Annotated in this window: 112 protein-coding genes and 1 pseudogene (2 of these 113 running past the window's edge); 59 read left to right on the top strand and 54 right to left on the bottom strand. The window is 69.3% G+C overall.

Going from position 1 to position 113,099, the window contains the following annotated elements:
• A protein-coding gene (locus tag AORI_RS77775; RefSeq protein ID WP_016337618.1) for a peptide deformylase crosses the window boundary here: on the bottom strand, positions 1-252 show its beginning. The gene continues 315 nt to the left of window position 1, outside the view; only the first 252 of its 567 coding nucleotides appear in the window; it begins with the start codon at positions 250-252; the stop codon falls past the left edge of the window.
• Between the two features lie 158 nt (positions 253-410).
• Between AORI_RS77775 and AORI_RS77770 the strand changes: the two genes are divergently transcribed.
• Positions 411-722: a DUF3263 domain-containing protein gene (locus AORI_RS77770; RefSeq protein WP_005160574.1), complete on the top strand. Its 312-nt coding sequence runs from the start codon at positions 411-413 to the stop codon at positions 720-722.
• Positions 719-1,357 (top strand): LytR C-terminal domain-containing protein, encoded by a 639-nt coding sequence (locus AORI_RS77765; RefSeq protein WP_016337617.1) that lies wholly within the window; start codon positions 719-721, stop codon positions 1,355-1,357. The genes AORI_RS77770 and AORI_RS77765 overlap by 4 nt, the downstream gene beginning before the upstream one ends.
• 54 nt (positions 1,358-1,411) lie before the next feature.
• On the opposite strand, the gene AORI_RS77760 is transcribed toward AORI_RS77765, so the two are convergent.
• Positions 1,412-3,691, bottom strand: coding sequence for an AAA family ATPase (locus tag AORI_RS77760; protein WP_016337616.1), 2,280 nt, complete (start codon positions 3,689-3,691; stop codon positions 1,412-1,414).
• 13 nt (positions 3,692-3,704) lie between these two features.
• Positions 3,705-4,319: a nitroreductase family protein gene (locus AORI_RS77755; RefSeq protein ID WP_016337615.1), complete on the bottom strand. Its 615-nt coding sequence runs from the start codon at positions 4,317-4,319 to the stop codon at positions 3,705-3,707.
• Positions 4,320-4,400: 81 nt separating this feature from the next.
• On the opposite strand from AORI_RS77755, the gene AORI_RS77750 reads away from it, so the two are divergent.
• On the top strand, positions 4,401-5,042 hold the full coding sequence (locus tag AORI_RS77750) for a TetR/AcrR family transcriptional regulator (protein WP_016337614.1): 642 nt from the start codon (positions 4,401-4,403) through the stop codon (positions 5,040-5,042).
• A gap of 252 nt (positions 5,043-5,294) precedes the next feature.
• Here the strand turns inward: AORI_RS77750 and pssA are convergent, their stop codons facing one another.
• The 3 genes from pssA to AORI_RS77735 form a co-directional block, all read right to left on the bottom strand.
• Positions 5,295-6,254 (bottom strand): CDP-diacylglycerol--serine O-phosphatidyltransferase, encoded by a 960-nt coding sequence (gene pssA / locus AORI_RS77745; RefSeq protein WP_016337613.1) that lies wholly within the window; start codon positions 6,252-6,254, stop codon positions 5,295-5,297.
• Between the two features lie 3 nt (positions 6,255-6,257).
• Entirely contained in the window at positions 6,258-6,986 is a 729-nt protein-coding gene (locus tag AORI_RS77740) for a phosphatidylserine decarboxylase (protein WP_016337612.1), read from the bottom strand.
• Positions 6,987-7,464: 478 nt separating this feature from the next.
• Positions 7,465-7,746, bottom strand: coding sequence for a GlsB/YeaQ/YmgE family stress response membrane protein (locus AORI_RS77735; RefSeq protein WP_043849207.1), 282 nt, complete (start codon positions 7,744-7,746; stop codon positions 7,465-7,467).
• A gap of 81 nt (positions 7,747-7,827) precedes the next feature.
• On the opposite strand from AORI_RS77735, the gene AORI_RS77730 reads away from it, so the two are divergent.
• Both AORI_RS77730 and AORI_RS77725 read left to right on the top strand, forming a co-directional pair.
• Positions 7,828-8,400 carry a winged helix-turn-helix domain-containing protein gene (locus AORI_RS77730; RefSeq protein WP_016337609.1) on the top strand — a complete coding sequence of 191 codons (573 nt, stop codon included), beginning with the start codon at positions 7,828-7,830 and terminating at the stop codon, positions 8,398-8,400.
• A complete protein-coding gene (locus tag AORI_RS77725; protein WP_016337608.1) occupies positions 8,397-9,641 on the top strand; it encodes an MFS transporter in 1,245 nt (414 codons plus the stop codon). The genes AORI_RS77730 and AORI_RS77725 overlap by 4 nt, the downstream gene beginning before the upstream one ends.
• 15 nt (positions 9,642-9,656) lie before the next feature.
• On the opposite strand, the gene moeA is transcribed toward AORI_RS77725, so the two are convergent.
• A complete protein-coding gene (moeA, locus tag AORI_RS77720; protein WP_016337607.1) occupies positions 9,657-10,850 on the bottom strand; it encodes a molybdopterin molybdotransferase MoeA in 1,194 nt (397 codons plus the stop codon).
• Positions 10,851-10,924: 74 nt separating this feature from the next.
• Between moeA and AORI_RS77715 the strand changes: the two genes are divergently transcribed.
• The 5 genes from AORI_RS77715 to groL all read left to right on the top strand — a co-directional run bounded on the left by AORI_RS77715 (position 10,925) and on the right by groL (position 16,019).
• The gene (locus AORI_RS77715; protein WP_016337606.1) at positions 10,925-11,602 is read left to right on the top strand and encodes a TIGR00266 family protein; all 678 of its coding nucleotides are present in this window, start codon (positions 10,925-10,927) and stop codon (positions 11,600-11,602) included.
• Between the two features lie 4 nt (positions 11,603-11,606).
• Positions 11,607-12,230, top strand: coding sequence for an AIM24 family protein (locus AORI_RS77710; protein WP_016337605.1), 624 nt, complete (start codon positions 11,607-11,609; stop codon positions 12,228-12,230).
• A 114-nt stretch (positions 12,231-12,344) separates the two neighbouring features.
• Positions 12,345-12,551: a cold-shock protein gene (locus AORI_RS77705; RefSeq protein WP_005164266.1), complete on the top strand. Its 207-nt coding sequence runs from the start codon at positions 12,345-12,347 to the stop codon at positions 12,549-12,551.
• 56 nt (positions 12,552-12,607) lie between these two features.
• On the top strand, positions 12,608-14,053 hold the full coding sequence (locus AORI_RS77700; protein WP_016337604.1) for a serine/threonine-protein kinase: 1,446 nt from the start codon (positions 12,608-12,610) through the stop codon (positions 14,051-14,053).
• A gap of 337 nt (positions 14,054-14,390) precedes the next feature.
• Positions 14,391-16,019, top strand: coding sequence for a chaperonin GroEL (gene groL / locus AORI_RS77695; RefSeq protein WP_016337602.1), 1,629 nt, complete (start codon positions 14,391-14,393; stop codon positions 16,017-16,019).
• Between the two features lie 515 nt (positions 16,020-16,534).
• Here the strand turns inward: groL and AORI_RS77690 are convergent.
• Positions 16,535-18,229: a hypothetical protein gene (locus AORI_RS77690; protein ID WP_043848421.1), complete on the bottom strand. Its 1,695-nt coding sequence runs from the start codon at positions 18,227-18,229 to the stop codon at positions 16,535-16,537.
• 180 nt (positions 18,230-18,409) lie between these two features.
• Positions 18,410-18,634, bottom strand: a complete 225-nt coding sequence (locus AORI_RS77685) for a PspC domain-containing protein (protein ID WP_007033414.1) — start codon at positions 18,632-18,634, stop codon at positions 18,410-18,412.
• 345 nt (positions 18,635-18,979) lie between these two features.
• Here AORI_RS77685 and AORI_RS84495 point away from each other — a divergent pair, with 345 nt between their 5' ends.
• The 4 genes from AORI_RS84495 (at position 18,980) to AORI_RS77665 (ending at position 21,848) form a co-directional block, all read left to right on the top strand.
• Positions 18,980-19,303, top strand: coding sequence for a hypothetical protein (locus tag AORI_RS84495; RefSeq protein ID WP_228688256.1), 324 nt, complete (start codon positions 18,980-18,982; stop codon positions 19,301-19,303).
• Positions 19,303-20,097, top strand: coding sequence for a transporter substrate-binding domain-containing protein (locus AORI_RS77675; protein ID WP_016337599.1), 795 nt, complete (start codon positions 19,303-19,305; stop codon positions 20,095-20,097). The genes AORI_RS84495 and AORI_RS77675 overlap by 1 nt, the downstream gene beginning before the upstream one ends.
• Before the next feature lie 78 nt (positions 20,098-20,175).
• On the top strand, positions 20,176-20,781 hold the full coding sequence (locus AORI_RS77670) for an RlpA-like double-psi beta-barrel domain-containing protein (RefSeq protein ID WP_016337598.1): 606 nt from the start codon (positions 20,176-20,178) through the stop codon (positions 20,779-20,781).
• Positions 20,782-20,939: 158 nt separating this feature from the next.
• Positions 20,940-21,848 carry a M23 family metallopeptidase gene (locus AORI_RS77665; protein ID WP_043848420.1) on the top strand — a complete coding sequence of 303 codons (909 nt, stop codon included), beginning with the start codon at positions 20,940-20,942 and terminating at the stop codon, positions 21,846-21,848.
• A gap of 57 nt (positions 21,849-21,905) precedes the next feature.
• On the opposite strand, the gene AORI_RS77660 is transcribed toward AORI_RS77665, so the two are convergent.
• Complete coding sequence (locus tag AORI_RS77660; protein WP_043848419.1) at positions 21,906-22,850, bottom strand: o-succinylbenzoate synthase; 945 nt, start codon at positions 22,848-22,850, stop codon at positions 21,906-21,908.
• 66 nt (positions 22,851-22,916) lie between these two features.
• Here AORI_RS77660 and AORI_RS77655 point away from each other — a divergent pair, with 66 nt between their 5' ends.
• Positions 22,917-25,730, top strand: a complete 2,814-nt coding sequence (locus tag AORI_RS77655) for an AfsR/SARP family transcriptional regulator (protein ID WP_476692323.1) — start codon at positions 22,917-22,919, stop codon at positions 25,728-25,730.
• Between the two features lie 115 nt (positions 25,731-25,845).
• On the opposite strand, the gene AORI_RS77650 is transcribed toward AORI_RS77655, so the two are convergent.
• The 3 genes from AORI_RS77650 to AORI_RS77640 all read right to left on the bottom strand — a co-directional run bounded on the left by AORI_RS77650 (position 25,846) and on the right by AORI_RS77640 (position 29,554).
• Positions 25,846-26,661 carry a DUF72 domain-containing protein gene (locus tag AORI_RS77650; protein ID WP_016337594.1) on the bottom strand — a complete coding sequence of 272 codons (816 nt, stop codon included), beginning with the start codon at positions 26,659-26,661 and terminating at the stop codon, positions 25,846-25,848.
• 52 nt (positions 26,662-26,713) lie between these two features.
• Positions 26,714-27,469: a DUF4253 domain-containing protein gene (locus tag AORI_RS77645; protein ID WP_043849204.1), complete on the bottom strand. Its 756-nt coding sequence runs from the start codon at positions 27,467-27,469 to the stop codon at positions 26,714-26,716.
• Between the two features lie 438 nt (positions 27,470-27,907).
• Complete coding sequence (locus AORI_RS77640; RefSeq protein ID WP_016337592.1) at positions 27,908-29,554, bottom strand: DNA repair helicase XPB; 1,647 nt, start codon at positions 29,552-29,554, stop codon at positions 27,908-27,910.
• 86 nt (positions 29,555-29,640) lie between these two features.
• Here AORI_RS77640 and AORI_RS77635 point away from each other — a divergent pair, with 86 nt between their 5' ends.
• Positions 29,641-30,276: an LppU/SCO3897 family protein gene (locus AORI_RS77635; RefSeq protein WP_016337591.1), complete on the top strand. Its 636-nt coding sequence runs from the start codon at positions 29,641-29,643 to the stop codon at positions 30,274-30,276.
• Here the strand turns inward: AORI_RS77635 and AORI_RS77630 are convergent.
• Complete coding sequence (locus AORI_RS77630) at positions 30,273-31,232, bottom strand: ABC transporter substrate-binding protein (protein ID WP_016337590.1); 960 nt, start codon at positions 31,230-31,232, stop codon at positions 30,273-30,275. The genes AORI_RS77635 and AORI_RS77630 overlap by 4 nt on opposite strands.
• A gap of 191 nt (positions 31,233-31,423) precedes the next feature.
• On the opposite strand from AORI_RS77630, the gene AORI_RS77625 reads away from it, so the two are divergent.
• The 3 genes from AORI_RS77625 to mdlC all read left to right on the top strand — a co-directional run bounded on the left by AORI_RS77625 (position 31,424) and on the right by mdlC (position 36,722).
• Complete coding sequence (locus tag AORI_RS77625; protein WP_016337589.1) at positions 31,424-34,099, top strand: sensor histidine kinase; 2,676 nt, start codon at positions 31,424-31,426, stop codon at positions 34,097-34,099.
• 16 nt (positions 34,100-34,115) lie between these two features.
• Complete coding sequence (locus tag AORI_RS77620) at positions 34,116-34,793, top strand: copper homeostasis protein CutC (protein WP_016337588.1); 678 nt, start codon at positions 34,116-34,118, stop codon at positions 34,791-34,793.
• A gap of 345 nt (positions 34,794-35,138) precedes the next feature.
• A complete protein-coding gene (gene mdlC / locus AORI_RS77615) occupies positions 35,139-36,722 on the top strand; it encodes a benzoylformate decarboxylase (protein WP_043848417.1) in 1,584 nt (527 codons plus the stop codon).
• Positions 36,723-36,920: 198 nt separating this feature from the next.
• Here mdlC and AORI_RS77610 read toward each other — a convergent pair whose 3' ends face one another.
• The 5 genes from AORI_RS77610 to AORI_RS77590 form a co-directional block, all read right to left on the bottom strand.
• Positions 36,921-37,787 carry an ABC transporter ATP-binding protein gene (locus AORI_RS77610; RefSeq protein WP_043848416.1) on the bottom strand — a complete coding sequence of 289 codons (867 nt, stop codon included), beginning with the start codon at positions 37,785-37,787 and terminating at the stop codon, positions 36,921-36,923.
• A 19-nt stretch (positions 37,788-37,806) separates the two neighbouring features.
• A complete protein-coding gene (locus AORI_RS77605; protein WP_016337585.1) occupies positions 37,807-38,640 on the bottom strand; it encodes an ABC transporter permease in 834 nt (277 codons plus the stop codon).
• A complete protein-coding gene (locus tag AORI_RS77600) occupies positions 38,637-39,407 on the bottom strand; it encodes an ABC transporter permease (protein ID WP_016337584.1) in 771 nt (256 codons plus the stop codon). The genes AORI_RS77605 and AORI_RS77600 overlap by 4 nt, the downstream gene beginning before the upstream one ends.
• An 8-nt stretch (positions 39,408-39,415) precedes the next feature.
• Complete coding sequence (locus AORI_RS77595; RefSeq protein ID WP_228688255.1) at positions 39,416-40,420, bottom strand: ABC transporter substrate-binding protein; 1,005 nt, start codon at positions 40,418-40,420, stop codon at positions 39,416-39,418.
• A 247-nt stretch (positions 40,421-40,667) separates the two neighbouring features.
• On the bottom strand, positions 40,668-41,699 hold the full coding sequence (locus tag AORI_RS77590) for an ABC transporter substrate-binding protein (RefSeq protein WP_016337582.1): 1,032 nt from the start codon (positions 41,697-41,699) through the stop codon (positions 40,668-40,670).
• A 649-nt stretch (positions 41,700-42,348) separates the two neighbouring features.
• Here AORI_RS77590 and AORI_RS77585 point away from each other — a divergent pair.
• The 7 genes from AORI_RS77585 to AORI_RS77555 all read left to right on the top strand — a co-directional run bounded on the left by AORI_RS77585 (position 42,349) and on the right by AORI_RS77555 (position 49,452).
• Positions 42,349-45,453, top strand: coding sequence for a sensor histidine kinase (locus AORI_RS77585; RefSeq protein ID WP_043849202.1), 3,105 nt, complete (start codon positions 42,349-42,351; stop codon positions 45,451-45,453).
• A gap of 20 nt (positions 45,454-45,473) precedes the next feature.
• Positions 45,474-45,932 (top strand): roadblock/LC7 domain-containing protein, encoded by a 459-nt coding sequence (locus AORI_RS77580; protein ID WP_085939650.1) that lies wholly within the window; start codon positions 45,474-45,476, stop codon positions 45,930-45,932.
• A gap of 25 nt (positions 45,933-45,957) precedes the next feature.
• Positions 45,958-46,743: a DUF742 domain-containing protein gene (locus AORI_RS77575; RefSeq protein WP_016337580.1), complete on the top strand. Its 786-nt coding sequence runs from the start codon at positions 45,958-45,960 to the stop codon at positions 46,741-46,743.
• On the top strand, positions 46,724-47,332 hold the full coding sequence (locus tag AORI_RS77570; protein WP_007033392.1) for a GTP-binding protein: 609 nt from the start codon (positions 46,724-46,726) through the stop codon (positions 47,330-47,332). The genes AORI_RS77575 and AORI_RS77570 overlap by 20 nt, the downstream gene beginning before the upstream one ends.
• Positions 47,333-47,761: 429 nt before the next feature.
• Positions 47,762-48,181, top strand: a complete 420-nt coding sequence (locus tag AORI_RS77565; protein ID WP_005156190.1) for a roadblock/LC7 domain-containing protein — start codon at positions 47,762-47,764, stop codon at positions 48,179-48,181.
• 3 nt (positions 48,182-48,184) lie between these two features.
• Positions 48,185-48,775: a DUF742 domain-containing protein gene (locus AORI_RS77560; protein WP_016337579.1), complete on the top strand. Its 591-nt coding sequence runs from the start codon at positions 48,185-48,187 to the stop codon at positions 48,773-48,775.
• Positions 48,776-48,858: 83 nt separating this feature from the next.
• The gene (locus AORI_RS77555) at positions 48,859-49,452 is read left to right on the top strand and encodes a hypothetical protein (protein ID WP_016337578.1); all 594 of its coding nucleotides are present in this window, start codon (positions 48,859-48,861) and stop codon (positions 49,450-49,452) included.
• 132 nt (positions 49,453-49,584) lie between these two features.
• Here AORI_RS77555 and AORI_RS77550 read toward each other — a convergent pair whose 3' ends face one another.
• Positions 49,585-51,828, bottom strand: coding sequence for a helicase-associated domain-containing protein (locus AORI_RS77550; protein WP_016337577.1), 2,244 nt, complete (start codon positions 51,826-51,828; stop codon positions 49,585-49,587).
• A gap of 93 nt (positions 51,829-51,921) precedes the next feature.
• Between AORI_RS77550 and AORI_RS77545 the strand changes: the two genes are divergently transcribed.
• From AORI_RS77545 to AORI_RS84695, 5 genes and pseudogenes are all read left to right on the top strand, one after another.
• Positions 51,922-52,104 (top strand): hypothetical protein, encoded by a 183-nt coding sequence (locus tag AORI_RS77545; protein ID WP_016337576.1) that lies wholly within the window; start codon positions 51,922-51,924, stop codon positions 52,102-52,104.
• A 261-nt stretch (positions 52,105-52,365) separates the two neighbouring features.
• Entirely contained in the window at positions 52,366-53,763 is a 1,398-nt protein-coding gene (locus AORI_RS77540) for an NAD-dependent malic enzyme (protein WP_016337575.1), read from the top strand.
• Positions 53,764-54,070: 307 nt separating this feature from the next.
• Positions 54,071-55,618: an alpha/beta hydrolase gene (locus tag AORI_RS77535; protein ID WP_016337574.1), complete on the top strand. Its 1,548-nt coding sequence runs from the start codon at positions 54,071-54,073 to the stop codon at positions 55,616-55,618.
• Positions 55,619-55,635: 17 nt separating this feature from the next.
• A complete protein-coding gene (gene moaC / locus AORI_RS77530; RefSeq protein ID WP_016337573.1) occupies positions 55,636-56,106 on the top strand; it encodes a cyclic pyranopterin monophosphate synthase MoaC in 471 nt (156 codons plus the stop codon).
• A pseudogene (locus AORI_RS84695) lies at positions 56,103-57,019 on the top strand (molybdenum cofactor biosynthesis protein MoaE). Before moaC ends, AORI_RS84695 begins: the two are co-directional and overlap by 4 nt.
• Before the next feature lie 189 nt (positions 57,020-57,208).
• Here AORI_RS84695 and AORI_RS77515 read toward each other — a convergent pair.
• From AORI_RS77515 to moaA, 4 genes are all read right to left on the bottom strand, one after another.
• On the bottom strand, positions 57,209-57,844 hold the full coding sequence (locus AORI_RS77515; protein ID WP_016337570.1) for a transglycosylase family protein: 636 nt from the start codon (positions 57,842-57,844) through the stop codon (positions 57,209-57,211).
• Between the two features lie 455 nt (positions 57,845-58,299).
• Positions 58,300-59,151 (bottom strand): phosphatidylinositol-specific phospholipase C/glycerophosphodiester phosphodiesterase family protein, encoded by an 852-nt coding sequence (locus AORI_RS77510; protein WP_016337569.1) that lies wholly within the window; start codon positions 59,149-59,151, stop codon positions 58,300-58,302.
• Between the two features lie 111 nt (positions 59,152-59,262).
• The gene (locus AORI_RS77505) at positions 59,263-59,517 is read right to left on the bottom strand and encodes a MoaD/ThiS family protein (RefSeq protein ID WP_016337568.1); all 255 of its coding nucleotides are present in this window, start codon (positions 59,515-59,517) and stop codon (positions 59,263-59,265) included.
• A 1-nt stretch (position 59,518) separates the two neighbouring features.
• Positions 59,519-60,583, bottom strand: coding sequence for a GTP 3',8-cyclase MoaA (moaA, locus tag AORI_RS77500; RefSeq protein ID WP_046199866.1), 1,065 nt, complete (start codon positions 60,581-60,583; stop codon positions 59,519-59,521).
• Positions 60,584-60,662: 79 nt separating this feature from the next.
• Here moaA and AORI_RS77495 point away from each other — a divergent pair, with 79 nt between their 5' ends.
• From AORI_RS77495 to AORI_RS77465, 7 genes are all read left to right on the top strand, one after another.
• Entirely contained in the window at positions 60,663-61,127 is a 465-nt protein-coding gene (locus AORI_RS77495; protein ID WP_016337566.1) for a MarR family transcriptional regulator, read from the top strand.
• Positions 61,128-61,160: 33 nt separating this feature from the next.
• Positions 61,161-61,565, top strand: coding sequence for a TOBE domain-containing protein (locus AORI_RS77490; RefSeq protein ID WP_005156143.1), 405 nt, complete (start codon positions 61,161-61,163; stop codon positions 61,563-61,565).
• Positions 61,562-62,314 carry a molybdate ABC transporter substrate-binding protein gene (modA, locus tag AORI_RS77485; protein ID WP_016337565.1) on the top strand — a complete coding sequence of 251 codons (753 nt, stop codon included), beginning with the start codon at positions 61,562-61,564 and terminating at the stop codon, positions 62,312-62,314. Before AORI_RS77490 ends, modA begins: the two co-directional genes overlap by 4 nt.
• 25 nt (positions 62,315-62,339) lie before the next feature.
• On the top strand, positions 62,340-63,107 hold the full coding sequence (locus tag AORI_RS77480) for an ABC transporter permease (protein WP_043849199.1): 768 nt from the start codon (positions 62,340-62,342) through the stop codon (positions 63,105-63,107).
• The gene (locus AORI_RS77475) at positions 63,104-64,168 is read left to right on the top strand and encodes a sulfate/molybdate ABC transporter ATP-binding protein (protein WP_016337563.1); all 1,065 of its coding nucleotides are present in this window, start codon (positions 63,104-63,106) and stop codon (positions 64,166-64,168) included. The genes AORI_RS77480 and AORI_RS77475 overlap by 4 nt, the downstream gene beginning before the upstream one ends.
• Positions 64,169-64,233: 65 nt before the next feature.
• Entirely contained in the window at positions 64,234-65,028 is a 795-nt protein-coding gene (locus tag AORI_RS77470; protein WP_016337562.1) for an HAD-IIA family hydrolase, read from the top strand.
• A 37-nt stretch (positions 65,029-65,065) separates the two neighbouring features.
• A complete protein-coding gene (locus AORI_RS77465) occupies positions 65,066-65,881 on the top strand; it encodes a metallophosphoesterase family protein (RefSeq protein WP_016337561.1) in 816 nt (271 codons plus the stop codon).
• A 211-nt stretch (positions 65,882-66,092) separates the two neighbouring features.
• Here the strand turns inward: AORI_RS77465 and AORI_RS77460 are convergent, their stop codons facing one another.
• Both AORI_RS77460 and AORI_RS77455 read right to left on the bottom strand, forming a co-directional pair.
• Positions 66,093-66,467 (bottom strand): YccF domain-containing protein, encoded by a 375-nt coding sequence (locus tag AORI_RS77460; RefSeq protein ID WP_016337560.1) that lies wholly within the window; start codon positions 66,465-66,467, stop codon positions 66,093-66,095.
• Positions 66,467-67,228 carry a PhzF family phenazine biosynthesis protein gene (locus tag AORI_RS77455; protein WP_043849198.1) on the bottom strand — a complete coding sequence of 254 codons (762 nt, stop codon included), beginning with the start codon at positions 67,226-67,228 and terminating at the stop codon, positions 66,467-66,469. Before AORI_RS77455 ends, AORI_RS77460 begins: the two co-directional genes overlap by 1 nt.
• A gap of 133 nt (positions 67,229-67,361) precedes the next feature.
• Between AORI_RS77455 and AORI_RS77450 the strand changes: the two genes are divergently transcribed.
• From AORI_RS77450 to AORI_RS77440, 3 genes are all read left to right on the top strand, one after another.
• Positions 67,362-69,020 (top strand): AMP-binding protein, encoded by a 1,659-nt coding sequence (locus AORI_RS77450; RefSeq protein WP_016337558.1) that lies wholly within the window; start codon positions 67,362-67,364, stop codon positions 69,018-69,020.
• 164 nt (positions 69,021-69,184) lie between these two features.
• A complete protein-coding gene (locus AORI_RS77445) occupies positions 69,185-69,565 on the top strand; it encodes a hypothetical protein (protein WP_016337557.1) in 381 nt (126 codons plus the stop codon).
• A 146-nt stretch (positions 69,566-69,711) separates the two neighbouring features.
• Positions 69,712-70,854, top strand: a complete 1,143-nt coding sequence (locus AORI_RS77440; protein WP_016337556.1) for a hypothetical protein — start codon at positions 69,712-69,714, stop codon at positions 70,852-70,854.
• A gap of 59 nt (positions 70,855-70,913) precedes the next feature.
• Here AORI_RS77440 and AORI_RS77435 read toward each other — a convergent pair whose 3' ends face one another.
• Together AORI_RS77435 and AORI_RS77430 are read right to left on the bottom strand one after the other, a co-directional pair.
• The gene (locus AORI_RS77435; RefSeq protein ID WP_016337555.1) at positions 70,914-71,885 is read right to left on the bottom strand and encodes a R2-like ligand-binding oxidase; all 972 of its coding nucleotides are present in this window, start codon (positions 71,883-71,885) and stop codon (positions 70,914-70,916) included.
• The gene (locus AORI_RS77430; protein ID WP_016337554.1) at positions 71,882-72,493 is read right to left on the bottom strand and encodes a TetR/AcrR family transcriptional regulator; all 612 of its coding nucleotides are present in this window, start codon (positions 72,491-72,493) and stop codon (positions 71,882-71,884) included. The genes AORI_RS77435 and AORI_RS77430 overlap by 4 nt, the downstream gene beginning before the upstream one ends.
• A gap of 94 nt (positions 72,494-72,587) precedes the next feature.
• Here AORI_RS77430 and AORI_RS77425 point away from each other — a divergent pair, with 94 nt between their 5' ends.
• Positions 72,588-73,205 carry an HAD family hydrolase gene (locus AORI_RS77425; RefSeq protein ID WP_043848415.1) on the top strand — a complete coding sequence of 206 codons (618 nt, stop codon included), beginning with the start codon at positions 72,588-72,590 and terminating at the stop codon, positions 73,203-73,205.
• On the opposite strand, the gene AORI_RS77420 is transcribed toward AORI_RS77425, so the two are convergent.
• A complete protein-coding gene (locus AORI_RS77420; protein WP_046199865.1) occupies positions 73,177-73,422 on the bottom strand; it encodes a hypothetical protein in 246 nt (81 codons plus the stop codon). The two genes, AORI_RS77425 and AORI_RS77420, sit on opposite strands and share 29 nt — an antisense overlap.
• A gap of 132 nt (positions 73,423-73,554) precedes the next feature.
• On the opposite strand from AORI_RS77420, the gene AORI_RS77415 reads away from it, so the two are divergent.
• Entirely contained in the window at positions 73,555-73,941 is a 387-nt protein-coding gene (locus AORI_RS77415; RefSeq protein WP_016337551.1) for a cold-shock protein, read from the top strand.
• A gap of 214 nt (positions 73,942-74,155) precedes the next feature.
• Here AORI_RS77415 and AORI_RS77410 read toward each other — a convergent pair whose 3' ends face one another.
• From AORI_RS77410 to AORI_RS77400, 3 genes are read right to left on the bottom strand one after another with little or no spacing between them, the layout of a single operon-like run.
• Positions 74,156-74,620 carry a DUF2771 family protein gene (locus AORI_RS77410; RefSeq protein WP_016337550.1) on the bottom strand — a complete coding sequence of 155 codons (465 nt, stop codon included), beginning with the start codon at positions 74,618-74,620 and terminating at the stop codon, positions 74,156-74,158.
• 28 nt (positions 74,621-74,648) lie between these two features.
• Entirely contained in the window at positions 74,649-76,571 is a 1,923-nt protein-coding gene (locus AORI_RS77405) for an MFS transporter (protein WP_016337549.1), read from the bottom strand.
• A gap of 51 nt (positions 76,572-76,622) precedes the next feature.
• Positions 76,623-77,387, bottom strand: coding sequence for a glutaminyl-peptide cyclotransferase (locus tag AORI_RS77400; protein ID WP_016337548.1), 765 nt, complete (start codon positions 77,385-77,387; stop codon positions 76,623-76,625).
• A 49-nt stretch (positions 77,388-77,436) separates the two neighbouring features.
• Here AORI_RS77400 and AORI_RS77395 point away from each other — a divergent pair, with 49 nt between their 5' ends.
• Together AORI_RS77395 and AORI_RS77390 are read left to right on the top strand one after the other, a co-directional pair.
• Positions 77,437-78,375 (top strand): DUF3027 domain-containing protein, encoded by a 939-nt coding sequence (locus tag AORI_RS77395; RefSeq protein ID WP_016337547.1) that lies wholly within the window; start codon positions 77,437-77,439, stop codon positions 78,373-78,375.
• On the top strand, positions 78,365-81,172 hold the full coding sequence (locus AORI_RS77390; protein WP_016337546.1) for a sacsin N-terminal ATP-binding-like domain-containing protein: 2,808 nt from the start codon (positions 78,365-78,367) through the stop codon (positions 81,170-81,172). Before AORI_RS77395 ends, AORI_RS77390 begins: the two co-directional genes overlap by 11 nt.
• On the opposite strand, the gene AORI_RS77385 is transcribed toward AORI_RS77390, so the two are convergent.
• Complete coding sequence (locus AORI_RS77385; protein WP_037335676.1) at positions 81,169-81,396, bottom strand: DUF2530 domain-containing protein; 228 nt, start codon at positions 81,394-81,396, stop codon at positions 81,169-81,171. The genes AORI_RS77390 and AORI_RS77385 overlap by 4 nt on opposite strands.
• An 80-nt stretch (positions 81,397-81,476) precedes the next feature.
• Between AORI_RS77385 and AORI_RS77380 the strand changes: the two genes are divergently transcribed.
• From AORI_RS77380 to AORI_RS77365, 4 genes are all read left to right on the top strand, one after another.
• Positions 81,477-82,934 carry an NCS2 family permease gene (locus tag AORI_RS77380; RefSeq protein WP_016337544.1) on the top strand — a complete coding sequence of 486 codons (1,458 nt, stop codon included), beginning with the start codon at positions 81,477-81,479 and terminating at the stop codon, positions 82,932-82,934.
• Positions 82,935-83,001: 67 nt separating this feature from the next.
• The gene (locus AORI_RS77375) at positions 83,002-83,433 is read left to right on the top strand and encodes a MarR family winged helix-turn-helix transcriptional regulator (RefSeq protein ID WP_016337543.1); all 432 of its coding nucleotides are present in this window, start codon (positions 83,002-83,004) and stop codon (positions 83,431-83,433) included.
• A 107-nt stretch (positions 83,434-83,540) separates the two neighbouring features.
• Entirely contained in the window at positions 83,541-84,800 is a 1,260-nt protein-coding gene (locus AORI_RS77370) for an MFS transporter (protein WP_016337542.1), read from the top strand.
• Positions 84,797-85,213: a hypothetical protein gene (locus AORI_RS77365; protein ID WP_016337541.1), complete on the top strand. Its 417-nt coding sequence runs from the start codon at positions 84,797-84,799 to the stop codon at positions 85,211-85,213. Before AORI_RS77370 ends, AORI_RS77365 begins: the two co-directional genes overlap by 4 nt.
• On the opposite strand, the gene AORI_RS77360 is transcribed toward AORI_RS77365, so the two are convergent.
• From AORI_RS77360 to AORI_RS77330, 8 genes are all read right to left on the bottom strand, one after another.
• Positions 85,210-86,223: a hypothetical protein gene (locus AORI_RS77360; RefSeq protein ID WP_016337540.1), complete on the bottom strand. Its 1,014-nt coding sequence runs from the start codon at positions 86,221-86,223 to the stop codon at positions 85,210-85,212. The genes AORI_RS77365 and AORI_RS77360 overlap by 4 nt on opposite strands.
• 184 nt (positions 86,224-86,407) lie before the next feature.
• Positions 86,408-86,932, bottom strand: a complete 525-nt coding sequence (locus AORI_RS77355; RefSeq protein ID WP_016337539.1) for a hypothetical protein — start codon at positions 86,930-86,932, stop codon at positions 86,408-86,410.
• 328 nt (positions 86,933-87,260) lie between these two features.
• Entirely contained in the window at positions 87,261-88,019 is a 759-nt protein-coding gene (locus tag AORI_RS77350; RefSeq protein WP_016337538.1) for an arylamine N-acetyltransferase family protein, read from the bottom strand.
• 90 nt (positions 88,020-88,109) lie between these two features.
• Positions 88,110-88,733, bottom strand: a complete 624-nt coding sequence (locus tag AORI_RS77345) for a superoxide dismutase (protein ID WP_016337537.1) — start codon at positions 88,731-88,733, stop codon at positions 88,110-88,112.
• Between the two features lie 216 nt (positions 88,734-88,949).
• Positions 88,950-89,078: a hypothetical protein gene (locus tag AORI_RS84655; protein ID WP_267283967.1), complete on the bottom strand. Its 129-nt coding sequence runs from the start codon at positions 89,076-89,078 to the stop codon at positions 88,950-88,952.
• Positions 89,079-89,293: 215 nt separating this feature from the next.
• A complete protein-coding gene (locus tag AORI_RS77340; RefSeq protein WP_016337536.1) occupies positions 89,294-89,962 on the bottom strand; it encodes a biliverdin-producing heme oxygenase in 669 nt (222 codons plus the stop codon).
• A gap of 79 nt (positions 89,963-90,041) precedes the next feature.
• Positions 90,042-90,629 (bottom strand): TetR/AcrR family transcriptional regulator, encoded by a 588-nt coding sequence (locus tag AORI_RS77335; RefSeq protein ID WP_016337535.1) that lies wholly within the window; start codon positions 90,627-90,629, stop codon positions 90,042-90,044.
• Between the two features lie 24 nt (positions 90,630-90,653).
• Positions 90,654-92,153 carry a glutamate-cysteine ligase family protein gene (locus AORI_RS77330; protein ID WP_016337534.1) on the bottom strand — a complete coding sequence of 500 codons (1,500 nt, stop codon included), beginning with the start codon at positions 92,151-92,153 and terminating at the stop codon, positions 90,654-90,656.
• 216 nt (positions 92,154-92,369) lie between these two features.
• Here AORI_RS77330 and AORI_RS77325 point away from each other — a divergent pair, with 216 nt between their 5' ends.
• Positions 92,370-93,185, top strand: coding sequence for a TrmH family RNA methyltransferase (locus AORI_RS77325; RefSeq protein WP_016337533.1), 816 nt, complete (start codon positions 92,370-92,372; stop codon positions 93,183-93,185).
• A 27-nt stretch (positions 93,186-93,212) separates the two neighbouring features.
• Entirely contained in the window at positions 93,213-93,815 is a 603-nt protein-coding gene (locus tag AORI_RS77320; RefSeq protein WP_016337532.1) for a DUF2537 domain-containing protein, read from the top strand.
• On the opposite strand, the gene AORI_RS77315 is transcribed toward AORI_RS77320, so the two are convergent.
• Positions 93,812-94,549 carry a hypothetical protein gene (locus AORI_RS77315; protein WP_228688254.1) on the bottom strand — a complete coding sequence of 246 codons (738 nt, stop codon included), beginning with the start codon at positions 94,547-94,549 and terminating at the stop codon, positions 93,812-93,814. The genes AORI_RS77320 and AORI_RS77315 overlap by 4 nt on opposite strands.
• Positions 94,550-94,660: 111 nt before the next feature.
• Between AORI_RS77315 and AORI_RS77310 the strand changes: the two genes are divergently transcribed.
• Complete coding sequence (locus tag AORI_RS77310) at positions 94,661-95,026, top strand: MmcQ/YjbR family DNA-binding protein (RefSeq protein WP_016337530.1); 366 nt, start codon at positions 94,661-94,663, stop codon at positions 95,024-95,026.
• A gap of 36 nt (positions 95,027-95,062) precedes the next feature.
• Here AORI_RS77310 and sepH read toward each other — a convergent pair whose 3' ends face one another.
• The 4 genes from sepH to AORI_RS77290 all read right to left on the bottom strand — a co-directional run bounded on the left by sepH (position 95,063) and on the right by AORI_RS77290 (position 99,841).
• Positions 95,063-95,908: a septation protein SepH gene (gene sepH / locus AORI_RS77305; RefSeq protein WP_016337529.1), complete on the bottom strand. Its 846-nt coding sequence runs from the start codon at positions 95,906-95,908 to the stop codon at positions 95,063-95,065.
• A 190-nt stretch (positions 95,909-96,098) separates the two neighbouring features.
• On the bottom strand, positions 96,099-97,265 hold the full coding sequence (locus tag AORI_RS77300) for an ATP-binding protein (RefSeq protein WP_016337528.1): 1,167 nt from the start codon (positions 97,263-97,265) through the stop codon (positions 96,099-96,101).
• Positions 97,262-97,921: a response regulator transcription factor gene (locus tag AORI_RS77295; RefSeq protein WP_037348058.1), complete on the bottom strand. Its 660-nt coding sequence runs from the start codon at positions 97,919-97,921 to the stop codon at positions 97,262-97,264. Before AORI_RS77295 ends, AORI_RS77300 begins: the two co-directional genes overlap by 4 nt.
• 117 nt (positions 97,922-98,038) lie before the next feature.
• A complete protein-coding gene (locus tag AORI_RS77290; RefSeq protein WP_016337526.1) occupies positions 98,039-99,841 on the bottom strand; it encodes an alpha-L-fucosidase in 1,803 nt (600 codons plus the stop codon).
• A 230-nt stretch (positions 99,842-100,071) separates the two neighbouring features.
• Between AORI_RS77290 and AORI_RS77285 the strand changes: the two genes are divergently transcribed.
• The 5 genes from AORI_RS77285 (at position 100,072) to AORI_RS77265 (ending at position 104,891) form a co-directional block, all read left to right on the top strand.
• A complete protein-coding gene (locus AORI_RS77285) occupies positions 100,072-100,617 on the top strand; it encodes a hypothetical protein (RefSeq protein WP_016337525.1) in 546 nt (181 codons plus the stop codon).
• Positions 100,614-101,714 (top strand): peptidoglycan-binding protein, encoded by a 1,101-nt coding sequence (locus AORI_RS77280; protein ID WP_016337524.1) that lies wholly within the window; start codon positions 100,614-100,616, stop codon positions 101,712-101,714. Before AORI_RS77285 ends, AORI_RS77280 begins: the two co-directional genes overlap by 4 nt.
• Positions 101,711-102,397 (top strand): ABC transporter ATP-binding protein, encoded by a 687-nt coding sequence (locus tag AORI_RS77275; protein WP_007033339.1) that lies wholly within the window; start codon positions 101,711-101,713, stop codon positions 102,395-102,397. Before AORI_RS77280 ends, AORI_RS77275 begins: the two co-directional genes overlap by 4 nt.
• Positions 102,394-103,608 (top strand): ABC transporter permease, encoded by a 1,215-nt coding sequence (locus AORI_RS77270; RefSeq protein WP_016337523.1) that lies wholly within the window; start codon positions 102,394-102,396, stop codon positions 103,606-103,608. Before AORI_RS77275 ends, AORI_RS77270 begins: the two co-directional genes overlap by 4 nt.
• 80 nt (positions 103,609-103,688) lie before the next feature.
• The gene (locus AORI_RS77265) at positions 103,689-104,891 is read left to right on the top strand and encodes a glycosyltransferase 87 family protein (RefSeq protein ID WP_016337522.1); all 1,203 of its coding nucleotides are present in this window, start codon (positions 103,689-103,691) and stop codon (positions 104,889-104,891) included.
• Here AORI_RS77265 and serC read toward each other — a convergent pair.
• Positions 104,888-106,015 (bottom strand): phosphoserine transaminase, encoded by a 1,128-nt coding sequence (gene serC, locus AORI_RS77260; RefSeq protein WP_016337521.1) that lies wholly within the window; start codon positions 106,013-106,015, stop codon positions 104,888-104,890. The genes AORI_RS77265 and serC overlap by 4 nt on opposite strands.
• Positions 106,016-106,131: 116 nt before the next feature.
• Here serC and AORI_RS77255 point away from each other — a divergent pair, with 116 nt between their 5' ends.
• Positions 106,132-106,449: a hypothetical protein gene (locus AORI_RS77255; RefSeq protein WP_016337520.1), complete on the top strand. Its 318-nt coding sequence runs from the start codon at positions 106,132-106,134 to the stop codon at positions 106,447-106,449.
• Positions 106,449-106,913, top strand: coding sequence for a hypothetical protein (locus AORI_RS77250; RefSeq protein WP_016337519.1), 465 nt, complete (start codon positions 106,449-106,451; stop codon positions 106,911-106,913). Before AORI_RS77255 ends, AORI_RS77250 begins: the two co-directional genes overlap by 1 nt.
• Here the strand turns inward: AORI_RS77250 and AORI_RS77245 are convergent.
• The 7 genes from AORI_RS77245 to AORI_RS77215 all read right to left on the bottom strand — a co-directional run.
• Positions 106,910-108,256, bottom strand: a complete 1,347-nt coding sequence (locus tag AORI_RS77245; RefSeq protein WP_016337518.1) for a serine hydrolase domain-containing protein — start codon at positions 108,254-108,256, stop codon at positions 106,910-106,912. The two genes, AORI_RS77250 and AORI_RS77245, sit on opposite strands and share 4 nt — an antisense overlap.
• A gap of 14 nt (positions 108,257-108,270) precedes the next feature.
• Complete coding sequence (locus AORI_RS77240) at positions 108,271-108,891, bottom strand: response regulator (RefSeq protein ID WP_016337517.1); 621 nt, start codon at positions 108,889-108,891, stop codon at positions 108,271-108,273.
• A complete protein-coding gene (locus AORI_RS77235) occupies positions 108,888-110,042 on the bottom strand; it encodes a sensor histidine kinase (RefSeq protein ID WP_016337516.1) in 1,155 nt (384 codons plus the stop codon). The genes AORI_RS77240 and AORI_RS77235 overlap by 4 nt, the downstream gene beginning before the upstream one ends.
• On the bottom strand, positions 110,039-110,851 hold the full coding sequence (locus AORI_RS77230) for an ABC transporter permease (protein WP_016337515.1): 813 nt from the start codon (positions 110,849-110,851) through the stop codon (positions 110,039-110,041). Before AORI_RS77230 ends, AORI_RS77235 begins: the two co-directional genes overlap by 4 nt.
• Positions 110,848-111,687: an ABC transporter ATP-binding protein gene (locus AORI_RS77225; RefSeq protein WP_123798667.1), complete on the bottom strand. Its 840-nt coding sequence runs from the start codon at positions 111,685-111,687 to the stop codon at positions 110,848-110,850. Before AORI_RS77225 ends, AORI_RS77230 begins: the two co-directional genes overlap by 4 nt.
• An 84-nt stretch (positions 111,688-111,771) precedes the next feature.
• Positions 111,772-112,872 carry a nucleotidyl transferase AbiEii/AbiGii toxin family protein gene (locus AORI_RS77220; RefSeq protein WP_228688253.1) on the bottom strand — a complete coding sequence of 367 codons (1,101 nt, stop codon included), beginning with the start codon at positions 112,870-112,872 and terminating at the stop codon, positions 111,772-111,774.
• On the bottom strand, positions 112,763-113,099 hold the 3' portion of the coding sequence (locus AORI_RS77215; protein WP_016337512.1) for a type IV toxin-antitoxin system AbiEi family antitoxin domain-containing protein. Its footprint extends 356 nt past the window's final position; the window shows 337 of its 693 coding nt (coding positions 357-693); its start codon lies off the right edge, out of view — the gene reads right to left on this strand; its stop codon occupies positions 112,763-112,765. The genes AORI_RS77220 and AORI_RS77215 overlap by 110 nt, the downstream gene beginning before the upstream one ends.

Here is a 113,099-nt window from a genome sequence, read left to right as displayed (position 1 = left end):
CTCCGACGTCTCGAGCTTCGGGTTCACCACGACGCCCTTGTGGCGCGTGCCCTCGTCGTCGGGGCAGTCGTAGACGAACACGCGCAGGTCGAGGCCGATCTGGTTGGCCGCGAGGCCCACCCCTTCGGCGGCGTACATGGTCTCGAACATGTCGTCGACGAGGGTGCGCAGCTTGTCGTCGAACTCGGTGATCTCCCGAGTCGGGTTGTGCAGCACGGGCTCGCCGGCGATCACGATGGGATGGACGGTCACGCGCGCAGTTTAGTCGGACCCTTCTGGTACACCCTTACCCATGACGCGCCGACGCCGTTACCGAGGCCGGGCGCCGCATCCGTGGTCTAATGGCGCCGCGGAATGACAAGCCTGTGGTTTCACGCCCGCCGAGCACTGACCTGATTGCGAGGAGTCGGATGGACGCCGCGGAGTCGATGGCTGAGCCCGACCAGCCGTCCCCGTCGGAGACCGTGAACGGCCTCAGCGAGCGCGAGCTCGACATGCTCGCGTTCGAACGTCAGTGGTGGAAGTACGCCGGCGCGAAGGAACAGGCCATCCGCGAACGCTTCTCGATGTCGTCGACGCGCTACTACCAATTGCTGAACCGGCTGCTCGAGAAGACCGAAGCCATGCAGGCCGACCCGATGCTGGTGAAGCGCCTGCGAAAGACGCGAGCGGCCCGGCAGCGCAATCGCGCGGCCCGGCGACTGGGGATCGATCTCTCATGAGTCTGTTTTCGGGCCTGTCCCGGCCGATGAAGGCCGCCGGACTGGCCTTGGTCGGTGTCGCCGTGATCGCCGCCGTGATCGGCGGGATCACCCTGACCAGTGGCGGCGGTGATTCCGACACCGCGACGCCGCCCGGCCCCGCGCCCACGTCTTCGGACGGCGCGACGCAGCCTTCGTCCCCGGCGCCCGGTTCGCCTTCGGCCAGCACACCGCCCGCGTCGTCGGCGCCGCCGTCGAGCGCGCCCGCGAGCTCGGCCCCTCCGGCGAGCCAGCCGGGGCAGCCCGGTCAGACCGGTCAGCCGGGCCAGCCCGGTGGCGATCAGCAGGCGTCGCACAAGTGGGTGACGGTGCGCGTCTACAACAACAGCACGATCCAGGGCCTCGCCGAGCAGGCCGCGAAGGATTTCCGCGCCTCGGGCTGGAACGTCTCCGAGGTCAAGGGCTACCCGGGCAGGCTCCCCGAGACGGTGGCCTACTTCCGCCCGGGCACCGACGAGGAGGCGGCCGCGAAGGCGCTGGCGCTGGAGTTCGGGTTCCGCGCCGAGCCCCGGTTCAAGGAGATCGAGAACATCGGCCCCGGTGTGATCGTCATCCTCACCAAGGACTACAAGACCAACGACAAGGACGGCTCCTAGTCCATCCGTGAAAGGGCCCGCTTCCTCGCGAGGAAGCGGGCCCTTTTCGTATTCTCAGACCTGGGTCCGCGCGTACGCCTCCAGCGCCGCGAGCTGGGCCGGGTCGAGCGACGGCCGGACCGTCTCGGCCGCCTTCGCCAGATGCGCGGCGGTGACCTCCTTGGCCTCCAGCGACTCCCGCATCGCGGTCAGCGCGGCCTCGCGGATCAGCGCCGCGCAGTCCGCCGCCGAGTAACCGTCCAAAGTGGCCGCGTACGCCGCGAGGTCCACATCGGACGCGAGCGGCGTGTTCTTGGCGCTGGCGGCGAGGATCGCCTCGCGGGCGTGCGCGTCCGGCGGCGGGACGTAGACGCGGCGCTCCAGCCGTCCCGGCCGCAGCAACGCCGGGTCGACGAGTTCCGGCCGGTTCGTCGCGCCGAGGACGACGACCTCGCGCATCGGCTCGACACCGTCCAATTCGGTCAGCAGGGCAGCGACCACGCGGTCCGACACGCCCGAGTCCGACGACTGGCCGCGGCGCGGGGCGAGCGCGTCGATCTCGTCGAGGAAGATCAGCGACGGCGCGGCCTCGGCGGCACGGCGGAACAGTTCCCGCACCGCGCGCTCGGACTCGCCGACCCATTTGTCCATCAGCTCGGCGCCCTTGACCGCGAAGACGTTCAGCGCGCCGGTGCCGGCGAGAGCGCGGACCAGGAACGTCTTGCCGCCGCCGGGCGGCCCGTACAGGAGCACGCCGCGCGGCGGATCGACGCCGAGGCGGGCGAACGAGTCCGGGTAGCGCAGCGGCCACAGCACCGCTTCGGTGAGCGACTGCTTGACGTCGGTCATGTTGCCGACGTCGTCCAGCGTCAGCCCGCCGGTGGCCAGATTGTCCGAAGTGGACATCGAGATGGGGCGGACGGTGGTGAGCGCGTCGAGCAGGTCCTGCTGGGAGATCCGCGGCTCGTCGACGTCACGCTGGCGCAGCGCGGCGCGAAGGGCGGCGTCACGGCGGAGCGCGATGAGATCCGCCGCCACGAAGCCGGGGGTGCGCTCGGCGATCGGGCCGACGTCGACGCCGGGCTCCAGCGGGGCGTCGCGCAGGAGCACACGCAGCAGCTCCGTGCGGGTCTTCGCGTCCGGGAGCGGCAGGCCCAGCTCGCGGTCGAGCAGGTCGGCGGCGCGCAGCCGCGGATCGGTGGACTCGGCGCGCCCGGTGGTGGCGACCACGGCGAAACCCTTGGTACGCAAGGCTTTGCGCAGGTCGTCGAGGACAACCGTCGCGAGCGGTGGCGGCTGGGACGCGGGCAGCAACGCGTCGATGTCGGTGATCAGCAGGACGGCCGGGTCTTCGTCGCGGGTGGCCTGCTCGATCGCTTCACGCAACCGCGCGGCGGCGACGTTCGGTTCGAGGACGGCGATGTTCGGCGCGGCGAGCGACACCACCCGCACCTTCTCGGCCTGTGCCACGGCGCGGACGAGCGTCGCCTTCCCGACGCCTTCCGGCCCGGACAGCAGGACCCCGAGATGCGCCGACGTCCCGAGCTTCGCCAGCAGCTCCGGACGATGGAAGGCCAGGTCGAACCATTCGGCGAGTTTGCGCGCGGCCGCCTCGGAACCGGCGAGATCCGAAAGCGGCGGCACGGATTCCTCGGCGACCTCGTCGACCCGCTCGTCTTCGACGATCTCCGCGTCGATGAAATCCTCGTGGGGAGTGGCAGGTGTGCTGCGCACCAGCGTCGTCCCGGCACGGGCGGGGGCGGCGGCGGGCTCGGCCTCGCCGGTGCGGGCGCCGTCGCGCCAGCTGACCACAGTGGACGGTCCGACGGCGACCGGCCCCGATGGTTCGGTGGCGGTGACGGTGAGCAGCTCGTTCGTCCACGTCATGCCGATGGCGCGGGAAAGCTGGCCGCGGACCGCGGAGACGTCGGAGCCCGGCGCGGGCGCGAGATCCTGGGGGAGCAGGGAAACGGCGTCGCCGACGGTCAGCACCTTGCCGATCAGGGCGAGCCGCAGGGTGTGCGGGGAGAGCGACACGCTCGCGATGCGTGAGCCCGCCACGGTGACCGTCTTGGCAGCCGACACCTCCGCAGGCGCGACGACCACTTCCGAACCTTCGGTCACGCCGAGGTTCGACATCGTGACGTCGTCGAGGAGGATCACGCCCGGGATCCCCTCGCCGTCCGACGGGGCGGCCAGCGCGGAGCTGACCCGCGCGCCGGTGACGCGGACGGCGTCCCAGGCCATCAGGCCGAGCGCGTCGAGGACTTCGGGGTGCAGCCGGACGACGCCGCGGCGGGAGTCCAGTGCGGACGGGGTGTGCCGGACGGTCAGCGTGATCTGGGGTGCGCTCACCCCGCCACCCTATCTACGCGGACCGTGCCCAGCGGTCGAAGGACAGGATCTCCCCGGCGGGTCGCCGGGCGGCCGGGGAGAAGTCGCGCTGGGTCGTGTGGGCGACGGCGAGCAGGCTGATCTGCGCGACGTCTTCGGGGATTCCGAGCAGCTTCGCGACTTCGGCCTCGCGCGCGGGCAGGTGGTACGCGCACATCGAGCTGCCGAGCCCCTTCGACCGCAGCGCGAGCTGGAAGCTCCAGATCGCCGGGTACACCGAGCCGTAGTACCCGTTCTGGATCACGGGATCCGACGGCGGGCGGCCGATCATGCACGGGATCGCGAGGGCCGGGACGCGGCCGAGGTTGTCGACGAGGTGGCGGGCCGACCGCATGACGGCCTCGCTCGCCAGGTGCCCGTACTTCGCCATGGTCGGGATCGCCTCGGCGCGGACGATCTTCGCGATCTCCGCGCGCAGATCAGGGTCGCGGACGATCACCCAGCGCTGGGCATCGAGCAGCATCCCCGCGGCAGGCGCCTGCTGCGCGACGCGAACGCAGTCTTCGAGCAGTCCTTCGTCGACCGGCCGGTCCAGGTCGAGTTTGCGGCGGACCGAGCGGGTGGTGGTGAGCAGCGTTTCGGTGTCCATGGCATCCCTCCAGGTGACTTACGTCGTAAGCATACGATGTAAGTACTTACGGCGTAAGGGGGTGCCGGTAAACTGGGACACATGGCGCTGAGCAGGGAGAAGGTGCTCGACGCCGCGTTGCGGCTGGCGGGCGAGCACGGACTGGCCGGGCTGTCGATGCGGAAGCTGGCCGCCGACGTCGGCGTGGAGGCGATGTCGCTCTACAACCACGTCGCGAACAAGGGCGATCTGCTCGACGGGCTGACCGCGCGGGTCTTCGAGAGCGTGCCGCTGCCCGGACCCGGACCGTGGGACGAGCGGCTGCGCGCGCTGACCCACGGTCTGTACACGGCTTTTTCGCGGCATCCGGTGGTGGTTCGGGCGCTCGCGACCGACGCGGCGAACCCGCGCTCGGCGGGCGCGCTGAAGTTCATCGACGCGATGTTCTCCGCGCTGCTGGACGCCGGACTCGACGAACGCGGTGCCGCGCGGGGCTACCGATCGCTGATCGGGCTGGTGTTCGGGGCCGTGCTCACCGAGACGGTGGGGCTTTCCGGTGTCCCGGACCCGTCGGATCTGGAGCGGGCCGAGCCGGTGGTGGCGTGGTTCCAGCGGTCCGTGACCGCGGACGGGCTGCCCTCACTGCACCGGGCGCTGCCGTCGCTGCTGGACGGCGACTGCCTGCAGGACTTCGAGGCCCAGCTGGACCTGGTGATCGGCGGTTTGCGCGCTTCGGTGGGCTGAGCTTCGGCTCGGCCGGTCTGGGGCCGGATGTCAGGAAAGGGTCGTTCAAGACATCTTTCGTCCTGAACGACCCTTTCCTGACACTTCAGCTCCAGCGATCCCCAAGTTGTCCACAGCCCCACCCGCTTGTGGACAACTCCCGCCCCCGGCCCCCGTTTCCCCCGGTTCCGTCGGGCACCCCCGGTACGCTGGGCGCGGGGCCGTCCCCCAGGGACGGGCGGGGGGCTGGGAGTGGGCGGTCAGCCGGGTGGATCAGCGTTTCCGCAGGCCGATGCGGCGCCATGAGCGGCGTCGCGCGCCCCGGTCCTTGTCGGTCGAGATGGTGCGCGGAGCCCGCGCGACGTGCTGTTCGCCCCGCTGCAGCCGCACGCGCTGAGCGGCGCCGGCCACCACGCGCCGCAGCGGCGGCCGCAGGCCGAGACGGCGGCGGCTCGAAGAACGCCGGATCGCGCGCCGTTCCCGCGGCGGCGCCATCCACGCCTCCGGATGGTTCGCCAGCCAGCGGTGCCGGTACACCGAGTACGGGATGTGCGCCAGGTACAGAATCAGCGCGATCGCCAGCGCCACCAGCGGGAACTGGATGATCGCGGCGGCCAGCAGGCCCACCCCGACCAGCAGCGGCGCGATCGCCTTGGGCGGCGCCTTCACCGTCTTCAGCGAAAGCGTCGGGATCCGGCTGATCAGCAGCGCGGCGACGGCGATCGTCCACACCCACACCACGTACTGGTGCGACCACCAGCCCTGCCCGAACTGCAGCTCCAGGATCAGCGGCAGCATCGCCAGCAGACCACCGGCGGGCGCGGGCACACCGACGAAGAACTCGCCCGCGTACGGCGGCTGCTCGGTGTCCTCGATCAGCGTGTTGAACCGCGCCAGCCGCAGGATCATGCAGACCGCGAAGATCAGCGACGCCACCCAGCCGATCCGCTCGCCCTCCGCGTGCCACACGTACAGCACCAGCGCGGGCGCGACACCGAACGAGATGCCGTCGGACAGCGAGTCGAGCTCCTGCCCCATCTTCGACGTCGCGTCCAGCAGCCGCGCGATCCGGCCGTCGAGACTGTCGAGCACCGCGGCGATCCCGATCGACGCGATCGCCATCGGATAGTTGCCGATCAGCGCGAACTGCACCGACGACAGACCGGCGCACAGGGCGAGCACCGTGATGGCGTTCGGCAGCAGCCGCACGCCGGGAGTGGTCACGCGGACCATGGATCAGCCTTCCGGGTGCGGCGCCGTGGGCAGCTCGGCGATCGGCGTCTCGCCGCCGATCGTGCGCTGGCCCTTCGAGACGAGGACCTTGCTGCCCGGCGGCAGGTACAGGTCGACTCGCGAGCCGAAGCGGATGATGCCGTACGTCGCGCCGACGCCGACCTTGTCACCCTCGCGGATCTCACAGAGGATGCGCCGGGCCACCAGCCCCGCGATCTGCACCACGACGAGCTCGTGGCCGTCGTCGGTGCGCATGAGCACGGAGTTGCGCTCGTTGTCGTCGCTCGCCTTGTCCAGGTCGGCCGACAGGAACTTCCCGGGCCGGTACGCGACCCGCTCGATCACACCCGAGGCCGGGACCCGCTGGACGTGCACGTCGAACACCGACAGGAACACGCTCACCCGCATCCGCGGTTCGGCGGGCAGCCCCAGCTCGGGCGGCGGCACGGCCTCTTCGATCAGCGAGACCAGACCGTCCGCCGACGCGACCGCGAGGCCGGACTGGGCGGGCGGGACCCGCTTGGGCTCACGGAAGAACGCGGCCGTGGCGGCCGTCGCGAGCGCGCCGACGACGCCCAGGCGCTTGGAGAACCTCCGCAGCACCAGCGTCGCGGCGAGACCGCCGAACACGAACGGCCTGCCGGCCGGGTGCATCGGCGGAACGGTCTCGCGGGCCAGCTTCACGGCGTGCGCGAGGGGATTACCAGTGGCTTCCGGCCGGTTGCCGCTCATTGGTCGGGTTCACCGCAGTTCGTGTCGGGGGGTCGGGACAGGAAGAGCCACCACGCTACCGCCCTGTCCGGAGCCGGGCCGTGGCCTCCCCCGGAAGGGTTTCCCCGCGCCGGGTGGGCGGGGCCACATCCCGGTAACGCAAGGTCGAGATACGCGATAACTCTAGGTAATTGACGCCGATCGCAGACCTTGAAGGACTCTCGAATGCCCGCCAGCCCGGACCCCGCAGGCGAGCGACTCGCCGAGTTGTTCCGCGCCTGGAAGAGGGACATTTCGGCGGCGCCGATGCCTCCGCTCGTCGACCCCGTCCGCGCCGCCTCGATCATCGCCGAGGCACGCGCGTCCGGATGCATATGCCCCCCGACGGCACATGCACCCGGACGCGGCCACTGGAACCGAGCGAACATCCCACTCTAGTTCGCCGCGCGCCGGTGATCACCGGTCGCGAGAAAACCGTTACCAACGGTTACTCCGTTGATCACCGGCGATACGAGTCGCTCCGCCCCGAGCCGCGCACCAGTCGCAGCAGGGCGAGCAGCGCGATCGAACCGAGGATGGCGACGCCGAAACTGGGGAAGTCGAACTCGAAGGTCCGTTCGGTGCCGGTGGCGAGGCGGTAGATGAAACCGCCCAGCGCCGCGCCCAGCACACCGATCAGGATGCTGAACAGGCAGCCGCCGCGCCGGTCCGGGCCGCCCACCACGACGTTGGCCAGCCAGCCGGCGATGGCGCCGAACACGATCCACGAGAAGAAACCCATGCCGTCGAGGTTACCGACCCGGATGGAGTAGCGCACAAGGAGACTTGTACAAGCACTCTTGTGCAACTACTGTTGTGCGTCATGGCCGACAGTGCTGATCGCGAAGTCCACGAAGTCCACGATTCGAAGGTGCTCGCCGCGATGTCGCATCCGCTGCGACGCCGCCTGCTCGACGTCCTCCGCCTCGACGGCCCGTCCACGGCTTCCGTGCTCGCCGAACGGACCGGGCAGGCGGTCGGGAACGTCAGCCATCACCTGAAGGTGCTGGCCGCCAGCGATCTGGTCGAGGAGGCACCGGAGCTCGCCCGCGACCGCCGCGAGCGCTGGTGGCGCCGCGTGGGCTACGCGGTTTCCTGGTCGCCTTCGGACTTCCCCGACGACCCGGTCGCGGCCGCCGCCGAATCCCTCGCCCTCGAACGCCAGGTTTCCATGGCGCGCCAATGGTTCGCCGAACGCGAGACCTATCCGGAGGAATGGCATCGCGCCGCCTTCGCCACCGACAGCTGGGCGAAGATGTCGGTCGCCGAGCTGGCCGAGCTCGAACAGAAGGTCCACGAGCTGATCAAGTCCTACAGCGGCCGCGAGATCCCGGACGACGGCCAGGAACGCCGCCCCGTCTTCATCGCCACCCGCGCCGTCCCGGCCCGCCCGTGACCACCCGCGAACGCGGCGGACTGCTGCGATCGAGAGATTTCCGGCTGCTGTGGACCGGCGAGACGACCAGCGTGCTCGGCAGTTCCATCGCCGTCGTCGCGCTGCCGCTCGTCGCGGTGGTCACCCTGCAGGCGAGCACGTTCGCGGTCGGGCTGCTGACCGCGGCCGCCTGGCTGCCGTGGCTGCTGATCGGCCTGCCGGCCGGCGCCTGGGTGGACAGACGGCCGAAACGCCCGGTAATGCTGGTGTGCAACGGCATTTCCATGCTGGTGTTCCTGAGCGTCCCGGTCGCGGCGTGGACCGGCCTGCTCACGATGACCCAGCTGATCGTCGTCGCCTTGGCGGGCGGCGTCGCGAAGGTGTTCTTCAACGTCGCGTATCGCGCGTACTTGCCCTCGCTGATCGAGAAGGACCAACTGCAGGAGGCCAACGAAAAGCTCCAGGGCAGCGAATCCGCCGCGCAGATCGGCGGACCCGGGCTCGCCGGGCTCTTGGCGCACTGGTTCGGCGCCGTCGCCGGGGTGTTCGCCGACGCCGTCAGCTTCGGGATCTCCGTGCTGTGCCTGCGATCCATCCGGCACCGTGAGCCCGAGCGCCCGGCGAAGACGCGTTCGCGGCTGCGTGACGAGATCCGCGACGGCCTCGTTTTCCTCGTCCGCGACCCGTATTTGCGCGTGCTGGCGGTCTTCGGCGCGATCTCGAACGTCGCGCTCATGGGCTACCAGTCGATCGAGGTCGTGTTCCTCGTCCGCGATCTCGGCGTCGGCGAGGGCACCGCCGGGCTCGTGCTCGCGCTCGTCGGCGCGGGCGGCGTCGCCGGTGCCGCGCTGTCGGGCAAGATCGCCGCCCGGATCGGCACCGCGCGGGCCTTCGTGCTCTGCGAGGCCTTCGGAGCGCTCATGATGCTGCTCGGCCCGCTGGCGAACGGCGGCTGGGGGCTCGCCTTCTTCGTCGCCGCGGGGTTCTCGGTCAGCGCGGGCGTCGTCGGCTCGAACGTCCTCAATGCCACCTTCAGGCAGCGCTATGTCCCGGCGGCGATGTTCGGCCGGGTCACCGCGAGTTCGTCCGTGCTCAGCTTCGGCGCCGTCGCGCTCGGCGGCCTGCTCGGCGGGATCCTCGGCGAGACGGCGGGCGTACGGCAGACGCTGGGGCTGATGGCGGGGCTCGAGGTGGTCGCCGTCTTCGTCCTGCTGTTCACCCCGGTCGGCCGGTGCCGCGACTTCCCGACGGATCGCGTTTAGCCCGCTAAACGCAGGTCAGAGCAGAAGGACGTCCACCTCGTCGCCCTGCTCGACCGAGTCCACGTCCTCCGGTAGCACGATCAGGCAGTTCGCCTGCGTGAACGACGCCAGCAGATGCGAGCCCGGCCCGCCGCGCGGACCGACGACCCCGGTGACCTCGCCTTCGGCATGCGTGTAGAAGCCCCGCCGGAACTGGCGCCGTCCGGCGGGGGAGGTCATCGCCTCGGTCAGCCGGGCCCGCACCCGCTGCCGGTCGACCCCCGTGTGCCCCATCGCCGCGAGCAACGCCGGCCGCAGGAACGCTTCGAAGGACACGAGCACGCTCACCGGATTGCCCGGCAGCGTCACCACCGGCACACCGTTCCAGCGTCCGCAGCCCTGCGGCCCGCCCGGCTGCATCGCGACCTTCCGGAACTCCACGCCCTGCCCGGTCAGCGCGTCCTTCACCACTTCGTACGCCCCCGCGCTCACCCCGCCCGACGTCACCAGCAGATCGGCCTCCGCCAGCCGCGGCTCGATCACCGCGCGGAACTCGTCCACGTCGTCGACCACGCTGCGCACGACCTCGGCCTCGCCGCCGAGCGCACGGATCGCCGACGCCAGCATGATGCTGTTCGACTCGTAGATCTGCCCGTGCCGCAAGGGTTCCGGCGCGTCGACGAGTTCGGTGCCGGTGGAGACCACGAGCACCTTCAGCGGCCGGTACACGGGAACCTCGGCGAGTCCGACGGCCGCCGCGAGGCCCAATTGCGCCGGGCCCAGCACCGTCCCCGCCGAAAGCGCCACGGTGCCCTCGACGACGTCTTCGCCCCGGCGCCGGATGTGCGCGCCCAGGACAGCCGTCCTGAGAATCCGGACGTCCGTCACGCCGCCGTCCGTGTGCTCCACCATCACCACCGCGTCGGCACCGGGCGGCAGCGGGGCACCGGTCATGATCCGGTGCGCGGTGCCCGGCTCCAGCTTCGTGCCGTCGACCCGGCCCGCGGGGATGTCCTCGGCGACCGGCAACGTCACGGGTACCTCCGCGACGTCTTCGGCGCGGACGGCGTAACCGTCCATCGCGGAGTTGTCGAACGGCGGCAGCGAAACCCCCGCGCGCACGTCCTCGGCGAGCACGAGCCCGGCGGCGGAGGCGAGCGGAAGGCGGATGACGGGGGCGTTCCCGAGCAGGCCGGTGACGGTCTCACGGTGGGCGTCGACGGAGATCACCGGACCATCCTCCCGCCTCGGGCCCCGCATGCAAGACTCTGCGCGTCACAACGACCATCCGGGGAGAAGAAGACATGCAGGTTCAGATCCGTCACCAGCCGTCGTTCGCGGTGGCGAGGCTCATCCTCGCCCCGGGCGAGCCGGCGCAGGTCGAGTCGGGCGCGATGATGGCGACGAGTTACGGCGTGCAGGTCCAGTCCCAGGCGCAGGGCGGCATCATGAAGGGCCTCGGCCGTGCCTTCCTCTCCGGCGAGTCCTTCTTCATCTCCACCTACACCGCCCCGCAGAACGGTGGCTGGGTCGACGTCGCCGCGAACCTGCCGGGCGACATGCAGATCATCAACCTCGACGGCCGCACCGGCTGGTGCGTCACCCGCGGTTCGTGGCTCGCGTCCTCCCACGGCGTGCAGACCGAGACGAAATGGGGCGGGCTCAAGAACCTCGTCGGCGGCGAGGGCGGCTTCCTGACGCACGCGACGGGACAGGGCCCGCTCGTCGTGGCCTGCTACGGCGCGCTGGAGACGGTGACCCTGCAGCAGGGCGAGGTGATCACCATCGACACCGGGCACGTCGTCGCGTTCGCCGACACCCTGCAGTACCAGATCCGCAAGGTCGCCACCGGCGTCATCCAGTCGATGAAGAGCGGTGAAGGCCTCGTCTTCGACTTCGCCGGGCCTGGCCAGCTGCTCACCCAGACCCGCAACCCGTCGGCGCTGTCCGCCTGGGTGATCGCCCAGGTCCCCTCCCGCTGACCGCATGCGGGTCCAGACGAGGCACACCCCGAACTTCGGGGTCGCACGAGTGCTGTTGTCCCCCGGCGAAGCCGTCCAGGCCGCCGGGGACACCATGCTGGCCAGCAGTTTCGGCATCACCGAAACCGTCCCGTCCCGCGGCGGCTCGCGGGCGGGCAAGGCCGCCCCGTCGGTGTTCAACGCACCGGAGGGCGGCGGCTGGATCGACTTCGCGCCGCTGGCCGCCGGCGACGTCTACCCGCTGGAGTTCACCGGCGGCGGGGGCTGGTGCGTGAGCCGGGACGCGATCCTGGCCCGGCCGGCGACCGTCCGGCACGACCCCGGCTGGGCTCCGCTGCAGAAGCTCTTCGGCGCCGATTCCGGTTTCCTGGAGCACTACAGCGGGAGCGGCCCGCTCGTGCTGGCCGCGCAGGGCCCGGTCGACGCCTTCGAACTCACCGCGGGCGAACTCGTCACCGTGCGGCCGGACTTCCTGCTGGCCTATCCGGACACCGTGCAGTGCCGTCTCCGCGCGGTCGACCAGTCCGGCCCGCAGTCGGTCCGCACCGGCGAAGGGCTCGCGCTGGACTTCGCGGGACCAGGACGCGTCCTGGTGCAAGCGCGCAATAGGCGGCTTTCTCGCGGATGACCTTGGGACGAATTGAGCATTGCCGAAGCCGGTAATTCGGGTAGCGTGAACTGCACTCGAAACCGCCGGCCGGGGCAGAGAAGGCCGACGGATCCTGTGCTGAGGGAGTGCGCCGTGGCAGTCGGCACCGTCAAGTGGTTCAACTCGGAAAAGGGCTACGGATTCATCGAATCCACCGAAGGGCCCGACGTCTTCGTCCACTACTCGGCCATTCAGGCCGACGGATTCCGGACGCTCGACGAGGGTGATCGCGTGGAATTCGAAGTCCAGTCCGGCCGTGACGGGCGGAGTCAGGCCGCGGACGTACGCAAGGTCTCGTAGGAAGACTTCGGGCGACCCCCGGCGGCGCCCGGAACTGGCGCGTTAGGCTTCGCTGCGTGACAGGCGATGAGTCGGGGGACCTGACGGGTCGTCGGCTGGGCAACTACCGCATCGACGGCGTGCTCGGCAAGGGCGGCATGAGCGTGACCTACAAGGCCACGGACGTGCGGCTCGGACGCAAGGTGGCACTGAAGGTCATCGGTGATCACCTCGGGGCCGACGCCGAATTCCGCGAACGCTTCGTGGACGAGGCGCGGAACACGTCCGCGATCGACCATGCCAACGTCGTGCCCTTGTACGACTTCGGCGAGCTCGAAGGCATGCTCTACATCGCCATGCGGATGGTCGACGGCGGGGACCTCGCCGGGCTGATCTCCGGTGGCCCGATCGCGCCCGCCCGCGCGCTGAACATGCTCGACCAGGTCGCCGACGCGCTCGACACCCTGCACAACCGGGGTCTCGTGCACCTCGACGTCAAACCGGCGAACGTCCTGGTCACCAGCAAGGAGACCTCGCGCGAGCACGTCTACGTCGCCGACTTCGGCCTGACCCGCCGCGGCGCCACCGGGCATCGCACCCGTGGTGGCGACTTCCTCGGCTCGCCGACGTACGCGGCGCCCGAGCACCTGCGCGGCGAGCCGCTCGACGGCCGCACCGACCAGTACGCGCTCACCTGTGTCCTCTACGCCTGCCTGACCGGCAGCCCGCCCTTCAAGGGCGACGTGCAGACGGTCATCAAGGGACATCTGAACGGGGAGTCCCCGGCCATCTCGCGGATCGTCGGCCTGCCCGCCGGCATCGACGAGGTCGTCCGGAAGGGAATGGCGAAGAATCCCGCCGAGCGCTACCCCAACTGTGTTGAGATGATCGCGGCCGCCAGGCGCGCGCTCGGTCCGCTCGCGACTTCGAACGAGCCGCCCGGCGCGCCCGGGCAGGCGGCGGCCGCGACCGTCCAGCAGGCGGTCCCGCAGCAGGCGCCACGGCAGAACACGCCGCCACAGGGAGAGGGGGGCCCCGTGCACCCGTACGGAGGACAGCAGCCCGGCTACGGCCAGCAGGGACCGGGACCGCAGGGTCCCCCGCCGCAGCAGGGCCCGCCGCCCGGTTACGGCCCGCCGCCGCAGCAGGGTGGATTCCAGCAGGGCGGTTTCCAGCAGGGTCCGCCGCCGGGCTACGGCCCGCCGCCGCAGCAGGGGTTCCAGCAGGGTGGCTTCCAGCAGGGTCCGCTCCCGGGCTACGGCCCGCCGCAGCAGCAGGGCGGTTTCCAGCAGCAGCCCAAGAAGGGCGGCGGCGCCAAGTGGATCTGGATCATCGTCGGCGCCCTCGTGGTCGCGGGCGCGATCGTGGCCGCCATCTTCATCTTCGGTGACTCGAGCAGCGGCAACGGCCCGCAGACCACCGCGCCGAACATCCCGGTCGGCCCCGGCGGGTCCCAGTCGCAGGCTCCCGGCTCGTCGTTGAAGCCGCCGCCGTCGTCGATCCCCATCAAGCCGAGCAACTGACGAGCCGAGCTGAAGGACGCTTTCACCGCGTGCGATGTGGTGAAAGCGTCCTTCGCCGCGTCTTATGCGGGCATGGTCCCCTTCAGCCACGCCACCGCGCTGACCTGCGGTTCTTGCACTCTCCCCTGGAGAGTGCTAAACACGACATTGGCACTCGACGCCGTCGAGTGCCAGGCGTGACGGTCACCGACCGTCCGCCTGAAGGTCGGGACGGTGAGGCCGCACCCTTGATCGGGTGGGTCGTCCGTCGCGGGCACCGAGCCTGGCCGAGGAAGAGTCCTGCCGCCGCGCTGTAGTAGGCGTGCGGCGGCGCCCAATACCGGAGGACCACACCGCAATGGCCAAACTGATCGCGTTCGACGAGGACGCCCGCCGCGGTCTTGAGCGCGGCTTGAACACCCTCGCCGAAGCCGTCAAGGTGACCCTCGGCCCGCGGGGCCGGAACGTCGTGCTCGAAAAGAAGTGGGGCGCGCCGACGATCACCAACGACGGTGTCTCCATCGCCAAGGAGATCGAGCTCGAGGACCCGTGGGAGAAGATCGGGGCCGAGCTCGTCAAGGAAGTTGCCAAGAAGACCGACGACGTCGCGGGTGACGGCACCACCACCGCCACCGTGCTCGCCCAGGCTCTCGTCCGCGAGGGTCTGCGCAACGTCGCCGCCGGGGCCGACCCCATCAGCCTGAAGCGCGGCATCGAGGCGGCCGTCGAGGCCATCACCGAGCAGCTGCACAAGGCCGCCGTCCAGATCGAGACCAAGGAGCAGATCGCCGCCACCGCGTCGATCTCCGCCGCGGACCGCACCATCGGCGAGCTCATCGCCGAGGCGCTGGACAAGGTCGGCAAGGAAGGCGTCGTCACCGTCGAGGAGAGCAACACCTTCGGGCTCGAGCTCGAGCTCACCGAGGGTATGCGCTTCGACAAGGGCTACATCTCCGGTTACTTCGTGACCGACCCGGAGCGTCAGGAAGCCGAGCTCGAGGACCCGTACGTCCTGCTCTTCGGCTCCAAGATCTCCACCGTCAAGGACGTCCTGCCGCTGCTGGAGAAGGTCATCCAGTCCGGCAAGCCGCTGCTGATCATCGCCGAGGACGTCGAGGGCGAGGCCCTGGCCACCCTCATCGTCAACAAGATGCGCGGCACCTTCAAGTCCGTCGCCGTCAAGGCCCCGGGCTTCGGTGACCGCCGCAAGGCGATCCTGCAGGACATCGCGATCCTGACCGGTGGCCAGGTCATCTCCGAGGACGTCGGCCTCAAGCTGGAGAACGCGGACCTTTCCCTGCTGGGCAAGGCGCGCAAGGCCGTCATCACCAAGGACGAGACCACCATCGTCGAGGGTGCGGGCGACGCCGACCAGATCCAGGGTCGCGTCAACCAGATCCGCGCCGAGATCGACAACTCGGACTCGGACTACGACCGCGAGAAGCTCCAGGAGCGTCTGGCGAAGCTGGCCGGCGGCGTGGCCGTCATCAAGGCCGGTGCCGCCACCGAGGTCGAGCTGAAGGAGCGCAAGCACCGCATCGAGGACGCGGTGCGCAACGCCAAGGCCGCCGTCGAAGAGGGCATCGTCGCCGGTGGTGGCGTCGCTCTCATCCAGGCCGCCGAGGCCGCCTTCGCCGGTCTGAAGCTCGAGGGCGACGAGGCCACTGGTGCCAACATCGTCAAGGTCGCCGTCGAGGCGCCGCTCAAGCAGATCGCGATCAACGCCGGCCTCGAAGGCGGCGTCGTGGCGGAGAAGGTCAAGTCCCTCCCGCAGGGCCACGGCCTCAACGCCGCCACGGGCGAGTACGAGGACCTGCTCGCGGCCGGCGTGCCGGACCCGACGAAGGTCACCCGCTCCGCGCTGCAGAACGCCGCTTCCATCGCGGCGCTGTTCCTGACCACCGAAGCCGTCGTGGCGGACAAGCCGGAGAAGGCCGCGGCCGCTCCCGCCGACCCGTCCGGTGGCATGGGCGGCATGGACTTCTGAGTTCGAGCCTGTAGCACCACCGGAAAGCCCGGACGCGCCTCGCGCGTCCGGGCTTTTCCTTTGCCGAGTGCGGCATCCGATCACGCGAGTTACGTGCCTGATCACGCGAGTTGCGCCTTTGCCCCCGCGAGTTATTGAGGAGTAAGTCAAACGTGGCGCGTTGTGCTGCCTGAGGCCTGCGGTGTCCACAACGGTCACGTTCCAGGCAGCGCACGCCTGCTTTGGGCCGGTAAGTCCGGTTTCGCGAGCGGTCGTGAGTGATAAAGAGGGTTAGAACGACCATCGCCACTCACGACCCCTGCGAGAACTGGACATCGAGACATCGATCGGGCGCGCAATCGAGTGCGGAGTGTCCCTTGTGGACACATCGCTGTCCGGGGCGGCCATCTCATCGTGAGTCGGCGAGGACGGCCTGTGCGGCAGGGGTTCGATCACGCCATGTTTGACCTACCCCTCAATACGTGCCCGATCACGCGAGTCAAGCCTTTGCCCTCGCCGCGCCCGTGGACCAGTAGCTACCGTTGCCCGTCCACCGCGTACTTGCCGCCCTGCTTCCGACGATCCTCCTCGTACGGATCGATGGAGTTCGGCACCGAAGGCTTCCTCGGCTCAAGGCTGGTCCGGTCGGTACCTCCCGCCTCCGTGGCGGGATTCTCCCGCTCGACCGTCTCGGGATTCGGGTCGATCTTCCCCCGGTCCCGGTTGGCGCTTTCCCAAGCGGCGAACAGCTTCTTGAGGTCGTCCGAGAGCTCGCCGTCCGTTCGCGCATAGGCCTCGGCCGCCTTCCTGAGCTGCTCCCCGGCGAGAAGGAATCGCGCGCAGCTCGTCCTCATGAACTGCTCGACGGCGTCGCGGATCTCCAACGTCGTGTCGTCGCCCGTGCACGTCTGCTCATCGCGGCCCGCGAGGTGTCGGTCGGCGTGGTCGGCTTCGGCGAGAATCCGTAGCTGTGCCGAATAGGCTTCGGCCGCCTCGAAGCAGGTCTGCGCCAAGCGCAGCACGAAATGGACCTCCACCTGGATCCCGTGATACTTCGCGCGGTCGGTCTGGTTCGGCAGCGTGTTCGCGGTGAGGTCGTAGAGCTCCAGGTTGTAGCTGTGCACCCCCGCGATCGCCTTCTGCAGGGCCAGCACGTTCGAGCCGAAGTCGGCTTCGAGGCCGGACAAGGCATTGTGCTCGTCCTGGATCGAGGTGGTGAGCTTCTGCAGGATGTCCTGGAGGGACATGGCGTCCTGTTCGACGGTGAGTCCCTCGATGATCCCGCCGACGAATCCGGCAAGGTCGAGGACGGCGCCGACCGGGCCGAGGACCTTCCCGCCCGCCTCGTTGACGGATTTCACGACGTTGTTGAGTTGCGCCCCCGCGGCCAGCAGGTTGCTCGCGACCCCGTGGAGCGTTTTCGCCCGGCTGACCGTCCCCAGGATCGAGTCCGCTGTGAAGACCTTGAGGGTGACCTTCTCGTCCAGCTTCTTCGTGGCCCAGTTGAGCCGCTTGATGATGTTGAGCCGGGTCGTCTGGATCGTCGCGGCGCGGGTGGAGTACAGGGTGGACAGGCTGGCGAGGATGAGCGCCTGGTGCGTCATGGTCGGCGCGATCGAGGCGAAGAACCCTTCCCTGAACGCTTGGGCGGCGAGCCCGGTCCACGCGATGAACCAGGGCTCGGTCGCGCTGGTCGCCCCGTCCAGCCACTCGACGTTCCGGACGACCGCGCCCTGCCCGAGCAGCTCGGTCACCCGCCCGTTCTTGTCGTGGAAACCGAGGTTGCCGGCGACGTTCAGGAACGTGTTGTGGGCGGCCTCCAGCTTCGCGAGGTCGGGTCCCTCCAGCTGCGGGACGAACTTGGCGAACTCCTGCCGCCGGTTCCAGGCCAGCCGCTCGATCTGCGCGAGGTTCCGTTCGACGTGGCACTCGACGTTCTTCTGGGTCTGCGGGTTCCAGCCGTCGCAGTGGACGTCCTTGTAGTGACCGTGCATACCGTCCATGACCCAGGTCAGGTATCCGCAGAAGTCGTCGGCGCCCGAGAGGTGGCCGTAGGACTCGGCGGGCCACTGCCAGGCCCAGGGCTCCGCGGAGCACGGCACGGCGGGCGAGAGCCGTGTCATGGCGTCGACGGCGTCTTCCATCCAGCGCTTGGTGAGCGCCTGGTGGAAGTCGTCCAGCGCGCCGTCGAGCATCCGTTTGTACTCGCTGAGGCTCAGATACTTGGCCATGGAGGCCCCCACTTCCCGCTCCCTGTGACAAAGTCAGGGGAAGTGTAACGGCCAACGCGCGCTCTCGCGGCCGAACTCCGGAAAGCGAGAAGCCCGGGCCTCCCCATGCCCGGGCTTCTCGCCTTTGTCCCCCTGCCCTGTCGGATCGCGTTTAGCGGGCTGAACGCGATCCGCCCCCGATCAAGATTCGCCCGGCTGTTCCGGAGTCAGAAGCCACGCGGCGGCGTAGAGCGGGATCGCGAACCCGGCGGTGAAGAAGACGCCCGCCACGAGGGCGATGCGCAGGATCGCGGCGTCGACGCCGAGGTAGGCGGCCCAGCCGCCGGCGACGCCCGCGAGCATCTTGTCGGTGCGGCTGCGGTAGAGCTTCTTGGTGGCCTGGGGGGTGTACACGCTGTTCGTCATGGCTCGATGTTCGCTCCGGAACGACCCCCGGCACATCGGGGAACGGCCCCGACCCGACCCTGGAATCCGACCCTGAGGGGCCGAAAACCGGATGCCCGGTGCCCCTGGCCGCGAGTATGACTTGTCCGGTGAAACACGACAGCCCCGAATTCGCCGCCATCGCCGAGCAGGGCACGATCCTGCGCTGCCAGGTCGGGTCCGGGCTGCAGGGCACCGCCGTGCTCGGCCAGACGACCGGGACGAGCTCGGCATCTGCATCGAGCCGCCGGACCACGTCATCGGCCCGAAGGCGCCCGATCCGGTCCCGACGACCTCGACCTGATCGTCTACTCGCTGCGCAAGTGGATGCGTGGTGATCGACGAGCTGGGCGCCGAACTGCGCGAGCACGCGCACCGGAGCGTCTCTCGCCGGGCAGGCCGGAGCTGATCGAGAAGTACGGCTTCGACACGAAGTTCGCCATGCACATGGTGCGGCTCGGCGTGCAGGGCGTGGAGCTGCTGGAGACCGGCCGGATCACGTTGCCGGTTCCCGAACCGTGGCTCGGCTGGCTCCGGGATCTGAGGCAGGGCAAGAAAACCCGCGAGGAAGCGCTGGAAGCGGCCGAGTCGCTGGAGCGCCGGCTCGCCGAGCTGGTGCGCGCCTACCTCAGGGCGTGGAAGATGCCTTGATGACGATCAAGGCGAAAGCGCTCACGTTCGGGGTCGCGGTGCTGACCGTGCTGGGAATCGGCACGGCCAGTGCCGCGCCGGAAGGCCATGGCGCGCGAAGCAGGCTCGACGTCGTTCAGGCCCGCGGCGAGATCCGCGTGTGTTCGACGGGGGATTATCGCCCGTTCACCTATCGGGACGCCGCAGGCGCGTGGAGCGGGATCGACATCGATCTCGCGGGCGACCTCGCCGGGCGGCTCGGCGTCCGGCTCCAGCTGGTCCAGACCACTTGGAAGGCGATCGCCGACGACGTCGGGCGGAAATGCGATCTGGCGATGGGCGGGGTTTCGGTGACCTTGGACCGCGCGAAGAAGGGCTTCTACACCGCTCCTTATCTTCGCGACGGCAAGACGCCGATCACCTTGTGCGAGAACGAGAAACGGTTCCAGACCCTGGAGCAGATCGACCAGCCCGGCGTGCGGGCGATCGTGAATCCGGGCGGTACCAACGAACAATTCGCCGATGCCAACCTGAAGCGCGCGACCATCGTGCGGCATCCGGACAACAACACGATCTTCGCCGAGATCCTGGCGGGCCGGGCCGATCTGATGATCACCGACGCGACCGAAACCCGTTGGCAGGCCAAGCAGAACCCGCGGTTGTGCGCGGTGCACCCCGACGAGCCGTTCACCTTCTCGGAGAAGGCGTACCTCCTGCCGCGCGACGTCGTGTTCAAGGAGTGGGCCGACCAGTGGCTGCATCTCGCGCTGAACGACGGTACGTACGCGCGGATCGCGAAACCCTGGCTCGGCTGAATCGGTTTGAACCACCTTCGTTATCCGAACGTATCCCTGGATGTGGGTGAGGAGGAAACCAGACCGGAGGAAACACCGATGATGAACAGCGCCGGGAAACACCGCAAACGCGCGACGATCGGCATCGCGTCCGTGCTCGGGGTGGCCGCCATCGCCGCGGCGATGTTCGCGATCAGCACTCCGGACGGGCAGGCCGCGGAAAGCTGCCAGGGACTCGACGCCGCTCTTCGCAACAACCTCACTTTCATCGCGGGCCAAAAGGCGCAGCCGGACGCCTTGTCCGAGGCGCGGATCGCGAACAGGCAGGCCGTCGTCGACCTCATCCAGCAGCGTCGCGAAGCCGCCGGGTGCACCGAAGAAGTGCAGGCCGAAAGCGGCAACCAGGCGGCGGTTGAGGAAGAAGCGGCGCCGCAGGAGGAAGCGGTCGCCGGGGAGGGCGAGGTCGTCTGCCCGGGCTCCACGGTGACGCTGTCCGGCGAGGGCGGCGCCCCCGCGGCGTCCAGCAGCGAGTTCCCGGCGGGCACCAAGCTGAAGGTGACGAACCTGGACAACGACAAGTCCACGACCGTCGAGGTCACCGGCGTCTCCGGCAGTTGCGCGCTCCTGAACAACGCGGCCTTCGAGCAGGTCCGCGAACCGGGCAAGTTCCTGATCCGCCGCGCCACCATCGAGCGGGTCGGCTGAGACACCCGCACCGGGACGGGGAAGACGCGGACGGTCCCGGTGCGGAGGCGGCACGAGTCCTCCTGGTCCCCTCGGCCAGGAGGGCTCGTGGTCGTTTGTATCTCGCTTGTACGCCCTTTCGGGACGCTTCTCGCGAAACGCCCGAGAAAGGACATCCGATGAGATTCAGACGAGTGCTCACGGCGGCCGCCACCGCCTTGCTGGGCATGGCCGGGCTGGCGATCACCGCGACGTCGGCCGAAGCCGCCGTCGGGCCGCGTCCCAACTTCCAGCTCCCGTTCCCTTGCAACCAGGTGTGGAACGGCGACAACGACAACAGCAGCGCGCACCGGGCCTACGAGATCGACTTCAACCGCGGCGGTTCCGCGGACGCCGACCTCGGCGACACCGTGGTCGCGGCGGCGGCGGGCAAGGTCGTCATCTCGGCGCACCAGGGTTCCGCGAACGGCTTCGGCAACCTGGTGAAGATCGACCACGGTGGGGGATGGTCGACCTACTACGCGCATCTGAAGGTCCGTTCGGTCGCGCTCAACGCGCAGGTCGCGCAGGGGCAGAAGATCGGCGAGGTCGGCAACACCTCCAAGCCGGGCAACAACATCAGCCCGCACCTGCACTACGAAGTCCGCACCAACGACTCGTCGTGGCCGAGCAACATCAAGCCCGCGTACTTCAACGGTGTGAAGTTCGGCTACCCCAACGCCAACGTGACCTCCAAGAACACCTGCAGCGGCACCGGGAACCCCAACCCGTACGACGCCGTCGAGGTGTGCGGCGACGGCTACAAGGTGATCGACTCGCAGGCCGTCGGCAGCGCCGCGACCGCGTACCTGCTGTACAACGCCACGAACCAGAACAACTGCGTCACCACCATCAAGTCCACCTCGGTCGGCACCGGCAGCGCGGTCTCGGCCTTCCTCGAAGTGCAGGGTTCGGCCAGGAAGACCGACTCCGGCAGCTTCGAGTACTACGCGGGTCCGGTGAGCGCGGCGGCCGGCGCGAAGTGCGTTCGGTGGGGCGGCTCGGCGGGGTCCGCCAGCTACGAATCGCCTTTCGAGCACTGCACCTGATTTTCTGAAGTGTCATGAAAGGGTCGTTCAGGACATCTTTTGTCCTGAACGACCCTTTCATGACATCCGGAGGTGGGTGCGGACGCGGGTGAGGCGGGCTTCCCAGGATGCCCGGACGTCCGGAGCGGCGGCGTGGGCGGCGAACAGATCGGGAGCGGGAGCCTGAAGCGGCACCGGCAGTCGACCGTCCACAGGGGACAGTGAGTCGCCGCAGACGTCTCCGGTGAGCAACGACATCGTGCCCAGGCCGCACGCGAAGTCCAAAGTGGGCAGTGCGCCCGCGAGCGCCAGTCCGGCGGCGAGCCCGACGCTCGTCTCGACGGCGGACGACACCACGCACGGCAGACCGCAGGCTTCGGCGACCTCCAGCGCGCGCCGCACCCCGCCCAGCGGCGCCACCTTCAGCACGGCGACGTCGGCCGCCCCCGCGACGGCCACCTTGAGCGGATCCTCGGCCCGGCGGATCGATTCGTCCGCGGCGATCCGCACCCCGACCCGGCGCCGGACGGCGGCCAGTTCGTCGATCGACGGGCAGGGCTGCTCGACGTATTCGAGCCCGACGGCCGCGCGGTCCAGCTCACCGATGGCCTTGACCGCGGTGTCCACATCCCAGGCCATGTTCGCGTCCACGCGGACGGCGCCCCGCGGGCCCAGCGCGGCCCGCACCGCCTCCACCCGGGCGCAGTCCTCGGCGAGGCTCACCCGCGGGTCGGCGACCTTCACCTTCGCCGTGCGGCAGCCCGAAGCGGAAACGAGTTCGAACGCCTTCTCCGGGGACACCACCGGCACGGTCGCGTTCACCTCGACGCTGTCCCGCACCGGCGACGGCCAGCCGCGTTCGCTCGCCTCCAGCGCCGACGCGAGCCACGGCGCGCTCTCGGCGTCGGAGTAGTCGGAGAACGGGCAGAACTCGCCCCAGCCCGCTTCACCGTGGATCAGCAGCCCTTCGCGGACCGTGATGCCGCGGAACCGCGTGCGCAGGGGGATAGCGTAGACGTCCATCGGCACCGATCATGCCACCGCGGGAATCGCGTGCCGATTCCGTCGGTTCCGGACAGAATGAGCGACGTGGCACTCGACTTTCGCGTGCTGGGGCCCACCGAGGTCACGGCGGACGGGCTGCCGGTGCCCTTGGGCGGCAGCAGGCCGCTCATCGTGCTGGCCGGCCTGTTGCTGCGCGCGAACACGGTGGTACCGGTCGGGGAGCTGGGCCGTTGGCTGTGGCCGGACGACCAACGGCGGTCCAAGGGAGCGCTGCAGACCTACGTCCTGCGGGTCCGCCGCGCGCTCGGCGACGAGGTCACCATCCGCACCGAACGGGGCGGCTACCTGCTCGAACTCGACGAAAGCCTGCTCGACCTCGCCCGCTTCCGCGCCCACGCCGCGGCCGGAGCGGAGGCCGCGCGGGACGGCGACCTGCGCGGAGCCGCGGGCCGGTTCGCCGCGGCCTTGTCCGAATGGCGCGGCCCGGCCCTGCAGGGCGTCCACTCCGAGGCGCTGCTTCGGGACGAAGCAGACCAGTTGGGCGAAGAGCGGTTACGAGTGTGCGAGCAGTGGGCCGACGCGCTCATCGCGCTCGGCGAGCACAACGTCGTCGTGCCCGAGCTGATCAGGCTGTGCCGCGAGAACCCGCTGCGGGAGCGGCTGCACGAACAGCTGATGATCGCGCTCTACCGCTCCGGCAGGCAGGCCGAGGCACTGAACGTCTACCGCCGGATCGGCGCGGTGCTGGCCGAAGAGCTCGGCCTGGACCCCGGCGCGTCGCTGCAGCGGGCGCACCAGGCGATCTTGACCGGCGAAGAGTCCGTCGAGACCACATTGGACTCCGAGCTGACGCGCTACCGGCTCGGTGCCGAGCCGCTGATCCCTCGCCAGCTTCCCGCCGATCTGCGGGTGTTCTCCGGCCGCCAACGCGACCTCAAGGCACTGCACGGGCTCGTCCCGGAGGCGCTGGACACCGAACGGTCGACGTCCATCGCCTCGATCGAAGGCATGGGCGGGATCGGCAAGACGACGCTCGCAGTTCACTTCGCGCACGAGGTCGGAGACCGCTTCCCCGGCGGGCAGGTGTATCTCAATCTGCGCGGGTACGGTCCCGGCGAGCCGGTCGAACCCGCCGCCGCGCTCGAAACCATGCTCGTCTCCGTCGGCGTCCCCGCCGACCGGATCCCCGCCGACGTCGACGGGCGCGCGGCCACCTGGCGCACGTACAGCGCGGGCCGCCGGATGCTGATCCTGCTCGACAACGCGGGGAGCACCGAGCAGATCCGGCCGCTGCTGCCCGGGCCCGGCTGTCTGGTGCTGGTGACCAGCCGATGGCAGCTCCAGGCGCTCGTCGCCACCCACGGCGCGCGGCGTGTCGCGCTGGAGGAACTGCCGGACGAGGACGCGATCGCGCTCCTCGCGTCGACGATCGGGCTGGACCGGGTCGCCGAAGACCCCGAGGCCACCGAACGGTTCGTCCGGTACTGCGGCGGGCTGCCGCTGGCCATCCGGATCCTCGCGGTGCGGGCGGCGCAGTTCCCGGACCTCGAGCTGGGCGAGTTCGTCCGGCTGCTGGAAGCCGAACAGGACAGGCTGGGTTCGTTCGACCTCGCCGACGGCGACGAGACGAACATCCGGGCCGTCTTCTCCTACTCGTACCGCGCGCTCGACCAGCGGGCCGCGCGGATGCTGCGGCTGCTCGGCCTGCCGACCGGCGGGGACTTCAGCGTGCCCGCGGCCGCGGCGGTGGCCGGCGTCGACATCGCGGAGGCACACGAGGATCTGGCGAAACTCGCTTCCGCGCATCTGATCGCGCGGTCCAAGCCGGGCCGGTACCAGTTCCACGACCTGATCCGCGCGTACGCGGCCGAACTCTCGGCGAAGCTCGACGGGCCCGAGGAGCGGACGGCCGTGCTGGACAGGCTGCTCCACGCGTCGCTCGCCTCCGCGCTGAACGCATCGAGACTGCTGCGGCCGGAACGGCACTACCGGCTCGTCCAGCCGGAGCGGTTCGACGGCGCCGGGCTGAAGTTCGGGCACTACGAACAGGCGCTCGACTGGTTCGACGAGGAGGCGGGGAACCTCATCGCCGCGGTGAACATCGCGTACCGGGAGCGGCGGTACCGGGAATGCTGGCAGCTGGCGTGGCTGCTGCAGTCGTACTTCATCGTGCGGGCCCGGCTGGAGGACTGGCGCTCGGTGTTCGGCGTCGCGCTCCGCGCCGCCCGCGACCTCGGGGACCGCTCCGGCGAGGCCGCCATCCTCAGCGGGCTCGGCGTGGCCTGCGGGGTCGCCCGCCAATACGAGGACAGCATCGCCTACCTGAAGCAGGTCGTCGAGCTGCAACGGCAGGTCGGGGACCGGCAGGGCGAGGCGCGGGCCCTCTACAACCTCACGCTGGCCAGCCAGGATCCTGAGACGGGCTGGGACTACGGCACGCGCGCGTTGAAGCTCATCCGGGAGAGCAACGTCGGCGCCGGCATGGAGGCCAGCGCACTGCAGGCGCTCGGCGACATCTGCACCCAGGCCGGCCGTTTCGAGCAGGCGCTCGACTTCGCCGACCAGGCCTTGGCGCTGGAGGCGCACGCGCTCCCCGACGAAGCCCGCTTCACCCTGCACACCAAGGGAACCGCCCTGGTCGGGCTCGGCCGCGGAGACGAGGGCATCGCCTGCATGCGCCGCGCCGTCGAGATGTTCTTCGCCCACGGCGAGCTCTACGAGGCGGCCGACGTGCTGGCCCAGCTCGGCGGAATCCATCTGCGGCTCGGTGATCCCTCGTCGGCGCGTGAGTGCTGGCTGCGTTCGGTGCGGGTGCTGACCGAGCTTTCGCATCCCGATGCCGAGGACGTCCGCACCAAGCTGGCGTCGCTGGTCGGCGAAACCGTCAAGGCTGAGTGAGGCACGGGCGCCCGGCGTGCCGACCCCCAGGCACAGCACGCGAGTACGCCCGTGACCTCGAGTGCCACTAAACCGGACACCGCTCACTGCGCGCTGACTGTGCAGCTTGTGCCGGTCAAGCCAGGAGTTCCGCGAGGGCGATCGCGTTCTTCGGCGCCTCGACCTTGACGTCGTTGTCGAAGTAGACGTACGTGTCGCGACCCCAGCTCTTGATCTTCCGGGCCCACTTTTCGAGTGCCTTGTCGCTGTAGCCGCTGACGTACAGCTCCTCGTCGCCGTGGAGGCGGACGTACGCGAAGTCTTCGCTCGTCATCTCGTCGATGAACGGGAACTTGCCCGCGGTGTCGGCGACCACGAGCGCGATGTCGTGTTTCCGGAACAGTTCCAGGCTTTCGGGCTCGGCGAAGCTCGGATGCCGCACCTCGACGGCGTGGCGGAGCTTCCGGCGCGGGCTCGGATCGGTATGCGGTTCGGCCTTCAGCTTGTCGTCGTGTCGCTTCGCGAGCTTGGCAGCGGCGTGACTGGTGCGCGGCAGCATCTTGAAGAACGTCTCGACGCGCTCGGCGTCGAACGCCAGCCGCGGCGGCAGTTGCCAGAGGAACGGCCCCAGCTTCCGGCCGAGCGCCAGCACACCGGAGGCGAAGAAGTTCGCCAGCGGCGTTTCGACGTCGCGCAGTTGCTTCAGATGCGTGATGAAGCGGCCGCCCTTGACGGCGAAGACGAAGTCGTCCGGTGTCTCTTCGGCCCACGCGCGGTATCGCTCGGGACGCTGCAGCGAGTAGAACGAGCCGTTGATCTCGACGGAGTTCATCCGGGACGACAGGTATTCCAGCTCGCGCCGCTGCACCAGGCCGCGGGGATAGAAGTCCCCGCGCCACGGTGGGTAGCGCCAGCCCGAAGTGCCGATCCTCAGCTCCGCGACTTCGATCACCGCCTTCCCGTGCCGGCCTGATTCCCCCTCTCTTCTCGCGATAAACGCCCGCTCACGCCCACGAAAACCGCCACCGGCGGGTCTGCACCAGGGTGGACGCGAACTCGCGCAGATTGCCCGGCTGACCGGCGAACGATGGCAGGCAGAACGAGCGGTGCTCGGCGGCGACTGTGAGCGCCCGCCCCTGGGTCCGCGGCGGCGCGGCCACCGACAGCTCCATCGAATCGAAGCCCAGCACCGTGAGCGTCGCGCCGAAGCGGTCTTCCCAGCTGCGCAGGACGGCGGACAACTCGTGGACCTGATCGGTCGCCTTGATCATGCCGGTCCAGCCGAGGATCGCGGGGATGTCGGCGGGCCGCTCCGTCTGCACCAGGGCCAGCCGATGCTGCCCGCGCGCGGCCAGGATCGACCCGGTGTTACCCGCCTCGGCCAGCGGATCCGCCCGGCGCGACGGACGGTGGGCGAGCCCGGGGAACTTCGCGCCGAATGGGCGCAGGCAGGCGCCGTCGCAGCACGACGTGTCCCACCAGCGGGCCAGCACCTCGGCCGGATCCACCGAGTCGATCCGGTGGTCGGCGGGGGCGAGCCTGCCGCGGTCGTCGATCCAGTCCTCGCCGTTGGCCGCGAAACGCTGGTCGTGCGGGATCAGCACCGGCCACAGCCCGGACCGGTCGAACTCGGCGACGCAGCCGGTGTAGCGCTCCGGCCTGGCCAATGGCAGGTCGGAAACCCAGATCCGGCCGTGCCACCGGCCGGGCGGCAGGGTCTGGACTGGCGGTGTACCCGGACGGAACGGTGCGATCGTCATCGGCTTCCCCTCGAACTGGTGTTCGGTCAACTCTACCGAACACTAGTTCGAAGCACCGACAATTTTCGATACCCCGTTTGCGGGATGCGGTGGCGGTCGCCTCAGGCGTCGCTGGAGTCACACGTGCACCAGGGGTTGTCCACAGTGGACTTGCGGTGCTGGGTGCCGAAATGCCGTGAAGGCCTCCTTCCCTACTTTCAAGGTAGGGAAGGAGGCCTTCACGGACTTTGTGGCCGGGGCGGAGTCGCAAGGTGGTAGCAAAGGTCCCTTGCTCTCTTGCCGCAGGCCGGCGGGTGGTCGGATGCCGTGAAGGCCTCCTTCGGGACGTTGAACGTCTCAAAGGAGGCCTTCACGGACAGCAGGGAGCGGTACAGGTGGTCGTGAGTGGCGTTTCGGGTTAGAACCCGAAACGCCACTCACGACCACCCCAGCGGAGCCCTACATCGGGCGCAGCAGGTCGTCCGCGTCCACGATCCGGTACGCGTACCCCTGTTCCGCCAGGAACCGTTGCCGGTGCGCCGCGTACTCCGTGTCGACGGTGTCCCGCGAGACGACCGAGTAGAAATGCGCCTGCCGTCCGTCGCCCTTGGGCCGCAACAGCCGCCCGAGCCGCTGCGCCTCCTCCTGCCGCGAGCCGAACGTCCCGGAGATCTGGATCGCGACCGACGCCTCCGGCAGGTCGATCGAGAAGTTCGCGACCTTCGAAACGACCAGTGTCCTGATCTCGCCGCGCCGGAAGGCGTCGAACAGTTCCTCGCGTTCCTTGTTCCGCGTCGCGCCCTGGATCACCGGCGCGTCGAGTTCGTCGCCGATCATCTCCAGCTGGTCGAGATAGGCGCCGATGACCAGCGTCGGCTCGCCTGGATGCCGGTCGACCAGCGATTTGATCACCTTGGTCTTGGTGTCCGCGGTCGCCGCCAGCTTGTACCGCTCCTCGGCCTCGGCCGTCGCGTACGCGAGCCTCTCGGCGTCGGTCAGCGTCACGCGGACCTCGGTGCACTCGGCCGGGGCGATCCAGCCCTGCGCCTCGATGTCACGCCAGGGGACGTCGTACCGCTTCGGGCCGATGAGGGAGAACACGTCGCCCTCGCGCCCGTCTTCGCGCACGAGGGTCGCGGTGAGCCCGAGCCGCCGCCGCGACTGCAGGTCCGCGGTCATCCGGAAGACCGGCGCGGGCAGCAGGTGGACCTCGTCGTAGACCACGAGGCCCCAGTCCCGCGAATCGAACAGGTCCAGATGCTTGTACTCGCCCTTGGTCTTGCGCGTGACCACCTGATACGTCGCGATGGTGACCGGCCGGATCTCCTTCTTCTCACCGGAGTATTCGCCGATCTCCTCCTCGGTCAGCGAAGTCCGCGCGACCAGCTCCCGCTTCCACTGCCGACCGGCGACGGTGTTCGTCACCAGGATCAGCGTGGTCGCCTTCGCGTGCGCCATGGCCGCGGCGCCGACCAGTGTCTTGCCCGCGCCGCACGGCAGCACGACGACGCCGGATCCGCCCGCCCAGAACGCCTCGGCGGCCTTGCGCTGGTAGTCGCGCAGCTCCCAGTCGTCTTCGGCCAGGTCGATCGGGTGTGCTTCGCCGTCGACGTAACCGGCGAGGTCTTCCGCGGGCCAGCCGACCTTCAGGAGCGCCTGCTTGAGCCGTCCGCGTTCGGACGGGTGCACGACGACGGTGTCCTCGTCGATACGCGCGCCCAGCATCGGGCTGATCTTCTTGTGGCGGAGGATCTCCTCCAGCACCGCGCGGTCGATGGTCGACATGACCAGGCCGTGCGCCGGGTGGTTCGCGATCTGCAACCGCCCGAACCGGCCCATCGTGTCCACGATGTCGATGAGCAGCGGCTGCGGCACGGGGAACCGCGAGTACGTGGTCAGCGCGTCGACGACCTGTTCGGCGTCGTGGCCGGCCGCGCGGGCGTTCCACAACGCGAGCGGCGTGATCCGGTAGGTGTGGACGTGCTCGGGCGCGCGTTCCAGTTCGGCGAACGGCGCGATGGCGATCCGCGCGTCGTCGGCCTGGCTGTTGTCGACCTCGAGGAGCACGGTCTTGTCGGATTGGACGATCAGCGGGCCATCGGTCACATCCTCCTTTATACGTTCCGGCCACACCGGCTCCCGTCGCGGCACCGCTGGTGGAAGGATGTACGCAAGGTGACTGGAGGGGACCCTTGACGACTACACCGACCGGCGGGACGCCCGAGTACGACCCGTTCAACGCGCCCGCGCCCCTGCCGCCGATGCCCGAGGCGACACCGCCGACGCCCTTCCCGAAACCGGCGCCGCTGAGCGTGCTGGCCAGGGTCTCGATCGTGCTGGGTGTGGTCCTCGCGCTGGGCCTGGGGAGCCTGGCCGCCTGGGGGATCTCGCGGTCGGGCAGTTTCGGCACGGTCGAGGCGGGCAAATGCCTGTACCTGACCGACGAGGCGGGCGGCAACCAGAGCTACACGACGGCCAGTTGCAGTTCGAACCGCGCGACCTTCCGCGTCGACGAGGTGAGGACGGGCTCGTCCGAATGCCGCGACGCGGACTACATCCAGTTCGAGCTGTACGGGAGTTCGTCCAGCCGGACGGCCAAGAAGACGCTCTGTCTCGCGCTGAACGTCGAGACCGGGGATTGCCTGCGTGACGTCGTGCACGAGACGCGGATCGCGAAGGTCCGCTGCACCGACATCAGCGCGGAGGCGCGGGCGGTCGTCACGCGGGGATCGTCGGAGACCGCCTGTTCGTCGGAAGACACCGCCCTGCACTACTCCGGGCCGCCCGAGCGCACCGTTTGCCTCAGGCCGACCGGCGAGAACATTTAGGGCCGCGCCACCATCGACTGCACGTCGAGCCGGGCGCCGAGCATGCCCGAGTTGTGCATCAGGTCGGCGACGCGCTGCAGCCGGATGCCGTTGAGGGAGACCGGGTACGTTCCGAGCGAGATCAGCGATGCGGTCGTCCGGTCGATGTCGGAGAACGACGGCAGCGCGTCGCGGACGACGGCGGGATCGGCCGCGCGCACCTGCGCTTCGCCGAGCACCTTCCGGAACACCGCGAGCGTGCGGGCGTTGGCCTGGCCGAAGGCGCCCATCGAAACGTAGGACGACATCGGGAAGTCCAGGGTCGCGCCGCGGGCGCCGTCGGCGAGGATGCTCGCCCCGAGCTCCTTCTCGGCCCTGGTGATGTACGGCTCGACCATCCACGCGGCGTCGGCTTCACCCGCCTGCAACGCCTGCGGCATCCGGTCGAACGGGTTCTGCTTGAACTGGATCCGGTTCACGTCGACGCCCGCGGTCGCCAGTACGGACCGGGCCGCGAGCACGCCGACGTCGTCGAGCATGTTCACCGCGATCTTCGGTGACTTCTTGAGCGTCGGTTCGGTGTAGTCGGAGCCGGGAAGTGTGACGAGCGCCATGGTGTTGCGGCCGGCGGTGTAGGCCTCGCCCTGCAACTGCAGCGCCGTCCCGGCCGCGGCCGCGCGGAAGATCGACACGTCACTGGCGAACGCCAGGTCGACCTCGCCGGCGGAGAGCTTGCCGATCGCCTGGTCGGCGGGAACCTCGACGAGGGTCACGGAAAGGCCGGCCGCGGTGAATTTCCCGTCCGCGACGGCGACCCGCAACGGTGCCGTGTCGATGGGGCTTCCGACGCCGATGCGGAGTTCCGTCCGTTCGAGTGGCGCGTCGGTACTTGCGTCACCACCGGAAAACACTCCGCAACCGGCGGTCGCCAGCAGCGCCGCTACCAGCGGAATCGCCAAGACACGCATCTTCGTCACCGCTCACCTACCGAGAGAATGTGCTCCTCCTTCTGGATCGTATGGTCCGTGCCCCATACGATCGCCTGCGGGAGACGCCGGATGGCGCGGCTTTCGATCGTTCTCGAACCTTGTTACTCTACAGTAGGTTCGGGCTCTCGTCCCCGATGTCAGCCATGGGAAAGGGTCCCGTGGTGGGAAAAGGAAACCAGGTGGCCCGTCGCGACAAGCGTCCCCGTGGGGGCGACGCGGCGGAACGGCATCCCCGTGTCGGCGGCCGCTGGCGGCTGCGGAACTGGCACCTGCGTACCAAACTCTTCGTGGTACTCCTGATTCCCGCGCTCGCGGTGGTCGCCCTCGTCGGGCTTCGGGTCGACTCGGATCTGCGGGACGCGCGGCAGCTGGCCGAATTCGCCACCCGCGGCCGGGTCGACAGCACCGTCGCCGAAGCGGTGCACCAGCTTCAGCGCGAACGCGACCTCACCGTCCGGTTCGTCGCGGGTGATCGCAAGGGCGATCTTTCCGAATTGACCGAACAGCGCAAACGTGCCGACGAAGCCATCGGCACGTTCGACCGCACACTCGGCGAGAGTAAAAGCAGGCTCGGCGACAAGGCGGCGACGAGCCTGCAGCAGACCAGCGACCGCCTGCGCGTGCTGACCGGGCTCCGCTTTTCCGCGGAACACTCCGCTTTTCCCGCCGACGCGGTGCTGCGGTCCTACAGCGAGCTGATCTCCGGCCTGCTCGACATCAGCGACGCCACCGCGGCCGACGTCTCCGACCCGGATCTCGGGAAGCTCCGTCTCGCGGGCAACGCGCTCGCGCGGGTCAAGGACCAGATGTCGGTCAAACGCGCGATCATGGCCGCCGCGCTCGCGCAGGGCGGGCTCAACCGGGACCGGACCCGCGCGCTGCTCGGCGCGGAGGCCGAACTCGCCGCCGCCCGCAGCGACTACCGCACCTTCGCGACGCCAGAACAGCAGCGCATGTACGACGACACGGTCATCGGCCTGATCGTCGACATCGGCAACGACATGGTGGAATCGGCGCTCATCCGCGCCGAGAACGACCAGGGGCTCGCCGGGCTGGACCCGAACCAGTGGGACACCTCGGCCACGTACACGGTCAATCTGGCCCATCAGGTGCAGCAGGCGCTGCTCGTCCAGCTCCAGGAACGCACCGACGCCCTCGCGGCGCGCGCGAGGACGTCCGCGATCTGGGACGGCGGCATCGTGCTCGCCGTGCTGCTCGTCGCCGGTGTGCTTTCGGTGATCATCGCGCGGTCGCTGCTGCGGCCGTTGCGGATCCTGCGCCGCAGCGCGCTCCAGGTCGCCGAGCACCAGCTCCCGGCGGCCGTGGAAGGTCTGCTCAGCGATCCCGAACCGCAGCCGGAGAACCTGCGGCGGCGGCTGGCCGTCGCGCCGGTCCCGGTGTTCAGCCGCGAGGAGCTCGGCCAGGTGGCGCGCGCGTTCGACGCGGTGCACGGCGAGGCCGTCCGGCTCGCGGGCGAACAGGCCATGCTGCGGGAGAACATCAACGCGATGTTCGTGAACCTGTCGCAGCGGAGCCAGGATCTCGTCGAGCGGCAGCTGTCCGTATTGGACCGTATGGAGGCCGACGAACAGGATCCCGACACCCTCGCCGGTCTCTTCGAGCTCGACCACCTCGCCACCCGGATGCGCCGCAACAGCGAGAACCTGTTGGTGCTCTCCGGAACCGATGTCGTCCGCGAAGACGGCGGCGCCGTGGTCGCCGACGAGATCATCGGCGCCGCGCTGTCGGAAGTGGAGCACTACCAGCGGATCGAACTCGGCGCGGCGCCGCGGATCGCGGTGCGCGGTGAAGCCGTCAACGACCTCGTGCACGTGGTGTCCGAGCTGCTGGAGAACGCGACCCGCTATTCGGATCAGAGCACGATGGTGCAGGTCGAGGGGCACGAGACCGACCGCGGCGAATGGCAGATCGAGATCACCGACCACGGCGCCGGCATGCCGCAGGCGGAGATCGACCGGACCAACACGCGGCTGGCGAACCCGCCGGAGGTCGACGTCGAGGTCTCCCGGCGGATGGGCCTGTTCGTGGTCGCGACGCTGGCCGTCCGGCACCACATCGACGTCCGCCTGCGGTCCGCCGACGGCGGCGGGATCACCGCGGTGGTCGTCGTGCCCGCCGAGCTCATCGTCGAAGCGCCGCGGCCGGCCCCGCTGCCGGAACCCCCGCCCGTCACCGTCGTCGTGCCGGAGCCGGAACCCGAACCGCCGCTGGAAGTCCCGCCGCTGCCCGAACCCGAGGAGAGTGCGGACGAATCGCGGTTCGCGCCCGTGCTGGACCCCGGTCCGCTGCGGCGCGCCCCGGTCGTCGAACGCGAGACCCAGCCGGAGTGGCCGTCTTCGGACGACGACGCCGTCAACCATCTCGAACTGGACTCGCCGACCGAGCGGATGCCCAAGTACCAGAGCGTGCTTTCGCAGTGGTTCGACCACGGAGGCCCGCGCGAAGGACCTTCGCCCGCCGAGCCCGGCCCGCCCTCGCTGCCGTCATTCGAACCGGTGAAGAACGCCGTGCCCGAGGAGCCCGCGCAGGATCCGGACGAGCCGACCGAGCCGACGCTGAAGCCGCTGGAACCGAAGGAAAAGGCGCCGGAGCCCGAGCCCGCTTGGCCGACGCCCGCCGAGCTGGAGCAGGAGGACGGGGCGGAGGAGACCTGGCCGGTGCTCCCCGCCGTCGTTCCCGAGGCCCGGTCGCAGGACGACAGGCCGGAGAAACCGCGGGGGGAGAGGCCGATACTCTCACTTTCCCCCGAAGCGGTCCGCGAACGGATGACCAGCCTGCAAGGCGGTTTCCGGCGCGGTCGCCACGCCAGGGGTGACGACAACCCCTCGGCTTGAGCGAATTGGAAGGTCCATGAGCCCGAAAACCGGCCTGCTGGAAGTGATCGCGCTGACCGCGGTGGACGCGGAGCGCGCACAGGAGGGCGGGGCCGATCGCCTCGAACTGGTCAGTGACATGGCCAGCGACGGTCTCACGCCGTCGGTCGGGACGCTGCGCGACGTACTCGCCGCCACCGATCTCCCGGTTCGGGTGATGCTGCGCGACAACATGTCCTTCGCCGCCGGCGACCTCGACGGGCTGCGCGCGGACGCCGGGCGCCTGATCGACGCGGGCGCGCGCGAGTTCGTCTTCGGTTTCCTCGACCTGGAAAGCGAAGTCGACGTGGACGCCTGCGAGACGCTGGTCAAGGAACTCGACGGGCTGCCGTGGACCTTCCACCGCGCCATCGACCGCGCGCGGGATCCGTTGCGCGCCTACGACCAGCTGACCGCGCTCGGCTGCGACACGGTGCTCGCGGCCGGGCATCCGCATGGGGTGGCGCACGGGCTTTCGGTCCTGCAGCGGCTCGCCCGGCGCGAGGACGGGCCGCGGCTGCTCGTCGGCGGTGGCCTGCGGGCGCAGCAGGTGCACCTGCTGCGGGCGGGCGGCGTCGGCGCGTTCCACGTCGGCAGCGCGGTCCGGCCGGGTGGCTGGGAGTCCGATGTGGACGTCGCCGCCGTGCGGGAATGGGCGGCGCTGGTCAAGGAGTAGGCCGGGCATTCCTCGCGCGTGCGACTACCGCGTTCAGAGGACGAAATGCGGGGCTTCCCAGGGGTGCGGCTCTGCCCCGCACCGCTTCCGCATGCCGTGAAGGCCTCCTTCCCTACCCTCAAGGTAGGCAAGGAGGCCTTCACGGACTTTCGCCGGCCGGCTTGCTTCACCGCATCGCATCAAGGAGCAGGCCGTACGCACCGGGTTCCTTGCGCGTGCGACTACCGCATTCAGAGGACGAAATGCGGGGGTGCCGGACGGACGCACCGGGTCAGGTCCAGACCACATACGGTGATACGAGGTTGCATCTTCAACTATCGGGTACCGACGAGATAGCGTGTGGCCATGGCTACCCGCACCGTACGTGACGCGACCAGGGAACTGCTGCGCGATCTGGGCCTGACCACCGTTTTCGGCAATCCCGGGACGACCGAGATCGCCTTCCTCACGGAGTGGCCCGACGACTTCACCTACGTGCTCGCGCTCCACGAGGCGTCCGTCGTCGCGATGGCCGACGGGTACGCCCGCGCGAGCAGGCGCGCGGCGCTGGTGAACTTGCATTCCGCGGGCGGGGTCGGGCACGCGCTAGGACATATCTTCACCGCGTACCGCAACAACGCCCCGCTGATCATCCTCGCCGGCCAGCAGACCAGGTCGTTGCTGCCGGACGATCCCTTCCTCGGCGCCGTCGAGGCGGCGAACTTCCCCAAGCCGTATGTGAAGTGGAGCTGCGAGCCCGCCAGGGCGGAGGACGTCCCGGCGGCGCTGGCGCGGGCGTATCACATCGCGACGCAGGCACCCATGGGTCCGGTGTTCGTCTCGGTGCCCGTGGACGACTGGGACGTCGAGACCACGAAGCCGATCGTCTCCCGGCCGCAGATCCGCGGTTTCGCGCCCGATCCGTCCGCTTTGGACGAACTGGTGTCGGCGCTGGACGCCGCCGAGCATCCGGCGATCGTGGTCGGCCCCGGTATCGACGGTGAAGGCGCCGTGCCCGACGTCGTCGAGCTGGCCGAGAAGGTCGGCGCCGGGGTCTGGGCGCCGCCGATGGGCGCCCGCTGCTCCTTCCCCGAGGACCACCCGCAGTTCTTCGGATTCCTTCAGCCGGAACGGAAAGCGCTCGCGAGCGCGCTGACCGACCACGATCTCGTGGTCGTCATCGGGGCCCCGGCGTTCACCTACCACGTGTACCGCGGCGAGTCGGAAACCGCGCTGCCGCCGCTGTTCCTGGTCAGCGACGACGAGCAGATCCTCGCCAGGGCGGCGGAAGGCACCGGCATCCGCGCGACGCCGAAGCTCGCGATCCGCGCGCTGCTGGACCGCGCCGCGCCGCGGGAAGCGCCGAAACCCCGCACCAGGCTGGAAAAGCCCGCCGCGGTCACGCCGATCACCCCTGCCTTCGCCTACTCCGTGATCTCCGAAGTCCTGCCGGACGACGCGATCGTCGTCGAGGAGACCCCGAGTCACCGCAACGACCTGCACGACCACCTGCCGATCAAGTCCACCGACACCGGCTTCCTCACCGTCGCCAGCGGCACCCTCGGCTACGGTCTCCCGGCCGCCGTCGGCGCCGCGCTGGCCCGCCCGGACCGCAAGGTCGTCGCGATCCTCGGCGACGGGTCGAGCATGTACTGCGTCCAGGCACTGTGGACGGCGGCGCAGCACAACCTGCCGGTGACGTTCGTGATCTTCGACAACTCGCAGTACGCCGCCGTGCGCATCCTCGGCGAGGCCGCGGGCGGCGAGAAGGTGCCGGGCGTCGACCTCGGCGGCATCGATTTCCCCGCGTTGGCGAAGAGCCTGGGGCTGAACACGTCGGTCGTCGAGAAGGCCGAAGACCTCAAGCCGACGCTGGAGGCCGCGCTGCCGGATGAGCGGCCGCATCTGGTGCACGTCCGCATCGACGCGAACCCGCGCACGCTGTACTGAGATAGCTGAAGGGCGCTTTCCCCGCTTCACATGCGGGGAAAGCGCCCTTCGTCGCGTGGCGTGGTCATGATCCAATGTGGAGCGTTGCGAAAGCCACTTTCGCAACGTTGAAGGTTGCGAAAGTGGCTTTCGCAACGCCTGCTCGGCCGCCAGCGCCACCCAAGAAGTACGTGAAGGGGGCCTTCATGTACTTGAGCGTCAGCTCTTGGCGCGCGCCTCGGCCTCGGCGTCGGCAGCCGCTTCCCGCTGCGCCAACTCGTACTCGGCCGCGTCCGAAGCGGCGGCGGCAGCCTCCGGGGCACCACCGTGCAGCAGCCGCGCCACCTCACCGCGCAGCGTCACGAACTCGGCGGACTCGCGCGTGGTGATCTGGTCCCGCTCCTCGGGCAGCCCCACCGGCAGGTCCGCGACGATCTTCGCGGGCGACTTCGACAGCACCAGCACGCGGTCCGACAGGTAGACGCTCTCGTCGATGTCGTGCGTGACGACGAGGACCGTGCTCCCGTTCTCGCGCTGCACGCGCCGCGTCAGGTCTTCGAGTTCGAACCGCGTCTGCGCGTCGACCGACGCGAACGGCTCGTCCATCAGCAGCAGCGCGGGACGGCTGGCCAGCGCCCGTGCGATCGACACACGCTGCTGCATGCCGCCCGAGAGCTGCCACGGGAACTTCGAGCCGACCCCGGACAGGCCGACCGACTCCAGTGCCTCCTGCGCCCGCGTCCGGCGCTCCGCGCGGCTCAAGTTGCGCCACCGCAACGGGAACTCGACGTTCTTCGCGACCGACAGCCACGGGAACAGCGAGCGGCTGTAGTCCTGGAACACGACGGCCAGATCCTCCGGCACGCCGGAAACGTCGTCGCCGTGGAGGCTGACGCGGCCGGACGTCGGCTTGATCAGCCCGGCGATGCAGCGCAGGAGCGTGGACTTGCCGCAGCCCGACGGGCCGACGATGCTCGCGAGCTGTCCCGCTTCGACGGTGAACGACAGGTCGTTGACCGCGACGTGCGCCTTTTCTCCCGCGCCGTACCGGTGGTTCAGCCCGGAGACTTCGAGCATGGTTGACATCTTGCTGACCCTTCGAAAGCTAGATACGGCCGTTGCGGGTGGGCTGCCAGCGAAGCACTCTCTGCTCCACCGCGAGGAAGGCCGCGTTGAACCCGAAGCCGAGCAGTCCGAGCAGGACCAGCCACGACCACATGAGCGGGAAGTCGAACGCCTGCTGGGCGTCCATCAGGGAGCGGCCGATGCCGTTGTAGGAGCCGACCAGCTCCGAGATCACCATCAGCAGCAGGGAAATGGACAGGCTGAGCCGCAGGCCCGCGAAGATCTTCGGCCCCGCGGCGGGCAGCACGATCGAGCGCACCCAGTACGACCGCGGCGTCCGGAACGACTTCGCGGTGTCGATCTTCACCTGGTCCACCGACCGGACGCCGTCCACGGTGTTGAGCAGCACCGGCCAGATCGCGCCGAAGATGATCGACCCGGTCTGCATACCCGGCCCGAGTCCGAAAAGGACGATGAACACCGGGATCAGCGCGGGCGGCGGCACCGAGCGGAAGAACGCGAAAAGCGGCCCGACGTAGTCCATCCCGTGCTTGGACCGTCCCAAAAGGACACCCAGGGCGACACCGAACGCGCCGGCCAGCAGCCAGCCGCCGAGCGTCCGGCCGAGGCTCGGGAGGACGTTGTCGAACACGGTGTCGGTCAGGAAGAGCTGCGAGGCCGGGCCGGTGAACCACAGTTTCACCGAGGCGTTCAGGATCTCGCTCGGCGGCGGGAAGAACGGGCTTTCCGCGAGCCGGGTCGCGAGCTCCCAGAGCCCGAGCAGGGCGAAGAAGAGCAGCCAGTTGCGGACGAGGATGCCGATACCCCGGCCGACGCGCCTGCCGACGCGGCTGGTCAGCGTGAGGGTCGTCACGAGACCGCCTCCCGGTCGACCGTGCTCCAGCGGAACGCCCGCCTGCCGATCATCTCGAGCCCGCCGTTGATGAGGAAGCCGAGCGCGCCGACCACCACGGTGCCGGCGAGCACGAGGTCGAACCTGGTGGAGCCGGTGCTGGCCTGCATGATGAAGTTGCCGATGCCGAGTTTGGCCCCGGCGAGGAACTCGGTACTGACCACCGCGATCAGCGCGATGTTGGCGGACAGCCGCACCCCGGTGAACACGAACGGCGCGGTATGCGGCAGCGCCACCGACGTCAGCGTCCGGAACTTGCTGGTACCGCAGGCCTTCGCCGTCTCCAGCAGCACGGGGTCGATCTCGCCGAGCGCGTAGATCGTGTTGAACATGATGGGCCACAACGAGGCGTACACGGCCAGCGTGATCTTCGCCTCGGGGCCGCCGCCGATCAGCAGGAGCACCAGCGGGATCAGCGCGACGGCGGGGATCGGCCGCAGGAACTCGATGACCACCGCGGTGGCCGTGCGCAGGCCGGGGATGCTGCCCAGCAGCAGGCCGGCGGGCACCGCGATGGCGACCGCGATCAGCAGGGCGATCGCCCACGCGAGGAACGTGGCGATCAGGTCCCGGAGGAACTGGGTCTCGCCGAACTGTTCGAAGATCGTCACGAGGACGACGGACGGCGGGGGGAGGAACTCTTTACGGACCAGGCCGGCCTGGACGATCACTTCCCACACGAGGAAGAAACCGGCCAGACCGGCAAGGGCACGGAGAAGTCGTGACACCTTTACCTTTATCCAGCTTGAGGGGCGAGCATCGGAGCGGCGTCGAGCTTGGCCCCGATCACTCCGGTCTGCAGCAGCAGGTCCGGTACCCGCTGCAGGCGACGGGCGTCCAGAGTGGACCCGAACGTCGGCAGCGTGAGCAGTGAAGCGGTTTCCGCGTCGACCTTGGCGAACTTGACGATGAGGGGTTCGATCTTGGAGCGGTCGGCCGAGTCGCGCACGGCCTTGCCCAGTGCGCGCTGGAACGCGGCCAGCGTCTTGGGGTTCTTGTCCACGAAGGACCCGAGCGCGCCGAAGCCCGCCAGGGGGAAGTCCTGGGTGGCGCCGGTCGAGATGTCGACGACCGGGGTCGCGCCGACGACCTTGGAGGCCTGGGTCAGGAACGGCTCGGGCAGGTAGCCCGCGTCGACCTGGCCCGCCGCGAGCGCCGAGGCGATGTTCGGCAGCGCCATCGGCACCCACTGGACCTTGCTGGTGTCGACGCCGTGGTCCTTCATCACCGAGACGGTGAGCAGGTGGGAGGCGGTGTTCTTGTCGGTGATCGCGATCTTCTTGCCCGCGAGGTCGTTGATCGTCTTGACCGAGGAGGTCGGCACGGTGACGACCGCGTTGCTCTTGGGGCTGGCCGAAACCGCGTCGGCGACGAGCCTGATGTCGGCCGCGCCCTTGCTCTTCGCCACGAAGAACGGCATGTAGGTGGAGAAGGCGATGTCGACCTCGCCACCGATCATCTTGGTCATCGCCTGCTGGCCGCTGGGCGCGTCGACCGCTTCGACCTCGAGACCTTCGGCCTTGAAGTAGCCGCCCTCCTGCGCCAGCCGCAGCGGCGCGAGGTCGACGACGGGCAGCAGGGCGACCTTGATCTTCGGCTTCTCAAGGCCGCCTTCGCCACCCGACGCCTTGGACGTGTCCTCGCCGCCGAGTGCGCCACAGGCGCCCAAGGTGGCCAGCATGAGCGCGCTCAGGGCGACGCCGACGGCACCCCGTCCTCTACGTACACCGCTCCTGCTCATGGCGTTTCGAAACAAAGCCAGCTCCTCGGAAACAATGAATCACCGTTGGGTTTTTTCATCCGTGTCGTGGCTTCATTCCGCCAGGCACGCGGTCACCTTAGAGATTTGCCCACCTGCTCACAATGGGTGTCGTGAGCGGGTGATCATTTTAGGCCATTCGCCCGATCGCCTGATCACCCGCTTGGACATCATTACTTTCAGTGATCAATTTCCGAGAAATGTGACTATTAGATGTAATGCCGCGTCGTCAGCTGGTGGCCTGCGCCGCGATCATCGGGCCGACGTCGATCTTGGTCGGGATCGCGCCCATCTGCAGGAGCAGGTCCGGGACCCGCTGGATGCGGCGGGGGTCCAGGGTGGACTGGAACGTCAGCAGCGTGGTCAGCGCGGCGGTGTCCTGGTCGATCTTGGCGTACTTGACCAGCAGCGGCTCGATCTTGGAGCGGTCCGCCGCGTCCCGGGTGGCCTTCTGCATGGCGCGCTGGAAGGCGGCCACGGTCTTCGGGTTCTCCGACACGAACTTGCCGAGCGAGCCGTAGCCCGCGGTGGGGAAGTCCTGGGTGGCGCCGGTGGCGGTGTCCACGACCGGGACGGTGCCCGCCTGCTTCGCGGTCTGGGTGATGAACGGCTCGGTCAGGAAGCCGGCGTCGATGTCGCCGTTCTTGAGCGCGGTCCCGACGTTCGGCAGCGGGATCGGCACCCACTGGACCTTGCTGGCGTCGACGCCGTGGTCCTTCATGACCGATTTGGACAGCGTGTCGGACACGGTGTTCGGCGCGGTGATGCCGATCTTCTTGCCCGCCAGGTCGCTGACGCTCTTCACCGACGACGTCGGCAGCGTGACCAGCATCGTGCTCTTCGGGCCGGCGGAGGAGGCGTCCGCGACCAGCTTGATGTCGGCGGTGTTCTTGCTCATCGCGATGAAGAACGGCGTGTAGCTCGCGTACGCGATGTCGACCTCGCCGCCGATCAGCTTGGTCAGCGAGACCTGACCGGTCGCGGCTTCCACCGCCTCGACGTCGAGGCCCTCGTTCTTGAAGTAGCCGCCGTCCTGGGCGAGGCGCAGCGGGGCCAGGTCGATGGTCGACATCACGGCGACCTTGATCTTCGACTTCTCGAGGTTCCCCGAGCCGCCGGAAGAGGACGAATCGTCACCGCCGAGCAGGCCGCAGCCACCGACCGACGTCGTGACGACGGCCGCCATCGCGAATGCGATCGCCCTCGCCATTCCACGAGACGGCCGCCCGAGGCGGGCGCTCAAGGCCTTCTTCGAAAGCAAGTGGTGCTCCTGATCGAGGGGGAGGACACGTGATGACGTGGCCTGATGTGGAATTCGGAAGTGACTCTTTGTCGAGTCACGGGCCCACTGTAGAGAACACACACTGTGCTCACAATGGGTGGTCATCCCATGATCCCAAGTGGTAACGATCACCCGAACAGGTTGTTTGTCAGAAGTGAACACAACTGGGCGTGTTCGGGGCGGGGAGTTGTTGACGATTGAGTGTCAACGGGTCAAGACCCGTCCGGGGCTTACTTGCAGGTCTTGACCGAAGGGTTACATCTGGGCCGCCCGTTCGCTACCCTCATGCACCGGTAGTGAGGTGTGGACCACTGATGTAGTGAAAGAGAGTGCCTTGGATGGCCGAACGCTCTGGACCTTTCCCGAGGTGCAAGGCACTCTGTGTCGAACGCGATCCTGATGTCGGACACGACCGTGCTTCACTGGTGCGCGCCCGCGCACTGGCGGGTTAGGCCGAATAGACCAATGACGTCAGGCGGGATTTCGGCCAAGTGCACTTGAGAGACTGCGTCAAAGACGACTTCCTCATTCGTCAGAGTGAGCACTCGCGTCCAACGTCTCCCTGCCGGATGGCAGGAGCGTGCGGGTAGTGGTCTCCGACAACCGACCCAGGCAGCAGCAGAACGGCATGTCCAAAATGGGCTTTCCCGGCCCGAATGAAGATGATGGTGGTGCGGCGGTGCCGAACGAAGACACCGCGGGGGTGGGAGGGACCCCTGCGCGGGAAACCGGAGACGGTCCTGGTGGGAAGGCCGGGTCGTTCCTGGGCCTGCGTAACTGGCGTCTGCGATCGAAGCTCGCGGCCGTCCTGATCATTCCGACGCTGACCGCGCTCGCGCTCGGCACGCTCCGCGTGATCGACGACAGCAGCGAAGCGGCCCGGTTCCAGGACACGGCCGACCAGGTCGCGTTCGCCGACAAGATCACCCTCGTGGTGCACGAGCTGCAGAGCGAACGCGCGCTCGCCGTCGCCAAGATCGCCTCCGGTGACCCGTCGCGCCAGAACGGTCTCGACGCGCAGATCGCCAAGGTCGACCGCGCCGTCGACGACCTGCGTGCCTCGGCGAACCAGATCAACCCGGACGATCAGGACACGAGGGACCGCTACGCGCGTGGTCTGCAGCGGCTCGACGCCCTGCGCCCGCTGCGCGGCGCGATGAACACCTCGCTGCTCGGCGACACCCCGATCCTCATCGCCTACTCCGGCATCCTCGACTCGCTGGTCCAGCTCGGCCGCGAGGTGACCACCGCGGTGGCGAACCGCGACGTGCTCCGCCTCGGCGTCACCGTGCAGGCCATCAGTGAGAGCAAGGAGTTCATCGCCCGCGGTGACGCGGCGCTGCTGATCGCCTCCTTCCGCTCCGGGTTCCCCGGCGACCTGTTCGACCAGGCGCGTTCGGCGGTCGCCAGCGGTGACGCCTCGACGGCGGCGTTCCTCAACAACGCCAGCCCCGAACAGCGGCAGCTTTATTCGGACACCTTCTCCGGTCCCGAGGTCGACGACCGCCGCCGGATCACCACGATGGCGTTCTCGCTGCACCAGCAGAACGAGCCGCCGGCGATCGACAACGTCGCCCTCGGCAACGACAGCCGCGTCGCGCTGGACAAGCTGCGTGCGGTCGAGACCAATCTGCTCGGTCAGCTGCGGGCACAGGCCGACGGCCTGGCCACCGACGCGATCAACTCGGCCTGGATCGGCGGCGCGATCGTGCTGCTGGCGCTGCTCGCGGCGCTGTTCCTGATGCTCGTCATCGCCCGCCTGATGCTGCGCCCGCTGCGGGTGCTGCGGAAGACGGCGCTCGACGTGGCCTACACACGACTGCCGGAAACCGTGCAAGCGATCCTCGACGACCCGGACCCGGTCAACGCCTCGAAGCGGTCGGTCGAGCCGGTGCCCGTCACGTCGCGTGACGAGATCGGTGAAGTGGCGCGGTCGTTCGACGTCGTCCACGAGCAGGCCGTCAAGATGGCCGCCGAACAGGCTCTCCTGCGCGAGAACGTCAACGGCATCTTCGTGAACCTGTCCCGCCGGTCGCAGCGGCTGGTGGAACGCCAGCTCGGCGTGATCGACCGGCTGGAGGCCGACGAGCAGGACCCGGACCACTTGGCCAGCCTGTTCGAGCTCGACCACCTCGCCACGCGGCTGCGCCGCAACGGTGAAAGCCTCCTGGTGCTCTCGGGCGCCGGTCTCGCGAAGTCGGTGCCCAAGCCGGTGCCCGCCGCCGACGTCATCGGCGCCGCGGTCTCGGAGATCGAGCAGTACGCCCGGATCGAGATCGGGATCGTCCCCGAGGTCGCCGTCCAGGGCCTGACGATCCACGACCTCGTGCACGTGCTCGCGGAACTGCTGGACAACGCCACCTACTTCTCCGAGCCGGAGACGAAGGTGACCGTCCGCGCGGTGATCACCCGCAAGAAGGCGCTCGCCATCCAGGTCACCGACCACGGTGTCGGCATGACCGAGGAGCGGCTCGCCGAGGTCAACCAGCGCCTGGCCGACCCGCCGGACCTGGACGTCTCGGTGACCCGGCGGATGGGCCTGTACGTGGTCGCGCGCCTGGCGCGCCGCCACGGCATCGAGGTCCGGCTCCGGGAGAACGAGGACATCGAGGGCGGCGTGATCGCGCGGGTCGTCGTGCCCGCCGAGCTGCTCACGCAGATGCGGCCCGGCGTGCGCAACACCCCGCCGCCGGCGAACCGCTCGGAAACGTCGATGCCTTCGATGCCGTCGGTGTCCGAGATGTCGTCCTCGCTGCCGAACATCCCCGCCTCCGACCGCGGCCTGGAGATGACTCCTCCGCCGCCGTCGAAGCCGCCGTCCGCTCCACAACCGGTCGCGTCGCAGGGTGGGCTCGTGCCGCTCGACCAGCCGATCAGCCTCGACGACCTGGTCGCGGGCAAGAACGCGGCCGGGCCGTTCCTCAGCCCCGCGTCCCCCGCCGAAGAGACCCCGGCGTGGCCGACGGCCGAAGACATCTCGCCGGCGAACGGCGACGGCGCCTCCAGCGGCACCGACACCCAGTTCGCGTCGCTGGTGCTGCCGAAGCGGGAGCCGAAGTACACGCCGGTCGAGCCGCCGAGCAAGCCGGAGGAGCCCTCCGACGCGGGCAAGTCGGCGCTCGAGGACGACGTCCCCACCCGGCGGCTGCCGATCTACCAGTCGGTGCTCTCGCGCTGGTTCAGCGAAGGTGACGAGACCGGGGGCGACTCCCCGACGACGTACACCGAGCCGGTCGAGTCCGAACTGCCCGTGCGGACCCCCAACGGTGGCGCCGAAGCGGCGGAATCCGCGGCCGAGGACACCTCCGGAGAGGCATTGCCCACTCGGACCCCGCGGAGTGTTCCGCCGGAGACGGTGCTCCAGGACAATGGCTGGCGCAGCGCGTCGGACGACGGCTGGCAGGCGGCGCAGGTCCTGTACGAAGACCGGAACGAGGAGATCACCCCGGCGGGCCTGCCCAAACGGGTGCCGAACCAGTACCTCGTCCCCGGCTCGATCGGCGGGAACGAGCCGAAGAAGGAAGACTCGTTCGCCGACAAGACCTCCGGAATGCCGGGTACGGGCGCGATCGCCCGCTCGGCGACGGCGGCACGGAGTCGGATGGCAAGCTTCCAGAAGGGCTACACGTCGGGACGGCACGCGTTGAAGGAACGCCCGCTCGATGCGCTGGATGACAACGGCGTTCCGGTGACCGGCAGGGATACCTCTGCCGATGACAGCAGTAAGGAGTGACAGTGACACGGGCGGGTGCGATGCAGCCGGGTGGTCCGGCGCAGCCTGGCGGCCAGGCGCAGGGTAAAGGACACACGAGCAGCTTTGCCTGGCTGATCACGGATTTCGTGCACCGGGTCCCGGGTGCGGCGCATGCCGTGGTGGTGTCGGCGGACGGGTTGCTGCTGGCGTCCTCGAAGGGACTTCCCAAGGACAGGGCCGATCAGCTGGCCGCGGTCGCGTCGGGGCTCACGAGCCTCGCGCGCGGTGCGGCGAAGGTGTTCGAGGGCGGCACGGTCGCGCAGACGGTGGTCGAGATGGCCAACGGCTTCCTCTTCCTGATGTCGGTGTCCGACGGTTCCTGCCTGGCGGTCCTCGGATCGCCGGAGAGCGACATCGGCTTGGTCGTCTACGAGATGACCCTGCTGGTGGAACGGGTGGGGCAACAGCTGACACCGGAGATGCGCGCGCAGCTGCAGGGCGCGTCGGTCCGCCGCTGAGCGACCGGGAACCGAGGAGAATGCCGTGGACGACGGGCGCTTGAGGGGCGATGGCCGGCTCGGTGACGACTTCTCCGGCGGGTGGTCGGAACGAGACGACGGCCGGGAGGACTGGACGTCCTTCCGGGACCGGGTCGACCGCGAATGGCGATCGAGGCGGGCACAGGGGTCGGACAACGACCCCGTGTCCCCGGACGAGGCCTCCCGCTGGCTGACCGATTCGAACGCGGGTCAAGGACCCGCCGATTTCAGCGTCTCGGACTACCGGGAACGCCTGCTCGGCGGGCCGGGGGCGGAGCTGTTCGGTGGTGGCAGCGGCCCGCTCTACGACTCGGGCGAGTTCGCCAAGTTCTCCTTCGACAAGGAGGAGGAGCGCCGGGCGGCGGCGGCCGCCGCCGACCCGCTCGCCGCGGCGTTGCCGCAGCAGGCGCAGAACGAGTTCGTCGACGAGCAGTACACCACCGACGTCGAATCCTCCGGCCTGGTCCGGCCGTATTTCCGCACGCGGGGCCGGACCAAGCCGACGTACGACCTTGCCATCGAGGCGTTGATCTCGACCAGCGAACAGGGACGTGTGCTCGACCGGGTACGCGTCCCCGAACACCGGTCGATCTGCGACCTTTGCCTGGACACCCGGTCCGTCGCCGAAGTCGCGGCGCTGCTGCGCCTGCCGCTCGGCGTGGTCCGGGTGCTGATCGGAGACGTGGCCGGCCTCGGTCTGGTCCTGGTGCACACCGCCAGCCAGAACGTGGGTGACCGGCCGAGTATCGAGTTCATGGAGAGGGTGCTCAGTGGGCTTCGGAGAATTTGACTCCGACGCGAATGCGCCGCAGGTGACCGGACCGACTTCGTCGGCCAAGATCGTGGTCGCTGGCGGATTCGGCTCGGGGAAGACCACGCTGGTCGGAGCGGTTTCGGAGATCGATCCGCTGACCACCGAGGCCATGATGACCGAGGCCAGTACCGGCGTCGACGACAATTCGGCCACCCCGAACAAGTCGACGACGACCGTGGCCATGGACTTCGGCCGGATTTCGCTGGACTCGGATCTGGTGCTGTACGTGTTCGGTACGCCGGGCCAGCACCGGTTCTGGTTCATGTGGGACGACCTCGCGGTCGGCGCCATCGGTGCCGTCGTGCTGGTCGACACGCGGCGGCTCGCCGACGCGTTCCCCTCGATCGACTTCTTCGAGAACCGGAAGCTGCCGTACGTCGTGGCGATCAACTGCTTCGACCGCCTGCTGCACCACCAGATCGAGGACGTCCGGCACGCGCTGACGATCTCGCCGTCCGTGCCGATCATGGCCTGTGACGCGCGGGAACGTGAGTCCGCCAAGCAGGTGTTGATCTCGGTCGTGCAGCACGCCATCGCACACGATTCGGCGTTGCGCGCGGGATAAAAGGGACGAAAGCCCGGAGCGGATGCGGCCGTTGGAGTGAACTCGGCAGGCTTCACCCGCTTCGGGGAGTGGCGTCACCGGTCGGATCGAACGCGGGGCGACCCCTTTCACGCGATCCGGCGGCGGCGACCCCCGATCGAGTGGCCGCGACGTCGGTGACCTGCGCGGACGCCGGTTCACACCTGGTCGCGCCAGGCCACCACAGGGTGACCCACGAATGCGTGGTTCACGATGTGTCGACGCGGTGCGCGGCTGGACGTTTACGTTCGGTTAACGTGGTCGGCCGGGTGGCGGGCTCGACACGATCGACGGGACGAATACGCTGGGTGGAGGCGTCTTTCGGCTCGTCGGCACCGGGATCGGTGCTGGTGGGCGGGAGACGCCCGGACCACGCCGCCCAGGTGGTCTTGACGCAGCGAGGAGGGACTTGTGACGGCATCCGGGCAGCAGAGCTCGTTCGGCTGGCTCATCACGGATTTCGCGCGCCGGGTTCCCGGTGCGGCACACGCCGTGCTGGTCTCCGCGGACGGGCTTCTCCTCGCGCCGTCGGACGGGCTGCCGCAGGAACGGGCCGAACAGCTCTCCGCGGTCGCCTCCGGCCTGATCAGTCTCACCGCAGGCGCGGCCCGCTGCTTCGACGCGGGCGGGGTCAACCAGACCGTCGTCGAGATGGAACGCGGTTACCTCTTCCTCATGTCGGTCGCCGACGGCTCATCGCTCGCCGTGCTGGCCGCGCCGACCTGCGACATCGGCACCGTGGCCTACGAGATGACGCTGCTCGTCGAGCGGGTCGGCCAGCAGATCACCCCTGAGCTGCGGGCGCAGCTGCAGGGCGGCGTACGTGGGTGACCGATGAAGATCAGCGGATTCACCGAACCGGACCCCGCCGGCTGGGACTCCCTCTATCAGGGCACCGAACGCGAAGCCTTCGATTCGCCGAGCCGATTCGAGCTGAGCTCGATCAGCACGGTGATGCCGCGGCGTCCGGCCGCGCCGCCTCCCGAGCCGGCGCCTCCCGCTTCGATGCCTTCGCCGATCCGGCAATCGCCTCCGCGGTCCGCGCCCGCTGACGTCGCGCCCGCTTCGGTCTACCTGCCTCCGGCTTCGGGCTCCCGGGTCCGGCCCTACACCCGCACCGGCGGGCGCACCCGCACCGCGCACGACCTGGCGCTGGAGGCGCTGGTGTCGACCAGCGAGGACGGCCGCCGGTACCGCGGCGTGCGCACCCCAGAACACCGGCAGATCTGCGACCTCTGCCTGGACACCCGCTCGATCGCGGAGATCGCCGCGCATCTGCGGCTGCCGCTGGGCGTGGTGAAGGTGCTCGTGGGCGACATGGCGGACGCCGGGCTGGTGCTGATCCACCAGACGGAGCTGATCCTCGGGGACTCCTCTTCGCGCGCTTTCATGGAACGGGTGCTTCAAGGCCTTCGGGCCCTCTGACCCCCCTGCATTTCGTCCTCTAAATGCGATCGCGCAAGGCGACGCGGAGACCATGAGTACATGGCGTGACCTAAAATCACGCTATGTCATCAGGTGGTCGGCCGCCGATCCTCGCGTTCGGTGATGAATCCTTCAAGGAATCCGACGTCGACGGCTTCTACGTACTGGCGGCCGCCGTCTTCGACCCAGCGGTACACGGCGAAGCCCGGATCGTCATGTCGGAGCTTCGGGGTAAGCGGCGAATCCCCAAACTCCACTGGAACGAGATGGATCCGGCGGAACAAGCGGCCGCCGTAAAGACCCTCGCCGACCTCGACGGATTCCACCTTGTCGCGATCGGCTCCCCGGTACCCCGGCGGCGGCAGGAACGGGCCCGGGCCGGTTGCCTTCGGCGTTTGACTCTCGAACTTTCCGCCTTCGACGTCGAAATGCTCGTTCTCGAGTCACGGACAGCCACTTTGAACGCTCGGGATGTCGAGACGGTCAGAGGCGCCAGATTCGATTTGCCTAAGGGCACCCAGTTCCGGGTCGTCCATGAGAAAGGCAAGGACGAACCCTTGCTCTGGGCCGCGGATATCGTCGCCGGCGCGATCAGGGCCACGAAGGACGGGCAACCCGGCTATCGGCGGCTGGTCGAAGATCTCGTGTACGAGATCGACGTGGAGACCAGATGCTAGGCGGACATGCGTAAGGCCAGGGTCCCGGTCTGCCCCGGGTGCACCTGGCCTTGCGACTCGCGTGACGTCCGCGACGTCACGCTCCGAACACAGTGTAGGCCAGCCGCCGCCGCAAAGCACGCCGGGAAGTGGTCAGTCTTCGACGAGGGCGGCCGACGTGATCCGGTGCAGCGGGTAGCGCTCGTTGTCGGTTCCTTCGAGGACCCCGCCGCCGACCCGCAGCGGCCGCACCACCCGCTGGCTCGCCGTCCCGCGTGAGTCGACGAACCCGATCCACACCTCGCGGCGCTCGATGGTCGCCTGCGACAGCAGCGCCAGCGTCGCGGAAGTGTCCCCGGCGCCGCCTCCCTGCGGCGCGCGCACCGTCTCGCCCCGGCGGCGCGCCGAAGCGGCGTCACCGGCCCGGACGTGCGCGACGATCTTGCCGACCTGCTCGTCCGTCAGCCCGGCAGGCTCCCCATGCGCGCGACGCGCGGCACGCGCCTTCGCGGGCAGGCGGCGGCCGGACGGCCTGATGTCCATGACGCGCCCGTCGGGCCCTTCGGCGGCCGGAGCGAACCCGGCGGCGCGGAGCGCGTCGAGGACTTCGGCGAGCGGGTACGCGCTGATGAGCACTGTCGGCGCGATCATGCGCAAGCCGTACTCGGTCGCGACGGGGCTCCCCATGACCTCGGCGAGCAGCGACGCGTCGTCGCAGCGCAGGAACGACTCGGCGGCCCCGCCGCGCAGCCGTCCGTGCCGCCGGGCGACGTCGTCGATGAGGTAGCTCAGCGATTGGGGCACCGGCGTCGCCGACTTCGACGTGAACAGCTGATGCAGTTCGCCAGCGGTCCGCCCGGTGTCGAGCGCGCGCCGCACGGACGTCTCGGTGATCCGGTAGACGGTCGCGTGCCCGGCCGATTCGATGTCGGCGACGGCGGTCATCTCGGCCGCGAGTTCGGCCTCCAGTGGACCCGGCGCGACGACGGTCAGGTCCGCTTGGACGAGCACGTGGTCCACCGGACGCGGCAGCGCGTCGAGCATCGCCTCGATCGCTCCCGGGCGATCCTCGGCCAGCAGCGCCCGGGTCGCCGTGGTGAGCCCGCCGAGCCCGATCAGGCCGAGCGCGGTCCCCTCGGCCATCGTCCAGCGCACGGTCTCGTCCCGCAGCCGCCCGCCCCGCCGCGGCGCGCGCCAGGCGAGCGCGGCGACCAGTTCGTCGGTGCTCTTCACGCCGGCGCCCTCGGGCAGCGCCGCCAGCGCGACGAGGATCCGGCGCCGCGAAGTGGGCGCCAGCGGACGGCGCAGATCCTCCGACAACGGCGCGATCGGCTTGTCCTTCGCGTCCCGTCCGCCGGCGAGGCCGGGCAGCCGGGGCAGTTCGAGCCAGGCCTGCGCGACCGTCATCCAGCGCTGCGCGGTCGGCGAGGCGAGCCACGAATCCGTGAGCGTCGTCGGCACCCATTCCGGCGTGGTCGCTTCGCTGTCGGCCACCAGACCGGCGCCGACCGCGATCTCCGCCAGCAGGGTCACCCGCGCCTCGTCGACGTCGAGATCCTTCGCGAGCTTCTTCAGTTCGCGGACTCCGAGCCCGCCGGACTTCAGCACCGGTGGCGGCGTCTCGGACCAGGCGCGGAGCATGTTTTCGGTCTGGCGTAAGAACTCCATCGCCTCGCCGGCCGCCGTAGTGTCCACAGTGGACTGCTGATGCGGATGGACGGGGAGCTCCGGTTCGCGCAGCGACGCCTGCTCGAACACCACCCCGCCGCGCAGCGCGATCCCGATCTCACGCGGCAGCTCGACGGTCTGGTCGTCCCGGCGAAGCAGCAGCCCCCTTGCGAGGAGGCGCTGGACTGGGTTTTGCGCCCGCTCCAGCGGGACGTCCGCCGACGCGTCGCGGGTGCGGCCGATCGGCGGCCCGGCGGCCAGCGTCGTCAGCAGGGCGCGTTCGTCCTCGCCGACCTCCGCGAGCGCGGCCTCGATATCCGCTCCGGCGAGCGCGGGGGACGACGCCCCGAGCCCGGCGGGGAAGGGGCCGAGCGCGTCGCGGGCCGACGGCGGGACGCGCAGCGCGTCGTCCTCGCCCCAGACCAGTGCCCGTTTGCGCAACAACGCCAGCGCCTCGCCGATCTCCGTGCCCGTGAGCCGCGCGACCTCGGCCGCGGCGACCGGCTCGGTGTCCGCTCCGGCCAGCAGCAGGGAGTCGAGGACGGCGAGGGTGAAGGTGTCGAGGTCTTCACACGCACGCGCGACGGAGCCCGGCGTGCCTGCCCGGGTGGCGAGCACGATGGTGTCGGACGGGGGCGGCGTGGACAGGTCGCGACGCGTGCGCAGCAGCGCGGCGAGGGCGTCGTCGGACTCCTGGCGCAGCCAGTCCGCCAGGGATGGCGCGGGCATAGACGACCAGGATACCGGGCGGGTGGTGGCCCGGCAGCCGCGTTCGGGCAGACTGTCCCTCGAGAACGGCTTGACCATGCTCTGGAGGACGTTGTGGCGAAGGGCGATAACAAGAAGCGCGCGGGCATCGACCCCACGTGGCCCGGTGAGGACGGGGAGCACCCCGTCACCGAGCTCGCGTCCGATCGGCAGGGCGCCTTGTCCCCGTTCGGCGACGTGACCTTCCCCCTCGACACGGTGCCGTACGTGCACCCCGAGACCGAGATCAACCGGTAAGAAGCTACTGGCCTGGCCTGCCGAGGGCGCTCCGCGCCCGAACAGGCCCTCTCGCGCGCCTCTTTCGGGCCGAAGGCCCACGGAAATCCGATGAAGGGGCGCCCTCTTCGGAGGGGTGAGGCGGGTTCGGTCTGCCCCTTCGGCGGGTTTTCGTCAGCGCGCGAGTTACTCGTCAGTCACCCCTGCGAGGGTTCGTGGCGGTCGTCACGGGAGTAGGTTTTCGATCGACCTATTCGAGCTTTCCTCAGCGGGGGTAGTGCCATGCCGGTTCCCGGTCCCGGATATTCGATCACCGTCCGGGTGGAGGCCCCCGCGTCGTCCACCGCGGCGGGTGACCTGACGACCGCCGTCGGCCGGGTCGGCGGCGTGCTGACCGCGTTCGACGTCGTCGAGTCGCACCCCGACTCGATCGTCGTCGACATCAGCGCCAACGCCCTGTCGGAGAACCACGCGCAGGACATCACGCAGACCCTGGACTCGCTGCCGGGCGTCCGCGTGCGCAAGATCTCCGACCGGACGTTCCTGATCCACCTCGGCGGCAAGATCGAGGTCACCCCCAAGGTCGCGCTCCGCAACCGTGACGACCTCTCCCGCGCGTACACGCCGGGTGTCGCCCGGGTGTGCCAGGCGATCGCGGCGAACCCCGAGGACGCGCGCCGCCTGACCATCAAGCGCAACACGGTCGCGGTGCTCACCGACGGCTCCGCGGTGCTGGGGCTGGGCAACATCGGCCCGGCCGCCGCGCTGCCGGTGATGGAGGGCAAGGCGGCGCTGTTCAAGAAGTTCGCCGACGTCGACGCGTGGCCGGTCTGCCTGGACACCCAGGACACCGAAGAGATCATCATGATCGCGAAGGCGCTCGCGCCGGTGTACGCGGGCATCAACCTCGAAGACATCGCCGCGCCGCGCTGCTTCGAGATCGAGAAGCGCCTGCGTGAGCAGCTCGACATCCCGGTCTTCCACGACGACCAGCACGGCACCGCGATCGTCGTGGTCGCCGCGCTGCGCAACGCCCTGCGCGTGGTCGGGAAGAACATCGAAGACTGCAAGATCGTCGTCAGCGGCGTCGGCGCGGCGGGCTCGGCGATCATCCGCCTGCTGCTGCGCAAGAACCCGGGCGACATCGTGGCCGCCGACATCGACGGCATCGTGCACTCCGAGCGCGGCAACCTCGACGAGAACCTGACCTGGATCGCGGGGCACACGAACAAGGAGCAGCAGGCGGGCACGCTGCACGAGGCGCTCGTCGGCGCCGACGTGTTCATCGGGGTCTCCGCGCCGAACCTGTTCGGGGCTGAGCAGGTCGCGACCATGAAATCCGACGCCGTCGTGTTCGCGCTGGCCAACCCGGACCCGGAGATCGACCCGCTGGAGGCGCAGAAGCACGCCGCCGTGGTCGCGACCGGCCGCAGCGACTTCCCGAACCAGATCAACAACGTGCTCGCGTTCCCCGGCGTCTTCCGCGGCCTGCTCGACGCGCAGGCGCACCACATCGACGACTCGATGCTCCTCGCGGCCGCCGACGCCATCGCGGACGTCGTGGACAACGGCAAGCTGAACGCTTCGTTCATCGTGCCGAGCGTGTTCGACAACGCCGTCGCGCCCGCGGTCGCCGAAGCCGTCAAGAAGGCGGCGAAGGCTGCGAAGCAGAGTCAGTAGCCAGCGCGTCTCCCCAAGGGCGCTCAGCGCCCGACGGAGACTTCACCGTCGCCCGCCCTCTTTGGGCCGGAGGCCCACGGAGAATCGATGAAGGGCCGCCCGATTCGCCACCGTGGGCTTGGTGCGGCCTGCGGCCCTTCGGCGAGGCTTCGTGCGCGGGCGACAGGCCATACAGTCCCTTGCTCCATTCGGCGGCGCCGTCATCACTGAGACCGACATCGAGGCCGACTTCAGGGTGACGACTCCGCCGATGGCGCGCTCATAGGCTCGGCTCCGACCAGGAAGTCGATCATGATGGGGGTCGGGGATGACTCGCTCTGTCCTGAGCAGGATCGGGACACTCACCGCCGCGGCGGTCACCATGGCGGTACTCGTACCGGCCACGGCGTCCGCCGCGGTTTCGTCGGTCAACTGGGGGCCGTGCCCGGAGGGCGTGGCCGCGCCCGGCGTGCAATGCGCCACCTTGAAGGTCCCGCTCGACTACCGGAACCCGGGCGGGAAGACCATCGATGTCGCCATTTCCAAGCTCGCCAGCACCAAGCCGGCGAAGCGGCGCGGCATCATGCTCACCAACCCGGGCGGCCCCGGCGGGCCCGGGCTCACGATGCCGGCGGGGTTGCGCTCGGCGGGCATGCCGTCGAGTGTGCTCGACGCGTACGACATCATCGGCTTCGATCCGCGCGGGATCGGCCGCAGCACACCGGTGACCTGCGACCTCAAGCCCGAGCAGCAGGTCAGCAACGTCCCGCCGTACGCCCGTGACGCCGCGGCGGTGGCGGAGCGCGCCGAGTACGTGAAGGGCGTCGCGAAGCAGTGCGCCGACTCGAAGACGGCCGCGAACCTGCCGTACATCACCACGGCCAACACCGCCCGCGACATGGATCGCATCCGGGAGGCCCTGGGCGAGAAGAAGCTCTCGTATTACGGCGTCTCGTACGGCACGTATCTGGGCGCCGTGTATTCGACGCTGTTCCCGCGGCAGACCGATCGCATCGTGCTCGACAGCGCGACCGGTCCGGGCGGGCTCGACACGACCGGGTCCCGACGGCTGGCGGAGGGGTTCCAGGACCGCTTCCCGGACTTCGCGAAGTGGGCGGCGGCGCGGCACGAGAGCTATGGGCTCGGCCGCACGCCGCAGCAGGTGACGGCGAAGTTCCACGAGCTCGTCGCCAAGCTCGACGGTGGCGCGGTTCCGGGGGTGGACGGCGCGGCCTTCCGGGCGGGCACGTTCGGTGCGCTGTACTCGACCGCCTCCTTCCCGACGCTGGCACAGCAGTGGCAGGCGCTCGACACCGAAGGCGTCGTGAAGCAGGCCGCGGAGGCTCCGCAGTTCGATGTGGCGCAGCTGCTGTCCGCGCAGCTGCACGTGGTGTGCAACGACGTGAACTGGCCGGAGAACGTCGCGGCCTACCAGCGCAACGTCGAGAAGGACCGGGTGCGGTACCCGATGTTCGGCGCCGCCGCGGCGAACATCTGGGCGTGCGCCTACTGGCCGTCCGAGCCGATCGAGCCGCAGGTGCGGATCGGCGACCGGGGCCCGTCGAACATCCTGGTGGTGCAGAACCTGCGTGACCCGGCGACCCCGCTGAGCGGGGCCAGGGAGATGCGGCGCGCGCTGGGCGACCGGGCGCGGATGGTGTCGGTCGACGACGGCGGGCACGGGGTCTGGCTGAGCTCGGAGAACGCCTGCGGCAACAACGCCGTCAATCGGTTCTTCGTGGACGGCAAGCGTCCCGGGCACGACACGGCCTGCGCCGCGGACCGGGGCGGGCTCTTCGCATCGATGACGCCGGAGCAGCGGCAGGAACGGGAGAAGGCCCTCGGCGAGGTTCGCTCGAAGCAGCGGATGTTCTGAGGACTAGCCTGCTGGGCGTGAGTGAACTCAGCCACGTCGACCATACGGGCGCCGCCCGTATGGTCGACGTTTCCGGCAAGACGCCCACCGCCCGCACCGCGCTGGCGGGCGGCACCGTGCACACCACGGCCGAGGTGCTCGGCCTGCTGGCGACGGACGGGCTACCCAAGGGCGACGCGCTCGCGACCGCCCGGATCGCGGGCATCATGGGCGCGAAGAAGGTGCCCGAGCTGATCCCGCTCTGCCACCAGATCGCGTTGTCCGGGGTGAAGGTCGAGTTCGTCCTCGACGAGACCGCCGTGCACATCACCGCGACCGCGAAGACGAACGACCGGACCGGCGTCGAGATGGAGGCGCTGACCGCCGTCGCCGTCGCCGGGCTGACCCTGCACGACATGATCAAGGCCGTGGACCCGGCGGCGACCCTCGACGACGTCCGCCTGATCCGCAAGGACGGCGGCAAGACCGGGACCTGGGAGCGGCCGTGAACCGGGTCGCGAGGGTGATCGTGGCGTCCAATCGCGCCGCGAAGGGCGTCTACGAGGACGCGACCGGCCCGGTCATCGCGGACTGGCTCGCTTCACGGGGCTGGGACGTGCCCGCGCCCGTGGTCGTCCAGGACGGTGAACCGGTCGGCGAAGCCCTGCGGGACGCCGTCGCGGCCGGGGTTCAGGTGATCGTGACGACCGGCGGCACCGGCATCTCGCCGACGGACCGCACCCCGGACGTCACCCGCGCCGTCCTCGACTACGAACTCCCCGGCGTCGCGGACGCGATCCGTGCCGCCGGACTGCCCAAGGTCCCCACGGCCGTGCTCTCGCGTGGCGTCGCCGGCGTCGCGGGCCGGACCCTCGTGGTGAACCTGCCCGGTTCACGCGGCGGGGTGAAGGACGGCCTGGGCGTACTGGACGGGATCCTCGACCACGCCGTCGACCAGCTGGCGGGCGGCGACCACCCACGGGAGGCACAGCAGTGAGCGTTCGGGTCGCACGGATCGCGGTGGTCGACGAGCCGCTTTCGGTCGAAGAACACGCCCGGCTGGTGGACGACGCGGCCGCGGGCGCCGTCGTGACCTTCGGCGGGGTGGTCCGGGACCACGACGGCGGGCGGTCGGTGGAGAGGCTCGCCTACGAAGGGCACCCCAGTGCCGCCGACGTGCTCGCGGAGGTCGTCACGGACCTCTCGGGGAAATGGGAAGGCGTGCGGGCGGTCGCCGTCAGCCACCGGCTGGGCGCGCTGGCCATCGGGGACGTCGCGCTGGCGTGCGCCGTGGCGGCCGAGCACCGGGGCCAGGCCTTCGCGGCCTGCTCGGAGCTGGTCGACGAGGTCAAGGCGCGGCTGCCGGTGTGGAAGCACCAGCACTTCAGCGACGGCAGCGACGAATGGGTCAACTCGCCGTAGGGCCTTGGTCGCGTGGGTCGTGAGTGGCGTTTCGGGTTCTAACCCGAAACGCCACTCACGACCCACGCGACCCACTCTGGACACGACAAAGCCCCACCGCCGGGGGAATGGCGCGGTGGGGCCTTGTCAGTCGTGACGTGGCCGCGCGGGGAATCCCGCGGGCATCACGACTTACTGGTGCTCAAGAGCTCACTTGGTGGCGAGCTTCTGGCCGACGACGATGAAGTCGGCGTTCGGCACGTATTCCTTGTTCAGCTCCTGCAGCTTCTGGTAGCCGCCCTGGACGTTGAACTTGGAAGCGATCTTCGACAGCGTGTCGCCGGCCACGACGGTGTAGTCACCCGCCGGGTTCGAGTTGGCGACGTTCGCGGCCGGGGCGGCCGGAGCCTGCTGCTTCTGGACCGGCGCGGTCGACTTCTTCGGGGTCACCTTCTTGGTGGCCTTCGGGGCGCTCGACTTGGCCTTGGCGGGGCTGGCGGAGCCGCCCTTCTTGCCACAGTGCGGCCACGCGCCGATGCCCTGGCCCTGGAGGACCCGCTCGGCGACGGCGATCTGCTGCTCACGCGTGGCGTTGTGCGCGCTGCCGGTGCCGCCGTAGGCGCGCCAGGTGCTCTGCGAGAACTGCAGACCACCGTAGTAGCCGTTACCGGTGTTGGTGCTCCAGTTGCCGCTGCTCTCGCACTGCGCGATGGCGTCCCAGTTGGTCGCCGACGCGGGGGTCGCGGCGATTGCGAGGGGAGCGCCGACCGCGACACCCGCAATGGCGACGCGGGCGATGTGACGGGTGGCGGCGGACATCTTGCGGTGCTTGCCTCGGTAAGACATGTGAATAAATCTCGCTCCCTGCGCCTACGAGTCGGTGCTGAGGGAAGACCCGCGGGTCTTGGCCGGCCGTCTCGGGCCGGCTGACTTCGCCTGACGCACGACGCGTCGGCTCGGTCCCCTCGTCCCTGTCCGGAAATGCTTTCGCTCGGGGTTGGGTCCGGGAATCCGTTGGACAGGGCTCGGCGCTACGGGTTCCCGGTGTTGCGTGGTCGGTCGGGGCCAACCGAAAAGCGACGGTACGTAACGAACGGCCGGGACGGAAATTATTCGAGCTGTGACCTACATCACAGTAACAGCACGCAACCCATAACGATTCGGCTGTTTGTGCAGGTCAGTGGGCCGTTATCTGGCCGTTTCCTGACCGAGATAATTCACAGATCGTGAGGCTTGCATCACGTGGATTAAGGGGTGACTGGCCCATTCGTGCGCCTTCGCGCGCGAATGGGCCGCGCACTTTAGCGAGACCTCAAGAAGTTCGCCAGCCCTGGCAGGTCATCCGTATTCAGGTGGTCGACCCCGGCGGCGACCAGCTCTTTCCACAACGCGTCACGGCCGGGCCCCGCGACGTCCGGCGTGGCCCAGAAGCGCACGCGCTGACCGCCCGCGTGGGCCCGTTTGACCAGATCGTGCAGTTTCGCCCGCTCCTCGGCGGGGAAGGGGCCTTCGCCGGTCCAGGTGAACAGCCCGGGCCAGGAGTCCGAGACCAGCGGGGTGACCCGGGGGTCCGAGCCGATGCCGAGGTCGTTCTGGTCTTTGATCCGGCCGTCGTAGAAGGCCAGCCGGAACTTCTGCCCGAGCATCACGTCCTTGGGGCGGCCGCCGGAGATGACCGCGGTGACGGCCCGCTTCTTCACGTGTCCGAACGCGTACAGAGAGAAAAGGAAGGAGTAGCGCGGGTCGTACAGCCGCTTCTCCAGCGCCGCGTACGTGCTGTTCGCGTCGCCCTTGACGTCGATCAGCAACTGGAACTCCGCCCGCTGCCGGTAGACGCCGACGCCGTGGTTGGCCAGCACGCGCTTGCGCAGCGGCTCCAGGTAGAGCGACTCCAGGGTGCGGTCCGGGCGGGTGTCCGCGAGGTCGTGGGCGACCAGCAGCTGCCCGTCCACGAGGAAGATGTCGGCCTCGACACTGGTGAAGCCCTGGTCGAGCGCGTCCTGCAGCGGACGGGTGTGCTCGTAGTCGTTGTGGCTGTGCGCCTGCGGCAACGGCTTGACGCCACGTGCGGAGGCGGAGGCGGGCGCGGTCGCCAGGCTCGTGGCGGCGACCGCGGCGAGCAGCGCGGCGAGGATACGGCGGGGAGTGATCACTGGCGCATCCTCGGCTGCTTCGGCGACCGGACGGTGAACTCGAGACGGCGAGCAAGGGACCTTTGCTACCACTTTCGAGGTTCGCGCAGGTCAGCGGCGTCCGGCAGGGGGTCAGCCGCCGGCGAACGGGGGCAGGACGTCCAGTTCGGCCGCGTCGTTCAGCGGCCGCGTGAGGTCCCGAACGGCGACGCCGTCCAGCAGGTACGAGACCGCGTCCAGCAGCTTCGCCAGCTTCTCCGGGTGGAGTTCACGCAGACGGGCGACGGCGTCGGCGACACGGGCGCCGTCCGGGAGGGTCACCTTCTCCTCGTCGAGGCCGACGGCCGCTCGGGCCGACGCGAAGTACCGCACCACGATGGTCACCATGTCAGCCGCCGATCGCGCTCATCGGCCGGATCGGCTGCGCGAACCCGGCCTCGTTGATCTCGTGTCCGGCGAGCTTGCCCCACATCGTCGCCCGCCAGGCGTCCGCCACCTCTTCTTCGCGCGCGCCCGCGCGCACGAGGGCGCGTAGATCCGTCTCGTCGTTGCTGAACAGGCACGAGCGCACCGCACCGTCCGCGGTCAGCCGGGTCCGCTCGCAGGCGCCGCAGAAGGGACGCGTCACCGACGCGATCACGCCGACGTCGCCAGGGCCGCCGTCGACCAGCCAGCGTTCTGCGGGCGCCCCGCCACGCGCGGCGGGGAACGGCGACAGCGTGAACTCCTCGCCGAGCATGCCGAGGATCTCCTCGGCGGTGATCATGTCGCCGCGGTTCCAGCCGTGCTGCGCGTCCAGCGGCATCTGCTCGATGAACCGCAGGTGGTACCCCTCGGCGAGGCAGAACTTCAGCAGCGGCACGGCCTGGTCTTCGTTCAGCCCGCGCATCAGCACCGCGTTGACCTTCACCGGGTCCAGCCCGGCTTCCCGCGCGGCGGCCATGCCGGCGAGTACGTGCGAAAGCCGGTCGCGACGCGTGATCGTCTCGAACAGCGCGCGGTCGACGGTGTCCAGCGAGACGTTGATGCGGTCCAGCCCGGCGTCGGCGAGCGACTTCGCGCGCTTCGCGAGCCCGATCCCGTTGGTGGTCATGGAAAGCCGCGGTCGCGGTTCGAGTGCCGCGACCCGCTCGACGATCTTCTCCAGCCCTTGGCGCAGCAGCGGTTCGCCGCCGGTGAGCCGGATGTCGGTGATCCCGAGCTGTTCGACGGCGATCCGCAGCAGCAGCACGAGTTCGTCGTCGGTCAGCACGTCCGCGCTCGGCATCCATTCGAGCCCTTCGGCGGGCATGCAGTAGGTGCAGCGCAGATTGCACTTGTCGGTGAGCGACACCCGCAGGTCGGTCGCCACGCGGCCGAAGGTGTCGATCAGAGCGGGGTTGTCCGGCCTGGGCACGCTGGGGCGACCGCGTGTACCGGGGACACGGGGAAACCCGAGATCGACTGCTGTCATTGACACCAGACTAACCCCGAAGCGGGCGAAAACCGACTGTCTAGAATCTCATTTCGCACCGAATCGGAGGGGTTTCCGGATGGCGAAATATCCGCTCTCGGCGGAGGAATTGGCCCGGTTCGCCCATCTCGGCAGGGAAAGCAGCACGCTGACCGTTCTCCGGCACGCGCGCATCGCCGAGCGGATGGGCCTGTCCGCCACCGACCACAAGGTGCTCGAACTCGCCGGGCAGGCGCCGGGACCGTTGACAGCGGGCAGGATCGCGGAATTGACCGGGTTGTCGACGGGTGCTGTGACCGGCGTCATGGACAGGCTCGAGAAGACGGGCCTCGCCCGCCGCGTCCGCGACACCGCCGACCGCCGGAAGGTACTGATAGAGGTCGTTCCCGGCGCCATGGAGCGGTATGCACCGCTCTTCGAATCCGCGTACACGAACATGAGGTCGGTGCTCGAACAGTTCTCTCCGGACGAGCGGAAAGTACTGGAGCGATTCCAGAGCGCGTTGCTCGACGGCCTTCGCGACGAACTCCCCGGCATTGCATAGCTTTTCCGTATCTGCGGAAGTAATCTGCCAGGCATGCCGCAATTTCGGTTGTCTGAGGCCGCTCGTCTGCTCGGCGTCAGCGACGACACCGTCCGCCGCTGGGTCCGCGCCGGTCAGCTCACCGCGTTCGACGACTCGGCGGGCCGCAAGGTCGTCGACGGCGCCGAGCTCGCCGCGTTCGCCAAGGCGCAGGCCGAACAGCCCGAGGATCCCTCGAACGTCGGCCGTTCCGCGCGCAACCGCTTCGTCGGCCTCGTCACCGAGGTCGTCACGGACAAGGTGATGGCGCAGGTCGAGCTGCAGTGCGGCCCGCATCGCGTGGTCTCCCTGATGAGCGCCGAAGCCGTCCGCGAGCTCGGGCTGCGGCCGGGGGTGCTCGCGGTCGCCGTCGTCAAGGCGACCACCGTCGTGATCGAGACCCCGGAAGGAAGCCGATGAGGAGAGTCGTCCCCGCCCTGCTCGCCCTGGCACTTGGCGCGACGGCCTGTGGTTCCGGGGAGCCGGCCGCGGAGGCCAAGACGCTGACCGTGTTCGCGGCGGCGTCGCTGACCGAGTCGTTCGGGACGCTGGGCAAGCGGTTCGAGGCGCAGAACTCCGGGGTGACCGTGAAGTTCAGCTTCGAGGGCTCCTCGGCGCTCGTCCAGAAGCTGACCCAGGGCGCGAAGGCGGACGTGTTCGCCTCAGCCGATCAGGCCAATATGGACAAGGCCGCCAAGGGAGAGCTGCTCGACGGGCAGCCTTCGGTGTTCGCCACCAACCGGCTCGCCATCGCGGTCGGGAAGGGCAACCCCAAAGGCATCAAGGGCCTGGCCGACCTCGTGAAGGACGGGCTGACCGTGGTCGTCTGCGCTCCACAGGTGCCGTGCGGGTCGGCGGCGAAGAAGGTCCAGCAGTCGTCCGGGGTCACGCTCAAGCCCGCCAGTGAGGAGCAGGACGTCAAGTCGGTGCTCGCGAAGGTGCAGTCGGGCGACGCCGACGCCGGGCTCGTCTACGTCACCGACGCGACGTCAGCGGCCGGGAAGGTGGACAAAGTGGACTTCCCCGAGGCGGCGGGCGCGATCAACGAGTACCCGATCGCGGTGGTGAAGGACGCTCCGCAGGCCCAGCTCGCCGGGCTGTTCAGGGACTTCGTCCTCGGTGAGGAAGGCAAGAAGGAATTGGCGAAGGTCGGTTTTGGCACGCCGTGACCCCGCGCGGGGCGGGGTCTCTTGGATCCTCTGGCCGCCGGCGATCTGCGCGCTGGCGCTGGTGGTGCTGCCGGTCGTCGGCCTGCTGGTGCGGTCGGACCTGACGCGCTTCCCGAGCCTCATCACCTCGACGTCGTCACTGAACGCGCTCAAGCTCTCGCTGCTCACCGCCGGACTGTCCACTGTGGCCTGTGTGCTGCTCGGCGTCCCGCTCGCCGTGGTGCTCGCGCGCTCAGGGGCGCGCGGTGTCCGCGTGCTGCGCGCGGTGGTGCTGCTGCCGCTGGTCCTGCCGCCGGTGGTCGGCGGGCTGGCGCTGCTGTACCTGCTGGGCCGCAAGGGTTTCCTCGGCATCCTGGTGACCACGCTGACCGGTGAGCAGGTGCCGTTCACCACGGCCGCCGTGGTCATCGCGCAGACGTTCGTCGCGATGCCGTTCCTGGTGGTCAGCCTCGAAGGAGCCCTCCGCGGCGCCGGTGACCGGTACGAACGGGTCGCCGCGACGCTCGGTGCCAAGCCGTGGACGGTGTTCCGCCGGGTCACGCTGCCGTTGCTGATGCCCGCGCTCGGCTCGGGCATCGTGCTCAGCTTCGCGCGGGCGCTGGGCGAGTTCGGCGCGACGATCACCTTCGCGGGAAGCCTCGAAGGGGTGACCAGGACCCTGCCGCTGGAGGTCTACACCCAGGCCGAGGTCGACGTCGACAGCGCCGTGGCGCTCGCCTTGCTGCTCATCCTGGTCGCCGTCGCGGTGATCGCGCTCGCCCGGCCGCGCGCGCTCGAAGGAGTGCGGTCGTGACCCTTTCGGCCGAGATCGCCCTCCGGCGCGGCGAGTTCACCTTGGACGTCGGCTTCGAGGTCCCCGACGGCGGCGTGCTCGCGCTGCTCGGCCCGAACGGGTCGGGCAAGTCCAGCGTGCTCGGCTGCCTCGCCGGTCTGCTCCGGCCGGACCGGGCACGGATCACGCTCGGCGGACGTGGCCTGGCGGGCCTGCCGCCGCACGCGCGCGGGATCGGCCTGCTCTCCCAGGACGCCCTGCTCTTCCCGCATCTGTCCGCTTTGGACAACGTCGCCTTCGCGCCGCGCTCGACCGGAGCAGGGCGCGCCGAGGCGAAGCGGCGCGCCCGGGAGTGGCTGACCGAAGTGGACGCGCTCGAACTGGCCGATCGACGGCCCGCCCAGCTCTCCGGCGGGCAGGCGCAGCGGGTCGCGATCGCGCGGGCGCTGGCCGCCGAGCCGGGACTTCTGCTGCTCGACGAGCCTTTCGCGGCGCTGGATGTCGACGCGGCGCCCGCCATCCGGGGGCTGCTCCGCCGGGTGTTGCGGTCCGGACCGCCGACCGTCCTGGTCACCCACGACCCGCTCGACGCGCTGGCGCTGGCCGATCACGTCGCCGTCCTCGACGGCGGCCGGATCGTCGAACGCGGCGAGACCCGCAAGGTCCTCTCCGCGCCGCGCACGGCGTTCACCGCGCGGATCGCCGGGCTGAACCTGGTGCCCGGCGTCGCCGTCGAAGGCGGTTTGCGCACGTCAGGCAGGTTGTTGGCCGGAATCTCGGCCGAGGACGTCGTCGAGGGCGAAGCGGCCGTCGCCGTCTTCGCGCCCAGCGCCGTCGCCGTGTATCTGCGCGACGGCGAGCATCGGGGCAGCCCGCGCAATACCGTCGGGGGAATCGTCGACGCGCTGGAACCACACGGGCCGGTGATCCGCGTCCGGGCCCGCGGTGACGGCTGGGCGGCGGGTCTCGCCGCCGACCTCACCCCGGCCGCGGTCGCCGAACTGGCGCTCGAACCCGGCACACCGGTCGATCTTTCGATCAAGGCGGCGTCCGTGGCTGTTCACGCCGTCTCCAATCATTAGGCCCGGACCCCGCCCCGCCACCGCCCTCAACTGACAGGCTTCGCCTGGCTGTCTAGATTGAAGCCATGAACGAGCGCCGTTGGACCTACCTCAGCGACATGGATGGCGTGCTGGTGCAGGAGGAGCATCTCGTGCCCGGCGCGGACGAGTTCCTCAAGGAGCTGCGCGCCAACGACATCGGCTTCCTGGTGCTGACCAACAACTCGATCTACACCCCGCGCGACCTGCGGGCGAGGCTCGAGCGGACCGGCCTCGACATCCCCGAGGAGGCCATCTGGACCTCCGCGCTGGCGACCGCGAAGTTCCTCGCGTCGCAGCGGCCGAACGGCTCGGCGTTCGTGATCGGCGAGGCCGGGCTCACCACGGCGCTGCACGAGGTCGGCTATGTACTGACCGAACGCGACCCGGACTACGTCGTCCTCGGCGAGACGCGGACGTACAGCTTCAGCGCCATAACCCGCGCGATCAGGCTGATCGAGGGCGGCGCGAAGTTCATCGCCACCAACCCGGACGCCACCGGCCCGAGCATGGAGGGCTCGATGCCCGCCACCGGTTCGGTCGCCGCGCTGATCGAGAAGGCGACCGGCCGTTCGCCGTATTACGTCGGCAAGCCGAACCCGCTGATGATGCGCTCCGCGCTGCGGCGGCTCGGCGCGCATTCGGAGTCGACGCTGATGATCGGCGACCGGATGGACACCGACGTCCACTCGGGAATCGAGGCCGGATTGCAGACGATCCTGGTGCTCACCGGCATCTCCACGCGGGAGACTGCGGAGCATTACCCGTACCGGCCGACCAAGATCATCGACTCGATCGCCGATCTGGTCGGGCGCACCGGCGACCCGTTCGGCGAAGGCTGAGCGGCACGGTCGCATGAGGAGGGCTTATCGTCAGACGATGCACGACGATCAGCCCACGTCCCCGACCTATGTGGTCGGTGACGTGCACGGACACCGGGACGAGCTGGCCGAGGCGCTCCGGGAGAAGGGGCTGCTCGACTCCGACGACGACTGGGCCGGCGGTGAAGCGACCCTGTGGTTCCTCGGCGACTTCGTCGACCGAGGGCCCGACGGCGTCGGCGTCATCGACCTGGTGATGCGGCTGGAACGCCAGGCCGCCACGGCGGGCGGGCACTGCGGGACGCTGCTGGGCAACCACGAGATCCTGCTGCTCGGGATGTACCACTTCGGCGACACGGAGGTGCCGTCCGACTTCGGGCCGCGCAGCTTCGCCCGCAGCTGGGAGATCAACGGCGGGCTGCTCGAAGACCAGGACAGGCTCACCCCGCAACATATCGAATGGCTGACCTCGCGCCCGATGCTGACGCTGGCCGCGGACCACCTGCTGATGCATTCGGACACACTCGAGTACCTCGGCTGGGGCGAGGACATCGACGGGATCAACGCGCGTGGCCGCGAGATCCTCGAAGGCAGCGACATCGAGGCCTGGTGGGACGTGTGGCGGCGGATGACCACGCGGTACGCCTTCCGCGGCCCGCAGGGCGCCGACGTCGCGCAACAGCTCATGGACCGGCTCGGCGGCGAGCGGATCGTGCACGGGCACAGCGTCATCGCCGACCAGCTGGGGATCCACCCCGCGCAGATCGAGGGACCGTACCTCTACGCGGGCGGGAAGGCGCTGGGGATCGACGGCGGGTTGTTCGTCGGCGGTCCGTGCCTGATCATCCCGCTGCCGTGGGAACCCGAGGACTGAGCCTGGCGGGGGCCGACAGTTGCCGGCCCAAGTACGTGAAGGGCGACGGTAGCGTGGTGGGCACGTCTTCCGGCTGCTGCCGGGCCCGGCCAGGGCCGACGTTGCGAAAGCCACTTTCGCAACCTTCAACGTTGCGAAAGTGGCTTTCGCAACCCCCCGGGTCAAGGTCGGCACCCGGCAAGACCACGGCGCCACCCACGAGCGTCAGGCCTTATGGAAGTTCGACGATCTCCTTGCCCAGCGGCATCAGCGAGACCGGGATCATCTTGAAGTTCGCCACGCCCAGCGGGATCCCGATGATCGTGATGCACAGCGCCACCCCGGTCAGCACATGGCCGATGGCGAGCCAGAGCCCGGCGAAGATGAACCAGATGACGTTGCCGATCGTCGACGCGGCCCCGGAGTCGCGCCGGTCCACCACGGTGCGGCCGAACGGCCAGAGCGCGTACGCCGCGATCCGGAACGACGCCAGCCCGAACGGGATGGTGACGATCAGGATGCAGCAGATGATGCCGGCGACGATGTAGCCGAGCGCCATCCACAGGCCGCACAGCACGAGCCAGATGACGTTGAGGATCAGGCGCATCAGACGTGCAACTCCCCGCTGGCCACGGTGACCGCCTGCCCCGAAAGCAGGACGCGGTCGCCTTCGAGTTTCATCCGGACGATGCCGCCGCGGGCCGAGGCCTGCTCGCCGACGAGCTTGTCGCGGCCGAGCCGGGCGGCCCAGTACGGCGCGAGGACGCAGTGCGCGGATCCGGTGACCGGGTCTTCGTCGATGCCGACACCCGGCGCGAAGAACCGGGTGACGAAGTCGATCCCGTCCACGTCACCCGGTGCGGTGACCATGAGCCGCCCGTTCCAGTGCGCGCGCAACGCGGCCAGGTCCGGCGCGAGCGAACGCACCACGGACGCGTCGTCCACCACCGCGAACAGGTTGTGCTTGCTGCGCCCGACGTACTCGAACTCCAGGCCCGGCAGGATCGACGACAGGTCGTCGTCCGACTCGCGGGGCGGATCCGACGGGAAGTCCATCGACACCCAGCCGTCTTCGGCACGGCAGCGCAACTCGCCGCTTCTCGTCGTGAAGGTCTGCTCGCCGCCGAGGACGTGCGTGGTCGCCAGCGTCGCGTGCCCGCACAGGTCGACTTCGGTCTCCGGCGTGAACCAGCGAAGCGACTTCGGCCCCTCGCCGCCGATCTCGACGAAAGCCGTCTCGGCGTGCTTCAGCTCGGCGGCGACGGACTGCATCCAGCCCGCGTCGCCCGGAGCGTCCAGCAGGACCACGCCGGCGGAGTTACCGGCGAAGGCTTCGGAGGTGAAGGCGTCGACGATGTAGAGGCGCATGCTTTCGACGATATCGGCCACCGCCGGAACGGGCCTCCGGGTTTCCCCTGAGGTGGTCTCCACTTGCAGGTGGCCGCCGTCACGCCGCGTTCCTAGACTCGACGCGTCGATGCCGCCGAACGCAGGAGTCTCCATGCCCGACGCCCCCGCCTTGCCGAGCTACGCATCGGGAATCTCGGACACCCCGCTGCTGGGGGACACCATCGGCGACAACTTCGATCGCACCGTCGCCGCCTTCGGCGACCGGGACGCGCTCGTCGACCGCGCGGCCGGGAAACGCTGGACCTACACCGAACTCGCGGCCGAAGTGGACGCGCTCGCGCTGGGTCTGCTCGACCTCGGGATCGCCAAGGGCGACCGCGTCGGCATCTGGTCGCCGAACCGCTGGGAGTGGACCTGCGTCCAGTACGCGACCGCGAAGATCGGCGCGATCCTGGTCAACATCAACCCGGCGTACCGCTCGCACGAGCTCGAATACGTGCTGAACCAGGCCGGGATCAAGCTCATCGTGGCCGCGAACTCGTTCAAGACCTCGGATTACGCGGGCATGATCGCCGAAGCGGGCCCGAAATGCCCGGCGCTGGAACACGTCGTGCTGCTGGACGGCCCGGAGTGGCCATCGATGCTGGAGATCGGCCGCAAGGCCGACCGCGCGCCGCTGGTGAAGCGGCAGGCCGAACTCTCCGCGGACGACCCGATCAACATCCAGTACACCTCCGGTACCACCGGATTCCCCAAGGGCGCCACGCTCAGCCACCACAACATCCTCAACAACGGCTACTTCGTCGGCGAACTCTGCAACTACACCGAAGCCGACAAGATCTGCATCCCCGTGCCCTTCTACCACTGCTTCGGCATGGTGATGGGCAATCTCGCGGCGACGAGCCACGGCGCCTGCATGGTCATCCCGGCGCCCGCGTTCGAGCCGAAGGCCACCCTCGAAGCCGTCGCGGCCGAGAAATGCACGTCCCTGTACGGGGTTCCGACGATGTTCATCGCCGAACTGGCCGACCCGGACTTCGCTTCCCACGACCTTTCCTCGCTGCGCACCGGGATCATGGCGGGCTCGCCGTGCCCGGTCGAGGTGATGAAACAGGTCATCGACCGGATGGGTATGGCGGAGGTGTCGATCTGCTACGGCATGACCGAGACGTCGCCGGTTTCGACGCAGACCCGCGCGGACGATTCGGTGGAGCGGCGGGTGTCGACGGTCGGCCGGGTCGGGCCGCATCTGGAGGTCAAGGTCGTCGACCCGGAGACCGGGCTGACCGTGCCGCGCGGCGAACCGGGCGAACTCTGCACCCGCGGCTACTCGGTGATGCTGGGCTACTGGGAACAGGCCGACAAGACGGCCGAGGCGATCGACGCGGCGCGGTGGATGCACACCGGTGACCTCGCGATCATGGACGCCGACGGGTACGTCAACATCACCGGCCGGATCAAGGACATGGTCATCCGCGGCGGCGAGAACCTGTACCCGCGCGAGATCGAGGAGTTCCTCTACACGCATCCCGACATCCTCGACGCGCAGGTGATCGGCGTCCCGGACGAGAAGTACGGCGAGGAACTCATGGCCTGGGTCCGCATGCGCGAGGGCGCGGAGCCGCTGACGGCCGAAGCGGTGCGGGAGTTCTGCGAGGGCAAGCTGGCGCGCTACAAGATCCCGCGCTACGTCCACGTCGTCGAGGAGTTCCCGATGACGGTGACCGGCAAGGTGCGCAAGGTCGAGATGCGCGCGGAGTCGATCAGCATCCTCGGGCTGGAGAAGGCGGCGGCGACCAAGCACGCCTGACCGCCGCTTCGGAGGCCTGCCCGCTTCGGATAGGCCTCCGAAGCGGTGTGATCGTTCACAGCTTTCGTATGCATGGGGCTCCGCCGCGACGGGCAGCCTGTGGTCAGGACGGTGACAGCGTCCCGAACAGAAATCCCACAACCGTAAGGAAACGGGGAATTCTCATGCGTACGATTCGCCGCACTTTGGTCGCTTCGGCACTGGCGTTGCCGCTGACACTCGGAGCCGCCGGCATCGCCTCGGCGGACACCTATGGCAGCACGGAGGTCCAGGCCGGACCGGACGGCGCAGCGACGCACAGCGTGCAGTCCGACACCCATCGCGGATCGAGCTCGTTCCACGAGAACTCGGCCGCCGCGGGGCCGGACGGGGCCGCGCACAGCAGCACCTCCGCGACCGCCGGTGAGAACGGCGACAGCCAGTACCGGCAGCACAGCGGCTGGGCGGGTCAGGACGGTGCCGGGTCCAGCGAGACCCACTCCAGCACCGATGGCGGAAGTGACCAGGGCGTCCTGAGCGGCACCCTCGGCGCGATCGGGCTCTGAGCGTAAGGAGCTGAAGGGGCCCTTCACCGCGTCGGACGCGGCGAAGGGCCCCTTCAGCCCAAGATGACACTTCGAGGCAACCTGTCACACCGTTGTCGCGTGTTCCCTTCGCGGCGGATCCGAACCGCCGTGAAGGGGAGAAAGCCATGACACTCAAGCGAAACAGAAGAGTTCTCGCGCTGGCAGGCTCGCTCGCGGCGCTGCCACTGATGCTGCCCGGCGTGGCGGCCGCCGCCACCGCGCCGATCGATCTGGGCACGCTGCCGGGGGATCAGTACAGCGAGGTCAACGCGATCAACGAAGACGGCGTCATGGTCGGTTCGTCGACGCCGCTGGAAACCCAGATCAAGTACCACGCGGCGAAATGGGACGCGCTGGGCCGGATTTCCGCGTTGCCCGGGCTCGGCGGCGAGCAGAGCAAGGCGACGGACGTCAACCGCGGTGGGGTCGCGGTCGGCTGGGCCCACAAGGACGCGAACTGGAACCAGGCGGCGGTCAAATGGGCGCCCGACGGCACGGTGACCGCGTTGCCGTACCTGCCCGGCGGGGATTACGCGATCGCGAACGCGATCACCGACGGTGGCGTGATCGTCGGCGCCGGGCGCGCGGCGGACGGGACGACGCACGCTGTCCGGTGGAATCCGGACGGCACGGTGGTGGACCTCGGCGGGTTGCCGGGCGGCGCCTACGCGAACGCGGGCTGGATCACCCCGGACGGCAGGACCGTCGCCGGGACGGCGTCCGACGCCGCCGGGAACGACCATGTCGTGCGCTGGAATCTCGCCGGTGCCATCACCGACCTTTCGCCGGGCAATCCGCGCAGCACTCCGGAGGACATGAACGATTTCGGCGTGATCGTCGGAAGCGCCGAGGTGAACGGCACCACGAAACCCGTGCGGTGGGAACGGGACGGGCGGATGACCTGGCTCGACTGGCCGGAACGGGATCCGGGCTGGGCGCGCGCGGTGAACAACGCCGGTGTCGCGGCAGGCGGCGGCTATCTGGTGTTCGGCACGGAAAGCCCGGTCAAGTGGAACCGCGCGGGGACCCGCACCACGCTTTCGGCCGAACGCGGACTCGGTTACGACATCGACCGGCTCGGCACGGTGGTGGGCCTGGAGAACAGCATCGCGACGAAGTGGTCGGCGAACGGCACTCCGACGGTCCTCGGCGCGTTGCCGGGCGGTGCCTACAGCGTCGCCACCCACATCGCGGCGAACGGGACGATCGTCGGCTTGTCCGACAACGAAAACGGTCGCACGCACGCCGTGTACTGGCCCGCCGGCTAACGCGCGTGAAGGCCCCCTTCCCTCGGCTCAGCCGAGGGAAGGGGGGGCCTTCACGGGGATCAGGCCGCGGAGTTGGCCGCAGCCGCGGCGATCGCCTTCGCGTCCTCTTCGCCGAAGGTCTCTTCGAGATTCTCCGGCGAGTAGTCGAGATCGATCTGCTCCACCGGCATCCCGCGCGCGGACTCGATCGCGCCGAGACGCCGCTGTGCCCGGTCCGCCGCGTACTGGATGATCTCCTCGGGATCGTTGTCGAACGGGATCTCCTCGAACTGGTCCTGCACCCACTGGATCATGCCCAGCGCGTGGGGGAGCAGTTCGCCCATCCGTTGCTGCACCGCGTCCCACAGCGAATCGTCCGCGGCGACATGACGGCGGCAGGTGAAGGTGCCCCATGCCATGTGGCGGCGTTCGTCGTCGCCGATGCGGCGCACCAGTTCCTGCATACCCGGCAGGATGTCGTGCTGCGTGCAGATCAGCTGCCACGAGTAGTACCCGGTCAGCGCGAGACTGCCTTCGATGACGTGGTTGTAGGTGACGCTCGCGCGGATCTGGTTGAGCGGGCTGGGATCGTCTTCCAGCGCGCGCAGGGACTGCGGCAGCTCTTCGTAGAAAAGCTTGCGATAGTGGGGATTCTCCGCGACGTACGGATGCAGGTCCTCGGTCAGCCCGACGGAGTCCATCCAGCGGCGGAACACCTCGGTGTGCTTGGCCTCCTCGAAACAGAACTGCGTCAGGTACATCTCGTCGCCGAAGCGGCCGGTCGCGGACATCGCCCGCATGAACGGCTGGATGTCTTCGGTGACCGCTTCCTCGCCCGCGATGAACTGCGCCACCAGATAGGTCGTCGACCGTTGCTGTTCCGGGTTGAGGCTTTCCCAGCCTTCGCGTTCACGGGAGAAGTCGATGTCGGCCGGGTTCCAGAACTTCTTGTTCCCCTTGACGAACAGCCGCAGCGGGAACGAGTCCCAGTTCAGCCCGCCCTTGCGCAGTGAGGAGAATCCGGTCCGCAGTTCGGAGAGCGTGTCGGTCATGGTGTCCCCTTCGAATCGGTGGTCAGCGCCCGTATCGCGGGTGCCAGCACGGCGACGACCGCCGCCGCCGCCTCGCCGGCCGAATGCGTCGGCATGACGAGATGGGACAGGGAAAGCCGCACGACGGTCTCCGCCAGCAGCGTGGCGGATTCCGGGGAGAGCGACGGCTCGAACTCGCGGTACTGCCCGGCCGCGACCTCGGTGGCCGCGGTCAGGATCGGTTCGCCCTTGGTGGTGAGCAGGGGAAGAAGGTCCTCGCCCGCTTCGGTGCCCAGCGTGGTGGCGACGAGCCGGTTCTCGCGGGCGTGCTCGATCGTGTACACGACCGCCTCGCGGATCCCGTCGCGCAGGTCCCGCGCGTCCTGGACGCGCAGGCGGATGCCTTCCAGGAACTCCGAAGTCGTCCGGAGGACCACGGCTTCGGCGAGCGTGCCCTTGTTGCCGAACTCGTTGTAGACGGTCTGCCTGCTCACGCCGGCGCGGGCGGCGACGTCCGCCATCCGCAGGGCCGTGTAGCCGTGTTCGGTGAGCAGCTCGGTGGCCGCGTCGAGCAGCGCCTCCCGCAGAGAGGCCTTGGTCCGATCGGAGAAGCTCGTGATCTCGCCCACACTTTCAGCTTGACACAGATCGCGCCCATGTCAAAGAAGTTGACGAGCGTCCGTCTGGTGTAAATCGGTCGGTGGTGGCGGTTACCGTGATCGTGTGGGCATCACAGTGGGGTTCGACCTCGACATGACATTGATCGATCCGCGGCCGGGCATGGTAGCGGTGATGAACGCGCTCGGCGTGGAGTCCGGCCTGCCGCTGGACGGCGAATACTTCGCGGCCAACCTCGGCCCGCCCCTCGATGCCAGCCTGCGCGGTTTCGGCGCGCCGGAGGAGCGCATCCCGGAGCTGGTGGCGCGCTTCCGCGCGATGTATCCGGAGACGGTCGTGCCGGTGACGGTCGCGATGCCCGGCGCGGCCGAAGCACTGCACGCGGTCCGTGCCGCCGGCGGGCGCACCGTCGTCGTCACCGGCAAATACGCGCCCAACGCGAAACTCCACCTGGACGCGCTCGGGCTGGAGGTCGACGTCCTGGTCGGGGAGCTGTGGTCGACGGAGAAGGCCGCCGCGCTCACCGAGCACGGCGCCCGCGTCTACGTCGGGGACCACCTCGGCGACATCCGCGGCGCGCTGGCGGCGGGCGCGGTCCCGATCGGGGTCACCACGGGCCCGTGCACCAAGGAAGAGCTGCTCGCGGAAGGAGCCGACGTGGTGTTCGACTCGCTGACCGAGTTCCCCGGCTGGCTCAGCTCTTTCGGCGAGCTTCGCGGATAAGGGCGATCAGGCCGAGGGCGAGCCCCAGCGGAGTGATCACGCCCGCCGCGGCGGACAGCCACACCGGCAGGTTCTCGAGCCCGGCGGCGAACATGACGAAGACCGCTGTGACGGCGATCATGCCGAGCGCGAACAGGCCGATGCCGACGCGCATGAGGATCGGTTTGCCGGGCTTTCCGGGGACGGCCACAGCGGCCTCCTTTACTGCGGTCTCCATGACGGAAAGGGTATCCGCCGGTATCCGCTTCTCCACAGGGCCTGTGGCGAGATACGCTTATGGGACGCGCGCCCTGGGTACGCCCCCGGGCGCGTTCGTTGTGAGCGGGACAGCAAAGGATTGGTGAGGGTAGTGCCGACCGGCAAGGTCAAGTGGTACGACGCGGAGAAGGGTTTCGGTTTCGTCACCCAGGATGGGGGCGCCGACGTCTACATCCGCAAAGCCGCGCTGCCGCAGGGCGTCGAAGGGCTCAAGGCGGGCCAGCGCCTCGAGTTCGGTGTCGCCGACGGCCGCCGCGGCCCGCAAGCGCTCTCCGTCCGGCTGCTGGACCCGCCGCCCTCGGTCGCCGAGGCGCGCCGCCGCCCCGCCGAGGAGCTGCACGGGCTCATCGAGGACATGATCAAGCTGCTCGAGCTCAAGGTGCAGCCGGACCTGCGGCGCAACCGGTACCCGGACCGCAAGAACACCAAGCAGATCGCCGAAATCATGCGCGCGGTCGCGCGGGACCTCGATCCCTGATCGGCGCCCCCCACCGCCAAAGCGCGTGAAGGCCCCCTTCCCTCGGCTCAGTCGAGGGAAGGGGGCCTTCACGCGCTCAGGATCGCCTTGTCCGCGCCTGTACCGAGCGGGGTGCTGTCGTGAGTGGCGTTTCGGGTTCTAACCCGAAACGCCACTCACGACCCACCGCACCGATCGGGAGCCCGCGCGGTGGTAGCAAAGGTCCCTTGCTCCCTCAGGCGGCCGGCGGCTCGACCTGCAGCGACCAGATCGCCGTCGTGACCGCCTCGGCGTCCTCCGGCCGTCCGGTCCGGCTGAGCACCGAAGCCTGCGCGACCTCGACGACGAGGATCTGGTCGTCCGGCCGCGGCGTCGTCACGGTGTAGGCGAACCGGTCCAGCGACGTGATGATGTCCTGCTTGAGCTCCTGCGGCTCGCCCTTGCCGTTCACGTACTGCACCGTGACCTTCCACGGCGTTTCCGCGATCGCGCTCGGCACCGAGATCTGCACCGGCTTCCCCGGCCGGATCCGCAGTTTGCCCGCGGCGTCGGGCCTGGTGGTGCACTGGGCGCTCTTGATGTCGCACGACGCCAGCGGGCCGACGTTCACCGTCTTGCCGTCGGCGAAGAAGGTCACCTCTTCGGGGCCGGGGGCCGAGCAACCGGCCACCACGAAACCACCCGCCGCGAGCAGGGCCAAAATACGAAGTCGCCGCATACGGTGAAGATTACGAGCCCGGCCGCCACCGGGAGTCACCGGGCTGCGAGGGGACCGGCGATTCGCTGGTCGGCTCCGGGCGCAGCGGCCGGTCGCCGCCGAGACCCGGGACCAGCGAGGTCCCGCGCCGCACCATGAACGTCTGCGTGAACCCGACGGCCAGCAGGATCGACAGCACCAGGAAACCGATCCAGTACGTCGGCGGCAGCAGGAGGCCGACGGCGCCGCCGAAGCACCAGGCCAGCTGCAGCACGGTTTCCGACCGCCCGAACGCCGAAGCGCGCGACTCTTCCGGCAGGTCTTCCTGGATGACGGCGTCGAGGCTGATCTTCGCCAGCGCGCTCGCGGTCGCGCCGACGAGCGCGACGATCGCCGCCGTCGCCAGCCCGGCCGCCACGGTGGCGATGACCGACATGCCGAGGCACGCCCCGACACAGCCCAGGATCACCTGATCCGGTTTGCCGAAGTGCAGCCGCGAACCCAGCGCGTTGCCGAGGAACCCGCCCGCCCCGGCGGCGGCACCGATGATGCCGAGCAGCAGCAGCTGGGCGAACGGGCTCTGCCCGCTGCCTTCGGTCTGCGCCTTCACCGCGAACGCGGAGAACATCATCAGGAACCCGGTCAGCACCCGGACGGAACCGTTGCCCCACAAGGAGACGACGATATGCCGTCCCATCGGCTGCCGCTGCTTCTTGATCCGCCGCTCGGGATGCGCGGACAGCGACGCGGGCACCTCGCCCTCGGTCTTCTCGACCCACGACGGGATCCGCATCGACTGCACGGCGGCGGCCACACAGATGACCATGGTGAACCACAGCGCGCCCTGCGAACCCCACAGCGCGTTGAAGCCGCTCGCGAGCGCGCCGAACGCGCCGGCCGCGACCAGGCCGAACACGGTCAGCCGAGCGTTCGTCTTGGACAGCGTGATCTCGGGCGGCAGCACCCGTGGTGTCACCGCGGCCTTGAGCACGGTGAACGATTTCGAGAGCACCATCATGCCCAGCGCCGCCGGGTACAGCAGCCAGTCGTCGAAGTGCAGCGCCATCACGATCGCCATCAGCGCCTGCCCCGCCGAGGACACGCACATCGCCAGCCGTCGGCCGCGCTGGATCTTGTCCAGCGCCGGGCCGATCACCGGCGCGACCAGCGCGAACGGGGCGATAGTGATGAGCAGGTAGAGCGCGACCTTGCCCTTGCTCTCCCCGCTGGTGGCGGCGAAGAACAAGGTGTTCGCCAGCGCGATCGCCATCGCGGCGTCGCTGGCGTAGTTCAGCATCACCGCGTACGTCAGCGAAGTGAGGCCCGACTTGTCAGCGCCGTCCGCCTTCGTCGCGCGCTGGAACGCGCCGACGGCCTGCCCGGTGAGCTGACGGCTGCGCATCGCCGCGACCCGGGTGACCGTGATCTTCTTCGGCATCTTCGGCAGCGCGCCCGCCCGGGGCGGGACCGCGGTCGTCGGATGCTCGTGCGGAGGGTCCGGCACTTCACGCGGCTCGCCCGCGTAACCGCCGGTGTCGTAGTGCTCGTACTCGCCGCTGCCCGGCGGGTGCTCGTCGTAGAACCCGCCCGGACGGCGCCGGACGGGTTCGGTCTGACGCTGCGAGGGATCCGGATACGGCCGCGCGCCACGCGGAGGAGTCCGCGGCGGAGGCGGTGGCTGGTGGTGCCCCATCGGGATCGCGCCGGTGCGCGCCTCGTCGGCGGTCGGCCCGGCCGGATGTGGCTGGTACTGGGGTTGCGGGCGGGCCGCGCGCGGCGGCGGGGGCGGCACCGGCTGCTGATCGACCCTGGTCGGCGGCGGTGCGGACCAGCTGCGTGCCTGGGCGGCGCCGGGCTCCGGCGTCCACTTGCGCTTGCTCTTGCGGCCACGCTCCTTGCCCGGCCGGCCGGAACGCGTGCCGTCGGGTCCGGAGTTCGAGCCGAAGATTCCCACGGTTCAATCCTGCCTTACGCGAGGTCCGCTTCGCGCGTTCACCACTGCTTTCTAGGGGATGGGGACGAACTTCACCCGGAACATCCTCGGCCAGAGCTTGCCGGTGATCAGGAATTCGTCGGTCCCTGGCACCGCCGCGATGCCGTTGAGGACGTCCGCGGAGCCGCGTTCGGCCCCGTCCAGCAGGCCGGAAGCGTCGATCTCGCCGGTGACCCGGCCGGTCGCGGCGTCGATCCGCAGGATCCGGTCGGTCTGCCAGACGTTCGCGTACACGGAGTCGCCGACGCATTCCAGCTCGTTCAGCTGGTCACGGCCGACATCGACGCTGCCTGTCGGCGCGAAGGACACGGGGTCGCGGAAGGTCAGCTTCGACGACCCGTCGCTCATCACCAGCCGCCCGGCGTGGTGGCACAGGCCCCAGCCCTCGCCGGTGTAGGTCACCCGCCGCAGCTCGGCCAGTGTCTTGGCGTCGCGTTCGATCGCGACGCCGTCCTTCCAGGTGATCTGCCAGACGGTCGCCCCGAGCACGGTGATGCCCTCGCCGAACAGGCCGGGCAGCTCCTGCCGGACCGTCGGCGCCGCGCCCGCGGGCCCGGCCCGCATCGACGACTTCCCGACCAGGCCGGTGCCCTCGTACAGCGTCTCGCCGGAGAACTCGAGGCCCTGGGTGAAGGCGGCCGGGTCGTGGGGCAACGTCGAGAGCACCCGCACCTTGAGCTTCTCGGGAGCGGGCGGCGCCGCGTCGCTCACCGGCGCGGCGGCGCAGCCACCGAGGACGGCGGCCAGCAGGAGCGAGGTGGTCATCAGCGTGCGCACGCGGACAGCCTGACACGGACCGCGATATCGCGTGCGGCAGAATGGGGGCATGACCCTGCTGTTGACCCTGGACGACGGCTCCATCCAGCGCAAACTCGCCGAGGCGGTCGATCTGGCCCGCGCGGCGGTGCTGGAGGACGCCGGTGCCGAACAGGTCGGCGCGCACGTCGGCGTGGACCGGGAGGACGCGGTCTCCGCGAGCCACCTGTTCGAGGCGACCGTGACGGGTTATCGAGGCTGGCGCTGGTCGGTGACGGTCGCGCTCGCCGGCGAGGACGAGCCGATCACGGTCAGCGAGGTCGTGCTGATCCCGGGTCCGGACGCGCGTGTCGCCCCGGCGTGGGTGCCGTGGGAGCGCCGCGTGCAGGCGGGCGACCTCGGCGTCGGCGACATCTTCCCGGTGGAGAAGGACGACCCGCGGCTCGCCCCGGCGTACCTGGAGTCCGACGACCCCGCGGTCGAAGCGGTCGCCAAGGAGACCGGTCTCGGCCGGGTCCACGTGCTGTCCCGGTACGGCAGGCTCGACGCCGCCGCCCGCTGGCACGGCGGTGAGTTCGGCCCGCGGTCGGACATGGCGCGCAGCGCGCCGGACGTCTGCGGGAGCTGCGGGTTCTTCGTGCCGCTCGCCGGGTCGCTCGGCGCGTGCACCAACGACATCTCCCCGGCGGACGGCCACGTCGTCGACGTCGAGTACGGCTGCGGCGCGCATTCCGAGATCGAGGTCGAGGTGACCTCGTCGGTGCCGGTGGCGGAACTGGTCTACGACGACTCGCTGATGGACTTCGAGCCCGCTCCGGAGACGCCCGCCGAGACTCCCGAACCCGAGCCGGCCGAGACCGCGGAGGCTGCGGTCGTCGACGAGGCCGAGGCCCCGGTGGCCGAGGCGCCCGAGACCGCCGAGGTCCAGCCGGAGGTCGAACCCGAGGCCGTGGTCACGGAGACCGCCGACGAAGCGCAGGTCGAGGCCGAAAGCGCCAGTGAGCACTGACCCGTTCGGCACCGAGCGGCTCCGCGCCGCCGTCCTGCGGGCGTGGGCCGATTCGCCGACGCGGTTCACCGAGGACACGAACACCGAGAACGACCTCCGCGTCGGCGGCTACCGCGACCGGCTGTTCGTCGAGCTGGCGCAGAACGCCGCCGACGCCGCGCTGGCCGCCGGTGACCGCGGCACGCTCCGGGTGTCCGTTGTGGACGGTGAGCTGAGGTTCGCCAACACGGGCGCGCCGCTGGACGCCCGCGGGGTCGAATCCCTCGCCTCCTTGCGCGCTTCCGGCAAGGGGGAGGAGACCGTCGGCCGGTTCGGTGTCGGATTCGCCGCCGTGCTCACGGTTTCCGCCGAGCCGAGGATCGTTTCGGTGACCGGCGGCGTCGCGTTCTCCGCGGAGCGCACCCGGGCCGAGTCCGGGCGCACCGGCGACGTTCCCGTGCTGCGGCTGCCATGGCCGGTCGGTGACGACGAGCCTGCGGTGCCCGAAGGTTTCACCACCGAGGTCCGGCTTCCGCTGCGCGAAGGCGTCGACGTCCGTGCCTTGCTGGCGGATCTGAAGAACGACATCGGCGATCTCCTGCTCACCTTGCCCTGGCTGGAGCGCGTCGAGGTCGAAGGCGGTGTCTGGCGCCGCTCCGATCTCGGTGACGGCGTCGTCGAGCTCGCGTCGCCGGACGGTTCCGAGCACTGGCAGGTGCATCGCGGCGAGGTCGTCTGGGCCGTCCCGCTCGACGGATCCGGTTCGCCCCGTCCGCTCGGCGAAGACGTCCTGCACGCGCCGACTCCCACGGACGACGAGCTTTCCCTGCCCGCCAGGCTGATCGCGACGCTTCCGATCGAGCCGTCCCGGCGCCGCGCGCTGCCGGGTCCGGAGCTGACCGCCGCGTTGAAGAACGCCGCGCGGGAGTACGTCGATCTCGTCCGTTCCTTGCCGGGCAAGGAACGTCTGGCGCTCGTGCCCGGTGCGGATTTCCCTCGTTCCACTGTGGACGGAACGCTGCGCGAGGCCATCCTGGAGAATCTCGCCGACTCGCCTTGGCTTCCCGCGCAGGAGGGTGACGACCTGCCGGGACGTCAGGCGCGTGTCCTTTCGGTGGACGTGCCGGGGTTGGCGCCGCTGCTGGCCGATCTCGTGCCCGGACTGGTTTCACTGTCCGGTGTGGACCTTCGCGCGGTCGGCGCGCGGACGCTTTCGCCCGCCGAAGCCATCGAACTGCTGACCGGGACCCAACGCGAGCCCTCGTGGTGGCGCTCGCTCTACGACGTGTTGCTCCCGGCGCTCGAAGCGCACGACCTCACCAAGGACGACCTCGGCGCGTTGCCGGTGCCGATGTCGGACGGCCGCACCTTGCCCGGCGTCCGCGACGCGCTGCTCGTCGGCGGCTCGGCGGAACTGCTCGAACTGCTGTCCGATGTGGACATCATCGGCCTGCGGCTGGTGCATCCGGCCGCGGCGCATCCGTTGCTGGAACGCTTGGGGGCCAAGCACGCCGAGGCGAGCGACCTGCTCGAAGCCGACGCGCTGAGCGCGGCCGTCGAACGCAGCGTCGAAGACGTCCGGTCCGGTTTGGACGGTATGGCGCTCGCGGGCGCGGTGCTCCGCCTGATCGCCGAGGTCAGTGACGAAGCCCCCGAATGGGCGGGCGCGCTGGCCCTGCCGAGCGAGGACGGCTGGCGTCGTGCGGACGAACTCGTCCTGCCGACGTCGCCGCTGGGCGACATCTTCGACCCCGAGGTGTTCGAAGAAGACGGCGCTTTGTCCGTGCTGGACGAGGAATTCGCCGAAGACTGGCCGGTGGCGACGCTCGTCGCGGTCGGCGTGCTCGATTCGTTCGCGATCATCACCGACGACGAACCGCTCGAACCCGAACACGGCCTGCCCGAGGAACACGAGTGGTGGGACTCCCGGGAACGGCCGCCGTCACGGGTGCTCGCCGTGCGCGACCTCGACCTCGTCGGCGACGACGCCTGGCCGGAGGCGCTGCGCCTGCTCGCGGCGCGTCCGGAGACCTGGCGTGCGCTCACCGAACCCGGCGGGCACACGGGCTGGTGGCTCGCGCGGTACGCGCTGCTGGACGGGCACGCCCCGCTCGACTGGCGGATGCCGGAAGCGTCGGCGCTGGCCGGGCTCTACGACGTCGTCCCGGATTCGGGGCTGAGCAAAGAGATCCTGCTCGCCGCCGGTGTCCGGACGGAGCTGGGAGCGGACGCCGAAGACGTCGAGGATCTGCTGGAGCGGCTCGGGGACCCGGAGCGCAAGGTGAGCCCCGGGCTCGCTTCCCGGGCGCATGCGGCCCTCGCCGAGTACACAGTGGACGTTCCCGCGCCGGACCGGGTGCGCGCCGCGGACGGCTCGGCCGTCGACGCTCGCGACGCCGTCGTGCTCGACGTGCCGTGGTTCGCCGCCGTGCTGGCGCCGGAGCGGATGGTCGTCTCGGCGAGTGGCGCCGTCGCGCTGGCGGAACTGCTGGACCTGCCGGTGGCGAGCGGGCTCGACGCCAAGGTCACCGAAGACGGCGAGTACGTGCCGTGGACGGAGCTGTCCGCGCTCCGGCTGGCCGCCGATCAGCTGGGCGTCGAACTGCCCGAGGGCGGGGTGCTGCTGCACGAGGCGCTGACGGTGACCTTCGAGGACGCGGAGCACGACGTCGCCTGGTGGTCCGACGGCAGGCTGCACGCGGCGGACACCCCTGAAGGTCTCGGCCGGGCCTTCGCCTGGGCCACGGACCGATGGGCCGATCGCCACGTCCTGACGGCCCTGTTCGACGACCCCTCGCCCTCCGCGCTCCTGAACTAAAGGCGCTGGGCGCTCTTCGAGCCCCGGCGCGCGGCGGCGCGCTGCCAGGCGATGATCGCGAGACCGATGAAGCCGAGCACGACGCCGGAGAACGCCGTCTGCACCCAGATGCCGTCGGTCACAAAGAACAGGACCACGGTCGCGACCGCCCAGAGCGAGGTACCTACGATCACGACCGGCGTCAGGTCGGTCAGCCGCTTCGGCAGCTCCGGCGTTGGCCGCAATGAACCGTTTACTTCCCCGGAATTGATCGATTCGCCCACGTGGGGAAGGGTACCCGGCAACGGGCGAAGGGTGGTACGCGATGGCGGAGCAGCGCACCCGGTCCACACTGGACCGGTTCTTCAAGATCAGCGAGCGCGGCTCGACACCGGGGCGGGAGATCCGCGGCGGGATCGTCACCTTCTTCACGATGGCCTACATCGTGGTGCTGAACCCGCTGATCATCGGCAGCTTCTCCGCCGAGGACGCGGGCGCGCACAAGGACGTCCTCGGCAACATCCTCCCCGTGCCGCAGGTCGCCGCGGTGACCGCGCTGGTCGCCGGGGTGCTGACGATCGTCATGGGCCTGGTCGCGAACTACCCGTTCGCCATCGCCACCGGACTCGGCATCAACAGCCTGATCGCGGTCACCTTCGCCTCCCAGATGACCTGGCCGGAGGCGATGGGCCTGGTGGTGATCGAGGGCCTGGTCATCGTCCTGCTGGTGTTCGCCGGCATCCGGACCGCGGTGTTCAACGCCGTGCCACCGCCGCTGAAATCCGCGATCGCGGTCGGCATCGGCCTGTTCATCTGCCTGATCGGCCTGGTCGACGCCGGCTTCGTCCGCCGCGTGCCGGACGACGCGAAGACGACCGTGCCGGTCGGGCTGGGCATCAACGGCTCGATCGCTTCATGGCCGACGCTGGTGTTCGTCGTCGGTCTGCTGGTCACCGGCATCCTGGTGGCGAAGCGGGTCAAGGGCGCGATCCTGATCGGTGTCCTCGCGTCGACCGTGGTCGCGATCGTCGTCGAGGCGATCACGAAGGTCGGCCCCTCCAAGGGCGTGAACCCGCAGGGCTGGAACCTCGGCTACCCGGCGCTGCCGGAGCAGGTCCTGGGCATGCCGGACCTCTCGCTGGTCGGTGACATCTCCTTCGGCGCCTGGACGCGGCTGCCGATCATCACCGTGGTCCTGCTGGTGTTCACCCTGGTGCTGGCGGACTTCTTCGACACCATGGGCTCGATGACCGGCCTGGCGAAGGAAGGCGGCCTGCTCCCGGCGGACGGCAAGCTCCCGAACGTCGGCAAGGCGCTGTTCGTCGACGGCACCGCCGCGGTGGCGGGCGGCTTCGCGTCGTCGAGTTCGAACACCGTCTTCGTCGAATCCGCGTCCGGTATCGCCGAGGGCGCCAGGACCGGGCTCGCGAACGTCGTCACCGGCGTGCTGTTCATCGCGGCCATGTTCCTGACCCCGCTCTACCAGGTCGTCCCGGTCGAGGCCGCCGCCCCGGCGCTGGTCGTCGTCGGCGCGCTGATGATGAGCCAGGTCAAGGAGATCGACTTCTCCGACTTCACCATCGCGCTGCCCGCGTTCCTGACGATCGTGATCATGCCGTTCACCTACTCGATCGCCAACGGCATCGGCGCCGGCTTCGTCAGCTACGTCGTCATCCGCGCGGTCACCGGGAAGGCCAAGGGCGTGCACCCGCTGATGTGGGGCATCGCGGCGATGTTCGTGGCCTATTTCGCGGTCGGACCGATCCAGGCCGCGTTCAACTGACCAGCGGTTATGTCATCCGTGGGCGATCTCACGGGCCGATGATCCGATCGTGAGGTATGCTAACTATATGTCCGGAGACACGCACGAGCGCTCACTGGCGAGCCGCCTGCGTCTCGCGGTGGTGCGGCTCAATCGACGGCTACGGGCCCAGCGTGCCGGTGACGGCATCTCGCTGACCCAGGTGTCCGCGTTGTCGACGTTGCACAAATGCGGTGCGCTGACCCCTGGCCAGCTCGCCGCGAAGGAAGGCGTCCAGCCGCCTTCGATGACGAGGGTGATCGCCGCGCTCGAGGAGATGGGTTACGTCGAGCGCAGGCCGCATCCGACGGACGGCCGCCAGGCCATCGTCGAACTGTCCGATCGCGGCCGGGCCTACGTGATCGAGCAGATCACCGCGCGGGAGATCTGGCTGGACAAGCAATTGGCGGAGTTGAGCGCCGAAGAACGTGAAGTGCTCTCTCGCGCCTCCGAGATCATCGACAGGATGGCGGGGAACTAACAGCGGTGACGACCACGGGTAACGAAACACAGTGTCCTTCCAAGACCACCGTTACCCGGGAACCCGCACCACCGCCACCACCCGCGCGCGAGAAACCGCGCGGGAGCATGTTCTCCTCGCTGAAGGTCCGCAACTACCGGCTCTTCTTCACCGGCCAGGTCATCTCGAACATCGGCACCTGGATGCAGCGCATCGCGCAGGACTGGCTGGTGTTCACCCTCAGCGGGAACAACCCGATCGCGCTCGGCATCGCGGTCGCGCTGCAGTTCGCGCCGACGTTGTTCCTCTCGCTGTGGGCCGGGGTGCTGGCCGACCGCGTCGACAAACGACGGCTGCTGATCGGTATCCAGATCGCCGTGCTGGCGCAGGCGGTGATCCTCGGTGCCCTCGACCTGAGCGGGATCGCGGCGCTCTGGCACGTGTACCTCCTCTGCTTCACCCTCGGTGTGACGGCCTCGCTGGAAGTGCCCGCGCGGCAGTCGTTCGTCGCCGAAATGGTGGGCAGGGACAAGGTCACCAACGCCGTCGCGCTCAACTCGTCGATCTTCAACATGGCCCGCATCGTCGGCCCGGCCATCGCGGGTTTCGCGATCACCTGGGTCGGCACCGGCTGGCTGTTCATGGCGAACGCGGTGAGCACGGGCGCCGTCATCGCCGCGCTGGTGCTGATGAACCCGGACAAGCTCTTCCGCGGGCCGGCCATCCCGCGCGAGAAGGGGCAGCTCGTCGAGGGGCTGCGGTACGTCCGGCGGCGCAGTGACCTGATGACGGTGATGGTGCTGGTGTTCTTCGTGAGCACGTTCGGCATCACGTACTTCACGTCGCTGCCGATCGTCGCCGCGAACGTCTTCCACACCAACGCCGACGGCTACGGCCTGCTGTCGACGCTGGTCGCCGTCGGCACCTTCACCGGCGCGCTGATGTCGGCCCGCCGCAACACCCGCGGCGGTCCGCGTGTGCGGCTACTGCTGGTTTCGGCGTTCCTGCTCGGCGCGTTCGAGGTGATCACCGCGTTCATGCCGACGTACCTGACCTTCGGCCTCGCATTGATCCCGCTCGGCTTCGCCACGATCACCTTCCTGAACACGGCGAACGCGCTCGTGCAGACCGCGGTCAGCCCGGAGATGCGCGGCCGGGTGATGGGCCTGTACGTGCTGGTGCTGATCGGCGGCAACCCCATCGGCGGCCCGATGACCGGCTGGATGGCCGACGCCTTCGGCGGCCGCTCGCCGTTCTACATCGGCGGCGCGATCTCGGCGGTCGCCGCGGTGGTGTGCGCGGTCGTGCTGATCCGGCGTGGCGGGGTGAGCCTGCCGGTGCGGCGGTTCGGGAACGGCCTGCGCGTGCTGAAGCGGGACCGGGTGTGAACCGGCTCGGCGTCGAACCGTCGGGGACGGGGTTTCTCGACTGGACGATCGACGGCGTCGCGCTGCGCTCCCTGGTGCCCGCCGAGCAGCGGACGCCGCTGTTCCTGGACGACGAGCTGTGGCGGGAGGCGGCGGTCGGGACGCTTCGCCGTCTCCTCGGCGGCTTGCCGGGCGATTTCGACGACGGCCGGGTCGCGCTGCTGGTGTGTCCGCAGTGCGGCGATCTCGGCTGCGGTGCTTACAGCGTCGAGGTCGTCTTCGGCGACGACGTGGTCGAGTGGCGTGCCTTCGGTTGGCAAACCGACTATGAGCCGTTCGACGACCCGGAGGAGTACCGGTTCACCGGTGCCCGATTCGAGCGGATGGCGTACGAGACGCTGCTCGGCGACCTCTTGTCGAACTACCGCGCCTAACGGCCGAGCAGCGGCGGCACCGCCTTTTCGGCGAGCGCCACGAGGTCGCCGGTGCCCTTGAACTTGAGCGTCTGCCCGGCCGGATCGCCGGTGAGCTGCACGACGACGCCTCGTCCGTCGACCTGGGCAGGCAGCCCGGCGACGGTCGTGGTCGGGGCGACGGCGGTGGACAGCTCGCTGTAGTCCGCGGTCACGCCGTTCAGCTCGCACGAGGCGAAGAAGTTCGGCTTCGCGTTGTCGATGGGCACGCCGAGCGCGCGGCCGAGTTCACCGCACAGCAGCCACGAGATCACCGGGAGCGGCTTGTCCTTGATCGGGCCGGGCTCGGTCTTCTCCAGCGGGATCTCGCCGTCTTCGCCGATTTTCGGCAACTTCGGCCCCGGCGGCATCGCACCCGCGATGAGCGCTTCGGCCAGGGTCCTCGCCGTCTTCTCGGTTTCCGGGCCCCTCACGATCCTGCTGCGCATCGAGACGTTCAGCACCGGCGAGGCGCCGTTGTGCGGTGCGACCTCGACGAGCTCGACACCGAGGCTGGTGCCGTCCTTGTCCGTGGCGATGACCGCGAGCTTGCCCGCGACCGTGGTCTTCGTGGGCACGCCGCGGCTCGTGTCCTCGGGCAGCGCTGGGGCCATTTGCACGCTGATGTCGAGTTTCGTGGTCACCGCGTGGCAGGACTGGCCGGCCTCCCGAAGCGTGCGCTCGCCGAGGATCTCTTCCCAACGCTGCTCCGGGATCGCCTGGCAGAGCACCTGCGCGGCGGTTTCGTCCGTCAGCGCGGCCACCATCTCGCCCGTCGGCATCGTGACCGGGCGCAACGCCAGTCCGGGCTTGGACGGCCAGGTCGCGGGGAGCTGGGCTTCCGGGTCGTCGTCCCGGTTCAGCACGGTGATCGCGACGACGATGCCGACACCGAACAGCAGCAGCACACTGACCAGCGCGCAGCCCGCCCAGATCCACATCGGACGGTCGGTCTTGCGCGCGATGGCGCGGTAGTCGTTCGGGGTGGCCACGGGGGTGAAGCTAGTCCGTCGGGCGTCCGCTGTCCGGGGAAACGCCAACCCGATGGGCGGATCCGCGGAATGGGCGTTCGGGGAGGGTTGCGGTAGACTTCGACCAGCGCTGGTTAGTAAACCGGTGAAGTGGACCCGGCAGCCTTCCGGACGGTGGGTGGGCCGGGTTTCGCGTCTCCGGACCTCATACGGTTCGGATCTCTTCCGCCATTTCCCTCACCCGGGTTTTCCAGTGGCCGCCCCGTTGCCAGCACCAAGCGAGGGCGTCCGGTACGGCCAGCAGTGGTTCTTCGAAGGCTCGTAGATGCCGGTATTCGAGGGTGTCGTGGCATCCGTGCCGTCGGACCGAGCGATAGAGCGTCTTCCTGTCCAGCTCCACTATCGACTCGTCGCTCTCCAGGACCAGCATCCGTGTCCCGGCGCTCGAGAGGTCCTCGACCAGCGCATCGAGGCATGCTTCGCGCTGACGACGTCGATGATGTGCGGAAGCGTCGTAAATCGTCACCGTCGGCCCGAGCCCGGCGATGGTGTCCAGGATCCGCTTCCGGCGTCCATCGTTCTCGTGGGTGAAGTGCAGGCGCCGTTGCCCTGGAAGCACCAGACCCCGTATGGCGCGCCGGGCGGATGTGAGGTCGCCTGAAAGCAGCGCGGCGGCTGTCACCAGGTAGCCACGCTCTTTGCTTTCGTCGACGAACACGTGGCTGGTCATCCGCTCATTGTTCAGGTGGGGGCCGACAAGAAGATCATCGGCCGAGGGTGATGCCGTTGCTTGTCCGCAAGGAAGACGATCGGCTGTGAACGAGCTCCTAAGCCCGACACCTGGCGAGCCGAGAAGTCACTCAGAAGGGTGAGATCGGCGTCTCTCGGCCGAACCCCTTGCCGGGGCAGATGAGGTTAGGCTAACCTCATACACGTCCGCTTCGTGGTGGGAGCGGCAGTCAGTTCGGGAACGGACGAAGCCCCGCAACCGGGTTACCCCCGGAGGCGGGGCTTCGTTCATTCCGGAGCGTTCATGGTCGATGACCGCGCCGATCAGGTCAAGGCCGTCCCGGTACCCGGTCGAGTTCGATCCCGAACTCCTTCCGGTAGGCCTCCAGGATCTCCTGATCACCCGAAAGCCTGGTCTCGGTGCGGACGCCGTGGGTGGTGACGATCAGCTTGTCACCCGCCAGCGTGACCCGGCCGTGCTTGGTCGGCAGCGAGCAGGTCGGCCCCCGTGTGAAGTGCGAGTCCGGCGAGGTCGCCTGCCAGAACGCCGTCGGGACGAACTCGTCCAGCGCCCGCGGCCGCCGCTCGATCCGGTACTGGGGTTTGCCGTCCATGAGGACGTCGATGTCGCCGTGGGGCGCGTCGAGCACCAGGAACTCGCCGTCCGGGTCGGCCTGCGCCTCGGTGGCGGACAGCCGCAGCGGGAACCGGCTGAACCGGCCGAAGCCGACATCGGCCAGCCACGGCTCATCCAGCTCGACGCGGACGGCGGCGTGGTCGAACGGCGGCCCGAGGGTGCCGTCGGGCCGGAAGACCCTCGCTGCCTGCAGGGTGACGTCGAAGCCCAGCTCTTCCAGTAAGGCGGCGAAGAGCCCGTTCAGCTCGTAACAGAAGCCGCCACGGCGCCGCCGCACGATCTTGCCGGACAGCGCCTCGGTGTCCAGGACGATCGGTTCGCCGAGGTGGATGCTCAGGTTCTCGAACGGCACCATCGCGAGATGGCGCTCCTGCAGCGTCCGCAACGCGGCGACGTCCGCGGTGGCGGGGCGGTCGAGCCCGAGTCGGTCGAGGTATGCGGCGACGTCCATGCGTCCACCTTGACATCTCGACTTCGCTGGAGGTCAAGAACGAAGAACGGGGCCCTCCTCCGAAGGAGAGCCCCGTTTCGTGGCGAGAAGTCAGCCGAGCAGCAGGCCGTTGCCACCGGCGACGGCGTTGTCGAACCGCTTGGAGATCTCGGCCCAGTTGAAGATGTTCCAGAGCGCCTTGACGTAGTCCGGCTTCACGTTCTTGTAGTCCAGGTAGAACGCGTGCTCCCAGACGTCGACCAGCAGGATCGGCGTGGTCGGGAGGACCAGGTTGTTGTGGTGATCGCGCAGCTGCTGGGTGATCAGCGTCTTGCCGATCGGGTCCCAGGAGAGCGCGGCCCAGCCGTTGCCCTGGATCGTGGTGGCGACCGCGGTGAACTGCGCCTTGAACTTGTCGAAGGAGCCGAACGCCTCGTCGATCGCGGAGGCCAGCTCGCCGGTCGGCTTGTCGCCGCCTTCCGGGGAGAGGATCTTCCACCACACGACGTGGTTGGCGTGCCCGGCGAGGTGGAACGCCAGCGTGGTCTGCAGGCCGACGATGTCACCGAAGTTGCCGGCCTCGCGGGCCTCGGCGATCTTGTCGAGCGTGTCGTTCGCGCCCTTGACGTAGGTCGCGTGGTGCTTGCTGTGGTGCAGCTCGTTGATCTCGCCCGAGATGTGCGGCGCCAGGGCGCTGTAGTCATAGTCGAGATCGGGGAGCACGTAGCGGGCCATCGGCCCTCCTTCTGTCTTCGACACAAGTTTCCAAGGACGAACTTAGTCGTCTTCACCCGTTTGCGGCGACCGGGGGCGCCGCGTTTCTCCCCAGGTGGAACGACCCGTTCGTAGCGGCTGTACCCGGTGGGGCCACCGCATGAAACCCACCCTGCTAGCTCCAGTTAGCTGGAGGTCAAGGCGATGTGACGGCGGTCATCGAGCCAGAGGATGGGATCAGCCGCGGGCCCAGGCGAGCAGCGCGCAGACGACGCTCGGCAACGGGGAGTGTCCGGGCGGCGAGCCGAGCCGGGACGCCCGTTCGTAGGAACGGGCTGGGCGACGCTGCTGTCCTTCATGTCCCACGATTCGAAGATGTTCGTCGTACCCAGTCCGGATAGGACTGTCCCGACGCGAGCTCGCCTCGCTGGACCTCGCGGCGGCGAAGACGACCGAAGGGACCGGGGTGCTGAGCGTCGCCGGGATCAAGGTCACCTTGGGCGACGGCCCGAACGTCATGAAAGGGTCGTTCAGGACATCTTTTGTCCTGAACGACCCTTCATGACGCTTGAAGGCGGAGGTCAGGCGGCCCGGTACTCGTCCAGCTCACTCGCCAGCTCGTCGAACACCGCGATGTTGCACTCGAAGGCCACGATGGCCTCCTCGATCAGCCGCGCGCGTTCGTCCTCGGTCCACGGCGCCGCGTTCAGCTGCTCGCGGTAGTTGTCCCGGAACTTCGGGGCGCTGCCCAGCTGGTCGAAGTGGTAGAACAGCGAGCCCGCCTCGTTGAGCTCGTACTTGCGCTCCAGCAGCCGCCGGATGACCTGGCCGCCGGCGATGTCGCCGAGGTAGCGCGTGTAGTGGTGGGCGACGAACCCGCCGGACCAGTCCGACGCCTCGGCCACGCGCCGCGCGTAGCGCTCCGTCGAGGGCAGCGGCCGGATGGTCTCGCGCCAGTCCGGGCCGACGAGGTGTTCGAGGTCGCGTTCGAGGCTGGGCAGCCGCCGCAGCTCCTCGAAGACGAACTTGCCGGCCACGGGATCCTTCGCCAGCTTGTCGGCGGCCTGCTCGATGGCCTGGTAGATGAAGTAGTACTGGATCGCCAGCCGCGTGTACCCGTCGCGCGTGAGCTCGCCGCCGAGCAGCGCGTTCATGTACTCGGAGTGGTTGGCCCGCTCGTGGGCGGGCAGGGTGGAGGCGCGCAGGGCCGCGGAGAACGGCCCGGATTCGACGTCGGTGGTCACCGGCATGGACAGAGCCTCCAAGCATCGATCTGACATGCTGTCAGAAAGAGCGTAAGGCACAACTGCGGGTTAGGCTACCCTAATTTCACCGGTTTTCTGTCATCCCGACCGCTCTGAGCACGAAGCGGACGGCTCCCTCGATCGCGTCGTCCAGCCGTTCGGGTGGTACGTCGACGACCTGACGGCTGCCCAGCGCGGCGGTGATCATCGGGATCAGGAGGTCGGGATCCTCGTCCGGCACCCCCTCCGCGAGGATCTCGCGCAGCTGACCGGTGATCGGGTCGGCGTGCGCGCTGATCCGCCGGTACGCGGCGGGCGCCAGTGCCGACGCGAGCGCGGTTCCGGGCGGAAGGTGGTACTCGGCCAGCACCCGCAGCTGGAGCCGGACGAACGTCGAAAGCTTCTCGACCGGGGTGTCCGCGGTCGCGACGGCCGCCGTCAGCCGTTCGACGTACCGCGTCGCCTCGTCCTCGACGAAGGCCACCAGCAGGCTTTCCTTGTCGGGGAAGTGGTTGTACATCGCCGTGCGGCCGAGGCCCGCTTCGGCGGCGACACCCGCGAGCGTGATCGCGTCGAACCCGCGCTCGTACAGCTGGCCGCGCAGGACTTCGAACACCCTGCTGCGGACCTCGCGCCGGTGCTCCTCCAGCGAGCGGCCGATGATCTTGGGCACGAGCCACCTCCCTGGAAGGAAACTCTAGGCCTCCAACGACCAGGTGTGCACCGGCGTCTCCGTGGCGGACAGCTCCAGGTACCGGCCCAGCATCCGGTTCAGCGCGGTCTCCCGTTCGGCGCCGCGCTCCTCCGCGCGCAGGACGTACTCCCGCTGCCACGCCGCGCCGGTCCGCCTGGTGAGGCACCGCTGCTCGATGATGCCCAGATAGCGCTCTCTCGCCTCGTCCGAAACGTCCGACCGGCGCAATCCCTCGTGCGCCAATGGCAGCAGGACCCGCAGCACGAGCTCGTCCGGCGGGATCCAGCCGATCCCCGGCCAGTACAGCTGCGCATCGAAACCCCGGCGCGCGCCCGCGTACATGTTCTCCTCGGCCGCCTGGAACGACATTTGTGTCCACACTGGACGGTCGGCCTCGGCGAGGGCCCGCTGCGCGCCGTAGAAGAAGGCGGCGTTCGCGACCATGTCGACGACGGTCGGGCCCGCGGGCAGCACGCGGTTCTCCACCCGCAGGTGCGGCAGGCCGTCGACGACGTCGTACACCGGCCGGTTCCAGCGCCAGACGGTGCCGTTGTGCATCCGCAGCTCGGTGAGTTTCGGGGCCTGCCCGGAGTCGAGTGCCTCGATCGGGTCTTCCCGGTCGGTCTCGGGCAGGAGGCCGGGGAAATACCGGACGTTCTCCTCGAACAGGTCGAAGATCGACGTGATCCACCGCTCGCCGAACCACACCCTAGGCCGCACGCCCTGGTTCTTCAGTTCTTCGGGCCGGGTGTCCGTGGCCTGCAGGAACAGCGGGATCCGGGTCTCGTGCCAGAGCGCCTTGCCGAGCAGGAACGGCGAATTCGCGCCGACGGCGACCTGGACGCCGGCCAGCGCCTGCGCCGCGTTCCAGTGTGCCGCGAACTCCTCCGGCGCGACCTGCAGATGCAGCTGGACGGAGGTGCACGCGGCCTCGGGGAGGATCGATTCGGAGTAACTGCGCAGCCGCTCCGGTTGCCTGCCCGGCAGCGGCGCGCCCTCCATCGAGAGCACGGTGCGCTCGCCACGAGCCGCGAAGATGCGGTCATTGAGCAACGAATAACGGGCGTTGTTGGTCAGCCACTTCTGGTCGAAGTGCTCGTGCCGCAGCGTCGGGAGGATGCCGATCATCGCCAGCGAGGCGCCGGACTCCTCCGCCGTGCGTGAAGCGGCGCCCAGATACGCGTTGAGGTCGTCCTCCAGCTGCAGCGCGGATTCGCCGGCCAGCGGCCGTGGCGGCACGTTGAGCTCCAGGTTGTGCTGGCCGAGCTCGGTGGTGAACGACGGATCGTTCAACGCCTCGAGCACCGCCGTGTTCGTCATCGACGGGCGCAGCTCCGCATCGACGAGGTTCAGCTCGACCTCGAGCCCGATGTTCTTGCGCGGGAAGGAAAAGCTCCCATCGGTGAGCATGCGGGCCAAGGTGTCGAGGCAGCGCTGTACCTTCCGGCGATAGCGGCCGCGGTCCTGCGGCTCGGAGGGGTCCGCCGAAAGATTCTTACCCATGTTCGTCGAGCTCCTCATTGGCCACGCTCCGCGGGATCCAGGCGGGACTGCCAGGCGGCCCAACGGTTTCACGCATCGCAGTCGCCCGGCTAGCGGCCAAACTGGTGCTCTCTGTCACGAGGGGTTAACTGACAGCAAAATACCTCCATTCGTACCACCTACCCTTCGACGTTCGGACGCAAACACCGCGCAGGGAGCGGATGACACACTCTCCGGGTGGCCGAACTGATCACCATCGACGACGCGGGCGACCCGCGGCTCGACGATTTCCGCGACTTGTCCACAGCCGATCGGCGTCCCGATAGGCCGGGTGGGCGTGGCTTCGTGATCGCGGAGGGCACCGTCGTGGTCGAGCGCCTGCTCAAATCCCGCTATCCGGTCCGCGCCCTCCTTGGCGTCGAGCGGCGATTCCACGAATTGGGCGAAGACCTGGACGCGGTCGGCGTCCCCGGCTACGTGACTTCGGCCGAGACGATGGCCGACGTGGTCGGATTCCATCTGAACCGCGGGATCCTGGCCGTCGCCGACCGGCCCGTTCCGCCGCCGTCGGTTGAAGAGGTCATCGACGGCGCCCGGGTGCTCGCGATCCTCGAAGGCGTCGGTGACCACGAGAACCTCGGTTCGCTGTTCCGCAACGCGGCCGCGCTCGGCGTGGACGGGATCCTGCTCGGCGCCGGATGTTCGGATCCGCTGTACCGGCGCAGTGTCCGCGTCTCGATGGGGCATGTCCTGCGCGTCCCGTTCGCCACCTTCGGGTCTTGGCCCGGCGACCTGGAATTGCTGCGAGACCGCGGTTTCCGCATCGCGGCCCTCACCCCTCGTGCGGATTCCGTTTCGCTGCGCCAGTTACGGGACCAGACACCGGACAGGGTCGCGTTGATGCTGGGCGCGGAGGGCCCCGGCCTGACGGACGAGGCCATCGCCGCCGCCGACGTCGCGGTGCGGATCCCGATGCCGGAAGGCGTCGATTCGCTGAATGTCGCCACGGCGGGCGCGATCGCGTTCTACGAGACGCGTCCACCGCTATCGTGAGCACCCGAGCGATCACGAGGAGAACCCATGGAATTGCGGATCCGTGAGGGACGCGCGGTGCTGGCCGGGCCGGGCGGCGACAGCGCGCGCGAGGTCGACCCGCATTCACTCGCGATCGGCTCGGATCTCGCTCAGGCGCTGCACGAATGGGCCAGGGTCGCCTCCGCCGTCGGCGCCTCCGGCACCGAAGCCGCTTCCGTGGTCTCGCAGCGAGGCCGCCAGCTCGCCCAGCGGGTCGCCGCCACGATGGGCACGTCGGTGCGGTTCGTCGACCCCGTCTCCGGCGACGGTGTCATCATCGACCCTCCCGCCCCCGCGCCCCGCAGCGAACTCGCACGGCGCCTCTTCGGCACGCCGGACCCGGCAGGGGAGCCGACACCGTGGCTGACCGGACTGACGGTTTCCGCGTTCGTCGCGGCCGTGGTCGTCGTGGCGATGCTGGCGCTGGCGAACACCCTCGCGCGCGAGACCAACGGGTGGCTCGCGCTGCTCGCGTCCGCCGTCGTGACCGCCGGGATCACGCCGTCGCTGTGGCTCGCGCGGCGGGTGCCGATCGTGCGGTGGGCGTCCTTCGGCGCGGCCGCGGGCATCGTGATCGCGTGGATCGGTGTGCTGATCGTCGTCTTCTAGCGTTTGCAGAACTTGAGACTCGGCCCGCCCGCCTGTGTCGCCGACAGCGCGTAAAGCTCATAACCGTGATACGCGGCGATCTGCACGACCAGGTCGGCGGGTATCCGATAGGACCGCATCGGGAATTCGACCTGAAGGCTGCCGTCGAATTCCCTGGCCAGCCAGCCGACCCGGGTGGTGCGGGGGAACAGGCAGGTGGTGAACGCGGCCGGGACCATGCCGGCGAAGGCCGCCAAGAACAGGAGGCCGGCGATCGGCTCTTCGTAGTGCGACGGAGTTCCGGCGATCACCGCCGCGGCGCCGAGGAGGACGATCACGGTGACGGGGGCGATGTAGTTCAACCAGGCGTAGCGGAACCGGAGTCCCGTGGGCGCAGGCAGTGGAAGCCTAGGCGGCGACGGATCCCGGCTGAGCAGGAGCACCCGGTCGTCGGCGTCGGCGAAATCGGCCGCGACACGCAGGCCTTCGGTCTCGGCGACCTCCGCGACACGCCGGGCGGAGAGGTTCGCGTGCTTGAGGCTGATCCAGACCCGGTCCGAGCCGCTGACCTGGTTCAGCAGCCAGCGTTCCCGATCCTTGTCCGGCCGGTCCGGACCGTCGAAGACCGGCACCGGCGGGACGTGCCGCGGCGCGAACTGGAAGCTCAGGCAACCCTGGAACATCGGCGCGATCTCCAGGTAGCCGCGGTTCCGGGCGATGCCGCGGAGCGACTGCGGGTCGATTCGCCATTCCATCGGCGAAACATGCGCGTACGGCGTGCCGGTGAAAACCTGGAAACGCAATCGGACGGCGCGTGTGTACCAATCCTGCATGAAATCCCCCCAAGCCCGAGGATACTGAGATCCATGGCCGGAGATCCGCTCGATTCACTCAGACGGCTCTGTCTCGCGCTGCCGGAAGCGTCCGAGCGGCTCAGTCACGGCGAGCCGACCTGGTTCGTGCGCGGCAAGAAGACGTTCGTCATGTACGCGGACCGGCATCACGACGACAAGGTCGCCTTCTGGTGCCCGGCACCGCCCGGAGCGCAGGAGGAACTGGTGGGCGCCGAGCCGGAGCGGTTCTTCCGGCCGCCGTATGTCGGCCATCGGGGGTGGCTCGGGGTGCGGCTGGACACCGACGTCGACTGGGCCGAGATCGCACAGATCGTCACCGACGCGTATTGCCTCGTGGCACCGAAATCCCTGGTCGCGCAGGTCCCCGGACGCACGTAATGGCCCCTCCACCGGAAGGGGCCACTACGTGCGGATTCAACCTCGTTGTGATCGGACGCCCAAGAGGACGTCTTCCCAGGATGGAACGATGGGGTGGTTCTTCTTCCCCTTCGCCCGTGGAGCGGGTTCGGCCACTTCGTCCGGCTCGTCAGCCGGAAGTGGTGGCTCGGCATCTTCTTCGGGCTCGGCTATCGGCGCGTCGATCACCTTCGCGACCGGCTCGTCCGGGACCGAATCGAGGGTCGGCTGGACGACCGCGTCCCTGCCGGGCTCGAGTGCCCGTACCGTGCGCGGGGCGCGGTAGGCGTTGGGGTTGAGCAGGACTTCGGCGTTCTCGTCGAGGGCCTGCACGGTGCCGCCGTGCGCGCCGGGTGCGAACGCCCAGTGCGCGCGGTTGTCCGAACGGCCTGCCTTCCAGCTCAGCACGACGACCCACTTGCCGTCGTCGCCTCGCCAGGAGTCCCAGGTCGCCTGGCTGTAGTCGTGACCGCGCTGCCCGAAGGAGTGCGCGACGACCTCGCCGAGGGTCTGGACGTCGGGGCCGTCCTCACGGACCGGGTGGGCCCGCTGGGCCAGCTCGGCGGTGCGGGATCGTTCGAGCAGGACCGGGTACGCGAACCGCTCGACGCGCTGCACGGTGACGCCGGCGCTGCTCGCGACCTGCTCCACGGACTCACCGGCCCGGATTCGTGCCTGGATCTCGCGTGGCCGCATTTGGCTCTCCAACTCGATTTCGATCTGGCCGAGGCGGGTGATGTCACCCCTCGCCGCCGCTCGCAGCCTCTCATCCGCGGGGAGCAGGAAGCGCGTGCGGCTCGCCGGGTCCTCGCACACGATGGACTTACCGTCCTCGTGCAGCCCGACCACCCGTAGCGCTCGCATTCTCGCCTCCCCGATTCTTCACCTTTGTGGGTGTCCACGTTAAAACGGCGCGTCGCCTTGACGTGTGAGGCGCGCCGATGTCATGTGTCCTGCTCACTATTTTGTTCATGACGGCAAGGGGAATTCTGCGGGAGCGAAGCCCGGCTTGCCGCGTGACGCGCCGGACACGCACAGTCACGATCGGGGGAATCTACGGTAGCCGCACCCGGACGACCAGTCCGCCGCCGCGGCCGCCCGGTTCCGCGCCCGCGGTCCCGCCGTGCGCCTTCGCGATGGACCGGACGATCGACAGGCCGAGCCCGGCGTTCCGGGAGTCGCCGGTGCGGTCGCCCGAAAGCCGGCGGAACGGCTCGAACAGGGCGGGGACGGCGTCCAGCGGCACCCGCGGGCCGGTGTTGCGCACCACCAGCGCCGGATCGCCGCCGATGTCGACGTGGATCCAGCCGCCCTCGCGGTTGTAGGTGATGGCGTTGTGCACGAGGTTCGTGACCAGCCGTTCCAGCAGCACGGGATCGCCGGACACCGTCCGTGGCCGCAGCCGCGACTCCACCGTGACCCCCGCCTCCTCGGCCATGGCCGACGCCGACCGGATCACCGTCGCCGCGATCTCGTCCAGCCGCACGGGGGACCGCGCGGCCAGGCCCCGGTCGCTGCGGGCGAGCACGAGCAGGCCTTCGATCATCCGTTCGCTGCGTTCGTTGGTGTAGATCAGGTGTTCGCCGAGTTTCCGGACCTCGGGGCTCGCGTCGGGGTCGGCCATCGCGACCTCGACCAGTGTCCGCTGCACCGCGAGCGGGGTCCGCAATTCGTGGGAAGCGTTGGCGACGAAGCGTTTCTGGCTGTCGAACGACACGGCGAGCCGGTCGAGCATGCCGTCGAAGGTGTCGGCGAGTTCCTTGAGTTCGTCGTCGGGGCCGTCGAGGTCGATGCGCCGGTCGAGGTTCTCGACCTCGAGTTTCCGTGCCGTGGAAGTGATCGCGTGCAACGGCCGCAGCACGCGGCTCGCCATCAGCCAGCCGAGCAATACCGCGAGCCCGCCGGCGATCGCCAATGCCACCAGCGATTGCCACAGCAGGGTTGAAAGGACGTCCGAGCGGTACTCGGTGATCGAGGTCGCGACCAGTTGCGTGGCCTGGGCGCGCTCGGCCGGGAGGATGCTCGTCGTGTCCAGTGGATACGCCCTGGCGACCTCGAATTGGGCCCCGGCGGTCGCTCCGTTCGCGAAGGTGGCCGTGTCCGGCAGGGTCGAGCTGACCAGCAGGTAGTTGACGATGAGCAACGCGAGCCCGACGAGCAGGAACGCGCCGCCGTAGAGCGCCGTCAGCTTGGTGCGGACGGAGAGCCGGAGCGGTTTCACGACCCGAACCGGTAACCCGCGCCGGGCACGGTCTCGATCAGCGGCGGTTCGCCGAGTTTGCGCCGCAACGTCATCATCGCCACGCGGACGGCGTTCGTGAACGGGTCGGCGTGTTCGTCCCACGCCTTCTCCAGCAGTTCCTCGGCGCTGACCACGGTCCCTTCGGCGCGCATGAGCACCTCCAAAACCGCGAACTCCTTGGGGGACAAGGGAAGGAACCGGCCGTCGCGGGACGCCTGGTGCCGGGGCAGGTCGAGGACGACGCCGCCGCGTTCCAGTACCGGCGGCAACGCCGGCCGCGCGCGCCGCGAGAGCGCCTGCACCCTGGCGACGAGTTCGGCGAACGCGAACGGTTTCGTCAGGTAGTCGTCGGCGCCCAGGCCGAGCCCGGCGACCCGGTCGTTGACGTCGGCCGCGGCCGTCAGCATGAGGACCCGCGCTTCGCCGCCGGTCCCGATCACGGCGGCACAGACTTCGTCGCCGTGCACGACGGGGAGGTCCCTGTCGAGCACGACGACGTCGTAGCCGTGCACCCCCACCCGGTCCAGGGCCTGCGCGCCGTCGTAGCAGACGTCGACGGCCATGGAGAACCGTCGCAGGCCCTCGGCGATCGTGTCCGCCAGGAGCCGCTCGTCTTCCACCACCAGCACTCTCACCTGGCCAGTCTGCCCCGGGAGGGGGTAAGCGGGGGATAAGCGCCTGGTCGCGTGGGTCGTGAGTGGCGTTTCGGGTTAGAACCCGAAACGCCACTCACGACCACCTGTACCGAACGCTCAGCCGGCCGGGTGCAACTGCCGCGCCGGGATCACCTGCTGCGGAGTGTTCGGGCTCGACCACAGCAGCTTCATCGACGCCTCCCCGCCGCGTTCGGTGTGTTCGAGCCGGATCGCGTACGACCGATCGGCCACCAGGTCGAGAGTCGCTTTGTCGACACTCGGCCCGTGGGGTGTGGTGTTGTCGATCAGGAGTTTCCCGTCGACCCACAGCCGCACGGTGTCGTCCGAGACCGTGGTGAACGTGTACTTCCCGGTGTCGCGCGCGGTGACCTGCCCGGTCCAGCGCGACGAGAAGGTCTCCGCCGGGATCTTCGCGTCGGGTGAGCCGGTGAACTTCCAGTTGTGGTTCACGCCCGGCTCGACCCGGCGCACCGTCGGCGTCCCGGTGAAATCCGCGTTCGGCCAGTACTCGGTGGTCAGCCCGGTCCCGCGTCCGGCGGGCGCCTGCGGCAACGGGTCGACACTCAGCTCGATGACGGTCGCGATGTCGTTCGTCCGGCCGCCGGACGGCGTGAGCTTCACGCTCCCGGGCGACTGCTCGACCCGCACGTGCTGACGGCTGCCGAGCACTCGCGCGTCGCGGACCCGGAAAGGCGCCAACGTGTCGAGTGCCAGAGAACCGCCCGAAGCGGGCCAGTCGAACACCGACGCGTAGAGCTTGTCGCCGCGACGGCTGACGACACCCCAGCCTGGTTCGGCGACCAGCCCAGGCGCACCCGCCCCGTAGACGGCGGCGGACTGGCCGTTCGTTCGCAACCACTGGCCCATCTGCTTCAGCCTGTCGATGGATTCCCGCGGAACCCGGCCGTCGCGATCAGGGCCGACGTTGAGCAGGAAGTTCCCGCTGCGCCCGGCGATCGAAAGCAGTTTCCTGGTCAAATCCGCCGAGGACTTCCAGTTGTGGTCCCATTCGGTGTATCCCCAGCTGCCGTTGAGGGTCATGCACGATTCCCACAGCTGCCCGTCGACCGGCTTGTCCGGGATCTCCTGTTCGGGCGTTCCCGTGTCGCCGTCGACCACCCGGCGTTTGCCGACGCGGTTGTTGACCACAATGGACGGATCGAGGCTGCGGACGTAGGCCTCCAGCTCCTCGCCGTCCCTTTCCGTCCAAGGGTTGTTGGGCCGGTCGGTGCTCCATTCGCCGTCGAACCACAGCACCGCCGGGTGGTAGTCGTCCACGAGTTCCTTGAGCTGGGCGTACATCCGCTCCTTGTACTTCGGGAACGTCGCGGGGTCCGGGAAGTCCGGGTCGTGCCAATCCCAGATCGAGTAGTAGAAGCCGAGTTTGACGTCGCGCGCGGCCGTCGCGCGCTTCAGTTCGGCGAGGATGTCACGCTTCTTGTCGAACGCCGAATGGTCGCGGAGATTGAACTTGTTGACCTTTGTCGGCCACATCGCATAGCCCTCGTGGTGCTTCGACGTGATCACCACGTACTTCTGCCCGGCGTCCTTCGCCGACTGCGCGATGGCGTCCGCGTCGAAACCGGCGGGGTTGAACTTCGCGGCGATCTGCTCGTATTCGGCGCGCGGGATCTGGCAGTTCCGCTGGATCCATTCGGCGTCCTGGCAAACGCTTCCATCGGGGCGGGTGTACTTCCCCTGGAGCTGTGAGTACGCGCCGAAGTGGATGAACTGGCCGAAGCGGTCGTCGCGCCACCAGCGCGTCCGGTCGGCGGTGAACGGGTCGTCGTGGGCGTGGTCGGACGGGAGTGGCGCGGCTTCCGCGGCGGGCACGACGCCCAGAGCGGTGGTCGCGATGACGAGGGCCGCCAGGGCCCGGAGTGGCTTGCGGCGATTCATGCACTCCTCCTCGCTGAGGTGTGGACGTCGGGGACTTTAAGAAGCCAGAGGTCGGATGTGAACCCCCAGAAGGCCCATGGAAGTGCTAGTTCACCCGTAAAGACGGCAGAAAGATCCGATCTCTGTCCCGCTGACCGGGACGATAAGCGCTGCATAAGCAACATCGCTTACCGCCCCGGAATCGCTCGCTCCGTAGAAATCGGGGCGCCAAGACGACCGAAGGAGCAGCGATGCGGAAACGACCCATGGCGGTACTGATCGCCGGAGCGGTCTTCGCGCTCGTGGCCGGTTGCGGTGGTGGCGGGGACGGCGGCGACAAGGTCGCCTCGATCTCTTCCCCGCCCGCCGCCGGCACGGGCGACGGTAAGCAGGCGGACAACGTGTCCGACGAGGAGAAGTTCCGCACTTACCGGAAATGCATGCGTGAGCACGGGATCGAGATGCCGGAGCCCAAACCGGACGGCAGCGGGCAGGACGCGGTCACCTTCGACGCGCGTGACATGCCGGACGAGAAGAAGATGAACGCCGCGAGCGAGGCGTGCAAGAAGCTGCTGCCGAACGGTGGCGAGATCAAGCCCCCTTCGCCGGAAGAGCTCGACAAGATGCGCAAGGAAGCCAAGTGCATGCGTGAGCACGGCATCGACTTCCCGGACCCCGATCCCAGCGGAAAGGGCGCCGCCATGACGCTGGACGCGGGTGGCGACCCCAAGAAGTTCGAAGAAGCGGCGAAGGCCTGCGGTCTCGGCATGACCATGAGGGCGGCCCCGGCGAAATGAGCGAACACGAAGGACCCGGCGGCGCACGGCGGTCGCGCCGGGCGCGCTGGTTCATCATCGCGGCGGTCCTCGTCGTCGTGGTCGGGACGATGTCCGTGGTCGTGCTGACCAGGGTGGCCTCCGAGGCCCAGCAGGTCGGGCAGGCGCCGCCGCCGGTCGAGACCGCGAAGGTCGAGAAAACCGACCTGCAGGAGGAAGAGGAGGCGAACGGGAAGCTGGGCTATGGCGAGGAAAGCTCCCTCGCCGGCCGGAAACAGGGCACCGTCACCTCCCTGCCGGACGCGGGCGCGGTGCTCACTCGCGGCAAGGCCGTGTACGGCGTCGACGCCAAACCCGTCCCGCTGTTCTACGGCACGCTGCCGTTCTTCCGCGACCTCGCCGACGGGGCCGCGGACGGTCCGGACGTCAAGCAGCTGGAAGAGAACCTGAAGGCGCTCGGTTTCGGCGGTTTCGGCACGCCCGACAAGAAGTTCACCTCCGCCACCGCGGCCGCGATCAAGAAATGGCAGAAGTCGCTGGGCCTGGAGCAGACCGGCGCGTTCGGGCAGGGCGACGTCGTCCTCGCGTCCGGTGAGATCCGGGTTTCGCAGCTCGCCGCGCAACTCGGCGGCCCCGGCGGCGGCGAACTGCTGAAGTACACCGGCACCGAGCGCGTCGTCGAGGTCAAACTCGACGCCGGCAAACAGGCCATCGCGAAGGCGGGGGACAAGGTCGGCGTCGACATCACCGGCGGCAAGACCACGACCGGCGTGATCGGCGAGGTCGGCAAGGTCGCGGAGAACGGCAAGGACGGCGCCGGGCAGGACGACGGCAAGCCGAAGATCAAGGTGAAGATCAAGCTGGACGATCCGGCCGCGGCGGGATCGCTCGATTCGACACCGGTTTCCGTGCGGTTCACCAAGGAAGTGCACAGTGGAGTGCTGGCGGTCCCGGTCGGGGCGCTGCTCGCGCTCGCCGAGGGCGGGTACGCCGTCGAGGTCGACGAAGGCGGCAAGCGGCGTCTCATCGCGGTGAAGACCGGCCTGTTCTCCAATGGACGCGTCGAAGTCACCGGTACCGGTCTCGCCGCCGGGATGCGGGTGGTGACGACGTCATGACCCCGGTGCTGGCCGTGCGCAACGCCTCGCGCACCTATCCCGGCGGCGTGCGCGCCCTGCACGAGGTGACACTGTCCATTGAGGACAGGGAGATGGTCGCCATCCTCGGTCCGTCCGGTTCCGGCAAGTCGACGCTGCTGCAGCTGATGGGCACGCTCGACCGGCCGACCAGCGGCGTCATCGAACTGCGCGGGCACGACGTGGCGAAACTGCCCGACCGCAAGCTTTCGGCGTTGCGGTCGCGGTGGATCGGGTTCGTGTTCCAGCAGTTCTTCCTCAGCGAGGGGGTGAGCGCGGTCGACAACGTCGCGACGGGGCTGCTGTACGCGGGGGTGCCGCGGCGGAAACGCCGCGAGCGGGCGCTGGCCGCGCTCGACCGCGTCGGGCTCGCGCATCGGGCGGGGCATTTCCCGAACGAGCTCTCCGGCGGGGAACGGCAGCGGGTGGCGATCGCGCGGGCGGTCGTCAACTCGCCGTCGATCCTGCTGGCCGACGAGCCGACCGGGAACCTCGACACGGGCAACGGCGCGGCGATCCTCAACCTGCTGGCCACGTTGAGTTCGCAGGGGACGACGGTCGTGATCATCACGCACGACCGGGAGATCGCGGCGGGTATCCCGCGGCGCATCGAGCTGCGGGACGGCCGGATCCGGCTCGACACCGGGACGGGGGTGCTGGTGTGAGCGCGCCCGTTCTCGACAAGACGCCGGATCCGGCCCGGCTCGGCCCGCGTGACGTGCTGAACCTCGGCGCGCACGGGATGCGGACGCGGCCGATGCGGGCGGTGCTGTCCGCGCTCGGCATCGGGATCGGGATCGCGGCGATGGTGGCGGTGCTCGCGATCCCGGCTTCGGGCGCGAAGGCGTTGCAAGACCAGCTGGCCGCGCTGGGCACCAACCTGCTCACGGCGGGCCCGGGCAAGACGCTGTTCGGCGGCGACGCGACCCTGCCGGACAGCGCGGTGCCGATGGCGAAGCGGATCGCGCCGGTCACGGCGGCGTCCGCGACCGGGACCACCGGCGGCACCGTGCGGCGCACGGACAAGATCGACAAGGACGAGACGTCCGGCCTCGGCGTCTACGCGGCGACGCCGGATCTTCTCGACGTCATCGGCGGCGCCGTCCGCGACGGGCAGTTCCTCCGGGACGCCACCCGCGACTATCCGGTCGTCGTGCTCGGTTCGGTCGCGGCCGCGCGGCTCGGGATCGACCACATCGACCCGGCGAAACCGCCGCAGGTGTACATCGCCGGGAAGTGGTTCACCGTCGGCGGGATCCTCGGGCCGACGCCGCTGGCGCCCGAGATCGAGCGTTCGGTGCTGGTCGGCTGGGACGCGGCCAAACGGCTCCTCGACTTCAAGGGCCACCCGACGACCGTGTACGTGCGGGCGAAGGATTCGCAGGTCGAAAACGTGCGGTCGGTGCTCGCGCAGACGATGAACCCGCAGGCGCCGAACGAGGTCGACGTCCGTCGTCCGTCGGAGGCACTGGAGGCGCAGAAGCTGACGGAGAACACCTACAGCGCGCTGTTCCTCGGGCTCGGCGGGGTGGCGCTGCTGGTCGGCGGCGTCGGAGTGGCCAACACGATGGTGATCTCGGTGCTGGAACGGCGCCGGGAGATCGGTCTCCGCCGGGCGCTCGGCGCGACGAAGCGGCAGGTGAGAGGGCAGTTCCTGGCCGAGTCGGTGCTGTTGTCCGGGCTCGGCGGGATCGCCGGGGTCCTGGTCGGGGTGCTGGTGACGTCGGGGTACGCGCTGAGCCAGGGCTGGCCGGCGGTGCTGCCCGTCGGCGCCCTGCTCGGCGGGGTCGGGATCTCGGCACTGGTCGGTGCCGTCGCCGGTGCCTACCCGGCTATGCGCGCGGCGCGCCTGCCCCCGACCCAGGCCCTCGCCTAGCTCGCGTTTCGTCCTCTGGATGCGGTGGCCCACCGCATCCAGAGGACTGAACGCGGAGTGGCGGTGGGTAATCTCGCCGGGTGCTGGTGGGATTGTCGGGGCGGAAACTCGCGGGGGCGTTGCTCGCGCTCGAAGCCGTCGTGGTCGGCGTGCTGTTCACGCTCAAGGTGTTCGACGGCCAGGACCTCGAGGTCTACATCGGCGGCGCGCGGCTGCTCGTCGACTCCGGCGACCCGTACGGCGCGTGGGTGCAGACGCACGGCGGCTGGCTGCCCTTCACCTACACGCCGTTCGCGGCGGCGGTGTTCCTGCCCGGCACGCTCCTGTCGGCCGCGCTGGCCACGCGACTGGTGGGGCTGGCGTCGATCATCGCGGGCGGGATCGTCGTCTATCTCTTCGTCGCGACCCTCAACGGTTCGCTCACCGATCGTGCGAACGTCCGTGGCCGCGCCATCGCCGCCCTGGCGGCGATCGGGGCACAGGCCGTCGGCGGGATCATGGAACCGGTCCGCTCGACGCTCGGCTTCGGCCAGGTGAACACGCTGCTGATGCTGCTCGTCGTCCTCGACGCCCTCCTGCCGGGCCGCGCGCGCACGAAGGGCCTGCTGATCGGCGTCGCCGCGGCGATCAAGCTGACGCCTGCCTTCTTCATCCTGTTCTTCTTGTTTCGCAAGGACTTCCGCTCCGCCGCCCGGGTGGTGGCGGGTTTCCTCGGCGCGGGCCTGCTGATGTTCCTGGCCGCGCCCGGCGCGTCGGCGCGGTTCTGGACGGACATCCTGTTCGACACCGGCCGTATCGGCGATCGCGGTTACGTCGGCAATCAGTCCCTGCGCGGGATGCTCGCGCGGTTCGGTTTCGGCTCTGCGGAAGACGTCGTCTGGGTGCTGGCGTCGATCGTCGTGGTCGCGCTGACCGCGTTCGTGATCGTGCGCGTCGCGGAGCCGGTATTCGCGCTCACCGCGTGCGCCGTCGGCGGGCTGCTGGTGTCGCCGGTTTCTTGGACGCATCACTGGATCTGGTGCGTGCCGATCCTCGCGCTGCTGATCTGGGCGCGTTCGGTCGTTTCCTACGTGCTCGCGGCCGTGACGGTGGCGCTGTTCGTGATCGCGCCGATGTGGCTCGCGCCGCGGCCCGCCGGGAACTTCGGCTGGTGGCTGGCGACGGAGTCTTACGTGCTGCACGGCCTGGTCCTGCTGCTCTTCTTCGCCCTGATAGCGCGTGAAGGCCCCCTTCCCTCGGCTCAGCCGAGGGAAGGGGGCCTTCACGCGCGAAAAGAGTCCTAGCCCAGGCGCTCGACGACGTACTCGATGCTCTGGGTCAGCTTCGTGATGTCGTCCGGGTCGATGGCCGGGAACAGGCCGACGCGCAGCTGGTTGCGGCCCAGCTTCCGGTACGGCTCGGTGTCGACGATCCCGTTGGCGCGCAGCACCTTCGCCACCGCGGCGGCGTCCACCTCGTCGGCGAAGTCGATGGTGCCGACGACCTGCGAGCGCAGCGACGGGTCGCTGACGAACGGCGTCGTGTAGCCGGTCTTCTCTGCCCATTCGTACAGCCGGGTCGACGAGTCGCGGGTCCGCGAGGTCGTCCACTCGAGGCCGCCGTTCGAGTTCATCCACTCGATCTGGTCGGCCAGCAGGAACAGCGTCGACACCGCCGGGGTGTTGTACGTCTGGTCCTTGCGCGAGTTGTCGAGCGCCGTGGTCAGCGACAGGAACTCGGGGATCCAGCGGTCGCTCGCGCCGATCTCGCCGATGCGCTCGACGGCCGCGGGCGAAGCCAGCGCGATCCAGAGGCCACCGTCGGAGGCGAAGGACTTCTGGGGCGCGAAGTAGTAGACGTCGAAGTCCTCGGCCTTGACCGGCAGGCCGCCCGCGCCGGAGGTGGCGTCGATGGCGACGAGGGCGCCTTCGCTGCCTTCGGGGCGACGGACCGGCACCGCGACACCGGTCGAGGTCTCGTTGTGCGCCCAGCCGACCAGGTCGGCACCGGCCTCGTAGGCGATCTCGGGCGCGCTGCCCGGGTCGGCCTTGACGACGATCGGGTCGGCGAGGAAGGGGGCGCCCTTGGTCACCGTGGCGAACTTCGAGGAGAACTCGCCGTAGGTGAAGTGCTGCGCACGTTCCCGCACGAGCCCGAACGCGGCGGCGTCCCAGAATGCGGTCGTCCCGCCGTTGCCGAGGACCACTTCGTAGCCTTCGGGCAGGGAGAACAATTCGGACAGACCCGCACGCACGCGGCCGACGAGGGACTTCACCGGCTTCTGACGGTGCGAGGTGCCGAGGTAGGTGGCACCGGATTTCGCCAGGTTGGCGAGCTGCTCGTCACGGACCTTGGACGGTCCGCAGCCGAAGCGGCCATCGGCAGGCTTCAGGTCCGCGGGGAGGGTCAACTCAGGTGCGTCGGTCATGTGCCCAGTCTCTCAGGTCGGGATGACCCTGCTGATAGTCGGTGTCGCGTGTCCGATATGTGGGATCGAACAACTCGCTCCCGCCGGTGCCCGGCGCACGGGTAGCTTCTCGCCTCATGGCGACAGTGCACGAGCGATTCCCCCTGGCCCCCGAGGCGTTGTGGCAGGCCCTTCCGAACGGGGTCACGGCGGTCAAGGGGAAGAACCCTTTCTACGACGCGGCCGCGGGCTACGTCACCTTCTCCACCAGCATGGGCCTCTTCAGCTACGGCCAGACGGTCACCGTGAAGGTGGAGCGGACGACGGAGGGCTCCGGGCTGGCGATCCAGACGAGCCTGAAGTTCGGCTTCGTCGACTGGGGCGAGGGCAAGCGCATCGCCCGCAAGTTCATCGCGGCCGTCGGCGCGGCGGTCGGGCACACCCCGGCGGCCTGATGCCCGAACCGTGGAGACCCAGATGGGGTTTCCTGTTCCTGTACTTCCTCGTGTTCGTCGTCCACACGGTCTTCGCCGAGTGGGACGAGACGGCGGCGATCGGCGCACCGCTCGGTTTCGTGGCGACGCTCGTGCTCGTGTTCGTTCCCGGCGTGCCGGTCCGCCGGCGGTGGGCGGCGCTGCGGTTCACGATCCGGCGCCGTGAAGGCGTCCTCGACGTCGTTTTCGGTCCTTGGGCGCTGGCCACCGCCACACTGGATCCGGACGCCGGGACCACGCGCGGGTGGGTGGTGATCGAGGGTGCCCCGGCGAAGTTCGGCATCGAGGACTGTCCTGACGAACTCGCCGAGTCGCTGCGCGGCCCGCGCCGGATGTGGGTCGTCGGCGACGCCCACTACGGCGACGTCCTGGTGTGCGCCGACGGCGGCCGCGAGTTCACGACCGCCGCCGTCCGCTTCCGCTAGCGCCAGCCCTCGGGATCGACGCCGCCAGGGATGGGTGCGGCCGGGTCGAACGGGGTGCGCGAGAAGATGAACGTCGCGAGGTCGAGATGGTTCGGCTTGCCCGCCGAATCCCGGCCGACCCGCAGCGTTTCGCCCGCGTAGTAGGCGTCGAGACCGACCCAGGTGTCCTCGCCCACCGGCGCGAACCGCGACGCGCGGCCGGGGCCGTCGGTCGGCGCGAGGGAGAACAAACCACCAGGAAGCAGCCGCAGGTGGTACGGCGTCGGCCCCCAGTGCCACAACCCGGTCAGCTCCAGCAGCTTCGGGTCCACAGTGGACGGTTGCCACTCGGCGGGCATGGACGGCTCGTGCTGTTCGGTCAGGTTCATCAGGTCGAGGCACAGCTGCGTGATGCCGACGCCCGCCGTCGAGTTCGTCAGCACCAGCGCGCCGATGCCCGCGTTCGCGTCGACCAGCGAGCAGGCGAGGAAGCCCGGCATCGATCCGGTGTGCCCGGCCAGCCGCCTGCCCTCCGTGCGGACCAGCATGACACCGAGACCGAACCCGGTGGTCCAGGTGTCGCCGTCGTCCACGGTGACCATTTCGCGCATCTCCGCGACGGTCTGCTCGCTCAGCACGCCGCCGGTGTGCCCGCCGAGGAACGCCGTCCAGCGGGCGAGGTCGGTGGCCGTCGACCACAGCTGGCCGGCGGGGGCCATCGCGCCCGCGTCCGGCGACGGCTCCGGCATGAGGAGATCGGCGAAGGGATGCACGGCGAACCCGTCCGCGTGCGCGCCTTCCGGATGCGGCGAGGTCCGGGTCATGCCGAGCGGGCCGAGGATCTCGGCGCGGACGACGTCGAGCCACGACTGCCCCCGGTGCCGGGCGACCAGCTCGCCGAGCACGCCGTAGCCGACGTTGCTGTAGTGGAACCGGCTGCCCGGCCGCAGCCGCGTCGCGCCGTCCTTGAGGCTCTCGACGAGCGCGTCCCAGTCCGCGCCCACGGTGCGCTCCCACCAGGAACCGGGCGATTCCGCGGTCAGGCCCGAGGTGTGCGACAGCAGCTGGGCGATGGTGGCCGAACCGAACGAGGTGCCGGGCAGGTGCTGCTCCAGCGGGTCGTTGAGGTCGAGCTTGCCTTCGTCGCGCAGCCGCATGACGGCCGTCGCGACGAGTGTCTTGGTGATCGACCCGAGCCGGTACTGCGTGTCGGCGCCCGGTGTCTCGCCGCCGACGCGTCCGCGCCCTCCGGACCAGGCGAGTTCCCCGTCGCGGACGACGGCGGCGACGATGGACGGGGTGCGGCACGAGGATTGCTCGTGCGCGAGGCGGCGAAGCAGCGCCATTTCGGTCGTGGCAAGCATGGGACGCATTCTGCCTACCCGAGCAGCCCCAGTCGCATAGCGGTGGTCACAGCGGCCGTGCGGTCCGAAACGTCCAGTTTCCCGAACACGCGCAGCAGATGGGTCTTGACCGTCGCCTCGCTGATGTGGAGCGTGCGGCCGATGTCGGCGTTCGTGCTTCCCCGCGCCACCAGCCGGAGCACCTCGATCTCGCGTGCCGACAAGGGCGGCGCCGTCGGGTTGCGTACCCGGTTCACCAGCTTCCCGGCGACCGAAGGCGCCAAGACCGTCTCGCCGCGCGACGCGGCACGAATCGCACCGGCGAGCTCCGCGCGCGAAGCGTCCTTCAACAGGTAGCCGGAGGCTCCCGCTTCGACCGCGCGCAGGATGTCCGCGTCCGTCTCGTAGGTGGTGAGCACGACGATCCGCTGACCCGGCCGGTCGGCGAGGATCTTCCGCGTCGCGCCGACGCCGTCGAGACCGGGCATCCGCAGGTCCATCAGGATCACGTCCGGCTGCTTGACCCGGCTCAGCGCGACGGCCTCGTCACCGGAACCCGCTTCCCCGACGACGCTCAGATCCGGCTCGGCCTCCAGCATGCCGCGCAGGCCTTCCCGCACCACGGGGTGATCGTCGACCAGCATGATCGTGATCACGCGGGCACCTCCAGTTCCAGTGTCGTCCCCGCCCCGGGTTCGCTCTTCAGCGTCACGATGCCACCGACCTGATCGGTGCGCGTGCGCATCCCCGCCAGACCGAAGCCACCGGTGGGCGCGGCGGGGTCGAAGCCGATGCCGTCGTCCGTGACGCCGAGCCGGATACGTCCGTCCACAACGGACAGACGGAGCGAGACGCGGGTGGCGCGGGAGTGCTTGCGGATGTTGCTCAGCGCCTCCTGCGCCGCTCGCAGGAGGACGACCTCCGTGGACATCGGGAGCGCGGGAAGCGGGCCGTCGGCCTCGATCGACGCCTCGATCCCGGTCTCCTCGGTCAGCCGTTCCACCTGACGGCGCAAGGCTTCCTCCAGCGAAGCGGCGGCGAGCGCCGATGGCCCCTGCGCCGCGACCATCGCCCGCGCCTCGGCCAGGTTCTCCCGCGCCGTCCGCGCCGCGAGCTCCAGGTGGCGGCGGGCCGCCTTCGGATCGGTGTCCATTTCGGACTCGATGGCCTGGGTGAGCGTGACGATGCTGGTGAAACCCTGCGCGAGCGTGTCGTGGATCTCGCGGGCCATGCGTTCGCGTTCGGCGGCCGTCCCCGCCTCGCGCGAGAGGCGGGAAACCTCCGCCTGACTGGCTCGCAGCTGGTCGATCAGCGCGGCCCTGCTCTTGCTCTGCTCGATGATCCGGGTGGTGTAGCGGCCGGCGAGGAGGCTGAAGACGATCAGGATCGCCGTCATCGGCAAGAGGACCGGTTGCTCGTCGAGCCCGCCCCGGACGAGCAGCGATGCCGGGCTCGACAGCACCGCCACTGTGGTGAGGATCGACGCCGCCTTCGTCGGCATCGTCATGTACAGCACGGGGCAGACCAGGAAGAGGACGAAGCTGGAATTGCCCGAGGCGAAGACCGCGCCCAGCGTGAAGAGCATCATCATCCCGGCGAACAGCCACGGTGTGTGCTCGTACTCGGGCCCTTTGATGAGACGACGACCCTGGACCAGGTAGGTGAGGCCGAGTCCGGCCAGGCACAGGAGCGCGACCGTCTTGTTCGTCGTCGTCCCGTCTTCGAGGAGTACCAGCGCCGTCGTCGCGACGAAGGTGACCCCGAAGAGGACCTCCCACAGCCAGTAGAACCGCTCCCAGGCGTTCACTTGCCTTCGTTCGACCAGCGGAACGTCAGTTTCGCCAGCAGCAGCCCCGCGGCGCACCACGCCGTCAGCACCAGTGCCACCATCGGTAGTTCCCATGTTCCCGCCATTTCCTGACTCGCGGCCTCGGCCGGCAGGAACACCGAGCGGAAGCCCTGGCAGATCCACTTCACCGGGAAGAACGAAGCGATGTCGACCATAACCTTCGGCAGCTCGGTGATCGGCGTGACGAACACCCCGGAGATGAACTGCAGCGCGATGTAGATCAGATTGGCCACGGCGACCGCGCCGCTGACCGTCCTGGTGACCGAGCCGAGCGCGATCCCCAGCAGCGTGCAGCTGGTGATGCCGAGCAGGAAGACCCAGGCGGCGGTCAGCAGTTTCACCGGATCGGTGGGCAGTTCCAGGTCGAACAGCAGGCTGCCCACGATCGACATCAGCACCACCTGGGCGATGCTGGTGAAGCCGATCAGGATGATCTTGCCGATGAAGTAGGACGCGGCGGGCATCGGTGTGCCACGCAGCCGTTTCAGCGCGCCGAGCTCGCGGTCGGACGCGAGGTTGATCCCGATGCTGGTGAACGACGTCGAGACGATGCCGGAGCCGATCATGCCCGCGGCCAGCACCTGCCCGGTGGTGATCGCCATACCGGGCATCGAGGAGTTCAGCATCGAGCCGAGCAGGATCATCAGCAGGGACGGGAAGGCGAAGGTGAAGATCACCTGCTCGCGGATGCGGAAGAACTGTTTTATCTCCGCGGCACCGCGGACGAGACCGAGCGAGAAGGTGCCCGGGAGGGTCAAGGTGCTCATCGGGCTTCTCCGATCAGGTCGAGGTAGGTGTCTTCGAGGGTGGGGCGGTGGACGGTCAGCTCGGAGGGCTCGCGACCGTCGGCGGAGAGTTCGCGGATCAGCTTGGCCGGGAAGTGGGTGCGCTCCTGGTGGCAGCCGCGCTCGTCGGTCCAGCGGACGGTGGCCTCCGCGGTGGCGCGGCCGCCGAGCGTCTGCGGCGTCCCCTCGGCGACGATCGCCCCGCGCGTGATGACCGCGACGCGATCGGCCAGCGCTTCGGCCTCGTCGAGATAGTGGGTGGTGAGCAGGATCGTGGTGCCTTCGCGGGCGAGACTCCTGATCAGCTCCCAGAACTGGCGCCGGGCCGCCGGATCGAATCCGGTCGTGGGCTCGTCGAGGAACACCAGCTCGGGCCGCCCGATGATCCCGAGCGCGACGTCCACGCGACGCCGTTGCCCGCCGGAAAGGCTTTTGACGCGGGCGCCTGCCTTTTCGGTCAAGCCGACCTTCTCGATCACTTCCTCGGTGTCACGAGGGTTCGGGTAGTAGCGGGCGAAGTGCCGGACGGTCTCGGCGACGGTGAGCTCGGCGGCGTCGTTGGCCGTCTGCAACACGATCCCGAGCCTCGCCCGCCAGGCCCGGCCAGCCGTGCCGGGATCCTCGCCGAGGACGTCGACCTCGCCTTTTGTTCTTTTGCGATGGCCCTCCAGGATCTCGACCGTCGTCGTCTTGCCCGCGCCGTTGGGGCCGAGCAGCGCGAACACCTCGCCTTGCTCGATATCGAGGTCGATTCCCCCGACGGCCGTGTGGCCCGGGTACTCCTTGCGCAGGCCACGCACTTTCACCGCTGTGTTCATCCGTCGATCGTGCTTCAGTGGTCCGCTGTCCCGGGACGACCGCTGGACTGAACCCGGCTGTCAACCGATCGATGGACACCGGTGTCACCGCCAGGCCCGTCCTCCGGGGGCCCACCACCCCGGCGGAGGAGTGGTCCGGAGAAGCGGAGTGATGAAGGCGTCCGCGAGATCACGCACACCTTCGAGTGTCCGGAATTCGGCGGGCAGGGCGCGGACGCCTTGGGCGGCTTTGCGATAGCCGCCTTTCCAGGAACGAGGATCGGGGGCCTCGAACCTGGTGGGTGGAACCACCACCATTCCGCGTCCGCGGCGGCGGGCGATCTCGTCGTGCAGGATCTCGTGGGTCTCCTTGCCCGGCATGGGTGAATTCAACGCGAACAGGGCGAGGTCGACGAGATCCTTATAGCGGGTCGACGGGTGCCCGCCGACCTGATGACGCTCGTACATCGCGCAGATCTTTTCGGCGACGTGGTCTTCGATCGGGAACATCCTGGCTTCCGGCCAAGGGGCGCAATCGCTGGTGAACGGAGGCTCCAAAGGCTCGGTGATGATGGGGCCGCGTGGCAGGTGCCCGGAGGTGACGACGTCCACGCGGACCCGGTGATTGAGTGGCGCGTTTTCGAACATCGCCATGAAGGACACCTTGCGGGTCGGGCGTTCGACATGCGTTTGACCGGAGGTGCCGAGATGGGAGAACCAGATGTGATCGTCGAGACGCAGCCTGGCCGCCGTCTTGAGCGCGTCGACGGCGGCGTCGGTCGTGTTCTCCACGGAGAGCAGGTCGATGTCGGTGGAGTAGCGCGCGGAAGGCCAACGAACCAGAAGGGCTTGGCCGCCCTTCAGTACCCAGTTCGCGGCCTCGTCGCCGTGGAAGACCCGCGCGATCAAACGTCGATGGAAATGCAACTGCAATAGTTCGCCGGTGGAAGCGCCGGTTCGCTCCGCTCTGTTCTTCTGGGAATCGAGATAACTGCGCGGTGTTCTCGGGTGCTGCGAGGCCATTTCTTCATCGTCGTGCGACAGCGCGAACTCGATGGAGATGGTGTCGCGGCCTGGATTTGCCGCCACGCAAGGTCTAAGGCCGCAGCGGAGCCGGACGCTGGGCGCGACGTGGGACCGAATCGCCGATCTCGGCGAGTAGTCGATCGAGCAACGCTTCGCCGTCTCCGGGGCGACGTACGCCATAACGCAAGGCGTAGGGGCCGATGCGCTTTTCCAAGACATCGATACTGACGAGGTTCGCCTTCGCCGCTTCTTGGATGATCGTGGCGATATGGCTGCCGTCGGTGCGCTGGTCCAGCAGGTCGAGGATGGTGCGCAAGGCCGTGGTGACGGGAAGTCCGTCGATCGTCGTCACGTCGTCTTCGAGCAGTCTCGCGGTCATGAGACGCACGTTGGGGTCTCGGCTGGTG

Origin of the sequence: Amycolatopsis keratiniphila, assembly GCF_000400635.2 — a bacterium.
Taxonomy (GTDB): Bacteria; Actinomycetota; Actinomycetes; order Mycobacteriales; family Pseudonocardiaceae; genus Amycolatopsis; species Amycolatopsis keratiniphila.
Note: the sequence above shows the minus strand (reverse complement) of the source record. Positions and strands in the feature narration are given on the sequence as shown.

Bases quoted from the DNA above. Each gene is read 5' to 3' on its own strand.
- AORI_RS77420 (WP_046199865.1), bottom strand. From the start codon at position 73,422: ATGGAGACCGCAGTAAAGGAGGCCGCTGTGGCCGTCCCCGGAAAGCCC.
- AORI_RS77710 (WP_016337605.1), top strand. From the start codon at position 11,607: ATGCGGGTCCAGACGAGGCACACCCCGAACTTCGGGGTCGCACGAGTG.
- AORI_RS77685 (WP_007033414.1), bottom strand. From the start codon at position 18,634: ATGACGAACAGCGTGTACACCCCCCAGGCCACCAAGAAGCTCTACCGC.
- AORI_RS77730 (WP_016337609.1), top strand. From the start codon at position 7,828: ATGGCCGACAGTGCTGATCGCGAAGTCCACGAAGTCCACGATTCGAAG.
- AORI_RS77320 (WP_016337532.1), top strand. From the start codon at position 93,213: ATGGAATTGCGGATCCGTGAGGGACGCGCGGTGCTGGCCGGGCCGGGC.
- AORI_RS77735 (WP_043849207.1), bottom strand. From the start codon at position 7,746: ATGGGTTTCTTCTCGTGGATCGTGTTCGGCGCCATCGCCGGCTGGCTG.
- AORI_RS77675 (WP_016337599.1), top strand. From the start codon at position 19,303: ATGACGATCAAGGCGAAAGCGCTCACGTTCGGGGTCGCGGTGCTGACC.
- AORI_RS77620 (WP_016337588.1), top strand. From the start codon at position 34,116: ATGAGCCCGAAAACCGGCCTGCTGGAAGTGATCGCGCTGACCGCGGTG.
- AORI_RS77540 (WP_016337575.1), top strand. From the start codon at position 52,366: ATGCCGGTTCCCGGTCCCGGATATTCGATCACCGTCCGGGTGGAGGCC.
- AORI_RS77375 (WP_016337543.1), top strand. From the start codon at position 83,002: ATGTCCGGAGACACGCACGAGCGCTCACTGGCGAGCCGCCTGCGTCTC.
- AORI_RS77350 (WP_016337538.1), bottom strand. From the start codon at position 88,019: ATGGACGTCGCCGCATACCTCGACCGACTCGGGCTCGACCGCCCCGCC.
- AORI_RS77280 (WP_016337524.1), top strand. From the start codon at position 100,614: ATGAGCGAACACGAAGGACCCGGCGGCGCACGGCGGTCGCGCCGGGCG.
- AORI_RS77380 (WP_016337544.1), top strand. From the start codon at position 81,477: ATGGCGGAGCAGCGCACCCGGTCCACACTGGACCGGTTCTTCAAGATC.
- AORI_RS77765 (WP_016337617.1), top strand. From the start codon at position 719: ATGAGTCTGTTTTCGGGCCTGTCCCGGCCGATGAAGGCCGCCGGACTG.
- AORI_RS77505 (WP_016337568.1), bottom strand. From the start codon at position 59,517: ATGGTGACCATCGTGGTGCGGTACTTCGCGTCGGCCCGAGCGGCCGTC.
- AORI_RS77285 (WP_016337525.1), top strand. From the start codon at position 100,072: ATGCGGAAACGACCCATGGCGGTACTGATCGCCGGAGCGGTCTTCGCG.
- AORI_RS77245 (WP_016337518.1), bottom strand. From the start codon at position 108,256: ATGCTTGCCACGACCGAAATGGCGCTGCTTCGCCGCCTCGCGCACGAG.
- AORI_RS77330 (WP_016337534.1), bottom strand. From the start codon at position 92,153: ATGGGTAAGAATCTTTCGGCGGACCCCTCCGAGCCGCAGGACCGCGGC.
- AORI_RS77225 (WP_123798667.1), bottom strand. From the start codon at position 111,687: ATGAACACAGCGGTGAAAGTGCGTGGCCTGCGCAAGGAGTACCCGGGC.
- AORI_RS77550 (WP_016337577.1), bottom strand. From the start codon at position 51,828: ATGCCCGCGCCATCCCTGGCGGACTGGCTGCGCCAGGAGTCCGACGAC.
- AORI_RS77580 (WP_085939650.1), top strand. From the start codon at position 45,474: ATGCAGCCGGGTGGTCCGGCGCAGCCTGGCGGCCAGGCGCAGGGTAAA.
- AORI_RS84495 (WP_228688256.1), top strand. From the start codon at position 18,980: ATGCGTGGTGATCGACGAGCTGGGCGCCGAACTGCGCGAGCACGCGCA.
- sepH (WP_016337529.1), bottom strand. From the start codon at position 95,908: ATGCGAGCGCTACGGGTGGTCGGGCTGCACGAGGACGGTAAGTCCATC.
- moaA (WP_046199866.1), bottom strand. From the start codon at position 60,583: ATGACAGCAGTCGATCTCGGGTTTCCCCGTGTCCCCGGTACACGCGGT.
- AORI_RS77370 (WP_016337542.1), top strand. From the start codon at position 83,541: ATGTTCTCCTCGCTGAAGGTCCGCAACTACCGGCTCTTCTTCACCGGC.
- AORI_RS77750 (WP_016337614.1), top strand. From the start codon at position 4,401: ATGGCGCTGAGCAGGGAGAAGGTGCTCGACGCCGCGTTGCGGCTGGCG.
- AORI_RS77690 (WP_043848421.1), bottom strand. From the start codon at position 18,229: ATGGCCAAGTATCTGAGCCTCAGCGAGTACAAACGGATGCTCGACGGC.
- AORI_RS77445 (WP_016337557.1), top strand. From the start codon at position 69,185: ATGCGTACGATTCGCCGCACTTTGGTCGCTTCGGCACTGGCGTTGCCG.
- AORI_RS77515 (WP_016337570.1), bottom strand. From the start codon at position 57,844: ATGTCTTACCGAGGCAAGCACCGCAAGATGTCCGCCGCCACCCGTCAC.
- AORI_RS77435 (WP_016337555.1), bottom strand. From the start codon at position 71,885: ATGACCGACACGCTCTCCGAACTGCGGACCGGATTCTCCTCACTGCGC.
- AORI_RS77595 (WP_228688255.1), bottom strand. From the start codon at position 40,420: ATGAGCAGGAGCGGTGTACGTAGAGGACGGGGTGCCGTCGGCGTCGCC.
- AORI_RS77450 (WP_016337558.1), top strand. From the start codon at position 67,362: ATGCCCGACGCCCCCGCCTTGCCGAGCTACGCATCGGGAATCTCGGAC.
- AORI_RS77465 (WP_016337561.1), top strand. From the start codon at position 65,066: ATGCACGACGATCAGCCCACGTCCCCGACCTATGTGGTCGGTGACGTG.
- AORI_RS77310 (WP_016337530.1), top strand. From the start codon at position 94,661: ATGGCCGGAGATCCGCTCGATTCACTCAGACGGCTCTGTCTCGCGCTG.
- pssA (WP_016337613.1), bottom strand. From the start codon at position 6,254: ATGGTCCGCGTGACCACTCCCGGCGTGCGGCTGCTGCCGAACGCCATC.
- AORI_RS77315 (WP_228688254.1), bottom strand. From the start codon at position 94,549: ATGGAATGGCGAATCGACCCGCAGTCGCTCCGCGGCATCGCCCGGAAC.
- AORI_RS77455 (WP_043849198.1), bottom strand. From the start codon at position 67,228: ATGCGCCTCTACATCGTCGACGCCTTCACCTCCGAAGCCTTCGCCGGT.
- AORI_RS77275 (WP_007033339.1), top strand. From the start codon at position 101,711: ATGACCCCGGTGCTGGCCGTGCGCAACGCCTCGCGCACCTATCCCGGC.
- AORI_RS77495 (WP_016337566.1), top strand. From the start codon at position 60,663: ATGGCGAAATATCCGCTCTCGGCGGAGGAATTGGCCCGGTTCGCCCAT.
- AORI_RS77670 (WP_016337598.1), top strand. From the start codon at position 20,176: ATGATGAACAGCGCCGGGAAACACCGCAAACGCGCGACGATCGGCATC.
- AORI_RS77535 (WP_016337574.1), top strand. From the start codon at position 54,071: ATGACTCGCTCTGTCCTGAGCAGGATCGGGACACTCACCGCCGCGGCG.
- AORI_RS77250 (WP_016337519.1), top strand. From the start codon at position 106,449: ATGCCCGAACCGTGGAGACCCAGATGGGGTTTCCTGTTCCTGTACTTC.
- groL (WP_016337602.1), top strand. From the start codon at position 14,391: ATGGCCAAACTGATCGCGTTCGACGAGGACGCCCGCCGCGGTCTTGAG.
- AORI_RS77665 (WP_043848420.1), top strand. From the start codon at position 20,940: ATGAGATTCAGACGAGTGCTCACGGCGGCCGCCACCGCCTTGCTGGGC.
- AORI_RS77230 (WP_016337515.1), bottom strand. From the start codon at position 110,851: ATGAGCACCTTGACCCTCCCGGGCACCTTCTCGCTCGGTCTCGTCCGC.
- modA (WP_016337565.1), top strand. From the start codon at position 61,562: ATGAGGAGAGTCGTCCCCGCCCTGCTCGCCCTGGCACTTGGCGCGACG.
- AORI_RS77770 (WP_005160574.1), top strand. From the start codon at position 411: ATGGACGCCGCGGAGTCGATGGCTGAGCCCGACCAGCCGTCCCCGTCG.
- AORI_RS77255 (WP_016337520.1), top strand. From the start codon at position 106,132: ATGGCGACAGTGCACGAGCGATTCCCCCTGGCCCCCGAGGCGTTGTGG.
- AORI_RS77740 (WP_016337612.1), bottom strand. From the start codon at position 6,986: ATGAGCGGCAACCGGCCGGAAGCCACTGGTAATCCCCTCGCGCACGCC.
- AORI_RS77755 (WP_016337615.1), bottom strand. From the start codon at position 4,319: ATGGACACCGAAACGCTGCTCACCACCACCCGCTCGGTCCGCCGCAAA.
- AORI_RS77355 (WP_016337539.1), bottom strand. From the start codon at position 86,932: ATGACCAGCCACGTGTTCGTCGACGAAAGCAAAGAGCGTGGCTACCTG.
- AORI_RS77345 (WP_016337537.1), bottom strand. From the start codon at position 88,733: ATGGCCCGCTACGTGCTCCCCGATCTCGACTATGACTACAGCGCCCTG.
- serC (WP_016337521.1), bottom strand. From the start codon at position 106,015: ATGACCGACGCACCTGAGTTGACCCTCCCCGCGGACCTGAAGCCTGCC.
- AORI_RS77560 (WP_016337579.1), top strand. From the start codon at position 48,185: ATGAAGATCAGCGGATTCACCGAACCGGACCCCGCCGGCTGGGACTCC.
- AORI_RS77660 (WP_043848419.1), bottom strand. From the start codon at position 22,850: ATGGACGTCTACGCTATCCCCCTGCGCACGCGGTTCCGCGGCATCACG.
- AORI_RS77290 (WP_016337526.1), bottom strand. From the start codon at position 99,841: ATGAATCGCCGCAAGCCACTCCGGGCCCTGGCGGCCCTCGTCATCGCG.
- AORI_RS77715 (WP_016337606.1), top strand. From the start codon at position 10,925: ATGCAGGTTCAGATCCGTCACCAGCCGTCGTTCGCGGTGGCGAGGCTC.
- AORI_RS77440 (WP_016337556.1), top strand. From the start codon at position 69,712: ATGACACTCAAGCGAAACAGAAGAGTTCTCGCGCTGGCAGGCTCGCTC.
- AORI_RS77470 (WP_016337562.1), top strand. From the start codon at position 64,234: ATGAACGAGCGCCGTTGGACCTACCTCAGCGACATGGATGGCGTGCTG.
- AORI_RS77460 (WP_016337560.1), bottom strand. From the start codon at position 66,467: ATGCGCCTGATCCTCAACGTCATCTGGCTCGTGCTGTGCGGCCTGTGG.
- AORI_RS77645 (WP_043849204.1), bottom strand. From the start codon at position 27,469: ATGACGATCGCACCGTTCCGTCCGGGTACACCGCCAGTCCAGACCCTG.
- mdlC (WP_043848417.1), top strand. From the start codon at position 35,139: ATGGCTACCCGCACCGTACGTGACGCGACCAGGGAACTGCTGCGCGAT.
- AORI_RS77610 (WP_043848416.1), bottom strand. From the start codon at position 37,787: ATGTCAACCATGCTCGAAGTCTCCGGGCTGAACCACCGGTACGGCGCG.
- AORI_RS77555 (WP_016337578.1), top strand. From the start codon at position 48,859: ATGTCATCAGGTGGTCGGCCGCCGATCCTCGCGTTCGGTGATGAATCC.
- AORI_RS77340 (WP_016337536.1), bottom strand. From the start codon at position 89,962: ATGCCGGTGACCACCGACGTCGAATCCGGGCCGTTCTCCGCGGCCCTG.
- AORI_RS77395 (WP_016337547.1), top strand. From the start codon at position 77,437: ATGACCCTGCTGTTGACCCTGGACGACGGCTCCATCCAGCGCAAACTC.
- AORI_RS77585 (WP_043849202.1), top strand. From the start codon at position 42,349: ATGTCCAAAATGGGCTTTCCCGGCCCGAATGAAGATGATGGTGGTGCG.
- AORI_RS77220 (WP_228688253.1), bottom strand. From the start codon at position 112,872: ATGGCGTACGTCGCCCCGGAGACGGCGAAGCGTTGCTCGATCGACTAC.
- AORI_RS77490 (WP_005156143.1), top strand. From the start codon at position 61,161: ATGCCGCAATTTCGGTTGTCTGAGGCCGCTCGTCTGCTCGGCGTCAGC.